The sequence below is a fragment of the Pseudomonas sp. NFPP07 genome (assembly GCF_900115645.1).
Classification (GTDB): Bacteria; Pseudomonadota; Gammaproteobacteria; order Pseudomonadales; family Pseudomonadaceae; genus Aquipseudomonas; species Aquipseudomonas chlororaphis.
The window spans coordinates 1-80,856 of record NZ_FOXG01000016.1 but is presented as its reverse complement, the minus strand read 5'-3'; the positions used below and the strand labels follow the sequence as shown (position 1 = coordinate 80,856).

53 protein-coding genes and 2 rRNA genes are annotated in these 80,856 nt (G+C 64.9%); 37 read left to right on the top strand and 18 right to left on the bottom strand.

Annotated elements, in window-relative coordinates:
* Positions 1-176 precede the first annotated feature (176 nt).
* Together rrf (BM019_RS29805) and rrf (BM019_RS29800) are read left to right on the top strand one after the other, a co-directional pair.
* Positions 177-292 (top strand): 5S ribosomal RNA (gene rrf / locus BM019_RS29805).
* Between the two features lie 110 nt (positions 293-402).
* A 5S ribosomal RNA gene (gene rrf, locus BM019_RS29800) occupies positions 403-518 on the top strand.
* A 179-nt stretch (positions 519-697) separates the two neighbouring features.
* Here rrf (BM019_RS29800) and BM019_RS29795 read toward each other — a convergent pair.
* The 4 genes from BM019_RS29795 to BM019_RS29780 form a co-directional block, all read right to left on the bottom strand.
* Positions 698-1,873: a PepSY-associated TM helix domain-containing protein gene (locus BM019_RS29795; RefSeq protein WP_085533197.1), complete on the bottom strand. Its 1,176-nt coding sequence runs from the start codon at positions 1,871-1,873 to the stop codon at positions 698-700.
* Positions 1,874-1,936: 63 nt separating this feature from the next.
* On the bottom strand, positions 1,937-4,417 hold the full coding sequence (locus BM019_RS29790) for a TonB-dependent siderophore receptor (protein ID WP_092422581.1): 2,481 nt from the start codon (positions 4,415-4,417) through the stop codon (positions 1,937-1,939).
* 103 nt (positions 4,418-4,520) lie between these two features.
* Positions 4,521-5,531: a FecR domain-containing protein gene (locus BM019_RS29785; RefSeq protein WP_092422578.1), complete on the bottom strand. Its 1,011-nt coding sequence runs from the start codon at positions 5,529-5,531 to the stop codon at positions 4,521-4,523.
* A gap of 5 nt (positions 5,532-5,536) precedes the next feature.
* A complete protein-coding gene (locus BM019_RS29780) occupies positions 5,537-6,037 on the bottom strand; it encodes a sigma-70 family RNA polymerase sigma factor (RefSeq protein ID WP_092422575.1) in 501 nt (166 codons plus the stop codon).
* Positions 6,038-6,349: 312 nt separating this feature from the next.
* Here BM019_RS29780 and BM019_RS29775 point away from each other — a divergent pair, with 312 nt between their 5' ends.
* Entirely contained in the window at positions 6,350-8,230 is a 1,881-nt protein-coding gene (locus tag BM019_RS29775) for a methyl-accepting chemotaxis protein (protein WP_009041562.1), read from the top strand.
* 244 nt (positions 8,231-8,474) lie between these two features.
* Here the strand turns inward: BM019_RS29775 and BM019_RS29770 are convergent, their stop codons facing one another.
* From BM019_RS29770 to BM019_RS29745, 6 genes are all read right to left on the bottom strand, one after another.
* Positions 8,475-8,939, bottom strand: coding sequence for an SRPBCC family protein (locus tag BM019_RS29770; RefSeq protein WP_062824083.1), 465 nt, complete (start codon positions 8,937-8,939; stop codon positions 8,475-8,477).
* Positions 8,940-8,962: 23 nt separating this feature from the next.
* Entirely contained in the window at positions 8,963-12,394 is a 3,432-nt protein-coding gene (locus tag BM019_RS29765) for a non-ribosomal peptide synthetase (RefSeq protein ID WP_092422572.1), read from the bottom strand.
* Between the two features lie 15 nt (positions 12,395-12,409).
* Entirely contained in the window at positions 12,410-13,339 is a 930-nt protein-coding gene (locus tag BM019_RS29760; protein ID WP_009041565.1) for a diiron oxygenase, read from the bottom strand.
* Positions 13,336-14,112, bottom strand: coding sequence for a DUF3050 domain-containing protein (locus BM019_RS29755; RefSeq protein ID WP_092422569.1), 777 nt, complete (start codon positions 14,110-14,112; stop codon positions 13,336-13,338). Before BM019_RS29755 ends, BM019_RS29760 begins: the two co-directional genes overlap by 4 nt.
* 688 nt (positions 14,113-14,800) lie before the next feature.
* On the bottom strand, positions 14,801-15,556 hold the full coding sequence (locus BM019_RS29750) for a thioesterase II family protein (protein ID WP_009041567.1): 756 nt from the start codon (positions 15,554-15,556) through the stop codon (positions 14,801-14,803).
* A 72-nt stretch (positions 15,557-15,628) separates the two neighbouring features.
* On the bottom strand, positions 15,629-16,321 hold the full coding sequence (locus BM019_RS29745; protein ID WP_092422566.1) for a GntR family transcriptional regulator: 693 nt from the start codon (positions 16,319-16,321) through the stop codon (positions 15,629-15,631).
* Between the two features lie 276 nt (positions 16,322-16,597).
* On the opposite strand from BM019_RS29745, the gene lapG reads away from it, so the two are divergent.
* Both lapG and lapD read left to right on the top strand, forming a co-directional pair.
* Positions 16,598-17,287, top strand: coding sequence for a cysteine protease LapG (gene lapG, locus BM019_RS29740; protein ID WP_007927321.1), 690 nt, complete (start codon positions 16,598-16,600; stop codon positions 17,285-17,287).
* A 14-nt stretch (positions 17,288-17,301) separates the two neighbouring features.
* Positions 17,302-19,248 carry a cyclic di-GMP receptor LapD gene (gene lapD, locus BM019_RS29735; RefSeq protein ID WP_092422563.1) on the top strand — a complete coding sequence of 649 codons (1,947 nt, stop codon included), beginning with the start codon at positions 17,302-17,304 and terminating at the stop codon, positions 19,246-19,248.
* Between the two features lie 66 nt (positions 19,249-19,314).
* Here lapD and BM019_RS29730 read toward each other — a convergent pair whose 3' ends face one another.
* Both BM019_RS29730 and BM019_RS29725 read right to left on the bottom strand, forming a co-directional pair.
* The gene (locus BM019_RS29730) at positions 19,315-19,653 is read right to left on the bottom strand and encodes a hypothetical protein (RefSeq protein ID WP_007927325.1); all 339 of its coding nucleotides are present in this window, start codon (positions 19,651-19,653) and stop codon (positions 19,315-19,317) included.
* 147 nt (positions 19,654-19,800) lie between these two features.
* On the bottom strand, positions 19,801-31,842 hold the full coding sequence (locus tag BM019_RS29725) for a retention module-containing protein (RefSeq protein WP_092422560.1): 12,042 nt from the start codon (positions 31,840-31,842) through the stop codon (positions 19,801-19,803).
* A 358-nt stretch (positions 31,843-32,200) separates the two neighbouring features.
* Here BM019_RS29725 and BM019_RS29720 point away from each other — a divergent pair, with 358 nt between their 5' ends.
* The 11 genes from BM019_RS29720 to BM019_RS29670 all read left to right on the top strand — a co-directional run bounded on the left by BM019_RS29720 (position 32,201) and on the right by BM019_RS29670 (position 47,591).
* Positions 32,201-33,550 carry a TolC family outer membrane protein gene (locus BM019_RS29720; RefSeq protein ID WP_009041571.1) on the top strand — a complete coding sequence of 450 codons (1,350 nt, stop codon included), beginning with the start codon at positions 32,201-32,203 and terminating at the stop codon, positions 33,548-33,550.
* Positions 33,551-33,588: 38 nt separating this feature from the next.
* Positions 33,589-35,745 carry a type I secretion system permease/ATPase gene (locus tag BM019_RS29715; RefSeq protein WP_092422557.1) on the top strand — a complete coding sequence of 719 codons (2,157 nt, stop codon included), beginning with the start codon at positions 33,589-33,591 and terminating at the stop codon, positions 35,743-35,745.
* Positions 35,735-37,102, top strand: coding sequence for an HlyD family type I secretion periplasmic adaptor subunit (locus BM019_RS29710; protein WP_007928658.1), 1,368 nt, complete (start codon positions 35,735-35,737; stop codon positions 37,100-37,102). Before BM019_RS29715 ends, BM019_RS29710 begins: the two co-directional genes overlap by 11 nt.
* A 323-nt stretch (positions 37,103-37,425) precedes the next feature.
* Entirely contained in the window at positions 37,426-38,316 is an 891-nt protein-coding gene (locus BM019_RS29705; protein WP_092422554.1) for a TauD/TfdA dioxygenase family protein, read from the top strand.
* 27 nt (positions 38,317-38,343) lie between these two features.
* Positions 38,344-39,381 (top strand): ABC transporter substrate-binding protein, encoded by a 1,038-nt coding sequence (locus tag BM019_RS29700; RefSeq protein WP_009041575.1) that lies wholly within the window; start codon positions 38,344-38,346, stop codon positions 39,379-39,381.
* Between the two features lie 5 nt (positions 39,382-39,386).
* Complete coding sequence (locus tag BM019_RS29695) at positions 39,387-40,247, top strand: ABC transporter ATP-binding protein (protein ID WP_007928654.1); 861 nt, start codon at positions 39,387-39,389, stop codon at positions 40,245-40,247.
* Between the two features lie 20 nt (positions 40,248-40,267).
* On the top strand, positions 40,268-41,134 hold the full coding sequence (locus BM019_RS29690; RefSeq protein ID WP_025808568.1) for an ABC transporter permease: 867 nt from the start codon (positions 40,268-40,270) through the stop codon (positions 41,132-41,134).
* 1,159 nt (positions 41,135-42,293) lie between these two features.
* A complete protein-coding gene (locus BM019_RS29685) occupies positions 42,294-43,211 on the top strand; it encodes a LysR family transcriptional regulator (RefSeq protein WP_092422551.1) in 918 nt (305 codons plus the stop codon).
* Positions 43,212-43,496: 285 nt separating this feature from the next.
* Entirely contained in the window at positions 43,497-45,041 is a 1,545-nt protein-coding gene (locus BM019_RS29680; RefSeq protein WP_092422548.1) for an MFS transporter, read from the top strand.
* Between the two features lie 25 nt (positions 45,042-45,066).
* On the top strand, positions 45,067-46,125 hold the full coding sequence (locus BM019_RS29675; protein WP_009041580.1) for an HlyD family secretion protein: 1,059 nt from the start codon (positions 45,067-45,069) through the stop codon (positions 46,123-46,125).
* Positions 46,122-47,591, top strand: coding sequence for an efflux transporter outer membrane subunit (locus BM019_RS29670; RefSeq protein WP_092422545.1), 1,470 nt, complete (start codon positions 46,122-46,124; stop codon positions 47,589-47,591). The genes BM019_RS29675 and BM019_RS29670 overlap by 4 nt, the downstream gene beginning before the upstream one ends.
* On the opposite strand, the gene BM019_RS29665 is transcribed toward BM019_RS29670, so the two are convergent.
* Complete coding sequence (locus BM019_RS29665; RefSeq protein ID WP_092422542.1) at positions 47,554-48,273, bottom strand: DUF3142 domain-containing protein; 720 nt, start codon at positions 48,271-48,273, stop codon at positions 47,554-47,556. The two genes, BM019_RS29670 and BM019_RS29665, sit on opposite strands and share 38 nt — an antisense overlap.
* Before the next feature lie 2 nt (positions 48,274-48,275).
* The gene (locus BM019_RS29660; RefSeq protein ID WP_092422539.1) at positions 48,276-50,447 is read right to left on the bottom strand and encodes a PA5441 family protein; all 2,172 of its coding nucleotides are present in this window, start codon (positions 50,445-50,447) and stop codon (positions 48,276-48,278) included.
* 242 nt (positions 50,448-50,689) lie between these two features.
* On the opposite strand from BM019_RS29660, the gene BM019_RS29655 reads away from it, so the two are divergent.
* The 4 genes from BM019_RS29655 to BM019_RS29640 are packed head-to-tail and all read left to right on the top strand — an operon-like array spanning position 50,690 to position 55,415.
* Positions 50,690-51,472 carry an efflux RND transporter periplasmic adaptor subunit gene (locus BM019_RS29655; protein ID WP_092422536.1) on the top strand — a complete coding sequence of 261 codons (783 nt, stop codon included), beginning with the start codon at positions 50,690-50,692 and terminating at the stop codon, positions 51,470-51,472.
* Positions 51,469-52,788, top strand: a complete 1,320-nt coding sequence (locus BM019_RS29650) for an efflux RND transporter periplasmic adaptor subunit (RefSeq protein ID WP_092422533.1) — start codon at positions 51,469-51,471, stop codon at positions 52,786-52,788. Before BM019_RS29655 ends, BM019_RS29650 begins: the two co-directional genes overlap by 4 nt.
* Positions 52,788-54,884 (top strand): site-2 protease family protein, encoded by a 2,097-nt coding sequence (locus BM019_RS29645; RefSeq protein WP_092422530.1) that lies wholly within the window; start codon positions 52,788-52,790, stop codon positions 54,882-54,884. Before BM019_RS29650 ends, BM019_RS29645 begins: the two co-directional genes overlap by 1 nt.
* A 27-nt stretch (positions 54,885-54,911) precedes the next feature.
* The gene (locus BM019_RS29640; protein ID WP_092422527.1) at positions 54,912-55,415 is read left to right on the top strand and encodes a GNAT family N-acetyltransferase; all 504 of its coding nucleotides are present in this window, start codon (positions 54,912-54,914) and stop codon (positions 55,413-55,415) included.
* A 60-nt stretch (positions 55,416-55,475) separates the two neighbouring features.
* On the opposite strand, the gene BM019_RS29635 is transcribed toward BM019_RS29640, so the two are convergent.
* Both BM019_RS29635 and BM019_RS29630 read right to left on the bottom strand, forming a co-directional pair.
* Positions 55,476-55,787 carry a DUF6916 family protein gene (locus tag BM019_RS29635; RefSeq protein ID WP_092422524.1) on the bottom strand — a complete coding sequence of 104 codons (312 nt, stop codon included), beginning with the start codon at positions 55,785-55,787 and terminating at the stop codon, positions 55,476-55,478.
* A gap of 53 nt (positions 55,788-55,840) precedes the next feature.
* On the bottom strand, positions 55,841-56,428 hold the full coding sequence (locus BM019_RS29630; protein WP_009041589.1) for a phage tail protein: 588 nt from the start codon (positions 56,426-56,428) through the stop codon (positions 55,841-55,843).
* Positions 56,429-56,649: 221 nt separating this feature from the next.
* Between BM019_RS29630 and BM019_RS29625 the strand changes: the two genes are divergently transcribed.
* From BM019_RS29625 to BM019_RS29595, 7 genes are all read left to right on the top strand, one after another.
* Positions 56,650-58,293, top strand: a complete 1,644-nt coding sequence (locus BM019_RS29625; protein ID WP_092422521.1) for a glycosyltransferase family 39 protein — start codon at positions 56,650-56,652, stop codon at positions 58,291-58,293.
* Positions 58,294-58,523: 230 nt separating this feature from the next.
* Positions 58,524-59,369 (top strand): sulfotransferase family protein, encoded by an 846-nt coding sequence (locus BM019_RS29620; protein WP_009041591.1) that lies wholly within the window; start codon positions 58,524-58,526, stop codon positions 59,367-59,369.
* 52 nt (positions 59,370-59,421) lie between these two features.
* Positions 59,422-67,017 carry an Ig-like domain-containing protein gene (locus BM019_RS29615; RefSeq protein WP_092422518.1) on the top strand — a complete coding sequence of 2,532 codons (7,596 nt, stop codon included), beginning with the start codon at positions 59,422-59,424 and terminating at the stop codon, positions 67,015-67,017.
* Positions 67,018-67,060: 43 nt separating this feature from the next.
* Positions 67,061-68,575, top strand: coding sequence for a TolC family protein (locus BM019_RS29610; RefSeq protein ID WP_092422515.1), 1,515 nt, complete (start codon positions 67,061-67,063; stop codon positions 68,573-68,575).
* Entirely contained in the window at positions 68,559-69,161 is a 603-nt protein-coding gene (gene cysC, locus BM019_RS29605; RefSeq protein ID WP_092422512.1) for an adenylyl-sulfate kinase, read from the top strand. The genes BM019_RS29610 and cysC overlap by 17 nt, the downstream gene beginning before the upstream one ends.
* Positions 69,158-69,949: an aspartyl/asparaginyl beta-hydroxylase domain-containing protein gene (locus tag BM019_RS29600; RefSeq protein ID WP_092422509.1), complete on the top strand. Its 792-nt coding sequence runs from the start codon at positions 69,158-69,160 to the stop codon at positions 69,947-69,949. Before cysC ends, BM019_RS29600 begins: the two co-directional genes overlap by 4 nt.
* Entirely contained in the window at positions 69,937-70,932 is a 996-nt protein-coding gene (locus BM019_RS29595; RefSeq protein ID WP_092422506.1) for a sulfotransferase family protein, read from the top strand. The genes BM019_RS29600 and BM019_RS29595 overlap by 13 nt, the downstream gene beginning before the upstream one ends.
* Here BM019_RS29595 and BM019_RS29590 read toward each other — a convergent pair.
* The gene (locus BM019_RS29590; RefSeq protein WP_092422503.1) at positions 70,898-71,656 is read right to left on the bottom strand and encodes a slipin family protein; all 759 of its coding nucleotides are present in this window, start codon (positions 71,654-71,656) and stop codon (positions 70,898-70,900) included. The two genes, BM019_RS29595 and BM019_RS29590, sit on opposite strands and share 35 nt — an antisense overlap.
* 1 nt (position 71,657) lies before the next feature.
* Positions 71,658-73,043 (bottom strand): NfeD family protein, encoded by a 1,386-nt coding sequence (locus tag BM019_RS29585; RefSeq protein ID WP_092422500.1) that lies wholly within the window; start codon positions 73,041-73,043, stop codon positions 71,658-71,660.
* A gap of 223 nt (positions 73,044-73,266) precedes the next feature.
* Between BM019_RS29585 and BM019_RS29580 the strand changes: the two genes are divergently transcribed.
* From BM019_RS29580 to BM019_RS29535, 10 genes are all read left to right on the top strand, one after another.
* On the top strand, positions 73,267-73,728 hold the full coding sequence (locus BM019_RS29580) for an aminoacyl-tRNA deacylase (protein WP_062824058.1): 462 nt from the start codon (positions 73,267-73,269) through the stop codon (positions 73,726-73,728).
* Between the two features lie 279 nt (positions 73,729-74,007).
* Positions 74,008-74,253 carry a DUF2789 domain-containing protein gene (locus BM019_RS29575; RefSeq protein WP_009041599.1) on the top strand — a complete coding sequence of 82 codons (246 nt, stop codon included), beginning with the start codon at positions 74,008-74,010 and terminating at the stop codon, positions 74,251-74,253.
* Between the two features lie 62 nt (positions 74,254-74,315).
* Positions 74,316-74,561, top strand: coding sequence for a type II toxin-antitoxin system Phd/YefM family antitoxin (locus BM019_RS29570; protein ID WP_062824057.1), 246 nt, complete (start codon positions 74,316-74,318; stop codon positions 74,559-74,561).
* Complete coding sequence (locus tag BM019_RS29565) at positions 74,551-74,832, top strand: type II toxin-antitoxin system RelE family toxin (RefSeq protein WP_085533249.1); 282 nt, start codon at positions 74,551-74,553, stop codon at positions 74,830-74,832. The genes BM019_RS29570 and BM019_RS29565 overlap by 11 nt, the downstream gene beginning before the upstream one ends.
* A gap of 131 nt (positions 74,833-74,963) precedes the next feature.
* Complete coding sequence (locus tag BM019_RS29560) at positions 74,964-75,392, top strand: MarR family winged helix-turn-helix transcriptional regulator (RefSeq protein ID WP_085533251.1); 429 nt, start codon at positions 74,964-74,966, stop codon at positions 75,390-75,392.
* Entirely contained in the window at positions 75,389-77,473 is a 2,085-nt protein-coding gene (locus BM019_RS29555; RefSeq protein WP_087092318.1) for an FUSC family protein, read from the top strand. The genes BM019_RS29560 and BM019_RS29555 overlap by 4 nt, the downstream gene beginning before the upstream one ends.
* Complete coding sequence (locus BM019_RS29550; RefSeq protein ID WP_007932080.1) at positions 77,470-77,679, top strand: DUF1656 domain-containing protein; 210 nt, start codon at positions 77,470-77,472, stop codon at positions 77,677-77,679. The genes BM019_RS29555 and BM019_RS29550 overlap by 4 nt, the downstream gene beginning before the upstream one ends.
* A complete protein-coding gene (locus tag BM019_RS29545) occupies positions 77,676-78,572 on the top strand; it encodes an efflux RND transporter periplasmic adaptor subunit (RefSeq protein WP_092422497.1) in 897 nt (298 codons plus the stop codon). Before BM019_RS29550 ends, BM019_RS29545 begins: the two co-directional genes overlap by 4 nt.
* On the top strand, positions 78,569-80,020 hold the full coding sequence (locus BM019_RS29540) for an efflux transporter outer membrane subunit (RefSeq protein ID WP_092422494.1): 1,452 nt from the start codon (positions 78,569-78,571) through the stop codon (positions 80,018-80,020). The genes BM019_RS29545 and BM019_RS29540 overlap by 4 nt, the downstream gene beginning before the upstream one ends.
* Positions 80,021-80,112: 92 nt before the next feature.
* Positions 80,113-80,757: an NADH:ubiquinone oxidoreductase subunit N gene (locus BM019_RS29535; protein ID WP_037004411.1), complete on the top strand. Its 645-nt coding sequence runs from the start codon at positions 80,113-80,115 to the stop codon at positions 80,755-80,757.
* Positions 80,758-80,856 lie beyond the last annotated feature (99 nt).

Below are 80,856 nucleotides of genomic sequence, written 5' to 3'. Positions count from 1 at the left end.
AGCTAACCAATACTAATTGCCCGTGAGGCTTGACCATATAACACCCAAGCAATTTGCGCTTAACAGCCAGATTGCGGTGTGTGAAGACGAAACGAACCGAAAGTTCGAGAAAACACACAAACTATCGCATACCCAATTTGCTGAAGCGTCGAAAGACGACTCGGCACACCGAATTTCTTGACGACCATAGAGCATTGGAACCACCTGATCCCATCCCGAACTCAGAAGTGAAACGATGCATCGCCGATGGTAGTGTGGGGTTTCCCCATGTGAGAGTAGGTCATCGTCAAGATTAAATTCCGAAACCCCAATTGCGAAAGCAGTTGGGGTTTTGTTTTTGTAGAAGTTCCCGATTTTGCTGGCACGTTCGGCCCTTGAGCCAACGGTCCGGCCACAGAATTTCTTGACGACCATAGAGCATTGGAACCACCTGATCCCATCCCGAACTCAGCAGTGAAACGATGCATCGCCGATGGTAGTGTGGGGTTTCCCCATGTGAGAGTAGGTCATCGTCAAGATTGAATTCCGAAACCCCTGTCTGCTGACGCAGACAGGGGTTTTGTTTTTGTACGTCTGAAAGCCTCTGGGCTTACATAGGAGCCAGGCTCCAGGTCACTCAGCAGGAGCCCCCTGACAGCGCCCAACTCTGCTTCAGAACGTCAGAACAGAGCGAAGCACCTCCGCTCTGTCCCTCACCTCACCGCTGACGCATCTTGCTGCTTCTGCGGGCCAGCCATTTACGCCACCAGATGTAGATCCCGGTGACGGACAACACCGCAATCACCAACCCCAACACCGCAATAAGTACCTGCCCGGTAAAGCCGATGATCCGGCCACCATGGATCGGTAGTTGCAGCCGATAAAAACGTTCGCCCAGGGTGCCTTGCCCGGCGATCTCCTGTCCCAAGAGGTGCCCATCGGTGCCATGAAAGAACAGCCACGACTTACCATGGGCCTCGGTATCGTGCTGACCGAAACCGGCGCCATAGAAGTTGTATTCGAAGCTGTAATACAGCTCGCCGATCGCTGCTGTCAGGCCCAGCCGTTTGCCTTCCTCCTGGGCCCGTTCATAAGCCTGCTGATAGGTGAGCCGGGTAACCCCCAACTGATCGCTGGGCATGCGCCCACGAGCTTCATAGACGCTCGGCTCGATCGGTGAGAGTAGGGAAACCACCGGCTTGAACACCTGGCTCGGCAGGTTCATCGCCACGCTGCTGATCGCTATCGGCAGCAGCAGTAACCACAGCCATAACCCGCCCGCTCGATGCAGATCCATGTTGAGACGATAGGCGTGCCCGCCCTTGATCTTCCAGGCGGTCGACCACTTCTTCCAGAACGGCCGGCCACGGGGCAGGGTGAGGAACAAGGCGATGAAGCAATCGATGACCCAGAAGATCGCCACCAGCCCCATCAACACCAGCCCCCAGTTACCCGGCAGCGTCAGGTTGTAGTGGAATTCGAGAATGAAGGGGATGAGATTCTCCCGCTGAAAACAGCAGGCACCCCAGAACCGTTTGCCGGTCTGCTCGCCACTGACCGGGTCCAGATAGAACACCTGGTTGGGGTCGTCGAAGGGTTTGCCCGTGGCCGGATCGTTACGGGGAACCGCCGCGAGCAGTGCGGTATGCCCGGGCTCATTGGGGTACTCCATGTACCAGACCTGCAGGCGCGGATGCTGTGTCTGCACCCGGTCGACCAGGCTTCCAGGCGGCAACGCCTGACCCTCGGCAGGGGCCTCGTAGAACCCCGGATTGAGCCACTCGTCCAGCTCGTGATTGAAGGCCAGCAGGCTGCCGGTCAGCCCTGCCAGCAGCAGAAATACCGCGGTAGCCAGGCCGATATAACGATGCAGTAGAACCAGAATTGCGCGCATGAAATTTTCCCGTAGAGACGACAAAGCCAGCGCGTGCGCTGGCTTCGGGGGAACGACAAATGATTAGAACTGGTAGCTGACCGTGGCCGCGACGTTCCGCTCCTCGCCCATGTAGCAGAAGCTCAGGCTGGCACAGGAGGCGATGTAGGATTCGTTGGTCAGGTTGTTGGCATTGAGCCGGACATCCACGCCCTTCAGGCCGACCTTGCCCAGGTCATAGCCGACGGAGGCATCGAACAGGGTGTAGGACGGCACCTTCATGGTGTTCTCCGCATCCGCCCAGCTGTAGCCGACATAGCGCACGCCGCCGCCCAGGCGCAGGCCGTCGAGCGAGCCGCTGTCGAACTTGTAGTCGGCCCAGAGCGAAGCCATGTGCCGCGGCGCCTGGGTCGGTGAGTTGCCCTTGTTCTCGATGATGTCGGTGGCGGTGCTCAAGGTGCTGACCATCGACTTCGAGTACTCGATATCGGTGAAGGTGTAGCTGCCGAGCAGCTTGAGGTTGTCGTTCAACTGCAGGTGCGCTTCCAGTTCCAGGCCCTGGGAGCGTACGGCGCCGACCGCACGATAGAAGTTTTCCTGGGGCAGCTTGGTGGCCAGGTTTTCCTGGTCGATGCGGAACAGCGACGCGGTGTACAGGTCATCCGTGCCCGGTGGCTGGTACTTCAGGCCCAGTTCCCATTGGGTGCCATCGGTAGGCGCCAGCGGGTTGCCGGCACTGTCCGCGTAAGAGTTGGGGTTGAAGGATTCGGAATAGCTGATGTAAGGCGCCAACCCGTTATCGAACAGGTACAGCGCCCCGGCGCGGCCGGTCAGCTTGGTGCGCTTGTCATTGATCTCGGTGCCCACCGGGCGCGAGGCTTCGGCCAGGCGGTTCTCGTCCGAGGTCTCCACCCAGTCCTGGCGCAGGCCCAGGGAGAAGCGCCACTTGTCCATCTCGATCAGGTCTTGCAGGTAGACACCGGTCTGCTCGAGGCGACGCAGATAGCTGACCGGGTCATAGTAACTGATGGCCGAGTTGCCATAGACCGGATCGAACGCATTGATCGGCGCCACGGAGCCGCTGGTCCAGTCCACCACCGTCTTGCGCCGCTGGTAATCCGCGCCCATCAGCACCGTGTGCTTGGTCGCGCCGGTGAGAAATTCGGCCTGCAGCATGTTGTCGACGATGAACGCATGCAGCTTCTCGTCGCCGCCGGTGTAGTAGCGGTTCAGCTCGTTGCTGGTCGGGGTGGTCCAGCCGTAGCCGTAGACCTGATCCAGCTTCACCTTGGAGTCGAGGTAGCGGAAGTTCTGCCGCGCGGTGAAGACATCGTTGAAGCGATGTTCGAACTGATAGCCGAACGACTGCTGATCGCGCTCATAGCGATCGATGCCCGGTTCGCCTTCGAAGAAGTTCTCGGAAATCCGCTGGCCGTTGCGCGGGTGCAACGCACCGTCGGCCGGCATGCCGCTGTGGTAGCCGCCGTCCGGATCGTGTTGCAGGTACGCCTGCAGGGTCAGCGAGGTGTCATCGGTGAAGTCGATGCTCAGGGTCGGTGCCAGGGCGTAGCGTTTTTCCTTGTTGTGGTCGAACTGGGTGTCGGAGCGGTCCGCCAGCCCGGTCAGGCGATAGGCGATGCGCTTGTCGTCGTCCACCGGGCCGCTGAAGTCGAAGCCCATGCCGCGCTGGCCCTGGGTGCCGACCGTGGCCTGGATCTGATGGTAGGGCTCGAACAGCGGTTTCTTGCTGGTCAGTGCCACCAGGCCGCCCGGGGAGCTGCGGCCGTAAAGCACCGACGAAGGCCCCTTGAGGATGTCCACCCGCTCCAGGAAGTACGGATCGACCTGCATGGTGCTGTAGGTGCCGCTGTCGCCCATGGACTTGAGGCCGTCGAGGTAGATGTTGTCCACCGAGCCGTCGTTGAAGCCGCGCATGGCCACGTAGTCGTACCTGTGGGTCGCGCCGTAGGGGTTGGTCAGCACGCCGGGGGTGTAGCGCATAGCCTGGGACACGGTTTGCGAACCCTGGTCGTCCATTTGTTCGCGGGTCACCACGGAGACGCTTTGCGAGGTTTCCAGCAGCGCGGTACTGGTCTTGGTGGCGATCTGGCTGTGGGTGGCGTTGTAGCCTTCCATGCTGCCCAAGGCATTGCCCAGGGCGAAACCCTTGATGTCGGTGGTCGGCAACGCCAGGGCGCCGGTCTCGGGCAAGGCCCGCAGCACGTAGCTGCTGCCGTCCTGGCTCAGCGCTTCCAGGCCGGAGCCGTTGAGCAGTTGGCCCAGGGCCTGGTCGGTGGAGTACTCGCCCTTCAGGCCGGCGGACTGGCGCCCCTGGAGCTGCGCCGGGGTCATCGACAGGGTGATGCCGGCCTCGCGGGCGAAGCGGTTGAGTACGTCGCTCAGGGCGCCGCCGGGGATGTTGTAGCTGTGGTTGAGGCTGGCCGCGCCAGACTCGGCCGCCTGTGCCAGGCAAGGCAAGGCGGCGACGCCCAGCGCCGAGGAAAGCAGGGCCACGCGCACGGCATGGCGCAGGCCAGAAGAAGAGTGGTGGAAGTGCACAATCATGGAAGGGTTCCGTTGAGTCGCTGAAGGCAGATGGAAGTGCTTACTGTCTAAGCCGGACTCACGGGAAAAAGCCGCCAAAAAAATTTCAACGAATTGCAGCGCCTCAGGCCAGACGTTCCAGGGTGACCCACCAACGGGTGCGATAACGCAGGCGCACGGGCAGGGTTTGCGGGAGGATCGCCAGCAGTTTGTCGGTGTCCTCCAGGCGGAACACGCCGGACAGGCGCAGGTCGCCGATCTCGCCGGCACAGCCCAGGTAACCGTGGCGATAACGCCCGACTTCGTGGATGAAGTCCGCCAGCCGCATATTGCGGGTGACGATCAGGCCATCGGCCCAGGCGCCCACGTCCATGTCCAGCGGTGGCACCGGCAGCGCCTGGGACGCACTGACCCGATAGCTTTGCCCGGCCTGTACCCGGGCCGAGGCGCCATCGGCGGTGTGCGGCGAATGAATGGCTACGCTGCCGGCGGTCACGCTCAGGCGCGTGCAGTCGCCCTCCATGCGCACCACGAAACTGGCGTCGAAGCCTTCGAACAGGCCATGGCGAGTCCGTACCAGCAGCGGCCTGGAAGGGCTCGCCTGCGGGTCTGGCCCACAGGTCAGCATGATTTCCCCACGGCTGAGCCGGATCAGCCGCTGCCGGGCATTGAAGTCCATGTCGGCGGCGCTGTCGGTGTTGAGTTCCAGGCGCGAGCCGTCCGGCAACTGGAAGCCGCGGCGTTCGCCGGTGGCGGTGGCGAAGTCGGCGTTCCATTGCTGCCAGGCCAGTTGCTCCTTGCCCAGCCACGCGGCGCAGCCCACCAGCATGACGCCGCCGAGCAGCTTCAGGGCCTGGCGTCGGCCGAGGCGCTGAGCGCTGTTTTCCAGGGTATCGAAGGCCACCTGGGCACCGGGCACCGCCCGCAGGTTGCTGTGCAGTTCCTGCTGCAGCGATTGCACCCGTTGCCAGGCCAGCTCGTGCTCGTGATGGGCCGCGCGCCAGGTATCGCATTGCTGCAGCAGCCGGGGGTTACCGGCGTTGTTGCGCAGGCGCAGCATCCAGTTGATGGCCTGCTTGACCACCAGGTGCCTGGGGTCCACGGGTCGGCGCAGGTTGATCGAGGGGTTATCCACAGCGCTCAAGCCTCATAGCGCAGCAGGTAGCAGTGGAACAGCGCGTCGGCCACGTAACGCTCCACCGAACGCAGGGACAGCCCCATCTGTTCGGCGATCTGCTTGTGGGTCAGGCCTTCGCACTGGGCCAGCAGGAACGCCTTGCGCACTTTCGGCTTCAGGCCTTCGAGCATGCGCGCGATGCTTTCCAGCAGCTCCAGCACCAGGGCGCGGGCTTCCTCGCTGGGGGCTTGGGCTTGCGGCAGATGGGCGATGGTTTCCAGGTAGGCGCGTTCGATTTCCTCGCGGCGCCAGTGGTCGATCACCAGGCCGCGGGCAATGGTCCGCAGGAAGGCGCGCGGGGCCTTGAGTTCCAGGCGTTCGGTGCGCTGCAACAGGCGCACGAAGGTGTCCTGCGCCAGGTCGGCGGCATCGGCGGCGTTGCCCAGCCGGTTGCGCAACCATGTGTTGAGCCAGCCATGGTGATGGCTGTACAGCGCCTGTACCGCGAACTCAGGTGATGACATGGATGCGACTGCCTGGGTGTCACAAATGATAATTAGTCGCATTGTCATCAAGGGTTTGGGATTTTGCAACAGCCGCAGGGCGACCGGCTACGAAAAAGTCCGACGCGACCGCTCTAGCCTGCCGTTCAGCGGTTTTTTGCAGATAACAGGTACATTTCTGACAAATCGCTAAGATTTATCCGTCTCGTGCCGACAGACAGTGAGACCCATGCGTGCACCAAAGTAGAGCGGTCGTAGAACGCCGCCTGCGTTGTTACATGGAAAGTTGCATCCCGTACGCATCCCCACTTTCGGCATAAGAAGTCCCATGACATGAATCTCAAGTTCAGCCATAAAATCCTTTTGGCCGCCTCCGGTGTAGTGGTTCTGGCATTCGCGTTGTTCACTTTGTACAACGACTATCTGCAGCGAAACACCATTCGCCAGAACCTCGAATCGTCCATCGAGCAGGCGGGTGACCTCACTTCCAGCAGCGTCCAGAACTGGATGAGCGGACGCATCCTGGTGCTCGAGAACCTCTCGCAGAACGTCGCCCATCAGGGCGCCAACGCCGACTTCCCGGGGCTGGTGGACCAGCCGGCGTTCACCACGAACTTCCAGTTCACCTACGTGGGCCAGGCCAACGGTGTGTTCACCCAGCGGCCTGACGCGAAGATGCCCGATGGCTACGACCCGCGTCAGCGTCCCTGGTACAAGCAGGCCGTGGCGGCCGACAAGACCATGCTGACCCCGCCCTACATGGCGGCCGTTGGCGGGCTGGTGGTGACCATCGCCATGCCGGTGAAAAAGGACGGCCAGTTGCTGGGCGTGGTGGGGGGCGACCTGAGCCTGGAAACCCTGGTGAAGATCATCAACTCGGTGGACTTCGGCGGCCTGGGCCATGCCTTCCTGGTCAGCGCGGACGGGCAGGTGATCGTCAGCCCGGACAAGGACCAGGTGATGAAGAACCTCAAGGATGTCTACCCGGGCGCCAACGTGCGTATCCAGAAAGGCACCCAGGAAGTGCTGCTCAACGGCCAGGAACGCATCCTGTCGTTCACCCCGGTGACCGGCCTGCCGAATGCCGAGTGGTACATCGGCCTGTCCATCGACCGTGACAAGGCGTTCGCCCCGCTGAGCAAGTTCCGCACCTCGGCGCTGCTGGCGATGTTCATCGCCGTGGCCGCGATTGCGGTGCTGCTGAGCCTGCTGATCCAGGTACTGATGCGTCCGCTGACCACCATGGGCCGCGCGATGCAGGACATTGCCCAGGGCGAGGGCGACCTGACCCGCCGCCTGGTGGTGGAGAGCAAGGACGAATTCGGCGTACTGGGCGGCTCGTTCAACCAGTTCGTGGAACGTATCCACGCATCGATTTCTGAAGTGTCCTCGGCCACCCGCCAGGTGCACGACCTGTCCCAGCGCGTGATGGCCTCGTCCAACGCCTCGATCATCGGTTCCGACGAGCAAAGCGCGCGCACCAACAGCGTGGCCGCGGCGATCAACCAGCTGGGCGCCGCCACCCAGGAAATCGCCCGCAACGCCGCCGATGCCTCGCAGCATGCCAGTGGCGCCAGCGAGCAGGCAGACGATGGTCGCCAGGTGGTGGAACAAACCATCCTGGCCATGACCGAGCTGTCGCAGAAGATCAGCCTGTCCTGCACCCAGATCGAGACCCTGAACGCCAGCACCGACAACATCGGCCACATCCTCGATGTGATCAAAGGCATCTCCCAGCAGACCAACCTGCTGGCGCTCAACGCGGCCATCGAAGCGGCGCGCGCCGGTGAAGCCGGTCGCGGTTTCGCGGTGGTGGCCGACGAGGTCCGCAACCTGGCCCATCGCACCCAGGAGTCGGCCGAGGAGATCCACAAGATGATCACCTCGCTGCAGATCGGCTCCCGCGAAGCGGTATCGACCATGAACGCCAGCCAGGCGTCCAGCGAAGAGAGCGTCGAAGTGGCCAACCAGGCCGGTGCGCGGCTGGTCAGCGTGACCCAGCGCATCACCGAGATCGACGGCATGAACCAGTCGGTGGCGGCCGCCACCGAAGAGCAGACCGCCGTGGTGGAAACCCTCAATGTCGACATCAGCCAGATCAACCTGCTGAACCAGCAGGGCGTGGCCAACCTCAACGAAACCCTGAAGGATTGCGACGCCCTGTCGCTGCAGGCCAACCGCCTGAAGCAACTGGTGGACAGCTTCAAGATCTGACCCGCACTGCCCTGAAAAACGCGATGAGGCCGGTATGGCTCATCGCGTTTTTTTTACCTGTCCGACAGCCCATCGGCACCCCTTGCCGTACTTCGGACCGCCTCCCTATCTACCGGTCTGCGAACCCCTGTAGCCGCTGCCGCAGGCTGCGAAAAGGCCGCAGGCCTTCAGCGATCTCAAGCCCTTGTGCCGCCTTCGGCGTCGATCGCAGCCTACGGCAGCGGCTATAGGGGCATTTCCAGTGTTACTCGAACATCCTTTGCACATTGCCCATTGCCTCATCGGCAAACCCTTGCAGGAATCCCTGGAAGGCCGCGACCTCGGCACCGCCTTCGGCCGGGTCGGCGACGATGCGCCAGGTGGCGCGCGCCCGTTCGCCGGGCAAGGCCTCGACGCTCATGGCCGCCCACAGATTGCCAATGCCCAGGGTGTCGTAGATCAGGCTCCAGGTCATGTACAGGGCCTGGTCGTCCCGAGAGTTGAGTTGCTCGATCACGATGTTGCCGTCGTGGAAGAACTTCTTGCGCACCGAGCGCACGCCTTCGCCGGTCATTTCGATGTGCGACAACGCGGGAATGAAGGCCGGGAAGCCGGCGAAGTTGCCGACGATATTCCAGACGCTTTGGGCATCGGCACCGATGTCCACGGTGGACAGGACCTGGCAGGCGTTCGGGTTCTTGATCAGGGTGTCGGGTTGCAGGTTTTTCATGGTGTTCTCCAGCGTGGGTGGGTTCAGATAAAACGGATGTCTTTCAGGTACTGGCAGCCCTTGCGCAGCAGCGCCGGGTCCTTGGGCGGGTAGTCGGCGCCCATGCGCCGCACCCCGGCCTTGGCGTTGGCGTGGCCGATCAGCGAGATGTCGCCGATGTCTTCCTCGAAGCCGTTGAGGTAGAAGCCGAGGACGCCGAACAGCGCGTTGTCGCGGTCGACCCGGCCCAGCTGGCGCTGCCAGTCGGCGACGCTGACCATGCGGAACTCGCGCCCGGCCTCGCGGAACGAGGCGACATAGGCCTCCCAGCTCAAAGGCTGCGGGTTGTGCAGGTTGAACACCGCGTGGGCCGGCTGATAACGGCTGGCGTGGAAGGCGATGAAGCGGGCGAGGAAGTCCACCGGCATCAGGTCGAAGTTCATCGCCAGCTGCGGCACCTGGCCCAGTTGCAGCGAGCCCTTGAGCATCAGCATCAGGCGGTTGCGGTGGGGCTGGCAGACCCCGGTCTGACTGTTGAAACTGATGTTGCCCGGGCGATAGAGATTGACCCATACCCCCTGTTCGCGGGCCCGTTGCAGGATCCGCTCGCCGACCCACTTGGACAGGTTGTAACCGTTGCGGATGTAGATCGGCGGCGTGGCCGCGGGTGGCTGTTCGAGCACCCGGCCCTGGGCGTCGATGTTGCTGGAGGCGGACAGGGTCGAGACGAAGTTGAAGACCTTCTTGCTGCGCCCTTCGCACAGGCGCAGGCACTCGAACAGCGGCTCGACGTTGTCGCGCGCCAGCGCCGGGTAATCGAGCACGTGATTGACGTTGGCGGCGTTGTGCACCAGCGCGCCGTATTCGCGGTCGATGCGTTCATACACATCCGCCGCCAGCCCCAGCCGTGGCTGGCTGATGTCGGCGGCATGCACCCGCACCCGGCTCAGGTCCAGATGCTCCAGGCGGTTGTCGCGCAGGGCCTGGGTGAAACGGGCGGCGGCCGATTGCGTGGGCGTTTCCCGCACCAGGCACGCCACCTCGCTGGCGCCCCATTCCAGCAGCGCCTGGACGATGTGCACGCCGAGGAAACTGTTGGCGCCGGTGACCAGCACCTTGTGCACGTCGCCCAGTTGGCTGGCCGGCAGCACTTGCAGGTCGAGTTCGGCGTTGGCATCGGCGAACACCGGGTCGAGGGACGCGTCCGGGCCGTCATGGGCGGCGCCGTCGACCAGGGTCGCCAGGTTGCTCAGGGTCGGCGCCTCGATAAAGCGGTTGATCGACAGGCCGCGGCCGAACTGTTCGCGAATCGCCAGCAGCAGGCGCGACAGCAAAATCGAGTGGCCGCCGAGGTTGAAGAAGCTGTCGTCGGTGCCGATGTCCTCGGCCGGCAGTTCCAGCAGTTCGGCCCACAGTTGCAGCAGGCGCCGTTCAGTGGCGTTCTGTGGCAGGCGTCGCTGGCGGCTGCTGCCGGATGTACGCGGCAGGGCCAGCAGGGCGCGGCGGTCGACCTTGCCGTTGGCGGTGCAGGGCATGCTCGGCAGCTCGATGTAGGCGCTGGGCTGCATGTAGTCCGGCAAGCGCTGGCGCACCTGCTCGCGCAGGATTTGCAGCGCGTCGTCGGCATTTGGCTGGGCCAGGTAGGCGAGGATCCGCCGCTGCTCGTCGATCACCACCGCCACCTGGCGGAACAGCTGGCCGTCGCGCAGGCAATGCTCGATCTCCTCGGGTTCGACCCGGAACCCGCGAATCTTCACCTGATTGTCCCGCCGTCCGCAGATCTCGATGCCGTTGTCGGTCCACTGGCCGATGTCCCCGGTGCGATAGACCCGCAGTCGGCGCCCGTCCGGCAGGTCCAGGGTCAGGTAGCGTTCGGCGCTTAGCGCCGGGTTGTTCAGGTAGCCGAGGCCGACACCGGGCCCGGCCAGGTACAGCTCGCCGGGGGTACGGTCGGGCAGCGGTCGCAGCTGTTCGTCGAGGATCAGCACCTGGCTGTTGGCGATCGGCAGGCCGAGGTTGCGCGGGTTGTCGTCGACGCGCAGGCGGCGGGTGGTGGCCAGCACCGTGGTTTCGGTCGGGCCGTAGATGTTGTGCAGCGCGCACTGGTCGGCCAGGCGCTGGATGACGAAGGGTTCGCAGACGTCGCCGCCGGTCACCAGATGCCGCAGGCCCAGCGGCTGCTCCAGGGGCAGGATGCTCAGCAGCGCCGGCGGCAGGAAGGCGTGGCTGACCTTCTGCTGCTGGAGCAGGGCCAGCAGTTGCCGCGGGTCGCGCCGCTGGTCCTGGTCGGGGACCACCAGTATCGCGCCGCAGAGGAAGGTGGGCAGGATATCCAGCAGCGAGGCGTCGAAGTTGATGGTGGAGAACTGCAGCACCCGGCTGTCTGGGTCGAGCTCGACATGGTCGATATACCAGGCGCAGAAGTGACTGAGATTGCCCTGGCTGAGCAACACGCCTTTGGGTTGGCCGGTGGTGCCCGAGGTGTAGATCGCCACGCAGGGCGCCTCTGGTGGCGGCGCCTGGCGCAGCAGCGGAAGGCTGTCCTCGGCGTCGTCGTGCAACAGGGTGCGCACATCGAGTTGCGCCAGGTCGAGGTCGGCCAGGTCTTCGCAGCCGTCGTGCAGCAGCAGGGCGGCGCCGGCGTTGTCGAGAATGTAGCGCCGCCGTTGCGCCGGGTGCTCCGGGTCCAGCGGCAGGTACACCGCGCCACAGCCGAAGGTCGCGAGAATCGCGGCATAGAGCACCGCCGACTTGGGCAGGCACAGGCCGATCACCGGTGGTTGGCCAGAGGCTGGAGGCAGGTGTCGCAGCATCTGCTGCTGCAGGTTGCGGCTCAGCCGATGCAGGGACTGGTAGCTGTAGTCGACGCCCTGGATGTTCAAGGCCGGGCGCTGGGCGAAGGCCAGCAGGCTCTGGTCGAGGCGCTGGACGATCGGCACCTGCATCTCGCGCAGCAAGGCCGGTGTCGGCTGTGGGTTGTGCCGGTGCTCGAAGGCCAGCGAGTCCAGGCGCTCCAGGCCCAGCAACGGTTCGCTGGGTTCATCCAGGGCCGCGAGCTGCTGGAAAAATGCCGCGCCGCGGGAAAAGCCGCTGACCAGCCGCGCGGTACTGGCGACCAGCCTGGCCACCGCGCTGCCGAGCAGGGCCTGGCCGTTGCCGCTGGCCTCCGGCGGCAGGCTCGCCTGTTCGATCAGCCGAGCGTCGTGGCGGTGGAACAGGCGCACCTGCGGCAGCCCGGGCGCCGCTTGGGCGATCAGGGCGATGCGCAATTCCAGGCGCGCGGTGTCCGCTGCGAGGATGGGTGAATCACCCAGGCTGCCGTCGTCGATCAGCAGATGGGGCCGCAACCCCTCGGCGTTGGCGATGGCTTGCGGCGAGTCCAGTTGTCGCACCAGATGGCCGTGGCGCTCCAGCTCCATGGCCAGTTCGTTCAGGGCCTGGCTGCGGCCCGTCAACACAATATCGAGGCGTCTCATGCTCGGGGCCCTCCGTTAGGGCAGGTAATCGGCCAGTGCGTCCTGGACGCAGGCCGAATCCAGCATCGAACTGCTGCGCAAGAAGCGCAGGATGTTGGCGATCAGCGGGTGATGGCGGTTGATCGGGTAGGCCAGGGCGGCGGCTTCCTCGCGCAGCGCCTGCTTGATCGGGGCGGCGACGGGCAGTTGCTCGATCAGCCGCAAGTCGAAGTCCTTCTGAATGTCGTTGGTCAGGTACTGGGCGATGAACACCGGCAGCACCCGGGCGATCTCTGCGCGGTCGGCATCGCTGGCGCCGTGCCAATAGATGCGCACCAGCCGCGACCAGAAGCCCGAATGCCGGCCTTCGTCCTGCAGATGGTCGGCCATCAGGCCCTTGATCGACTGCTTGACCGTGTCGTCCTTGGCGAAGGCGGCGACATCGTTGGTCACGGTGTTTTCGGCGATGGCCACGCAGACCAGCTCCATCGCGTCGCGCAGGTGGTCGGGCGCCAGCCGCAGGGCGGCGGGGATGGCCCGGCTGAGTTCGATTTCCCGGGGCAGCTCGATGGGCTCGATACCGCTCATGGCGATGGTCTGCTGCATGAAGTCCATCGCCACCAGCGCGTGGTAGTCCTCGTCCACCACCACGGTCATGGCGTCGTAGCGACAGGCAAAGGGGAAGGCAATGGCGAAGCGATTCTTGGCGATGTTGCGGGCGGTCTTGTCCACCAGCTCGGTCTCGAAGATCACCACATCGTTGATGAACTTGTAGAGGCTTTGCACCAGCACGAAGTCCCGTAGATGGGCACAGTGGTCGAGGAAGCCCTGGCTGTGCACCAGGGGCTGGCGGCTCAGGGGATAGATCAGCTTGTCGTCGTCCTCGAGCATGCGCCGCGGCCGGGTGCGGATGGTCGCGCGCTCTTCCCAGGTGTCAGCGAAGGATTGGTAATCGAGGGCGTTCATGCGCTCACCCCGATCGCCGATTCGGCCATGCTCAGGCGCAGCCCGTCCCACAGGGCGATGCGGCTGTCCACCGCGGCGATGGCCGCCGCGTACACCTCCTGCTGGCGTTGCGGGTCGCCAGCCACCAGCCGCTGCAGCAGCTGTTCCGCGGCCGGGCCGTGGTCGTCGGAGTCGACTTCGATATGGCGTTGCAGGTAGTAGCGAAAGGTCGGCGCCTGCTCGATGCCGATGCCCCAGTCGTCGAGGATGCGCTGGAACATCCGCGGGATGACGCTTTCCCGGCCATGGAGAAAGGCCGCTGCCACGCAATGGGCCGGCGCCTGCACGGCGGTGTGCACGGTCTGGCGGACAAAGGCGCTGGCGGCCGGGTCGGCGTCGACGCTGTGCAGGGCGGTGTCGAAACTCACGCCCTCCTGTTGCAGCGCGACGAAGCGTTCCACGACCCCGGTGGTGGCGCCGACTTCGCGCATGGCGTCCAGGTACAGCTCGAAATGGCTGTAGTGGCCTTGCCCGGGGCGATCGTCGGACTCTTCGCCGAGCACGATCTCGTTGATCAGCCGAGCGGCGCGAGGGTCCCGCGGCGGTAGCCAGGGCAGGCGCACGCAGGTCAGTTCCTGTTGCAGGCGCTTGGTCAGCGACATGAAGTCCCACACGGCGAAAACATGGGCCTGCATAAAGCGTCGAAGAACCGCGAGTGTGTTGATTTCGGCAAAAATGGGATGGGCGCTGAGTGTGGCTTTCCTGGCGTCGAGAAGTTCTTTGCTGGCGTTCATTTAGGCTACCTGTCTGAGATGTTCAAGTGTGTTTGATTGGCCGATTAGTTGCGGCTCGTATAGGCGTTTTAATCAGTAATTATTTATTGCGGGCGAACAGGGGCCTCAAACCTGAGTTGATAAGCTGGAAAGTTTTATAGTGCTGGCCTGTCTATCCGTTAAAGAACCGTCGTCTTGGCGTTGTGGGCTTGAGAGAGCCAATAAAGCCGAGGCTTGCCAGGTGCTCATGAACGGCTGCTCGACGTTGTTTAATGTCGGCGGAGAAAAAACTAATACAGGAGAAAGTGTCGGGCAAGTTGTTTTTATAATACTTTTCTAATTTGTATTTTTGTCGCGCGACAAGTTGCTGCAAAACTTCTGGTTGAAGTTTTGTTGAGATGAAGTTGCCCCTTCCGACTTATATAAGTCAGAATTTTTAACGCTGAGTGAATGCCTCACTCGAAGCAAACTTCGAAGCGCTGAGTTGAAGTCGTTGAATATCTGGGAGAAGGCATGCGGGAGCCGATCCCGGTCATGCCCTCCAGTCGCTGGGCTCCTTGCGTGGGTCTGCAGATCGACGTGTGCGGACAAGCCTGCGCGCCGCTCACGTCCCTTTTTCAGTCGGCGACAGCAAGAGTGGGCCCAAATCGCCGGCTGAGCCATCGTCGGCGGGCCTGTGAGGGCAGGAGCGGGGGAGGAAGACGGCGGATTATTCGCCGAGCAGGCCCAGGTGGATATTGATGATCTGCAGCAGGCGCTGGCGCTGGGACTTGATGAAAAAGTGATTGCCGGCCACCTCGATCAGCTCGAACTCACGGCGGGTGAACTCGCGCCAGTTGGCCATGTTGCTGGCGGGGGCCAGCGGGTCCTCGCTGCCATAGAAGGCGGTGAGGGGAATGTCGAGGTTGCCGCTCGACAGATCGCGCCAGGATTCGAACAGCTTCAGGTCGGCGCGCAGCAGCGTTTCGTACTGCTTCCGGCTGGCCTGGTCGCGGAGGATTTCGATCGGCGTGGCGCCCAGCGACAGCATGGCTTCCTGGAAGGGCGCCGCGGGCAACATGTGCAGCAACGGCCGGGGCGATGGGTAGTCGGGGCTGCGGCAGGCGGAAATGAACAGGTGGCGGGTCTGGCCGGGGTAGTGCGCCTGGGCGTGCTTGGCGGCTTCGTAGGCCAGCATCCCGCCCAGGCCATGGCCGAACAGGGCGTGGGGCTTGGCCAGCAGAGGGCGCAGTGCAGGGAAGGTGTCGGCCAGCAGCCGCGGCCAGTCATCGAGCGGGGTTTCGGCCTGGCGACTGCCGTGGCCGGGTAGCCGCACCAGCACCAACTCGATGTGTCCGCCCAGCCCGGTGGACCAGTTGCGCAGTTGTTCCGGGTCAGCGCCGGTCTGCGCAAAGCAGATGAGCCGGGTTTTCGCCGGCTCGCCGGAGTTGAGCACTATCAGCCATTTGTCATTGCGCGCGTGCACTGCTTTTCCTTAAGCCGGTGTGCCGGTCATTGAGTGTTGCATCGTGGCTGCGTCATGCCGCCGTTACCGCTGTCAGCCCTCGGCGGTCCGTTCGAGGTAGTCGCGAATGGTCTTCGCGGCCTTTTCCAGATGGCCGCGCAGCACCTCCACCGCCCGCTCGACGTCCTTGGCCTCGGCGGCGTCGGTCATGGCGTTGTGGTCGTCCTGGGTCAACTTGCCCAGGCCCATGGAAGACAGATGGAAGCGCAGGAAACGTTCTTCCTCGTTCAACTCGAGCTCGATCAGGCGCAGTAGCTTCTGGTTCGGCGCCCGGTGGTACAGCGCCATGTGGAACAAGCGGTTGAGACGGCCGATTTCGGCGTGGTCGGTTTCGCTTTCCAGCTGCGCGATGTAGCCGCGGGCCTGGGCGATATCCTCGGCGTCGAGCAGCGGGGTCGACAGGCGCAGCGCCTCCAGTTCCAGCAGCAGGCGCAGGCCGTAGGTTTCCACCGCGTCATAGCCAATCAGTTCGGCGACCACCGCGCCTTTGTGCGGCACCACATGCAACAGCGATTGCGCTTCGAGCTGGCGCAAGGCCTCGCGAACCGGCATGCGGCTGACGCCGAAGAGGTCGGCCAGATCCTGCTGGCGCAGCGCCGTGCCGCTGGGCAGTCGGCCGTCGAGAATCGCCGCGCGCAGGGTTTCCTCGATCACCGAGCGCGCGAGGTGGGCGGGGATCGGCCCGCTGACTGCGATCTTGCTCAAGGGCCTCGGTTTTTCTGTCACGTTAACGCTATCCTGTTTTCTGAGGTTTGGATCCAATGGACGCTAGATAGCGCCCTGCAGCTTGTCAAACCAGCCGTCTGGGCCCTGTCATGGATTTTGCCGGCGCTGATTCTCGGGGCAGCCCTCCTGAGGCTCAAGCACTGGCCGATAAACGAACAGGTCCCTGCTTTCAGCTTAGCGTCTCCAGAGGGGCTGTGATTGTAAGGTGCCATTGTCTTTTGGCGGACCAACCTGCACCATCCTTCGACCCACGACAGCTCCCATGGACTCTTCGCATTGGCGGCACGTTTAGCTCTCTCTCGGACCCTGCGCTGGCTGTTTTCGGCGCTGCTGCTGGCCGGCTTGCTGCTGGGTGGCCTGCAGGCCGATTGGGACTTTTCGCAGATCAGCCGCCGCGCCACGGCGCTGTACGGGCCGCTGGGCGAAGGGCAGAAGCGCATCGATGCCTGGCAGCAGCTGCTGGCGACCCAGAACCAGGCCAGCGAGATGGAACAGCTCAAGGTGGTCAACCTGTTCTTCAACAAGAACATGCGCTACGTGGAAGACATCGACCTGTGGCATCAGGTGGATTATTGGGAAACCCCGGTCGAGGCTCTGTGGAAGGGCGCCGGCGATTGCGAGGACTATGCGATCGCCAAGTATTTCAGCCTGCGCCACCTCGGTGTTTCCAGTGACAAGCTGCGCATCACCTACGTCAAGGCCCTGCGCCAGAACCGCGCGCACATGGTGTTGACCTACTATTCAAGTCCGGAGGCCATGCCGTTGGTCCTCGACAGCCTGATCGACGCCATCCAGCCGGCCAGCCAGCGTACCGACCTGCTGCCGGTGTACGCCTTCAATGCCGAGGGCCTGTGGCTGCCCGGCAAGGGCAGCAAGAAAGTCGGTGACACCAAGCGCCTGTCCCGGTGGCAGGACGTATTGAAGAAAATGCAGGCCGAAGGTTTTCCGGTCGAGACGACTCACTAGGAGCACGAGCTCAGATGTCTTTGTTCAAACAACTGTTGATCGCAATCTGTCTGTTCCTGGTGGTCGCCTTCAGCGGCAGCTTCATGGTCAGCCTGGAAAGTTCGCGCACCCAGTACGTCAACCAGCTGCGTTCCCATGCCCAGGACGCGGCCACGGCGCTGGCCTTGTCCCTGACCCCGAACATCGACGACCCGGCGATGGTCGAGCTGCTGGTCAGCTCGATTTTCGACAGCGGCTACTACTCGAGCATCCGCGTGATCAACCAGGTCACCGAAGAGGTCATGGTCGAGCGCAGCGGCACGCCCGAGGTCAGCGACGTGCCGGACTGGTTCGTCAAGCTGATCGGCCTGGAGCCGGCCGGCGGCGACGCCCTGGTCAGCCGTGGCTGGCAACAGGCGGCGCGGGTCGAAGTGGTCAGCCATCCGATGTTCGCCGTCGCCAAGCTCTGGCAAAGCGCCCTGGGCAGCCTCGGCTGGCTGCTGCTGTGCGGTGCCGTGAGCGCGGTGCTGGGGGCCTTGCTGCTGCGCCGCCAGCTCAAGCCGCTGGACTACATGGTGCAGCAATCCCACGCCATTGCCCGCCGCGAATTCCTCAGCCTGCCCGAGCTGCCGCGCACGCCGGAACTGCGCCGTGTGGTGCAGGCGATGAACCAGATGGTCGAGAAACTCAAGGCGCTGTTCCAGGAACAGGCCGAGCGCAGCGAAAGGCTGCGGGTCGAGTCCTACCAGGACAACCTGACCGGCCTGGCCAACCGTCGTTACTTCGAGATGCAGCTCAATGCCCGGGTGAGCAACCCGGAACAGGCCAGCTCCGGCTACCTGCTGTTGCTGCGGGTCAAGGACCTGGCCGGCCTGAACCAGCGCCTGGGCGGGCAGCGCACCGACCAGCTGCTGCAGGCGGTGGGCGAACAATTGCAGCGTGAATGCGCGCGCTACCCGGAAACCCACAACCTGGTGACCCGCATCCGCGGTGGCGAATTTGCCGTGCTGGCGCCGGGGCTGGTGCGCGAAGAGGCGCTGCAGCTGGCGCAGAACCTGGAAAACGCCTTGGCCAGCCTGCACGCCACCGGCGCCACCGATGTGGCGTCCGTGGCCTCCATCGGCCTGGCGCCCTTCGTCCATGGCGACTCGCCGCAGGCGGTGCTGAGCCTGGGCGACCAGGCCCTGGCCCAGGCCGAAACCCAGGGCGATACGAGCTGGGCCTGCCTTGACCACGACGCGGCGGCCAGCGTCGGCGACGACCATCACGCCTGGCACACCCTGCTGGACGGGGCCTTGAGCCAGCAGCGGTTCGAGCTGTATTTCCAGCCGGTGGTCGCGACCCGCGATACCACGCTGGTGCTGCACTACAAGGTGCTGTCGCGCTTGCTCGACGAGCAGGGCCAGACCATTGCCGCCGGGCGCTTCCTGCCGTGGCTGGAGCGCTTTGGCTGGACCTCGCGCCTGGACCTGCTGATGCTCGAACAGGTGCTCAAGCAGATGGCCGGGCATCAGGATTCGCTGGCATTGAACCTGTCGGCCGCGACCCTGGCCGACCCGCAGGCCTTGAACAAGGTGTTCGAGATCCTGCGCCAGCACTCCAACCTGGGGCCGCGCCTGACCCTGGAGATCGGCGAAGAGCAGTTGCCTGAACAAGCGCTGCTGGAACAACTGACCCGCCGCCTGCGCGAGCTGGGTTTCTCCCTGAGCCTGCAGCGTTTCGGCGGGCGCTTCAGCATGATCGGCAACCTGGCGCGCCTGGGCCTGGCCTACCTGAAGATCGACGGCAGCTACATTCGCGACATCGACCAGGAAAGCGACAAACGCCTGTTTATTGAAGCCATCCAGCGCGCCGCCCACAGCATCGACCTGCCGCTGATTGCCGAGCGCGTGGAAACCGAAGGGGAGTTGCAGGTGATTCGCGAGATGGGCCTGTACGGCGTCCAGGGCCGCCTGTTCGGCGAGCCCGCGCCCTGGCGCTGAGGCGCTGAACGAAGATCGCCGGCCAGCGGCGCCCGCGCAGGTGCGGGAACCGCTGGCCGGCGATTATCAGATCAGGCCGGTTTCGTCGTCGTTGATCAGGTGGCTCAGGCCGCCCAGCGCCTCACGCGCCTGGGTCCGGTCCATCAGCTTGGCCTGGGCCGCCGGTGGCAGGTCGGTGACACGGATCACGCCCTTGCTGGTCAGCACCTGAATCAAGTCGTCGAGTACCCGGATCATTTCCAGGTCGCTCTGCTTGAGTTGTTTCAGGCTGACTTCCACCACCTCGTTGGCGAACCACTGCTGGATCTCATTGTGGTCGGCCGCCAGTGTTTCCGTGGCCTCGGCGTAAGGTGTGGCCTCCACGCGAACCAGTTGGCCCTGTGCATCGCGTTGCACGTAGAACATGGGGAATCCCTCTAGATATGGTCCGGCATCATGCTGTCAGCAGCATAGGCCAACGGCGCGCTTCGGTCGCGAGTATGCGACGTGGCGGCACAATCGTCACGGTGGGAAGAACCGGCCACCCAGGACGGGTGGCCGGTCGACCGTGGATCAGCTGTTGTTGTGATCGATCTTGATGGTCGGGTCGCTACCGGCGATCAGCGAGTTGATGTTGGTGTTGGACCAGTTGTTGCCCTCCAGCTTGATCGTCACGTCCGCGTTGGCGATGCCGCCGGCCGCGTTGAGCTTGCCTTCGGAACTGACCTGCAGGGTCGAGGTACCGTCCACCGTGGTGATCTTCAGGAAGTTGTCGATGGTGCTGGCGCTCTCGCCCTGCAACAGGTCCCGCAGGTCGATACGGTCGCCTTCGCTGGCCTTGAAGTCCTTGATCACGTCGTTGCCGGTGTCGCCGGCCTTCCAGACGAAGGTGTCGGCACCCGAGCCGCCGATCAGGATGTCATTGCCCGCGCCACCGATCAGCGTGTCGTTGCCGGTACCGCCCAACAGGATGTCGTTGCCCTTGCCACCGTCGAGCAGGTCGTTGCCGCCCTGGCCGAAGATGATGTCGTTGCCGGCGCCGCCCAGCAGCGTGTCATTGCCGTCATGGGCCCCGGAGACATCGAAATCGGTGTAGTGCTCGGTGATGTACTGGTGCACGTTGCTGGTGGTGACGCTGCTCGCGGCCACGCCGGTCTTCTGCGCCACGAAGGCCTGCATGGCCTGGTAGCCCTCGCCGGCGATGCCGTTGAAGCTCACCAGGTCGCCGAACAGGATGTCGTTGCCGTTGCCGCCGTTGACCGTGTCGGCGCCCGGCATGGTCGCTTCGGTATGGCCAAGGATGGCGTCAGCCAGGTTCGACGGGTCGATATTGGTCTGTGGGGTGCTGTCGGTGTCGTACGGCCGCAGGTCGTTGAGGCTGACATCGTTGTTCAGGCCGATCGCTTCCACCTGCGACAGGTTGCTCAGCAGGGTGAAGCTGCTGCTGGAGTTGGTGGTGGTGGCGTTGTTGGTGTAGCTGCCCGCGCCGGCCAGGCCGGACAGTTCATAGGTGCCATCGCCCTGGGCATGCAGGGTGCCAGCGTTGTAACTGGACCAGCTGCCCCAGGCCTGCGTCCATACCGTAACGCTGCCGCTGCTATTGATATCGATCAGGTGCGTGCTGTCCGGTTGCAGCCGGACGGTATCGCCCAGCTGATAGTTGCTGGTCGTGATCACGTTATCGAGCCTGACGCTGCCGTACAGGATCGGGTTGGTCTGCTCGCCGGTCTGGTAGAACGTCGGTTTGCCGTCGGTGATGAAGTACGTCAGGTTGGTGGCGTTGGTATTGCTGGTGGCCGCGCTGCTCTGGAAGAAGTTGGCCGTGGTCTTGAACACGTCCTCATAGTTGGTGCCGCCGCCGGACGCCATGCTGTCCAGAATTGCCTTGAGCTGGGTCAGGGCGTTCGGATCGTTGAGGTTGACCGAAACCTGCTTGTTGACCTGGGTATCGAAGTCCGCCAGGAAGACGTTCACGGTGCCCGAGGTGCTGCTGCCCAGGCTGTTTTTCAGGGTGTTGAACACCGTGGTCAGTGAGTTCTTGGCGGCAGTGAGCGAGGCGTCGCTCATGCTGCCCGAGCTGTCGACCATGAACGCGATGTTGTAGTTCTTGCCTTGCACCACGTTCAGGCCGGCGACGTCGGCGACCATGATGTCGTTGCCCTCGGTGCCGACGAAGTTGTCGTCGCCCGCCGTGGCGACGCTGGCGCTGTAGGTGGCCGGGTACACCGTGACCGGGATCTGCGCGGTGCTGCTGGCCGAGCCGCCCAGGGACTCGGTGGAGGTCGAGGTCACGGTCAGGTTGAACGAGCCGTTGTAGTGCGACGGCGGGGTCAGGGTCAGGGTACCCAGGTTCCAGCCGGTGACATTGACTTCGCTGACGCTGCCGCCCGCGGTGAAGGTATGACCGGCGCCATCGCTGAGCACCGAGCCGGCCGGAATGCCGCCGATCTTCACGCTCAGGCTTTCCGAGCCGTCGGTATCGGTCAGGGCGGTGGTGATCTTCGACAGCTTGACGCTGCCACCTTCGGCACCCTCGTTGAGCTTGTAGCCGTCGTAGTAGCCCTCGCCGTTGCTGCCGTGCAGCTCGGAAAGGGTGACGCCGGCATTGTTCAGCGCGGTTTCGCTCGGGTACATCGGGATGTTGGCGTTGCTCAAGTCGACCGGTGTGCTGCCATTGACCGACAGGTTGACGTCATAGCTGCCCGGGCCGCTCTGGTTGGCGTGGTAGATGTCCAGGGTGTAGTAGCCGCTGGTGGTCGGGGTGAACGAACCGCTGATGCTGCCACCGGCCCCCCAGGTCGCGGTGGCCACGTTCTTGCCGCCGATGGTGATCAGCAGGCTGTCGTCGCCGACACCGCTGAAGCTGTAGGTCTTGCCGGCTTCGAGGTAGATCAGGCCGGAGGTTTTCGAGCCGCTGCCGCCGGTCACGCTGGCGTCGGACTGGGCATTGGTCACCGTCGTGCTGCTGGTCGGGTTGCCGGAGTTGTTGAACACGTTTTTCAGCGCATCGCCGGTGATGCCGCTGCCGTTGGTGCCCAGGCCGCTGAGGCTGCTCCAGGACTCCTTGAGCAGGCCGATGGAGTTCACGCTGTTGCTCGCCACGCCCAGGGTCGGCGCATCGGCCACCGGGGTGATGTCGATCTTCACGGTGCCGGTGGTGCCCAGGGCCTGGCCGTCGGTTGGCTGGAACTTGATCTGCGCGTAGTCGGCCTGCTGGTTGCCGACGCCGCTGCCGTTGTAGCCGTCGACACCCGACTCGTTGGCATCCGGGGTGAAGCGCAGCTTGCCGGCGTCGATATCGGCCTTGCTGAAGGTCTGGTTGCTGGCCACGTCCTTCCAGGTCGAGCCGTCGAGGTATTGCAGCTTGCCGTCGCCCGGCAGCTGGGTGATTTTCACCCCGAGGCTGGCCGCAGGGCTGTCCACATCGCTGACGCCGAAGGTGGCCCAGGTCAGGGTCAGGGCGGTGTCTTCGGTGCCGGTCACGGCGCCGCCGGTGGCCACTGGCGCGTCGTTCACCGCCACCACGTTGACCGTGGTGGTGGCGACGTTGGAGTAGTTGCTGCCATCGGTCACCGTCACGGTGATGGTCCGCGGCGTGGTACTTGGGTCCTCACTGTTGTTGGTGAAGGTGATGTTCTTGATCTGCTGCATGTAGTCGGCCAGCGTCGCATTGCCGGACAGGGTCAGGGTGATGGTGCCCGCCTGGCTGTTGGCATTGATGCTGATGCCGTTGACGCTGTTGCCCAGGTTCAGCTCATCGCCCGGCTGACGGTTGGTCAGCACGATGGTGGCGCCGGTCAGCATCGTGCTGTCCGGGTCGGTGATCGACAGGTCGGTATCGCCAATGGACACGCCTGGGCCGCTGGTGCCTTCGGTGAAGGTCACCTTGTAGTCGGCCCCGGTGGCGCCGCTGGAGTTGTTGGCATCCAGGTCGAGGACCGGTGGCGCATCGTTGTCGATGATCGAAGTGGTGACGCTGCCATTGGTGCCGCTGACTACCAGGCTCTCGAAGTTGCCGCCGGTGGCCGAGTCGATCTTGACCACGAAGTTTTCCGTGCCCTCGGTGATCTTGTCGTCGAGGGTGGCGACGTTGAAGCTGGCGCTGCTGGAGCCCGCCGGGATCTTCACGGTGTACACGCCGGTGAAGTCCGAGCCGTCGGTGGCGGTGCCGCTGTAGCTGATCTTCAGGGTGACCTCGGTTTGCGCCGGGCTGGTCAGGCTGACGGTGTAGGTCGCGGCCTGGCCTTCGGTGACCGAGGTGCTGCCGTTGATGCTCGCCGTGGTCGTATTGATGGTGTCGGTGACGCTGGTCACGGCCGGCGTGGTGCTGGGCACCAGGTTCTCGAAGTTGCCACCGGTGGTGCTGGCGATACTGGCGCTGACGCTGCCGGCGTCGATGTACACATCGTCGCTCGGCGCGGCCACGGTCACGCTGCCGGTGGTGGCGCCGGCGGCGATGTTGATCACCGCGCCGTTGCTCAGGGTCACGGTCATGGCCGTGCCGGCGGCGTTGGTCAGGGTCGCGGTGTAGACGATCGAGCCGCCTTCGGCCACGGTGCTGGTGGCGCTGAGGGTCAGGTTGGTGGTGTCCAGGGTATCGGTGACTGTGGTGTTGGCCGGATTGCTGTCGACTGCCAGTTTTTCGTAGTTGCCGCCAGTGGCGTTGGTGATGGCGGTGCTCAGGGAGCTGCCGCCCGCCAAGGCATCGTTAGGCGCCACGAAGTTCACGGTACCGCTGCTGGCGCCGACCGGGATGGTGATGGTCTGGCCATTGGACAGGGTGACCACGACTGGCGAGCCAGTCACCGGAGCGGTCACGGACGCGGTGTAAACCACGGTGCCGCCTTCGGCCACGTTCGAGGTCGCGGTGAGGCTGACGGTCGAGGTGTCGATGGTGTCGGTAACGTTAGTCACAGCCGGCGTAGTGCTCGGCACCAGATTTTCGAAATTGCCGCCGGTGGCGGTCTGGATGGTGGCTTGCACGGTGCCGGCATCTTTGTAGACGTCGTCGCTCGGCGCGGCCACGGTCACGCTGCCGGTGGTAGCGCCGGCCGCGATGTTGATTACCGCGCCGTTGCTCAGGGTCACGGTCACCGGAGTGCCGGCGGCGTTGGTCAGGGTCGCGGTGTAGACGATCGAGCCACCCTCGGCCACGGTGTTGGTGGCGCTGAGGGTCAGATTGGTGGTGTCCGGAGTATCGGTGACTGTGGTGTTGGCCGGATTGCTGTCGACTGCCAGCTTCTCGTAGTTGCCACCGGTGGCGTTGGTGATGGTGGTGCTCAGGGAGCTGCCACCGGCCAGGGCATCGTTAGGCGCCACGAAGTTCACGGTACCACTGCTGGCGCCGACCGGGATGGTGATGGTCTGGCCGTTGGACAGGGTGACCACGACTGGCGAGCCGGTGACCGGAGCGGTAACCGACGCGGTGTAAACCACGGTACCGCCTTCGGCCACATTCGAGGTCGCGGTGAGGCTGACGGTCGAGGTGTCGATGGTATCGGTGACGTTGGTGACCGCAGGCGTGGTGCTCGGTACCAGATTCTCGAAGTTGCCGCCGGTGGCGGTCTGGATGGTGGCTTGCACGGTGCCTGCGTCTTTGTAGACGTCGTCGCTCGGCGCGGCCACGGTTACGCTGCCAGTGGTGGCGCCGGCGGCGATGGTGATCACCGCGCCATTGCTCAGAGTCACGGTCACAGGCGTGCCCGCGGCGTTGGTCAGGGTCGCGGTGTAAACGATCGAACCGCCTTCAGCGACAGTGTCAGTCGCTGTCAGGCTCAGATTGGTGGTATCCGGGGTATCGGTAACCGAAGTCTCGGCAGGCTTGCTGTCGACATCGAGTTTTTCGTAGTTACCGCCCGTTGCACCGGTGATCGTGGTGCTCAGGGAACTACCACCTGCCAGGGCATCGTTTGGTGCGGTGAAGTTCACGGTGCCGGACGACTCACCCACCGGAATGGTAATGGTCTGGCCATTCGACAGGGTTACGACTACAGGCGAGCCAGTCACTGGAGCGGTGACCGATGCGGTGTAGACCACGACGCCGCCTTCGGCCACGGACGGCGTGGCCGTCAGGGAAACGGTGCTGGTGTCGATGGTGTCGGTGACATTGGTCACCGCCGGTGCAGTACTCGGCACCAGGTTTTCGAAATTGCCGCCGGTGGCGGTCTGGATCGTGGCTTGCACGGTACCGGCGTCTTTGTAGACGTCATCGGCTGGAGCGGCCACGGTCACGGTGCCCGTGGTGGCGCCCGCTGCGATGGTAATCACCGCGCCATTCGACAATGTCACGGTTACCGGCGTGCCCGCTGCGTTGGTCAGTGTCGCGGTATAAACAATCGAGCCGCCTTCTGCCACGGTATCGGTTGCTGTCAGGCTGAGCGTGGTCGTGTCCGGGGTATCGGTAACCGAGGTTTCGGCAGGTTTGCTATCAATGTCCAGCTTCTCGTAATTACCACCGGTAGCTTCCTTGATGGTGGTGCTCAGAGAGCTGCCGCCCGCCAGTGCGTCGTTAGGCGCGACGAAATTCACGGTACCGCTGCTGGCGCCGACCGGGATGGTGATGGTTTGTCCATTCGACAGGGTCACCACGACTGACGAGCCGGTCACTGGCGCAGTCACGGACGCGGTGTAAACGACAACGCCCCCTTCAGCAACACTAGGCGTCGCGGTCAGGCTGACAGTCGACGTATCGATGGTGTCAGTGACGTCAGTCACAGCCGGAGTAGTGCTCGGAACGAGATTCTCGAAGTTGCCGCCAGCAGTCTCTTTGATGCTGACTTCGACTTTGCCAGCGTCTTTGTAAACGTCATCTGCAGGGGCGGCGACGGTGACAGAACCGGTAGTAGCACCGGCAGCGATAGTAATCACGGCGCCGTTGCTCAAGGTCACAGTCACAGGTGTGCCCGCGGCGTTAGTCAAGGTGGCCGTATAAACGATCGAACCACCTTCGGCGACGGTGTCTGTGGCGCTCAAGGTCAGGTTGGTGGTGTCCGGCGTGTCGGTAACCGAGGTTTCAGCCGGTTTGCTGTCGACATCCAACTTCTCGTAGTTGCCACCGGTAGCGCCAGTAATTGTGGCGCTCAGGGAGCTGCCACCCGCCAGGGCATCGTTCGGTGCGGTGAAGTTCACGGTGCCGGAAGATTCGCCGACCGGGATGGTGATGGTTTGTCCGTTGGACAGGGTCACGACTACAGGCGAGCCAGTCACTGGTGCTGTCACGGAGGCGGTATAAACCACGGTGCCGCCTTCTGCCACGGACGGAGTAGCGGTCAACGAAACAGTCGACGTATCGATGGTATCGGTGACATCAGTGACGGCAGGTGTGGTGCTCGGCACCAGGTTCTCGAAGTTGCCACCTGTGGTGTCCTTGATGGTCGCTTCGACCTTGCCGGCATCCTTGTACACATCATCAGCTGGAGCCGCGACAGTGACGGAGCCTGTGGTCGCACCCGCTGCGATGGTGATGATCGCTCCATTGCTCAGAGTCACGGTCACAGGTGTGCCCGCGGCATTGGTGAGGGTCGCGGTGTAAACAATGGACCCACCCTCGGCGACGGTATCGGTCGCAGTCAGGCTGAGGGTAGTGGTATCCGGAGTATCGGTGACCGAAGTGTCGGCAGGCTTGCTGTCGACATCCAGTTTTTCGTAATTGCCGCCAGTAGCGCTTGTGATGGTGGTGCTCAGGGAGCTGCCGCCCGCCAGCGGGCTGTTCGGGGCAACGAAGTTCACCGACCCGCTGCTTTCGCCGACCGGGATGGTAATGGTCTGGCCGTTCGACAGCGTTACGACCACTGGCGAGCCGGTCACTGGAGCAGTAACCGACGCGGTGTAGACCACGGTTTCGCCTTCGGCGACAGTCGCGGTTGCGGTCAGGCTGACAGTCGACGTATCGATGGTATCGGTCACATCGGTGACGGCAGGCGTGGTGCTTGGCACCAGGTTTTCAAAGTTGCCGCCGATAGCGTCCTTAATGCTCACCTCAACCTTGCCGGCGTCCTTGTACACATCGTCCGCAGGGGCCGCGACGGTGACAGAACCGGTGGTGGCACCGGCGGCAATATTGATTACGGCACCGTTCGACAAGGTCACGGTTACCGGAGTGCCCGCTGCGTTGGTCAGAGTGGCGGTGTAAACAATCGAACCACCCTCAGCCACAGTGTCGGTCGCGCTGAGGGTCAGGTTGGTGGTGTCTGGTGTGTCGGTCACCGAGGTGTCGGCAGGCTTGCTGTCGACATCGAGTTTTTCGTAGTTACCGCCCGTTGCACCGGTAATGGTGGTGCTCAAGGAGCTACCGCCAGCCAATGCATCGTTTGGCGCGGTGAAGTTCACGGTGCCGGACGACTCACCCACTGGAATGGTGATGGTTTGTCCGTTGGACAGGGTCACCACGACTGGTGAGCCGGTCACCGGCGCGGTCACGGAGGCGGTATAAACCACGGTGCCGCCTTCGGCCACGGATGGAGTGGCTGTCAGCGAAACAGTGCTGGTGTCGATGGTGTCAGTGACATCGGTGACCGCTGGGGTGGTGCTCGGCACCAGGTTCTCGAAGTTGCCGCCCGTAGCATCCTTGATGCTGACTTCAACCTTACCAGCGTCTTTGTAGACGTCATCGGCTGGAGCAGCCACGGTTACGGTGCCCGTGGTGGCGCCGGCGGCGATGGTGATTACCGCGCCATTGCTCAACGTGACCGTCACAGGTGTGCCGGCGGCATTGGTGAGGGTCGCGGTGTAAACGATCGAACCACCCTCGGCCACGATGTCGGTAGCGCTGAGGGTCAGGCTGGTGGTGTCCGGGGTATCGGTAACCGAAGTCTCGGCAGGCTTACCGTCGACATCCAGTTTTTCATAGTTGCCACCGGTTGCACCGGTAATGGTGGTGCTCAGGGAGCTACCCCCGGCCAGGGCATCGTTTGGCGCGGTGAAGTTCACAGTGCCGGACGATTCGCCTACCGGAATAGTGATGGTCTGGCCGTTGGACAACGTGACAACCACTGGCGAACCAGTGACTGGCGCAGTCACGGAGGCGGTATAAACCACGGTGCCGCCTTCGGCCACGGATGGAGTCGCGGTCAGGCTGACGGTCGAAGTGTCGATGGTGTCAGTGACGTCGGTGACAGCTGGGGTGGTGCTCGGAACCAGGTTCTCGAAGTTGCCGCCCGTAGCATCCTTGATGCTGACTTCAACCTTGCCAGCGTCTTTGTAGACGTCATCGGCTGGAGCAGCCACGGTCAAGGAGCCCGTCGTAGCGCCGGCGGCAATAGTAATCACTGCACCGTTCGACAAAGTCACGGTTACAGGCGTGCCAGCGGCATTGGTCAGAGTGGCGGTGTAAACGATTGAACCACCCTCGGCCACGGTGTCGGTAGCGCTGAGGGTCAGGCTGGTGGTGTCCGGGGTATCGGTAACCGAAGTCTCGGCAGGCTTGCCGTCGACGTCCAGTTTCTCGTAATTACCGCCGGTGGCGCCAGTGATGGTGGTGCTCAGAGAGCTGCCGCCAGCGAGAGCATCGTTTGGCGCCGTGAAGTTCACGGTACCGGACGATTCGCCGACCGGGATGGTGATGGTCTGGCCATTCGACAGAGTGACAACGACAGGCGAACCAGTGACCGGAGCCGTTACGGAAGCGGTGTAAACGACAACGCCACCTTCAGCAACGCTAGGCGTCGCGGTCAGGCTGACGGTCGACGTATCGATGGTGTCAGTGACATCAGTCACGGCCGGGGTAGTGCTCGGAACCAGGTTCTCGAAATTACCGCCAGCAGTCTCTTTGATGCTGACTTCGACTTTGCCAGCATCCTTGTACACATCGTCCGCTGGAGCGGCGACGGTGACAGAACCGGTAGTGGCGCCGGCGGCGATGGTAATCACCGCGCCGTTGCTCAAGGTCACGGTCACCGGAGTACCGGCAGCGTTAGTCAGGGTAGCGGTATAAACAATCGAACCACCCTCGGCCACGGTGTCGGTCGCGCTGAGGCTCAGATTGGTAGTGTCCGGGGTGTCGGTAACCGAGGTCTCGGCAGGCTTGCCGTCGACGTCCAGCTTCTCGTAGTTGCCTCCAGTCGCACCAGTGATGGTGGCGCTCAGGGAGCTGCCGCCGGACAGGGCATCGTTAGGTGCCGTGATATTGACGGTGCCTGAGGACTCGCCGACCGGAATGGTGATGGTCTGGCCATTCGACAGAGTGACAACGACAGGCGAGCCAGTCACTGGAGCGGTGACCGACGCGGTGTACACCACGGTGCCGCCTTCAGCCACGGACGGCGTCGCGGTCAGCGAAACAGTTGAGGTATCGATGGTGTCGGTGATGTCCGTCACCGCAGGCGTGGTGCTCGGCACCAGGTTTTCAAAGTTGCCACCCGTGGCGTCCTGGATAGTCGCTTCGACCTTGCCGGCGTCCTTGTAGACGTCATCGGCGGGCGCAGCAACGCTCACGGAACCTGTGGTCGCGCCGGCGGCGATGGTGATCACCGCGCCGTTGCTCAGGGTCACGGTGACCGGCGTGCCGGCCGGGTTGGTCAGGGTGGCGGTGTAGACAATCGAGCCGCCTTCGGCGACCGAACCACTGGCCGACAGGCTCAGGCCGGTGTCGTCCACGGAGTCGGTGATGGTGGTCTGCGCCGGCGTGGTGTCGGGCGTCAGTTGTTCGAAGTTGCCACCGGTGGCGCCGGTAATGCTGGTGCTGACCGTGCTGCCGTTGTTGTAGACGTCATTGGCGGGGGTATCGACCACGACGGTGCCGACGGTCTTGCCGGCCTCGATGACGATGGTCGAGCCGTTGGACAGGGTCACGGTAACCGGGGTCTGCGCCGGGTTGGTCAGGGTCGCGGTGTAGGTGATCTGGCCGCCTTCCACAACGCTGCCGGTAGCGGTCAGGCTCAGGCCGGTGTTGTCCACCGAGTCGGTGATGGTGGTCTGTGCCGGCGTGGTGCTCGGCACCAGGTTCTCGAAGTTGCCGCCGGTGGCGCCGGTAATGCTGGTGCTGACCGTACTGCCGTTGTTGTAGACGTCGTTGGCCGGGGTATCGACCACCACGGTACCAGTGGTTTTACCGGCGTCGATGGTGATGGTCGAACCATTGGACAGGGTCACGGTGACCGGCGTCTGCGCCGGGTTGGTCAGGGTCGCGGTATAGGTGATCTGGCCACCTTCGACGACGGTGCCGGTGGCCGACAGGGTCAGGCCGGTGGCGTCCGGCGAGTCGGTGATGGTGGTCACCGCCGGCGTGGTGCTTGGCACCAGGTTCTCGAAGTTGCCGCCAGTGGTGCCGGTAATGCTGGTGCTGACCGTGCTGCCGTTGTTGTAGACGTCGTTGGCCGGGGTATCGACCACCACGGTGCCGACGGTCCGGCCGGCTTCGATGGTGATGATCGAGCCGTTGGACAGGGTCACGGTGACCGGCGTCTGCGCCGGGTTGGTCAGGGTTGCGGTGTAGGTGATTTGGCCGCCTTCGACGACGGTGCCGTTGGCGGTCAGGGTCAGGCCGGTGGTGTCCGGCGAGTCGGTGATGGTGGTCACCGCCGGCGTCGGGTTCGGTACCAGATTCTCGAAGTTGCCGCCGGTAGTCCCGGTAATGCTGGTGCTGACCGTGCTGCCATTGTTGTAGACATCGTTCGGCGGGGTGTCGACCACCACGGTGCCGACGGTCTGGCCGGCGTCGATGGTGATGGTCGAGCCATTGGACAGGGTCACGGTGACCGGGGTCTGTGCCGGGTTGGTCAGGGTCGCGGTGTAGGTGATCTGGCCACCCTCGGTCACGCTGGAGCCCGCGGTCAGGGTCACGGTGGTGGTGTCCACGGTGTCCGTGACCTGGGTGACGGCTGGCGTCGGGTCGACGGTCACGACCAGGCCACCGCCGCCGGTGATGCCGGTGACGCCCACGCTGATCTCTTTCGGGTCGTTGTAGACGGTGTCGTTCGGTGCCAGCGGCACATTGACGGTGCCGGTCAGTTGCCCGGCCGGAATCACGATCACCGAACCGTTGGACAGGGTGATGGTCAGGCCGGTCAGCGGCGCCTGGGTCAGCGTGGCGGTGTACACCAGCACGCCGCCGGCTTCGGTAATGGTCGGGGTTGCGCTCAGGCTCAGGGTCGAATCGCGCAGGATCTCGGTGGTAGTGCTGCTGTCATTGGTGGTCAGCGCACCGGTGGTGTCTTGCGCCGCGGCTCCCGCCGCGCCGAGGCCTGCGGTCGGGAAGCCGATGGTCGGGTCGACCCGGCCTGCCGTGGCGTCGAGCATCACGAAGCTGTGGCCGCCGCCCGCAGCGCCGCCGGTACCCGCGGCGGTCGGGCCGGCCGCGGTGGCTTCCAGCTCGGTAGTCGGGTCCGCGCCGGCGACGATTGCCTGCTGCAGCTCAGCGACCGACGGCGCGGCTTGCTCGGCGGCCTCGGCCAGGTCGGTGCTGGAGTCCGGAGCGCTGCCGCTCCATTGCGTCTCACGGCCCAGGTCCAGGGTCCGGCCATCGGCCAGTTCCAGGCTGACGGCGCCCGCCAGGCCGGTATCGACCTGGTCGCCTACATACAGGCGATCACCCTCAACGAGTACGCGGCGAACCCCTTCCGGGGATACGACGAAAACTTGGCCAACAATGCTTTTGACGGTAGCAACAACACTGCTCATTGAGGATTCTCCGGGGGGTACCGTTCAGTAGACTTCCATGTTCCTGACGGGCATACGCCGACGCAGTCTGGACGTTCTTCAGAGTGTAGAAACACGTGATTTTGACGCGGATATTTGTCAATAAATTGGCTATATTTTTTTGCTATTAACCATATGCCAAACTATTGACCTTCTGAGTGTCATCCTAAACAATCGTCAAGGTAATGTCACATTGATATTCATGCGGCGACCTGTCTAAAAGTGTGTGACCCAGTTCATGGTTTGAACTTTCCGATATACGGTCATTCCGGTTGCCATCATCCGATGCAGCGCCTCGTTTTGCTGTGATTTGGGACAAGAAGTCCTGGGAACCTCCTCTATGCGTCCGCAGTTGTTCAAAGCCTTACCCTTCGTACTCGCCGCCAGTTTCGCCCAAGCACAAACCCTGCCCGAAGCCATGCAGAAAGCACTGGATGTCCATCCGGAAATCCAGGCCGCGGTGAACAGCCGCCTGGCAGCCGACTACCAGCTCAAAGCGGCCAAGGGCGGCTATTTGCCGCGGGTCGATTTGCTGGGCGGTTATGGTCGTGAAGGCACCGACAGCCCGACCACCCGTGCAGGATCGAGCAATCACTGGGAGACGCTGAACCGCAGCGAGTCAAGTTTACGTCTCCAGCAAATGGTTTTTGACGGTTTTGCCACCTCCAGTGAGGTCGGGCGTCAACAAGCCACCGTCAATTCCCGGGCGTACTCGTTGCTGGGCACTTCCGAGCGCACCGCGCTGACCGTGGCCCAGGTGTACCTGGATGTGCTGACCCGGCGCGAGTTCGTGCGCCTGGCCGAAGACAACATGCGCAATCACGAGCGCATCTACGATCAGATCCAGCTGCGCACCCAGCGCGGCGTCGGCAGCCGCGCCGACCTCGACCAGGCGGAAGCGCGCATGGCCCAGGCGCGCAACAACCTGATCACCGAACAGACCAACCTGGCCGATGCCCAGACCAACTACCTCAGCGCCGTCGGCCAGATGCCGGACCAGCTGGAGCGCCCGGTCGGCTTCATGGCCCTGCTGCCGGCCAGCCTCGACGAAGCCCGGCACCAGATGCTGGAAAACAGCCCGATCCTGCGCTCGGCCGAGTCCGACATCGTCGCCGCCGAGAAGCAGTACGAAGCCGCCAAGTCGACCTTCTACCCGCGCTTCGATGCCGAGCTGGGGCGTACCGCCGACAACAACCTGGACGGCATCGACGGCCACAACAACGAATGGCAGGCCATGCTGCGCATGCGCTTCAACCTGTTCGCCGGCGGCAGCAACAAGGCCGACCTGGAATCCAAGGCCTATCAGTCCAACCAGGCGCTGGATATTCGTAACAACGCCCTGCGTGTTCTGAATGAAGAGCTAGGCTTGGCGTGGAACGCCTTGAACAACGCCAATGCGCAAGTGCCGATCGCCCAGCAATATGTCGATCGCAGCGCCAGCGTGCGTGAGGCGTATCAGAAGCAATTCAGTCTGGGCGAACGCACTTTGCTCGACTTGCTCGATAGCGAGAATGAACTGTTCACCGCCTCGCGTCGGTTGGCGGAAATCAAGAACATTCAGTTATTTACTCAATATCGAATCAAGGCGACCATGGGCGAATTGCTCAAGAGCCAGGGAGTGGTCGCACCCATGGCTTCCGTCGTGCAGAACGATGTGAAGCCCAAGGTCCAACTGCCTGGGATGAATTGAGTACTTTTCATCCAATAGACAGTTAAAGAGTGCCGAGCGTGGAATCAGAAGTCAGTCGAGTGCAACTTAGCCATGATCCACGCGGCATGCATGACGACCCGCTGCTGGATGCCCTGCTAACCCTGTGTTCCCTGCACCAGAAGCCGGCCAGCGCGGCCATGTTGACCACCGGCCTGCCTTTACCCTCCCAGCGCCTGAGCGCCGAGCTGCTGCCGCGCGCCGCCGCTCGCGCCGGCCTGCAGGGGCGTTTGCTGCGGCGCAAGCTGGAGCAGATTCCTGCCATAGCCATGCCGGCCATGCTGTTGCTCAAGGACGGCCGCAGCGCCGTCCTGCTCGGCTGGCAGGGCGAAGACCAGGCCCGCCTGCTGCTCAGCGAGAGCGACGGCGGCGAGGTCAGTGTCAGCCGCCAGATGCTGGCCGACGACTACAGCGGGCAAGTGTTCTTCGCTCAGCCCCAACATAAATTCGACGTCAACCACGGCTCGCTGATTCCCCGCGCCCGCTCCTGGTTCCGCGACACCTTGAAGCGTTCGCGCTGGCTGTACGCCGACGCCATCGCCGCCAGCCTGCTGATCAACGTCATTGCCATGGCCGCGCCGCTGTTCGTGATGAACGTCTACGATCGCGTGGTCCCCAACCAGGCCGCCGCCACCCTGTGGGTGCTGGCCATCGGCATCACCGGCGCCTACCTGTTCGACCTGGTTCTCAAGAGCCTGCGCAGCCTGTGCCTGGACCTGGCCGGCAAGAAGACCGACCTGATCATCTCGGCCACGCTGTTCGAGCGTATCGTCGGCATGGCCATGAAGTACCGGCCGGCGCGGGTCGGCAGCTTTGCCCAGAACATCCACGAGTTCCAGAGCCTGCGCGACTTCCTCGCCTCGCTGACCCTCACCAGCCTGATCGACCTGCCGTTCACCCTGCTGATCTTCCTGGTGATCGCCATCCTCGGCGGGCACCTGGTGTGGATTCCGGTGCTGGCCTTCCCGATTGCCCTGGGCATCGGCTACGCCCTGCAGAAACCGCTGATCGCCACCATGGAAAAAACCATGGCCCTGGGCGCCGAGCGCCAGTCGAGCCTGATCGAGACCCTGGCCGGGCTGGACGCGGTGAAGGTCAACAACGCCGAAAGCGAACGCCAGTACCAGTGGGAACAGACCATCGGCACCCTGGGCCGTCTCGAGCTGCGGGTGAAGATGCTCTCCAGCCTGGCGATGAACATCACCCTGCTGATCCAGCAGCTGGCCGGGGTGATCATGATCGTCTTCGGCGTGTACCAGATCATCGACGGCAACCTGAGCATGGGCGGGCTGATCGCCTGCTACATGCTCAGCGGCCGCGCCCTCAGCCCGCTGGCCTCGTTGTCCGGCCTGCTGACTCGCTACCAGCAGGCGCGGGTGACCATGACCTCGGTCGACCAGATGATGGAGCTGCCCCAGGAGCGCAACTTCGACGAGCGTCCCCTGAGCCGCAACGTGCTGCAGGGCGCCATCGAATGCCGGCAACTGAATTTCACCTACCCGGGGCAGCAGAACCCGGCGTTGAAGAACATCAATCTGGTGGTCAAGCCGGGCGAGAAGATCGGCATCATCGGCCGCAGCGGCTCGGGCAAGAGCTCCCTGGCCAAGCTGCTGGTGGGCCTGTATACCCCGGACTCCGGCGCCTTGCTGGTGGACGGCGTGGACATCCGGCAGATCGACGTCAGCGAATTGCGCCACAACATCGGTTATGTGGCCCAGGACATCCAGCTGCTGGCCGGTACCCTGCGTGACAACCTGACCTCCGGCGCCCGTTACGTCGAAGACGAACTGGTGCTGCAGGCCGCCGAACTGGCCGGCGTCCACGAGTTCGCCCGCCTGCACCCGCAGGGCTACGAGCTGCAGGTCGGCGAGCGCGGGCAGAACCTCTCCGGCGGCCAGCGGCAGAACGTCGCCCTGGCCCGGGCCCTGCTGCTCAACCCGCCGATCCTGCTGCTCGACGAACCGACCAGCGCCATGGACAACACCGGTGAAGAACGCTTGAAACAACGCCTGCAAGCCGTGGTGGAAGCCAAGACCGTGGTGCTGGTCACCCACCGTGCCTCGCTGCTGTCGCTGGTGGATCGCCTGCTGGTGATCGACCGCGGGCAGATCCTCGCCGACGGGCCGAAAGCAGTCGTGATGGAAGCGTTGAAGAAGGGGCAGATCAGTGTTGCTTAAATCCGGTTTCAAAGACTCGATCCTGCGCTACTTCAAAGGCACCGAATCGCTGCACGACCAACCCCTGCCCGAGGTCAACAAGGCGCTGATCGAGGATGCGCCGCGGGTTATCCGCCTGACCATCTGGGGCATCATCGGCTTCTTCCTGTTCCTGCTGCTGTGGGCCAACTTCGCGGTGATCGACGAAGTGACCAAGGGCGAGGGCAAGGCGATCCCGTCGTCCAAGGTGCAGAAAATCCAGAACCTGGAAGGTGGCATCGTCTCCGAACTGTTCGTCAAGGAAGGGCAGATCGTCGAAGCCGGCGCCCCGCTGATCCGCCTGGATGACACGCGTTTCAAGTCCAACGTCGGCGAGACCGAGGCCGATCGCCTGTCGATGCTGCTGCGGGTCGAGCGCCTGAGCGCGGAGATCGACAACCGCGAACTGAATTTCCCGGCCGACGCCATGGCCGCCGTGCCCGGCCAGGCGGCCAGCGAAAAGTCGCTGTATGAAAGCCGTCGCCAGCAGTTGCACGACGAAGTCGGCGGCCTGCAGGAACAGCTGATCCAGAAGCAGCAGGAACTGCGCGAGTTCACCTCCAAGCAGGCGCAGTACCGCCAGCAACTGAGCCTGCAGCGCCAGGAAATCGCCATGTCCGAGCCGCTGGTGGCCCAGGGCGCGGTGTCGCCGGTGGAAGTGCTGCGGCTCAAGCGCGCCGAAGTCGAGACCCGTGGGCAACTGGACGCCACCACCCTGGCGATCCCCCGTGCCGAATCGGCGATCAAGGAAGTCCAGCGCAAGGTCGACGAAACCCGCGGCAAGTTCCGCAGCGAAGCCCTGACCCAGCTCAACGAGGCGCGCACCGAACTGAACAAGGCCAGTGCCACCGGCAAGGCCCTGGAAGACCGGGTCAGCCGGACCCTGGTTACCTCGCCGGTGCGCGGCATCGTCAAGCAACTGATGGTCAACACCATCGGCGGCGTGATTCAGCCGGGCAGCGACATGGTGGAGATCGTGCCGCTGGACGACACCCTGCTGGTGGAAGCGAAGATCCGTCCGCAGGACATCGCCTTCCTGCACCCGGGGCAGGAAGCGGTGGTCAAGTTCACCGCCTATGACTACACCATCTACGGCGGCCTGAAGGCCAAGCTGGAACAGATCGGCGCCGACACCATCACCGACGAAGACAAGAAGACCACCTACTACGTGATCAAGCTGCGCACCGACCGCAGCCACCTGGGCACCGATGAAAAGCCGTTGCTGATCATCCCCGGCATGGTCGCCTCGGTGGACATCATCACCGGCAAGAAAAGCGTGCTCAGCTACCTGCTCAAGCCGATCATCCGCGCCCGCGCCGAGGCGCTGCACGAGCGTTAAGCCATCTGTAGCCGCTGCCGCCAGGCTGCGATAAGGCCCGAAGGGCCTTCAGCGATATTGAAAATCGTCACGTCCCCTTTGGGGCCGATCACAGCCTGGCGGCAGCGGCTACAGGCGCTTGTGCCGGCCTTGGGGGCTGCGGTCGAATCGCCATATCGTTATTCGTTAACGGTATTTAAAGTTCAGTTCTTATATCTATAAAGTCGTCTCCCTGCGTACCTGCCGACCAATCGGCGCGCCGCACGAAATGAACCCACACGGGACCTCCGTGAGTTTCTGATCGACGCGCGCGCCACCGGGCGTGCTCTGCGTGGGAGTGATTTATGTCCGTACCCTCTCCAAGTGCCGCGCCCATCGCCGCACAAGCTTTTGATATCCGCCCGTTCAGCGGCGCCGTCGGTGCCGAGATCGTCGGCCTGGACCTGACCCGGCCGGTCAACGACCAGGACTTCGCGCGCATTCACCGCGCGCACCTGGATCATCACGTCGTGGTATTCCGCGACCAGCGCATCACCCCCGAACAACAGATCGCCTTCAGCCGCCGTTTCGGCGTGCTGCAGATCCACGTGCTCAAGCAGTTCCTGCTGGCCGGGCACCCGGAAATCCTCATCGTTTCCAACATCATCGAAAACGGCCAGTCCATCGGCCTGGGGGACGCCGGCAAGTTCTGGCATTCCGATCTCTCCTACAAGGAACTGCCGAGCCTGGGCTCGATGCTGCACGCCCAGGAGCTGCCGTCCGAGGGCGGCGACACGCTGTTCGCCGACATGCACAAAGCCTGGGACAGCCTGCCCGAAGCGCTGCGCAAGGCGGTCGATGGCCGCTTTGCCGCGCACTCCTACACCGCGCGCTACAGCGAGACCAAGTTCGAGGGCAACTGGCGCCCGACCCTGACCCCGGAGCAACTGGCCCAGGTCCAGGAAGTGGTGCACCCGGTCGTGCGCACTCACCCGGAAAACGGTCGCAAGGCGCTGTTCGTCAGCGAAGGCTTCACCACCCGCATCGTCGGCCTGCCGGAAGACGAGAGCCGCCAGTTGCTCGCCGAGCTCTACGCCCACAGCGTGCTGCCGGAAAACATCTACCGCCACCAATGGCAGCCCCATGACCTGGTGTTCTGGGACAACCGCTCGCTGATCCACCTGGCCGCCGGTTGCCCCAGCCATCTGCGCCGCAAGCTGTACCGCACCACCATCCAGGGCGACGCCCCTTACTGATCGGCCACCCACGGCAGGAGAAACACCATGTCCCAACCTACTCAACGCCTCCCGCGCCTGGGCAAACTGGCGGCCGCCATCGGCCTGGGCTTCAGCCTGCTGGCCGCTGGCCTGGTCGCGCCGACGGCGGCCCATGCCGAAGGCGAGATCCGCATCGCCGAACAGTTCGGCATCGTCTATCTGCTGCTCAACGTGGTGCGCGACCAGAACCTGATCGAAAAACACGGCAAGCAAGAGGGCATCGACATCAAGGTCGACTGGACCCAGCTGTCCGGCGGTGCGGCGGTCAACGACGCCTTGCTCTCCGGCTCCATCGACATCGCCGGGGCCGGCGTCGGCCCGCTGTTGACCATCTGGGACCGCACCCACGGCAAGCAGAACGTCAAGGCGGTGGCGTCGCTGGGCAACTTCCCTTACTACCTGGTGAGCAACAATCCCAAGGTCAAGACCATCGCCGACTTCACCGAGAAGGACCGCATCGCGGTGCCGGCGGTGGGGGTTTCCGTGCAGTCGCGGTTCCTGCAGTACGCAGCGGCCAAGCAGTGGGGCGACAAGGAATTCAATCGCCTGGACAAGTACACCATCGCCGTTCCGCACCCGGACGCCACGGCGGCGCTGATCGCCGGCGGCACCGAGCTGACCGGGCACTTCTCCAACCCGCCGTTCCAGGACCAGGCGCTGGCCAACCCGAATGTGCATGTGGTGCTCAATACCTACGACCTGCTGGGCCCGAACTCGCCGACCGTGCTGTTCGCCACCGAGAAATTCCGCAGCGAGAACCCGAAAACCTACAAGGCTTTCGTCGAGGCGCTGGCCGAGGCCGCCGACTTCGCCCAGAAGGACAAGGGCGCGGCCGCGGATACCTACATCCGCGTGACCAAGGCCAAGATCGACCGCGAAGCCTTGCTGAAGATCATCGACAACCCGCAGTTCGAGTTCACCGTCACCCCGAAAAACACCTACCCGCTGGCTGAATTCCTCTACCGCGTGGGCGCGATCAAGAACAAGCCGCAATCGTGGAAGGACTACTTCTTCCAGGACACCACCCCGCTGCAAGGGAGCTGATCGCCATGAACGCTCCCTTGCAAGGCCACACGGCCAGCAACCCGACCACGGCGGCTCAGGCGCTGCTGGCGGTCGACCAGGTCAGCCTGGAATACCGCACTCCGCAGCGCGTGGTGCGGGCCACCCACCAGGTCAGTTTCGAAATCGATCCCGCCGACCGTTTCGTCCTGCTCGGGCCCTCGGGCTGCGGCAAGTCGACCCTGCTCAAGGCGGTCGCCGGCTTCATCCAGCCCTGCGAGGGCGAGATTCGCCTGCAAGGACAACGGGTCAGCCAGCCGGGGCCGGACCGGATTGTGGTGTTCCAGGAGTTCGATCAACTGCCGCCGTGGAAAACCGTTAAACAGAACGTGATGTTCCCGCTGCTGGCGTCGAATACCCTCAACCGCCGCGAGGCCGAGGAGCGTGCGCTGCACTACCTGGACAAGGTCGGCCTGGCGGCGTTCGCCGACGCCTACCCGCACACCCTGTCCGGCGGCATGAAGGCGCGGGTGGCGATAGCACGCGCCCTGGCGATGCAGCCGAAGATCCTGCTGATGGACGAACCCTTCGCCGCCCTCGACGCCCTGACCCGGCGCAAGATGCAGGAGGAGTTGCTGCTGCTCTGGGAAGAGGTGCGCTTCACCCTGCTGTTCGTCACCCACTCCATCGAGGAAGCGCTGGTGGTGGGCAATCGCATCCTGCTGCTGTCGCCCCACCCGGGGCGGGTGCGGGCGGAAATCCACAGCCATCAGTACGACCTGCAAAGCCTTGGCGGCGTGGCGTTCCAGCAGACGGCGCGGCGTATCCACCGGCTGCTGTTCGACGAAGGCCAGTCGCCGGAAACCGAGCGCGAGCTGGATTTCACCGATATCCGTATCGCTTATTGAGCCTTTAAGAGGAACGCCCGATGAGCCATTCATCACCTGTTCGCCAGGAATACGAAGTTGCCCTCGAACCCTTGCTGGCGGTGCCGCTGGAGCGTGAATTGCCGCTGGGCCAGCGCCTGTGGCAACAAGGCTGGCTGCGCAAGAGCCTGATCCTGATCGTGCTGGCGCTGCTCTGGGAGGCCGTGGCCCGCTACCAGAACAACGACCTGCTGCTACCGAGCTTTTTGCAGACCGCCAGCGCGCTGTACGACGGCCTGCTCAGCGGTGAGCTGCTGGGTAAGGTCGGCATTTCCCTGGTCGTGCTGCTCAAGGGGTACCTGATCGGCATCGTCCTGGCCTTTGCCCTGACCACCCTGGCGGTGTCGACCCAGGTGGGCCGCGACCTGCTGAGCACCCTGACCTCGATGTTCAACCCGTTGCCGGCCATCGCCCTGTTGCCGCTGGCCCTGCTGTGGTTCGGCCTGGGGGAGAACAGCCTGATCTTCGTGCTGGTGCATTCGGTGCTCTGGGCCCTGGCCTTGAACACCTACGCCGGCTTTCTCGGGGTCTCGGAAACCCTGCGCATGGCCGGGCGCAACTACGGGCTCAAGGGTATGCGCTTCGTGCTGTTCATCCTGATCCCGGCGGCGCTGCCGTCGATCCTCGCCGGCCTGAAAATCGGCTGGGCCTTCGCCTGGCGCACCCTGATCGCCGCCGAACTGGTGTTCGGCGCCACCAGCGGCAAGGGCGGCCTGGGCTGGTACATCTTCCAGAACCGCAACGAGCTGTACACCGACAAAGTCTTCGCCGGCCTGGCGGTGGTGATCCTGATCGGCCTGCTGGTGGAGAACCTGGTGTTCGACACCCTGGAGCGGGTCACCGTGAAACGCTGGGGCATGCAACGCTGAGCCTGTAGCGCCCGTAGCGCCCGTAGTCGCTGCCGAGCCCGCGAGGCTGCGATCGACGGCGCAGCCGGCGCAAAACCTGACAGCACATTTTGTCTGGCACACCGCGTGCGCCGGTCTGGCGAGGACTTCGTCCTCGATCGCAGCCTGCGGCAGCGGCTACACAGAGTGGTGTCCACGGTTGAACTGCCCTCCACGATCCTGTAGCCGCTGCCGAGCCCGCGAGGCTGCGATCGACGGCACAGCCGGCGCAAAACCTGACAGCACATTTTGTCTGGCATACCGCGTGCGCAGGTCTGGCGAGGACTTCGTCCTCGATCGCAGCCTGCGGCAGCGGCTACACAGCGTGGTGCCCATGGTTGAACTGCCCTCCACGAATCTGTAGCCGCTGCCGAGCCCGCGAGGCTGCGATCGACGGCGCAGCCGGCGCAAAATCTGACAGCACATTTTGTCTGGCATACCGCATGCGCAGGCCTGGCAAGGACTTTGTCCTCGATCGCAGCCTGCGGCAGCGGCTACACAGCGTGGTGTCCATGGTTGAACTGCCCTCCACGATCCCGTAGCCGCTGCCGAGCCCGCGAGGCTGCGATCGACGGCGCAGCCGGCGCAAAACCTGACAGCACATTTTGTCTGGCATACCGCATGCGCAGGCCTGGCGAGGACTTCGTCCTCGATCGCAGCCTGCGGCAGCGGCTACACAGCGTGGTGTTCACGGTTGAACTGCCCTCCACGATCCTGTAGCCGCTGCCGAGCCCACGAGGCTGCGATCGACGGCGCAGCCGGCGCAAAACCTGACAGCGCATTTTGTCTGGCATACCGCATGCGCAGGTCTGGCGAGGACTTCGTCCTCGATCGCAGCCTGCGGCAGCGGCTACGTATGGAGAACCTGGTGTTCGACACCTGGGGCGGGTCACCGTGAAACGCTGGGGCATGCAGCGCTGAACCTGTAGCCGCTGCCGAGCCTGCGAGGCTGCGATCGACGGCGCAGCCGGCGCAAAACCTGACAGCACATTTTGTCTGGCATACCGCATGCGCAGGTCTGGCGAGGACTTTGTCCTCGTTCGCAGCCTGCGGCAGCGGCTACAGAGAGTGGTGTCCATGACTGAAATGACCCTGCTAGCATTGCGCCTGACTCATTCCCGATCAGCCACGAGTGCTCAGCATGCAACTCCCGGACATGAACCTTCTGGTCGCCCTCGACGCCCTGCTCGACGAGGGCAGCGTGGTCGGCGCGGCGCGGCGCATGAACCTCAGCCCGGCGGCCATGAGCCGAACCCTCACGCGGATCCGCGAGGCGCTGGGCGATCCGATCCTGGTACGCGCCGGCCGCGGCCTGGTGCCCACGCCCAAGGCCCTGGAACTGCGTGGCCAGGTACGTGACCTGGTGGAGCAGGCGGCGCTGGTGTTCCGTTCCGGTGACCAGGTCGACCTCGGCACCCTGCGCCGGCGCTTCAATGTGCGCGCCAACGACTTTTTCGTCGGCGTCTATGGCGGTCGCCTGATCGACACCCTGGAGCGCCAGGCGCCCCATTGCGAACTGCGTTTCGTCCCGGAGGGCGATGGCGACGACGAGGCCCTGCGCGAAGGGCGGATCGACCTGCGCATCAGCAACACCCGGCCGCTGACCCCGGAAGTGAAGGTGCAGAACCTGTTCTCCACCACCTTTGTCGGCCTGGTGCGCGAGCATCATCCGTTGCTCGACGAGGAGATCACCGCCGAGCGTTTTGCCGCCTTCCCGCACATCAGCATGTCCCGGCGCGGTATTGCCCGCGGGCCAATCGACGTGGCGCTGGGCGACCTGGGCCTGCAGCGCCGGGTGCCGCTGATCGCGCCGAGCTTCCATGCCGCGATGTTCATGCTGCCGGACTCGGACCTGATCCTGCCGGTGCCCAAGGAAACCCTGCTCAGCGTGTCGCGCCTGGGCCTGCACCTGCGCTCGTTCGCCTTGCCGATTCCCCTGCCGACCCTGGTGCTGACCCAGGCCTGGCACCCGCGCTACGACAAGGACCCGGCGCACAAATGGTTCCGCGAGACCCTGCGCGCCTCCTGCAACGAAACCTGGCACGCCGCCCAGCCCTGAAAACCACACCCCCTGTAGCCGCTGCCGAGCAACGCGAGGCTGCGAACGGGGTCGGCGGCATTCGACTTAGCCCTCGCCAGGTAGCGTCCGCGATTGGCCTGTTGGATCAGGTCGCCTGGTGTTGCGACGGCTGCGCCGCCGATCGCAGCCTCGCGCCGCTCGGCAGCGGCTACACGTCATCCAATCGTTGCGTTTGGTGCACTTATAAGCTGCCGATAAGTCAGTTTTCGTCAGCTGTCGGGCTTTTTACACTGCTTCGGTATTTCTATCGGAGTCATTCCCTTCATGAGTTCCCTCGCCGTGGCTGTGCCGGCACCCGTTGAAGTGGCCAGCAAACCGGCAGCTGTCAGCCCTGCGGTCTTCGGCCCGCGAATCATCATCGGCCTGCTCGGCGTATTGCTGGCGGTGCTGGTGTCGGGCCTCAACGAGATGGTGACCAAGATCGCCCTGGCCGATATCCGTGGCGCCCTGGCCATCGGCTATGACGAAGGCACCTGGCTGGTGGCCAGCTACACCGCCACCTCGGTGGCGGCCATGGCCTTCGCCCCCTGGTGTTCGGTGACCTTTTCGCTGCGCCGTTTCACCCTTTGCGCCATCGCCCTGTTCACCGTGCTGGGCGTGCTCTGTCCGTTCGCCCCGAACTACCACAGCCTGTTGCTGCTGCGCACCGTGCAGGGCCTGGCCGGCGGCGCGTTGCCGCCAATGCTGATGACCGTGGCGCTGCGGTTCCTGCCGGCCAACGTCAAGCTCTACGGCCTGGCCGGCTACGCCCTGACCGCCACCTTCGGCCCGAGCCTGGGCACGCCGCTGGCCGCCCTGTGGACCGAATACGTCGGCTGGCAATGGGCGTTCTGGCAGGTGGTGGCGCCGTGCTTGCTGGCGATGCTCGCGGTGGCCTACGGCCTGCCCCAGGACCCGCTGCGCCTGGAGCGCCTCAAGGCCTTCAACTGGCGCGGCCTGCTGCTGGGGTTTCCGGCGATCTGCATGCTGGTGATCGGCATCCTGCAGGGCAATCGCCTGGACTGGTTCGGCTCGCCGCTGATCTGCCTGCTGCTGGGCGGGGGGGCGTTGTTGCTGGTGCTGTTTCTGATCAACGAATGGTCGCAGCCGATTCCGTTCTTCAAGTTGCAGATGCTCGGCATCCGCAACCTGTCGTTCGCCCTGCTGACCCTGGCCGGAGTACTGGTGGTGCTGACCGCGGTGATCATCATTCCGTCCAGTTTCCTGGCCCAGGTCCAGGGCTACCGGCCGTTGCAGACCGCCCCGGTGATGCTGGTGATGGCCCTGCCGCAGCTGATCGCGCTGCCCCTGGTGGCGGCCCTGTGCAACCTGCGCTGGGTCGATTGCCGCTGGGTGCTGGGCATTGGCCTGACGATGCTGGTGCTGTCGTGCCTGGGCGGCGCGCAGCTGACCTCGGCGTGGATTCGCGACGATTTCTACGTGCTGCAACTGTTGCAGATCTTCGGCCAGCCGATGGCGGTGCTGCCATTGCTGATGCTTTCCACCGGCAGTATCCAGCCGATCGAGGGGCCGTTCGCGTCCTCCTGGTTCAACACCGTGAAAGGCCTGGCGGCGGTGATCGCCACCGGCGTGCTGGATGCCCTGACCACCCACCGCCTGCACTTTCACTCGACCATGCTGGTGGACAGCCTCGGCAACTCGCCGCTGAGCGCCGTCGACGCCAGCAACCTCGCCCAGCGCCTGCACCGGCAGGCCGTGGTGCTGACCTCCGCCGACCTCTACTACGTCATGGCTGGCGTGGCGGCGGCCTTGATCCTGCTGATTTTCTGGCTGCCGACGCGGATCTATCCGCCACGCGCGCCGACTTGAACGTTCACTGAGACAGAAGGTTTTTATGACGATCCACATCAAACACAAACTCGCCGTCAGCGTGGCTGCGGTCGCGGTCCTTGGCGTGCTGGTGTACCTGGTTACCGGCAAGGCCACCGAGCAGACCACCAACGACGCTTTCGTGAGCGCCGACTACACCCTGGTGGCGCCGCGTGTGGCGGGTTTCATCAAGGAAGTGCTGGTGGAAGACAACCAGCGGGTCAAGGCCGGCCAGTTGCTGGCGCTGATCGACGATCGCGACCTGCGCGCCGCGGCCCAGGCGGCGGACGCCGAAACCCTGGTGGCCAAGGCGCAGTTGCAGAACGCCCGCGCCACCCTCGACCGGCAAAGCTCGGTGATCGCCCAGGCCCAGGCCTCGGTGGTGGCCGCGCGGGCGGAAATGGCCTTCGCCGAACATGAACTGAACCGCTACAACCACCTGGCCGGGGTCGGTGCCGGCACGGTGCAGAATGCCCAGCAGGCCAGGACCCGCATCGACCAGGCCAGCGCGCGGCTGGCCACGGCCACCGCGGCGCTGGCGGCGGAACGCAAGCAGGTGGAGATTCTCACCGCCCAGCGTGACGCCGCCGAGGGCGGGCTGAAGCGCGCCCAGGCGTCCCTGGAAATGGCCAGCTACGAGCTGTCCTACACGCGCATCGTCGCGCCGGTGGACGGCATGGTCGGCGAACGCGCGGTGCGGGTCGGCGCCTACGTCACGCCGGGCAGCAAGATCCTCGCCGTGGTGCCGCTGGAGCAGGCCTATGTGGTGGCCAACTTCCAGGAAACCCAGCTGGCCCACATGCACCCCGGGCAGTCGGTGCAGGTGCGAGTCGACAGCCTGGACGGCGAAACCCTGCGCGGCCGGGTCGAGAGCCTGGCGCCGGCCACCGGCGTGACCTTCGCCGCGGTCAAGCCGGACAACGCCACCGGCAACTTCACCAAGGTGGTGCAGCGCATTCCGGTGAAGATCCTGCTGGAGCCCGGCCAGCCGATGGCCGAGCGTCTGCGGGTCGGGATGTCGGTGGAAGCGAGCGTCGATACCCTGGGCCAGGCCAGCTCCGCGCGTGAGGTGGCGAAGCGATGAGTCGTCTGCTCCAGCCGGTATTCGCCCTGAGCCTGTTGTCCCTGGCCGCCTGCAGTGTCGGCCCGGATTTCCAGCGCCCCGAAGGGCCGCGGGTCGAGGCCTGGGCCAGCCCGCAAAAGGCTGCGCCGAGCCAGGTGGTGAGCAGCCCCCTGGACGAGCGCTGGTGGGAGGTCTTCAACGATCCGCAGTTGTCGGCCCTGAGCCGGCGCGTGCTGACCGACAACCTCGACCTGCAACTGGCCACCAGTCGCCTGCAACAGAGCCGCGCGGCGCGCCAGGTGGTCACTGCCGAGCGTTATCCGACCAGCAGCGCCAGCGGCGGCTACGCGCGCAAACGCAACAGCGGCGAAGGCCTGAACGACCCGTCGGGTCACGAAGGCAAGTCCGCCTTCAACCTGTGGGACGCCGGCTTCTCGGCTTCCTGGGAACTGGATTTCTGGGGCCGCGTGCGGCGCGAAACCGAGGCCGCCGACGCGACCCTGGAAGTCGCGGAGAACGACCGGCGCGGGGTGCTGCTGGCGGTGCTGGCCGAGACCGCCCAGGACTACATCCAGCTGCGCGGCGTGCAGAACACTCGGGCGGTGACCGAGCAGAACCTCGACGTCGCTCGCCACAGCCTCAAGCTCTCGCAACTGCGCCTGGCCGACGGCGTGGCCACCGACCTGGACGTGGCCGAAGCCGCCGCGCAGGTGGCGACCATCGAGTCGCAACTGCCGGCCTTGCAGCAGCGCCAGGCGCAACTGATCAACGCCCTGAGCCTGCTGATGGGCGAGCCGCCCCAGGCCCTGCACGCTGAACTCGCGGCGGATGCGCCGGTGCCGCAAACCCCGCGCCAGGTCGCCATCGGCCTGCCGTCGCAACTGGCCGAACGCCGCCCGGACATCCGCCAGGCCGAAGCCCGCCTGCATGCCGCCACCGCCAGCATCGGCGTGGCCAAGGGCGACTTTTATCCGCGCATCACCCTGTCGGGCAACTTCGGCTCCCAGGCCATGCAGCTGTCGGACTTCGGCTCCTGGGGCTCGCGGCAGTTCGGCATCGGCCCGCAGTTCAGCCTGCCGCTGTTCGACGGCGGCCGCCTGCGCGGCATGCTGCATCTGCGCGAAGCCCAGCAGCAGGAAGCGGCCGTCGCCTACCAGCAGACCGTGCTGCGCGCCTGGCATGAAATCGACGACCAGCTGACCCGCTACAACAGCAGCCAGCTGCGCCGCGACAGCCTGGCCGAAGCCGTGCGGCAGAACCAGATCGCCCTGCGCACCGCGCAACAGCAGTACGTCGAAGGCGTGGTGGACTTCGTCAACGTCCTCACCGTGCAAGGCGCCTTGCTCGCCACCCAGGAGCAACTGGTGGAAAGCTCGACCGGCGTTTCCCTGGCCATGGTCGGCCTGTACAAGGCCCTGGGCGGCGGCTGGGAGTCGGTGTATCCGTTGGCTAGCGCGGATTCTGCAAAAACACCACATACCCCCTGAACCACGGGCTGTCTCGCAGATAGCCCGGCTCCTGCCATTCGCCGCCCTGGATCAACCCCACCTTGAACGGCAGGCCCATGCGGTCGAGGCGGGGCAGGTAGGCGGCGTAGTTGGGGATGCTGTGGCGGCCCTGGTAGGTCTGCACCACCACTTCGTCGACGACGCCCTTGAGCCCGGCGATGGCCTCGGGGTTGGCGTTGCTGCCCCAGTCCATCAGTCCGGTGATGCTCAGGCGGTACCGGGCGGGCAGGCGCTGGCGCAGGTCGCGCAGGAAGCTGGCGTACTCGTCGAGGTAGCGGGTGCGGGCGTCGAAATCGATCTGGATGCCGACCACCGGGTTGCCGGCCTGCTGCCAGCGCTGCACCTGGCCCAGCAGCTGGCGGTAGACAGTTTCCGGCCAGTGCAGGGTGTGGGCGCGATAGACCACCCAGACCTCGCCCTGGCGCAGGCGCGGAACGGCCATGCCCTGGGCGATGAAGTGCACATTGCCGCTCGGGTCGCGACGCGAACGGCTGATCTGCCCTTGCAGGATGTACAGGGTCTTGGCCTGGTTCAGCACCGGCTGCGGGGCGACGCCGCTCCACAGCCAGAAGGCATCGTGATCGCGGGCGTCGACCGCCGCCTGGGCACTGCCGGCCAGCAACAGCCAGACCGGCAGCAGGCATCGCCAGAAGCGGCTCATGCTTACCAGTAGTACTGCTGCGACTTGCCCCACTGGGTGTCGGCGAAGGTGCCTTTGAGCTGGCGGAACCAGGCCTTGCGCACCGCGGGCTCCACGTCTTTGCCGCCACAGCGGTTGTTGCCCGAGGATGCAAAGCAATTGATCGCGCGGTACAGGGCGTAGGCGCGGTCGTCGCGTGGCGCCTTGCTGTTGGCGATCACCTGTTTGTAGCCCTCGAGGCGGGAGAACGCTTCGCCCTTGAAGGCCGACGGCGTGCTGCCCAGGGACTGCTTGTCGGGCTGGCTGTCCAGCGGCATGCCGTCCAGGCCGTTGCGCAGGATGAACTCACCGAGGCAGTTCAGGCCTTGCGGGCTTTTCCCATCCTTCTCCAATGCCGCCGCGGTTTCTGCGATGCTCGGGCAGACGTAGCCGGACTCGGCCTCTTTGCCGTTCCACTGGAACAGCTTGAGCGACTGGCCGTTGCTGTAGACGTAACCCAGGCTGTAGCCAAGCTTGTCTTCAGGGGCGCTGGCGGGAAGCTGCGCAAGGTCGCTGGCAAAGGCCGCGTACTGGCCGCGCAGCAGGTCCTTGTAGAGCAGCACGAACTGCGCGGTATTACGTTCCACCGGGTCGGCGGCCTGGCTGATCTGCTGGCGCAGCAACTCGGCGTCGGCCACATGGCGCAGCAGGGTGAAGCGCACCTGCGGGCTTCGGATCGGCGAGTCGGCGGCGAACACCTTGGCCAGTTGCTGGTTGCGCTCGTAGTTCATGGCCAGGGCCAGCTCCAGCTGTTCCCGTTGCAACGGTTGCTTGGCCAGGGGCAGCAGTTGCAGCCACAGGGCCTGTGCGCCCGAGGCGTCGTTCTTCGCTTCCAGGGCCAGGCCGCGCAGGGTCTGCTGGCTGAAGGCGAGGTAGTCGAGCTTGGCCGCAGGCTCGGCGGGCAGAAGTTTCAGCGCGGCGTCGGGGTCGTTGTCGACGTACAGGGCGAAGGCCGCCTGCAGGTAGTCGTACAGCGCCGGTTGCCCGGCGAAGACCGCCTTCTGTTGTTGCAAGGCGTCGCGGGTCAGCCGGCCTTCGGCTTGCTCGCGCATCCACATCAGGTCGTTGACCGCCAGCAGCAGGGGCGTGCTGACCGGGTTGCGGTTGACCATCAGCAGCTTGGTGTCGACTTCTTCCACCAGATCGTCCAGCGACAGGTTGCGCTGCTCATCCTTGGCCTGGGTCATTTGCCAGGCATAGTCGGCGGCGAGTTTGTCGGGATTGCCGTCCAGCCAGTGCACCCGGCGCAGCAGGCCCTTGGCCGAGGCGACGTAGGCACCCTGTGGATAAGTTTGCAGGTAGGCGTCGAAGCCGGCCTCGGCCTGTTGCAGGGTGGACTTATCCACATGCTCGAGCGCCGGCATGCCGTATTCGTCGAAGGCGTTCTGCTGGGCGCTGTTGAGGAGCGTCCGGGCGTTCATGTACAGCGCAGTCTCTTTCAGCCAGGCATTCGGGCTGTCCTTGAGCGTGGCGAACGCCGCGCCAGCCTCGCTGAAGCGGCCGCTGTAGAAGTCGCCGGCGGCCTGTAGATAAGTGGCGAAACCCTTACCCAGCGGTGTCTGCAGATTGGTCGGCAGCAGGCTGGCCAGTTGCGGGCTGTCCCAGTTGCAGGCGGCGAGCAGCTTGACCCGGCTCTGCGCCAGCGCCTGGCGTTCGCTGGCCGGCAGGTCGGCGGCGATCAGTTGGTCGACGAAGGCCTGGGCGCTGGCGTCCGAGTTGCTGCGGCAGCGGCTGCCTTCGCCGGACAGGAAGGCATCGCCGGCTGCTTGCGGGGTTTCGCGCACCACCTGCAAGGATTCCAGGCGGCCGTTGAGGTCAGTGTCCTCCGGGGTTTGCGCGGTATCCGCCTCCTCAGGGCTGGGCGCGGGTTGCAGGCGAAATACTGGAAACGGCACCGCCCCATAACCCTCGTCCAGGCTACCGGCGTCCAGCGCTTTCGGCGCCAGGGGCAAGGCACCGCTGTCGGCCAGCAACAGGCGCAGGTTCACTCGGCTGTCGTTGCCCGGGTTGAGAAACGGCAGGCTGCTGCAGCTGTCGAGGTTTTTTTTGACCAGGGTCCAGCGCGGGTAACAGGAATCGTCGGAGCTGGCCTGGGCCTGGTTGCAGAGGAGGGCGCCGAGCGCCAGTGTCAAAGACGACAAAAGACCGATACGCATGAATTGTCCTTAATCCGAAACGATGGGAGTCGAAGGTCCAAGTGTGGTGCAAATCATACAGAAGGCATTCGCTGGCATCTAAAATACCCGCACGACCCGATACACGCCGTGCCGGACAAGGCATCTATGCTGTCAGGCGGGCGCTCGATGCCGTTGTCGGGATCGACAAAGATAGCGGCCACTTGCTTGACGCTTGTGCTTGCTGTCTTAGACTCCGCCCCATCCGTCAGGGAGTTACGGTTATGCGGCGATTTCATGGATTGGGATTGGGATTGACCTGTCTGGCGTGCCTTGCACAGGCGCAGACACCTGCGCCAGACGATCCGCTGCTCAGTGACAGCGCTGCCGGCGCCGCCGTGGCCAGCGGCAGCGAGGCGCGCGGCGTGCTGCGGGCCAAGGATCAGGCGGTACTGGCCGGCGAGTTGTCCGGGCGCATCGTCGAGCTGCCCTACAGCGAAGGCGAGTCCTTCAAGAAAGGCGAGGTGCTGGCGCGCTTCGATTGCTCGGCCTACCAGGCCCAGCTCAATGCCGCCCAGGCCGCCAGCCGTGGCGCCAACGAAGAGCTGGCGCACAACCGCCAACTGGCTTCGCTCAACTCGGTCGGCCGCTTCGAAGTGGCGCGAGCCGCGGCCAAGGTCTCCGAGACCCAGGCGCAGTCCCAGGTCTACCAGGTGCAGGTCAAGCGTTGCAGCGTGATCGCGCCGTTCGACGGGCAGGTGGTGGCGCGCAAGGTACAGCGCTACGAAAGCGTGACGGCCGGCTCGCCGCTGCTGGAAATCGTCGACAACCGTTCCCTGGAAATCCACCTGCTGGTGCCGTCGAGCTGGATGGGCAAGCTCAAGGCCGGGCAGACCTTTAGCTTCGTCCCCGATGAAACCGGCAAGCCGCTGGCCGCCACGGTCAAGCGCCTCGGCGCGCGGATCGACGAAGGCAGCCAGACGCTGCTGCTGGTGGCGGCCGTACCCAACGCCGAGGGCCTGTTGGCGGGCATGAGCGGCACGGCGCGGTTCGCGGAGCTCAAATGAACGCGCCGGTAGCGGGCGCCGCCGAGCAGGTCTTCGCCCGGTTCCTCGACCTGGAGCGCCAGACCCGCGCCGCGCGCACGGTCGAGCAACTGGCCTACAGCCTGGTCAACGACAGCCAGGCGCTGTTCGGCTATCGCCACGCGGCCCTGGTGATCGCCGGCAAGGTCCGCGCGGTGACTGGCGTCAGCGCGCTCGATCCGAATGCGCCCTTCGTGGCTTTCGTCGAACAGGCGGTGGCCCAACTGTTCAAGCTCGAACTCGCGCAGCAGGCGCGGGTGGTCGCGGCCGAGCAACTGAGCGCCCCGGTACGGGCCGACTGGCAGAGCCTGTCGGCGGCGCAGGTGTTCTGGTTGCCGCTGATCGATCGTCAGGGCGCGCTCTTTGGTGGCCTGTGGCTGGCCCGCGACAACCCGTGGAACCCTTCCGAACAAGTATTGCTGGCACAACTGGGCGACACCTACAGCCACGCCTGGCTGGCGCTGCAACCGCGCAAGCCGTGGCGCCTGCGCTGGAACCGCAAACGCCGGCTGGCGCTGTTGGCGGTGGTGTTGCTGGGCTTGCTGATTCCGGTGCGGCAATCGGTGCTGGCGCCGGCCGAAGTGGTGCCGCTGGGCGGGCGTGTGGTGGCGGCGCCGCTGGACGGGGTGATCGCCGAGTTTTTGGTCAAGCCCAACCAGACGGTGAAGACCGGCGACCTGCTGCTGCGTTTTGAAAACACCACCCTCAATGCCCAGGCCGATGTCGCCGCCCGCGCCTTGGGCGTGGCCGAGGCGGAACTGAAGGCCAATTCCCAGCGGGCCTTCGCCGATGCCGAATCCAGCTCGAAGATCGACCTGCTGGCGGCCCGGGTCGAACAGAAACGCGCCGAACGCGATTACGCCCGCGAATTGCTCAAGCGCAGCGAAGTACGGGCCGAACGCGACGGCATCGCGGTGTTCGCCGACGCCGAGCGCTGGACCGGCAAACCGGTGCAGACCGGCGAGCGCCTGATGGAAATCGCCGACCCCAACCAGGCCGAGTTGCGCATCGAACTGGCCGTGGGCGATGCCATTGCCCTGGAGCCCGGCGCGCAGGTGGCGCTGTTTCTCGACAGCGACCCGTTGCAGCGCCATCTGGCCAGCCTCGAACGGGCGGCCTACGAGGCGCAGCCGACGCCGGGTGGGCAATTGGCCTACCGTCTCGATGCGCGTTTTCGCGACGCGTCGCCGCGAATCGGCCTGCGCGGCACGGCCAAGCTCTTCGGTGAGCGCGCGCCGCTGGCGCTGTACCTGCTGCGCCGGCCCCTGGCCGGCCTGCGGCAGAGCGTGGGCCTGTAATGAACCTGCCGGGCTTGCGCGCGGACTTGCAGCTGTCGCCGGCGGCGCCGGCGCTGGACGGTTCGCCGCGCTGGACCCTGGCCGACCCGGTGCGCGGCCGCTATTTCAAGCTCGGCGTGGCGGCGATGCGCCTGCTCAGGCACTGGTCCCTGGGAGATGCCAGCCAGGTGCTGCGCGCCGCCAACCGCGAGCCGGGGCTGCCCCTGGGCGGCGCGGAGCTGGAAGAGCTGCTGGGTTTTTTGCGCAGCCATGACCTGATCACCGCCCTCGATCCGCAGCAGCGCGCCAGCTATGAACTCAAGGCCGCCGTGCAGCACCAGAGCCTGTGGCAGGTGCTGCTGCACCAATACCTGTTCTTTCGTATCCCGCTGTGGCGCCCGGACGCCTTTCTCAATCGCGCCTGGCCGTGGCTGGCACGGTTCGGCCCGGGGCTGCTGCGCTACGGCTTGCCACTGACCCTGGGATTGGGGGTGTTTTTGGTGTCGCGAGACTGGCAGCGCTTCCTGGCGACCTTTCCCCACCTGTTCAGCCTCGGTGGTGCCCTGGCGTTCGGCGTGGCGCTGTTCTTCGCCAAGCTGTGCCATGAGTTCGGCCACGCCTTCATGGCCAAGCGCGCCGGTTGCCGGGTGCAGAGCATGGGGGTGGCGTTCATGGTGCTGCTGCCGATGTTCTACACCGACGTCAGCGATGCCTGGCGGGTCAATGACCGTCGCGCGCGCTTGCTGATCGGCGCCGGTGGCGTGCTGGCCGAGCTGCTGCTGGCCAGCATCGCCCTGCTGGCCTGGTCGCTGCTGCCGGACGGCCCGGCGCGCACCGCGGCCTTCATGCTTGCCAGCGCCACCTGGATCACCACCCTGGTGATCAACCTGAACCCCTTCATGCGTTTCGACGGCTACTTTCTGCTCAGCGATTTCTGGGAGGTGGACAACCTGCAAGGGCGGGCTTTCGCCCTCTGTCGCTGGCGCCTGCGCGAAGCCTTGTTCGGCTACCGGGAACCGGCGCCGGAGCCCTGGTCGCCGGCCATGCAGCGGCGTCTGCTGTGGTGGGGTTATGGCTCGTGGCTGTGGCGCGCGGTGCTGTTTTTCGGGATTGCGCTGGCGGTGTACCACCTGTTTTTCAAGCTGCTGGGCATCTTCCTGATGCTGGTGGAACTGGTCTGGTTCATCTTTTTGCCCATCGTGCGGGAATGGCGCGAGTGGTGGACGCGCCGCGAACAGGCCCACGCGCCACGGGTGTTGCTCAGCGGCCTGGGGTTGTTGGCGGCGCTGCTGCTGGTGGCGGTGCCCTGGCGCGGCTCGGTGGAGGTGCCGGCGATGCTCGAAGCCGGGCGCGCCAGCGCCTTGCATGCGCCGGTGGCGGCGCGGGTCCGGCAGGTCAATGTCAGCGACGGCCAGGCGGTGAGCAAGGGCCAGGTGTTGGTTGAGCTCGAATCCCCGGACCTGGCTTCGCGCCAGACCATCGCCCGGCGGGAAATCGAGATCCAGCAATTGCAGATGCGCCGCCGCGCCGGGCGCAGCGAGACCGCCGCCGATGCCGGGATTGTCGAGCAGCAGCTGGCCGAGGCCGTGGCCGAATACCGCGGCTTGTCGGCGCAACGCGAGCGCCTGCTGCTGCGCGCGCCCGAGGCCGGCCAGTTGCGTGACTTGCTGCCGCAACTGCAGGTGGGCCGCTGGGTTTCGCCCAAGGAGCCGCTGGCCAGGGTGGTCGAGCCGGGGGCGCGCTTGCGTGGGTTTCTCGCCGAGGCCGACCTGTGGCGGGTCGCGCCGGGCGCCACGGGCCGCTTTATCGCCGACGACCCGATGCACCCGGCGCTCGAGGTGCAATTGACCGAAGTCGATACCAACGGTGTGGCGTATATCGACCAGGAGGCGCTGACCTCCGATCACCATGGGCCGATTGCCGTGCGCCGCGATGAAAGCCGCCGCGCCGAACCGGTCCAGGCGCAATACGGCGCGCGGCTCAAGGTGCTCGACGCCAGCGTCACCCCGCGCCAGCCGCTGCGCGGCGTGGTGGTGTTGCAGGGGCGTGGCGAGTCGCTGCTCGGTACGGCCTGGCGGCGCCTGGCGGCGCTGGGCGTGAGGGAAAGCGGGTTCTGAAACAAGGAATGTTCAGGGAGAACGCATATGTTGCATAAGGATTCGGCCATGTCCGATGGCCTGGTGGTACGTCCGTCGCGGCCCACCGACGGACCGTTCCTGCAAAGCCTTTACCGTTCGGCGCGCAGCGATCTGCAATGGATCGATGGCGAACAGGAGCAGGTCGAGCAGGTGATCGCCCAGCAGTTCCAGGTCCAGGAGCAGGGGGCGGGGGAGAACTTCCCCGGCGCCATGCACTACGTGATCGAAAAGCTCGGCAGCGCCATCGGTGCCCTGACCACCGATTTTGGCGCCAATGAAATTCGTGTGCTGTACCTGGCGTTCATTCCGGCTGCTCGTGGTCGCGGTTACGGGCGCACCGTGCTGCGGGGCGTGCAGAAGGCCGCCGAGCAGGTGCGCTGCCCGGTGGCCACGGTGGTTTGGGCCAGCAACCCCCATGCGCGCCGGCATTACCTGGCGCTGGGGTTTCAGGTCGAGGAAGCCAACCCGGCGGCCGAGCGGCTGGTGTGGTATCCCGGTCCGCGCGGCTGAGCGGCGCACCCCCGCGGGTTCGAGCCGATGCCCGGGGCGCTGCCGCCAGGCACGCTCGGTTCAGTTGAAGGCGATATAGAAATAGCCCAGCGTCGGATCGCGGCCCAGGGCCGGCACCCGTGACACGAACATGCCCTGCAGGTGGCCGACGCCGGGCAGTTCCAGGTCGCACAGGCCGTCGACGAACACTGTCGGCACCAGGCTGTTGAGCTCGACGCAGAAGGGCATGCGCGGGCTGTTCGGCATGCGGGACTGGGGAGTGTCCTTGATGGACTCGATATGGACCGGCAACACGCTGCCGTCCGGTAGCAACAGATTGCAGGTTTGCCCCAGCAAAGGCTGGAAATGCTCACTTTGCAGCAGATGCAGCATGGCACCACTCCTGGCTGGAAAAAGGGCCGGGGGAATGTCCCCCGGCGCGAACTTCAATTGCGCGATGGGAATAGGCCGTTCAGGGCCACGCTGAAGTTGATCACCAGGAACGGGTTCATGACTTCCAGCGGCAGGCCGTTGCCGGCGGGCGAGATGGTGCCGGAGATCGTGGTGCTGACCCCCTGGAGGGGCACCGGCGTGGCGCCCAGCCCGTCGGAATAGATGGTCGCGGTGCCCGGCCCGCCGCCGGAGGTGCCGATGAATGAATTGGTGGCCGTCGGCACGCTGACCGGGCTGCTGGCGGGGTTGGCCAATTGCAGCGTGGTGGCGGCGCTCACGCTGGCGAGGGTGTGGGTGTGGGACGGCAGGTTGTTGAGGGTCGGGGTGACGTTTTCGGTACCGGAAACCTCGCCGATCACCCGTGGCGTCAGGCCCAGCCCGTTACCCTGGCCAATGGGCAGCCGCCCTTGCAGGTTCGGCAGCTGGAAGTTGGTGGTGCCGTTGCCGCCGTAGTAGGTGCCCAGCAGCGAAAACAGCGCCTGGTATTGCGAGATCCCCAGGGTCTGGCCGTAACACGAGGCCCAGCCGTTGGGAGGGAAGTTAAAGGAAAAAGCTTGAATGGTGCCCATGAACACTTCCATAGTTTTTTATCCTTCAGGTTAATCAGTGGGACTCCCTGAGCCGATCCCTGGTGTCTGGCCTGACAGCTTGACCGATACGGTCAGAACGCCAAGCGGGCTCGTCGACAGCAATGGTTAGCGTAGACGCTGCTCCGCCAGTCGCCTGGGGTGATGGGGTGCCTTATGTCTGGCCGGATAAACCGCGATGCTGTGCTGGTAAAACGTTGGTGCAGGGGACATTCATGGCGTTTCGCAGAGAGCCACAATTGCTGGATACGGCCGGGCCGGGCATCGCCCATCGGCTGGCGAGCGACGCACAGCGCCTGGTCGCGGTGCTGCGGGCGTACTGGCTGCTGCCGATTTTGCTGCTGGCGGCGGCCACCCGCTTCTACGACCTGACCGCCGCGGCCATCTGGGGCGATGAAGGCTCCAGCCTGTTGCTCAGCCGCTACGGCCTGAGCGAACTCTGGGTGCATGCCGCCCACGATGTGCATCCGCCGCTGTACTTCATGCTGCTGCGTGGCTGGATCGCGCTGTTTGGCGACGGCATCTTTGCCATTCGCAGCTTCAGCGCCTGGCCGGGGATCGTCTGTGTCGGCCTGGGGGTGTGGCTGGTGGCGCAGATCGCCAGCCGCCGCGCGGCAATCCTCGCCGGGTTCCTGCTGGCCCTGCTGCCCACCGCCGTGCGCTACAGCCAGGAAGTGCGCATGTATGCCTTGTTGGGGGTGTGGCTGCTCGGCGCCACCCTGGCCCTGGTGTACTGGCTCAGGCAGCCCCGGCGCCAGCGCTACCTGGTGTATTACACGCTGCTGATGAGCGCGGCGTTCTACACCCACTATTTCACCGCGCTCTGCGTGCTCGCCCACTGGGCGTACCTGTTGCTGCTACGCCTGCACGCGACGCCTGCGAGCCGGGCGATCAACCAGCCGGGCTGGTGGCTGGCCAACCTCGCCATCGTCATGCTGTTCGTCCCCTGGCTGCCGGGGCTGGTGGACCTGCTGCAGCATATCGACCAGCTGAAAGCCAGCGGCGACGTAGGCTGGGAGCCGTCGGTGGACTTTTTGTCGTTACCCTCGATGGTCTGGCAACTGCTGACCCAGGACGATGGCGAAAGCCGTTCCCCGCTGCTGTTCGCGGGCCTGCCGCTGCTGGTGCTGGGCGTCGTCGCAATGCTCGCCTGGCGCGACCGCACGCCCTGGCGCTGGAGCTGGCTGCTGGTGACCTACAGCGTGCTGCCGCTGTTGCTGGTGTTTGCGGTGTCGTTCGTTTCGCCGGTGTTCATCGAGCGCTACCTGACGGCCTATGCCCTGGGCCTGCCGTTGCTTTTCGCGATGGCGATCGACCGGCTGCTGGAGCATGCCCGCGCGCTGGCGCTGGCGGTCCTGCTGCTGTTCGCCGGGGCCGAGGGGGTCGGCCTGAACAACAACGCCACGGTGGATAGCAACGATCAGATCAGCGTGCTGGTGGACTACGTGAACCAGCACTACGTGGCCGGCGACCGGATCGTCACCAGCGACCTGCTGTGGTACCTGAGCTACGTCTACTACAACCGTACCGACGCCCAGCCGCTGCTCTACACCCCGCCCACGCCCGCCGGCGTCTCCACCCGGCCCAACGCCTATGGTTTCGGCACCCTGGTCGAGCAGCAGGCTGACAGGCTTTACCTCGACCGGCTGTCGGCGCTGCCGGTGGGCAGTGGTCGCGTCTGGCTGATCGGCACGGCCGACCAACCCGACGAATTCGCCCCGTTGCCGGCGCAATGGCGAAAAGCCGGCGAATTCACCGCCGGCGGGGTCACGGCGCGGTTGCTGGTGATATGCGGCGTGGCGCAGAGCCAGGCGTCGCTGCAAGCACTGTGCGCCCAGGCTGGGAAACCTGCGGGATAGCGGCCTTGGGCGGTTTTGCGCAAAAGATCGGCCTGTGAACCAACTGATGGACGAAAGGCAGAATTCAGGGCCAGCAGTGGCTTGATCGGTTCACGTTCGGTTCCAGAGCGGTGGGTGTTTTTAAAACACACGTTTTTTATGGTTTTTGCTTCGAATTGATATCAAAGCACCACTAGTTGGTTTTCTGACCTTGCACTACGCTTTTTCCTACAAATGGACTTATAGCTAGGGTGAAGGGATTGCCGCAGTTCCACTTTATCTCCGGTTTACCGCGCTCAGGGTCGACCCTGCTGTCGGCCATCTTGCTGCAGAACCCGCGCTTTCACGCCGGCATGACCAGCCCGGTGGGGGCGCTGTTCAGCGGCATCCTCGAACAGTGCAGCGCCGGCAGCGAATTCGGCGCGGTCATCGATATCGACATGCGCCGCCGCCTGCTGCGCGGGCTGTTCGACTCCTACTACGCCGACAAGGCCGACAAACCCGTCGTCTTCGACACCAATCGCCAATGGTGCGCGCGCCTGCCGGCCTTGAAGGACCTGTTTCCCAAGGCCAGGACCATCGCCTGTGTGCGCAATGTCGCCTGGGTCATGGACAGCCTGGAACGGCTGTACCGGGCCAACCCCTTCGAAAACACCAAGCTGTTCGGCGATGCGGTCGAGCGCAATTCTGTCTACAGCCGCTGCGAAACCCTGGCCCAGCACAACCGGCTGGTGGGGTATGCCTGGACCGCCTTGAAAGAAGCCTATTACGGCGAAAACGCCGATTCGCTGCTGATCGTCGACTACGACCTGCTGAGCCAGGCCCCGGAGCGGGTGATGCGGCTGATCTACGACTTTATCGACGAACCCTGGTTCGAACACGATTTCGACAGCCTGGCCTACGACGCGCCCGAGTTCGACCAGGCGCTGGGGGTTGCGGGCCTGCACAAGGTCAAGGCGCGGGTGGCGCTGCAGTCGCGGCGCACCATCCTGCCGCCGGACCTGTTCGAGAAGTATGCGGAGCTGTCCTTCTGGAAAGACGGGGCATCCAGTGCCGCCAATGTCATTCGTATGAAATCCGACGCTGCGGCCCGTTGACCGCGGTTTTTCAATTCGCACCTTTCAGCACGTTCGAGTCCGGGTGAGCATCATGTGGTGGAGCAAAGGCAAGTCGCGGGTCAATCAGCGGGCCACCGGGCGGGCGCATGCCCTGGCCTCTCCGATGATCATGCCGCTGGAGCCACGCATGCTGTTCGACGGTGCGGTGGCGGCGACGGTGGCCGATGTCGCCCAGCCGGACAGCCACACCACTACGGACGTGGCCAAGACGCCGACCGCCGCCGATCAACCGAGCGTCAGCCAGGACACCCACGGCCAGGCCGATGCCGCGCCTGCCGCGGCCCCGGCCGCGGTGCCGGGGCTGACGGTGGTGTTCGTCGACTCGCGGGTCAAGGACGCCGACAGTCTGCTCCAGGGCCTGGCGCCCGGCACCCAGGTGGTGCAACTGGGGGCGAACCAGGATGGCCTGCAGCAGATCGCCGATTACCTGGACCAACACCAGGGCGTCAGTTCGGTGCAGATCATCGCCCACGGCAATGCCGGCGACCTGTGGCTGGGCAACAGTTACCTCTCGGCTGACAACGTCCAGGCGCGCAGCGCGGTGCTGGCGGATATCGGCCAGGACATGAACGCCGGCGGCGATATCCTGATCTACGGCTGCTACACCGCCGAGGGCGAGCGCGGCCTGAGTTTCGTCGACTCGCTGGCGCAACTCACCGGTCGCGACGTGGCCGCCTCCAGCGACCGCACCGGCCTGGGGGGCGACTGGGAACTGGAGATCGCCACCGGCACCATCGAAAGCGCCAACGTGCTGTCCACCCAGGCCATGCAGGATTATCAGTGGGGGCTGGCGACCTGGACCGCCACCAACAACGCCAACACCGGCGTGGGTTCGTTGCGGGCGGCGCTGGCGTCGGCGCAGAACGGCGACATCGTCACCTTCAGCAGCGGCATGACGGTGCAGCTGACCTCCGAACTGCTGGTCAACAAGAACGTGACCATCGACGGCGACCTGAACAACGACGGCGCGGCGGACGTGATCCTCGACGGCCAGTACCGCACCCGCGTCATCGAAGTGACCGCGGGCAGTACCGTGACCCTCGATGGCCTGGTAATCACCCGGGGCCTGGTCTCGGGCAACGGCGGCAATGGCGGGTATGGCGCGACCGGCGCCATGGCCGGGGGGATTTTCAACGCCGGCAACCTCACCCTCAACAACGTCACCGTGACCTCCAACGCGGCCTCGGGCGGCGGCGGTGGCGGCGGTGTCACCGGCGCGTTCTACGGCGGTGGCGGTGGTGGCGGCGGCGGGCTGGGTGGCCAGGGTGGCGGCCACGGTGGTTCCGCCGGCCCCGGCACCGGCACGCTGGGCGGCCAGGCTGGCGGCGGTGGCGTGGGCGGTTATGGCGGTGGCTACGACGCCACCCACATGGGTGGTCGCGGCGGTACCAGCACCGGCGGCGCGGGCGGTCTGGGCGTGTCCTACTACAGCAACGGCGGCAACGGCGCCACGGCCACCAACGGCACGATTTCCATCGGCGGCGGTGGCGGCGGCGCGGGTTGGGACAAGGTCGGCGGCGCGGGCGGCAATGCCGCCGGCGGGATCTACAACGCCTCCAGCGGCACCATCACCGTTATAGGCACCTCGACCATCAGCAACAACATCGGCGCGGGCGGCGGCGGTGGCGGTGGTGGCGGCCAAGGCAGCAACGCCAGCAATGGCGGGATTGGTGGCCGCGGCGTCGGCGCGATCTGGAACAAGGGCACCTTCCTGATCACCGCGGCCAACTTCGCCGCCCTGAGCGGCAACGCGGCGGCCAGTGGCGCCGGTGGCGTAGCGCTGGGCGGTGGCAGCACCGGTACTTCGCCGACGTCGGTGGCGACCATCTACAACGACGGCGGCAACCTCAATACCGCCTATGCACCACCGCCCACCGCGACCATAGTGGTGGCGGACACCGCGCTGAAAATCGGTGAGACCTCGCTGGTGACCATCACCTTCAGCGAGGCGGTGACCGGCTTCACCAACGCCGACCTGAGCATCGCCAACGGCACCCTGACCGCGGTGAGCAGCAGCGACGGCGGAATTACCTGGACCGCCACCTTCACCCCGGCTTCGAGCATCACCGATACCAGCAACGTCATCACCCTGGATAACACCGGGGTGATCAATGGCCTGGGCACCGCCGGGGTCGGCACCACCGACTCCAATAACTATGCGATCGATACCGCACGGCCGACCGCGACCATAGTGGTCGCGGACAACGCCTTGAGGGTCGGCGAAACCTCGCTGGTGACCATCACCTTCAGCGAGGCGGTCAGCGGTTTCACCAACGCCGACCTGAGCATCGCCAACGGCACCTTGACCGCAGTGAGCAGCAGCGACGGCGGCATCACCTGGACCGGCACTTTCACCCCGAGCGCCAGCATCACCGATACCACCAACCTGATCACCCTGGACAACACCGGCATCGCCGACCTGGCCGGCAACGCCGGCAGCGGCACCACCGATTCCAACAACTATGCGATCGACACCGTGCGCCCGACTGCGACCATCGTGGTCGCCGACAGCACCCTCACCGCCGGCGAAACTTCCCTGGTGACCATCACCTTCAGCGAAGCGGTGAGCGGCTTCACCAACGCCGACCTGAGCATCGCCAACGGCACGTTGACGGCAGTGAGCAGCAGCGATGGCGGCATCACCTGGACCGCGACCTTTACCCCGACCGATGGCATCAGCGACTCCAGCAATCTGATCACCCTGAACAACACCGGCATCGCCGACCTGGCCGGCAACACCGGTAGCGGCACCACGGACTCGGGCAACTACGTGATCAATACCGCGCATCCGACGGCGACCATAGTGGTGGCCGACAATGCCCTGAGGATCGGTGAGACCTCGCTGGTGACCATCACCTTCTCCGAGGCGGTGACGGGTTTCACCAACGCCGACCTGACCGTCGCCAACGGCACCCTGAGCGCGGTGAGCAGCGGCGATGGCGGCATTACCTGGACCGCCACCTTCACCCCGAGCACCAGCATCACCGATGCCACTAACGTGATCACCCTGGACAACACCGGCGTCCAGAACAGCGTGGGCAACCTGGGCCAGGGCAGCTCCAATTCCAACAACTACGCGATCGACACGGTGCGGCCGACCGCGACCATTGTGGTCGCCGACAGCGCGCTGAGGATCGGCGAGACGTCGCTGGTGACCATCACCTTCAGCGAAGCGGTGAGCGGCTTCACCAACGCCGACCTGACCATTGCCAACGGCACGTTGACGGCAGTGAGCAGCAGCGATGGCGGCATCACCTGGACCGCCACCTTTACCCCGACCGCCAGCATCAGCGACACCAGCAACCTGATCACCCTGGACAACACCGGCATCGCCGACCTGTCCGGCAACGCCGGCAGCGGCACCACCGATTCCAACAACTATGCGATCGATACGATGCGGCCGACCGCGACCATCGTGGTCGCCGACAGCGCCCTCAGCGCTGGCGAAACCTCGTTGGTGACCATCACCTTCAGCGAAGCAGTCAGCGGTTTTACCAACGCCGATTTGAGCATCGCCAACGGCACGTTGACGGCAGTGAGCAGCAGCGATGGCGGCATCACCTGGACCGCTACCTTCACCCCGACTGTCGGTATCAACGATGCCAGCAACCTGATCACCCTGAACAACACCGGGGTCAGCGACCTGGCCGGCAACACCGGCAGTGGCACCACCAACTCCAACAACTACAGCATCGACACCGTCCTGCCGACCGCGACCATAGTGGTGGCGGACAACGCCTTGAGGATCGGTGAAACCTCACTGGTGACCATCACCTTCAGCGAGGCGGTCAGCGGCTTCAGCAACGCCGACCTGACGGTGAGCAACGGCACCCTGAGCGCAGTCAGCAGCAGCGACGGCGGCATCACCTGGACCGCGACCTTCACCCCGACGTCGAGCATCACCGATAGCAGCAACCTGATTACCCTGGATAACAGCGGCGTCACCAATGCCTCCGGCAACGCTGGCAGCGGTACCACCGACTCCAACAACTACGCGATCGACACCGTGCGCCCGACCGCGACCATCGTGGTCGCCGACAGTGCCCTGGGCGTGGGCCAGACCTCACTGGTGACCATCACCTTCAGCGAGGCGGTGACCGGCTTCACCCTGGCCGACCTGACCGTGGCCAACGGTACGTTGAGCGGCTTGAGTACCAGCGACAACATCACCTACACGGCGACCCTCACCCCGACCGCCAGCATCACCGATTCGACCAACCTGATCACCCTGGACAACACCGGCATTACGGATGGGGCGGGCAATACCGGCAGCGGTACCACCGATTCCAATAACTACGCGGTCGACAGCCAGCGGCCGACCGCGACCATTGTCCTTGCCGACACAACCCTCAAGGCCGGCGAAACCTCGCTGGTGACCATCACTTTCAGCGAGGCCGTGAGCGGTTTCACCAACGCCGACCTGAGCATCGCCAACGGCACCCTGACCGCGGTGAGCAGCAGCGATGGCGGTCTCACCTGGACCGCCACCTTCACCCCAACGGCAGGCATCGCCGACGCGAGCAATGTCATCACCCTGAACAACACCGGGGTCAGCGACCTGGCGGGCAATACGGGGACCGGTACCACCAACTCCGGCAACTACAGCATCGACACCGTCCTGCCGACCGCAACCATCGTGGTGGCGGATGACAACCTGAAGATCGCTGAAACCTCGCTGGTGACCATCACCTTCAATGAGGCAGTGAGCGGCTTCAGCAACGCCGACCTGACCGTCGCCAACGGCACTTTGAGCGCGGTGAGCAGCAGCGATGGCGGGGTCACCTGGACCGCCACCTTCACCCCGACGTCGAGCATCACTGACACCAGCAATGTCATCACCCTGGATAACAGCGGGGTGACCAACGCCTCGGGCAACGCCGGTAGCGGCACCACCGATTCCAACAACTACGCGATCGACACCGTGCGCCCGACGGCGACCATAGTGGTCGCCGACAGCGCCCTGGGCGTGGGCCAGACCAGTACCGTGACCATCACCTTCAGCGAGGCGGTGACCGGCTTCAGCCTGGCCGACCTGACCGTGGCCAACGGTTCGCTGAGCGGCTTGGGCACCAACGACAACATCACCTACACGGCGACCCTCACCCCGACTGCCAGTATCAGCGACAGCAGCAACCTGATCACCCTGGATAACACCGGTATTACGGATGGGGCGGGCAACGCCGGCAGCGGCACCACCGACTCCAACAACTACGCCATCGACAGCCTGCGCCCGAACGCCACCATCGTCCTCTCCGACTCGACCCTCAAGGCCGGCGAAACCTCGGTGGTGACCATCACCTTCAGTGAAGCAGTGACCGGTTTCGACAACAGCGACCTGACGGTGGCCAATGGCACCTTGAGCGCGGTGAGCAGCAGCAACGGCGGTCTCACCTGGACCGCCACCTTCACCCCGACGGCGGGTATCACCGACCTGAGCAACCTGATCACCCTGAACAACGCCGGTTTCACCGACGTGGCCGGCAACAGCGGTACCGGGACCACCAACTCAGCCAACTACAGCATCGAAACCGTAGTGCCGACGGCCACCCTCGTGATCGCCGACACGGCCCTGAAGGCTGGCGAAACCTCGCTGGTGACCATCACCTTCAGCGAGGCGGTCAGTGGTTTCGACAACAGCGACCTGACGGTGGCCAACGGGACCTTGAGCGCGGTGAGCAGCAGTGATGGCGGGGTCACCTGGACCGCTACCTTCACGCCGACTGTGGGTGTCGGCGATACCAGTAACGTCATCACCCTGAACAACAGCGGCGTGATCAATGTCTCGGGTAATACGGGCAGCGGCACCACGGATTCGAACAACTATGTCATCGACACGGCTCGCCCAACCGCCACCATAGTGGTAGCCAACCCGATCCTGCCGATCGGTGAAACCAGCCTGGTGACCATCACCTTCAGCGAGGCGGTGAGCGGCTTCGACAACAGCGACCTGACGGTGAGCAACGGCACCCTGAGCGCGGTCAGCAGCAGCGACGGCGGCATCACCTGGACCGCGACCTTCACCCCGAACGTCAACGTCAGCGATGCGACCAACCTGATCAGCCTCAACAACAGCGGGGTCAGCGACGCGGCGGGCAACGCCGGCAGCGGCAGCACCGACTCGAACAATTTCATCATCGACACCGGGCGGCCGACCGCCACCATCGTACTGGCCGACACGGCCCTGAAAGCGGGCGAAACCACCACGGTGACCATCACCTTCAGCGAGGCGATCAGCGGCTTCACCAACTCGGACCTGACAGTGGCCAACGGTAGCCTGGGGTCCCTGAGCAGCAGCGATGGCGGGGTCACCTGGACCGCCACCTTTACCCCAGCCATCAACATCAGCGACAGCAGCAATCAGATCACCCTGAACAATGCCGGAGTGATAGACGCCGTCGGCAACACCGGCAGCGGCACCACCGACTCGGCCAACTACGTCATCGACACCGTGCGCCCCACCGCTACCGTGGTGGTCGCCAACCCGATGCTGGCCGTGGGCGACACGTCCCTGGTGACCATCACCTTCAGCAAGGCGGTGAGCGGCTTCGACAACAGTGACCTGACGGTGGCCAACGGTACTTTGAGCGCGGTCAGCAGCAGCGATGGCGGCATCACCTGGACCGCGACCTTCACCCCGAACACCAACCTCAGCGATACGAGCAACCTGATCAGCCTCAACAACAGCGGGGTCAGCGACGCCTCGGGCAATACCGGGCTGGGCAGCACGGATTCGAACAATTACCTGATCGATACCCAGCGTCCGACCGCCACCATCGTGGTCGCCAACAGCAGCCTCGGCGTGGGCCAGACCAGTAGCGTGACCATCACCTTCAGTGAAGCGGTGAGCGGCTTCACCAACTCGGACCTGACGGTGGCCAACGGCACCCTGAGCGCCCTGGGCAGCAGCGACGGCGGCCGGACCTGGACCGCGACCCTGACGCCAACCGCCAACATCAGCGACACCAGCAACCTGATCACCCTGAATAACAGTGGGGTGAGCGATACATTCGGCAATACCGGCACTGGCAGCACCGGCTCCAACAACTACGCGATCAACACCATGCCGGCGGCCAACCCACCCACGGAGCTGCCGGTGGGCGATCCGGAATTCCGTTCGAGCGACCCGGTGGTTCCGCCGCTGCCGCCTTATGTGCCGCTGCAACCCACGGTCACCACGCCACCCGCTGGCGACCTGGCTTCGCCACTGGCCTTCGCGCCATTGTTCGAGCAGCGGGTGCTGGGCGATGGCATCCGGCCGCTGGGGGACATTTTCATCAATCGCGGGGCCCTGGCGCCGAGCTTCATTGCCCAGGTATTCGGCAGCAGCGATGCCGGGGGCGATGGTAATGGCCATGGCTTCCTGGGTTTTGGTGGCGGCGATGGCGGGGTGTTCAGCCAAAGCACGCTGTCGCTGCTGTTCGACCAGGACTCCGCCGAGGATGGTGGTTCGCTGAAGTCTTTCGGCGACAAGCCCAAGGCCGGCGATCTTTCCCAGGGCGGGCGCGGGGTGTTCGGGGCACCGTCGCTGACCCAGCAATTGCAAGTGATGCAAGACACGGAACAACGGCCGATCCGCGATCTGGCCAAGGCATTCGAACAGGCTGGCATCAGCGCAATGCAGGCCTGAAACACTACATAAATACGATGCGGCACCCAGGGGCGAGACAAGGATGAATAAAAGTCAGAAGTTGTTCGGGGTCAGCTTGTTGGCGCTGATGGTCAGCGGTTGTGCCGTCAGCAGTAAACCGATCGAACGCAGTGCCAGCGAGCAGCGCGCCAGGAGCGACCTGCACAGCATGTACAAGGACCAGGAGCCGCTGAGCGGCCCGCTGACCCTGCACCAGGCCATGGCCCGGGCGGTGAAGTACAACCTTGAAGGCCGCTTGAAAATCATGGAAGAGGCCCTGGCCAAACGCCAGCTGGACCTCGCCAGTTTCGACATGCTGCCGCGCATGGCCCTCTCCGCCGGCTACGTGGGGCGCAACAACGTCAGTGCCTCCAGCAGTCAGAGCGTGGAGACCGGCACCCAGTCCCTGGAGCCGTCGACCTCCCAGGACCGGGACCGCAGGGTGGCCGACCTGACCATGGTCTGGAACGTGCTGGACTTCGGCGTCAGCTACATCAACGCCAAGCAGCAGGGCGACCAGCGACTGATCGTCCAGGAGCGCCGGCGCAAGGTGATCAACACCATCGTTCAGGACGTGCGCTCGGCCTATTGGCGGGCGGTGGCGGCCGAACGCCTGCTCAAGCAGATCGACAGCCTCATGGGCCGGGTCGAGCAGGCCCGCGACAATAGCCAGAGCATGAGCCAGCAACGCATCGGCGACCCGGTGCAGGCCCTGGCCTACCAGCGCTCGCTGATCGAGGCCACGCGCCAGCTGGAGGAGCAGCGCCGGGCGTTGTCCCTGGCCAAGACCGAGCTGGCGACCCTGATCAACCTGCCGATGACCACCCACCTGACCCTGGCGACCAGCGACGATTACCCGGTGCCGGAACTCAAGGTCGATATGGCCCGCCTCGAGCACGAGGCGCTGACCAGCCGGCCGGAGCTGCGCGAGCAGGATTACCAGAGCCGCATCAGCGCCGCGGAGACCCGCAAGGCCATGCTGCGCCTGCTGCCGGGCCTGGAGTTCTCCGCCGGCGGGCATTACGACAGCAACTCGTTCCTGGTCAATGACAAGTGGGCCGACTACGGGGTGAAGGTCACCTGGAACCTGTTCAATGTGCTGTCCGCGCCGGCGGCCATCGACACCGCCAAGGCCGGAGAAGACGTCGCCGCGGCCCGTCGCCAGGCCATGTCGATTGCCGTGCTGGCCCAGGTCTACGTGGCCAACGCCAACTACCGCGACGCCTTGCGCCAGTTCAAGACCAGCCAGGAGCTGGCGGACATCGACGGGCAGATCGTCGGCCAGCTGCGCAACCGCTACCAGGCCAACAGCATCGGCGAACTGGACCTGATCCAGGGCGAGCTGAACACCTTGCAGGCTGACCTGCGGCGCGACCTGGCCTATGCCGACCTGCGCAACGCCTACGGGCAGATCTTCGCCAGCGCCGGCCTCGACCCGCTGCCCGACGAGGTGCAATCGACCCAGGTGCAGTCCATCGCCACGGCGCTGGCCAGCCGCGAGGCCGACTGGGCGGCGGGCAACATCAGCACGCCGGTGGCCCATGCCCAAAGACAATAACCTGCAGGCCCCCCAGGCCAGCGTCAGCCGCGCCCAGCGCGAGGCGCGCAACGGCCATCGCGGCGTGGCGATCCTGCTGACCGGCCTGCCGGCGGCGGGCAAGTCGACCCTGGCCCAGGCGCTGCAGGCCGGGCTGTTCCAGCACGGTCGGCAGAGCCTGGTGCTGGACGGCGATGCCTTGCGCGGCGGCCTGAACCGCGACCTGGGGTTCGCCGAGGCCGACCGTCGGGAAAACATTCGCCGCGCCAGCGAGCTGGCGGCCCTGCTGGTGGACAACGGGCAGATCGTGATCCTGGCGATGATCGCCCCGCTGATCGAGCAGCGTGAGCTGTTCGCCCGGCGCCTGGGCGAGGACTACCTGGAAGTCTGGTGCAGCGCCTCGCTGGCGGTCTGCGAGCAGCGCGATCCCAAGGGCCATTACGCCCGCGCCCGTAGCGGCGAGTTGCCGGGGTTCACCGGTATCTCGGCGCCCTACGAGCCGCCACGGGCCGCGCTGGAGCTGGACACCGGCACCCAGTCGGTCGAGGACTGCCTGGGGCAATTGCTCGGCTGGCTGGTCGAGCGCAAGGTGCTGCCGGCCTCATGAGCCGTCCGGCGTTCGCCCGCCTGCCCGTCAGCGTGGACCTGCCGCGGCTGTTGCGCGCCCTGGCGCGAATCGACGCAAGCGCCTGGCAGGGCCACTTCAACGGCGATTATTACGAGGGCGACTGGAGCGGCGTGGCCTTGATCTCGGCGCTTGACGCGCCCTCCGAGCTGGCGCCGGGCAAGGGCCTGCCGGTGCAGCGCGAGCCCTGGCGGCAGGACCCGGACTGGCAACAGGCATTGCGGCACCTGCCCTTGCGGATCGTCTCGGCGCGCCTGCTGCGGTTGGGGCCGGGGGCGCGCATCCATGAACACCGCGACTACGACCTGGGCGGCCCGGACGCCGACCTGCGCCTGCATATCCCGCTGTTCAGCCCGCCGCGGGTGGATTTCCTGCTCGACGGGCAGCGCATGCCGATGCTGGCGGGAGAGTGCTGGTTTCTCGACCTGTCGCGCGCGCATCGGGTGGATAACTACGACACTCAGGCACGTATTCATCTGGTACTCGACTGTCGCCCCGACCCTTGGCTGGAACAGGCGATTGCCGACGGCGCGCCGACCACCCCGGCACCTGGCCTGGGCCGCGCCGCCCTGGACTTCGCGCGGTTTTGCCGACTGCTTGAAGAGGACATCGCGCTGTGCCAGGCCTTGCAGGCGCTGACCGATAGCGAAATCTTCATCGAGCGCACCCTTGCCCTGGCGGCCGAGCGTGGCCTGGCGTTCACCCGCGAAGACCTGCGTTCGGCCATGCGCCAGGGGCGGCGTCTGTGGAATGAACAATGGATGGCCTGAACCTGCACGGCTGGTTGCCGATCCGCCTCTGGCAGCCGGGTGGCGAATGGCGGGTCGACTGGTGCTGGTTCGGCGACAGGCCGCTGTCGCAGCCGTTTTTCCGCGAGGCGGTCGAGGAAGCCCTGCGCCTGCCGTTCAATCAGGCGTTCCGCCGCCAGACGCCTTTGTCTGCCCTGACCGAATGGCGTCAACGCAGCCCGGGCCTGGCTCCCAGCGCCTTTATCTTTCATGCCTCGCGCTGCGGCTCGACCCTGCTCAGCCAGATTCTGGCCTGCCTGGACGACCATATCGTGGTGTCCGAACCGCCGCCGCTGGATGCCCTGCTGCGCGGCTCGCTGGCCCCGCAGGAGCGGGCTGCCGCGCTTGTGGGCCTGTTGTCGGCCTATGGGCAGGTACGCCGTGGTACTGAGCAGCGGTTGGTGATCAAGCTCGATGCCTGGAACATCGGTGAGCTGCCGCTACTGCGCCAGTGCTTCGCCGATACGCCGTGGCTGTTTGTGTATCGCGACCCGCTGGAGATCGCCGTGTCGCATCTGCGCCGGGCCGGCATGCACATGACGCCGGGCCTGATCGGGCCCAGCGCGTTGGACGACGGCGAGCCTTTCCTGGACCGGGAAAGCTGGGTCGCCCGGCGTCTGGGGCGTTTGTTGCGGCTGGGGTTGGAACACTGCCGCGAACACCATGGCCTGGCGCTGAACTACAGCGAACTGCCCGCCGCCATGGACGGCCACCTGGGCGATTTTTTCGGCCTGGGCACCGAGCAACGCCGGGCGGCCTTCGCCCGTATCGGCCAGCACGCCAAGCAGCCGGCGCAGGCCTTTGTCGATGATCGCCAGGGCAAGCAGCAACAGGCTTCAGCGCGGCTGCGGGAGCAGCTGGAGCAATGGGCGCAGGCGCCTTACGCGGCGCTGGAACAGTGGCGCAGCAGGGCGGTGCCGCAATTGCGGCTCAGCTCTTCGGCGACAAGTCCGCCATGCTCTTGAGTAGTTCGATGGGCAGCGGAAAGACAATGGTCGAGCTCTTGTCGCCGGCAATCGCGCCCAGGGTCTGCATGTAACGCAGTTGCATGGCGCCGGGCTGGCGGCCGAGCATTTCGGCGGCCTGCATGAGCTTTTCCGAGGCCTGCAATTCGCCTTCGGCGTGGATCACCTTGGCCCGGCGTTCGCGCTCGGCTTCGGCCTGTTTGGCGATGGCGCGGATCATCGATTCGTTGAGGTCGACGTGCTTGATCTCGACGTTCGCCACCTTGATGCCCCAGGCGTCGGTCTGGGCGTCGAGCACCTGCTGGATATCGGCGTTCAGGCGTTCGCGCTCGGCCAGCAGTTCGTCCAGCTCGTGCTTGCCCAGCACCGCGCGCAGGGTGGTCTGGGCCAGTTGGCTGGTGGCCATGAGGAAATCCTCGACCTGGATGATCGCCTTCTGAGCGTCCAGCACGCGGAAATACAGCACGGCGTTGACCTTGACCGAGACGTTGTCGCGGGTGATCACATCCTGGGTCGGCACGTCGAGCACCACGGTGCGCAAATCGACGCGGACCATCTGCTGGACGACCGGAATCAGCAGGACCAGCCCCGGCCCCTTGACCCTCCAGAAGCGCCCGAGCTGGAACACCACCCCGCGCTCGTATTCGCGCAGGATGCGAAACGTCGAGACCGCCAGCGCCAACAGCAGCGCCAGCAGCGCGCCAAAACCCAATTCCAGACCCATTTCATCCTCCTCGCGGCGCGGCCTCGGCCGTCGCCACTTCCAGAAGCAGCCCCTTGCGCGCCACTACCCGTACCAGTTGTCCGGTTTGCAGCGGCGTTGCGCTCAGGACCTGCCAGTGTTCGCCCTGCAACAGCACCCAGCCGTTGTAAGGGTTGCCCGCTTGCACCGCGGTGATCGCCGTGACACTGCCCACCAGCCCCGCGTCGCCGGCCACCTGCTGGCGCTGTCGTGCGCGCAGCGCCATGCTCGCCAGTGTCGCCAGGAGCAGCGCGCTGATCACCGCCAGGCCGACGATGAGCGGCAGGGGAATGCCATAGCCCGGGACATCGGTGTCCATCAGGATCACCGCGCCGACGACAAAGGAGACGATGCCGCCGAAACCGATGACGCCGAAGGTCGGTAGAAAGGCTTCGGCGACCATGAAGGCGATGCCCAGCAGGATCAGGGCCACGCCGGCGTAGTTCACCGGCAGCAGCTGCAAGGCGTACAAACCGAGCAGCAGGCAGATGCCGCCGAGTACGCCGGGCACCGCGGTGCCCGGGTTGACGAACTCGAAGAACAGCCCGTAGATGCCGATCATCATCAGGATCAACGCCACGCTGGGGTGGGTGATGACCGACAGCAGTTGGGTGCGCCAGTCCGGGTCGTGATGGATCACCGCCGCCCCCAGGGTATGCAGCTGCACCGCCTGGCCGGCGGCGATGAGGAACTTGCCGTCGAGTTGCCTGAGCAGGCCGCTCAGGTCATCGGCGACATAGTCGACCACCTTCAGCTTCAAGGCTTCCTGGGCCGGCAGGCTGACGGCCTCGCGCACGGCCTGTTCCGCCCATTCGGCGTTGCGTCCGCGCAATTGCGCCAGGCCACGGATATAGGCCGCGGCGTCGTTGATCTGTTTGTGGCTGAGGGTGTCGGTGTCCGGCTCCGGGTTCTTGTCCGAGCGTGGCGCGGCGGGCGGGTTGCCGCCCGGGTCGGGCTGCCCCGGCATGCCGACCCGCACCGGGGTGGCGGCCCCGAGGTTGGTGCCCGGGGCCATGGCGGCGACGTGGCTGGCATACAGGATGTAGGTGCCGGCGCTGGCGGCGCGGGCGCCACTGGGGGCGACGAAACTGGCCACCGGCACCGGGCTGGCGAGGATCGCCTTGATGATCGAGCGCATCGAGGTGTCGAGGCCGCCCGGGGTGTCGATGCCCAGCACCACCAGTTGGGCGTGCTCGTCGGCGGCCTTGTCCAGGCCGCGCACCACGTAGTCGGCGCTGGCGGGGCTGATCACATCGTTGACGGTGAGCACCACCACCGGCTTCACGGCCTGGGCGTGCCCGGTCGGCAGGCCGATCAGCACAGCCAGCAGCAGCCCCTTCAGTGTCGCCCGCCACCCACGCTCGTTCATTCGACCCTCCTGGAGAGTCATGTGCCTCGGTTGCCAGCCGTTCGCTGGCTTTGTCCTTGAGTCTAGTAGAGCGTGGGATTGAGCAAATTTTGAGCAGCCTCTTGCTCGCGTGCCGTTCGGAAGTTCGTCAGTGGGTGAGGGCGGCGCGGCCTAGACTTTGTGAAGGGAGTGACAGTCGTTAACCCATAGTCCTGCAAAGCCGTTCAGGACACCGAGGTGCATCATGCGTATGGCAAGAACCGTGCAACGCAGCCTGGAACAGGCGCATTGCGATTTTGACGTGGTGGCTCATCCACATTCGTCGAGCAGCCTGGAGACCGCTCGGGTGGCGGGAGTTCCCGCCGAGCGCGTGGCCAAGTCGGTGATCCTCGACGACAGTCACGGCCACTACCTGATGGCCGTGCTGCCAGCCAGCCGCCACCTGGACCTGAGCAAGGTGCGCGGCAGCAACGAATGGCAGATCACCCGGGAAAGCACCCTGGCGCATCTGTTCAACGATTGCGAACGCGGCGCGGTACCGGCCCTGGGCGAATCCTATGGGCTGGACGTGGTGATCGATCCGCTGCTGACCCGGCAGAAAGACATCTACCTGGAAGCCGGCAACCACAACAACCTGGTGCATCTGAGCATGGACGAGTACCTGAAAATGGTGCCTCATGCCGAGGTGTGCGAGGTCAGTTACTAGGGTCTGTACGAAAAGTCGGCGAGCGAAGGTCAGGCAAGGCAAAAACAGGCGAGGAAGCGGAGTTTAGGGGCCTAAATGAGCATTCCGAGCCTGTTTTTAACGCAGCATGGCCGAGCGCAGCCACTTTTCGTACAGAGCCTAGCGCCGTCGGCGTATGTACCCACCTTTCACGAGCAAGCTCGCTCCTACAAAAATGCTTGTTTTCTGTAGAAGCGAGCTTGTTTGCGATCGACTGCGCAGCAGTGGTTCAACCAACACCCAACCCATTCAGGAGCCCCCATGGAATCCCCATCCCACAGCCTGCCCGCCCTGTTCAAACAACTCGGCCTGCCCGACGACCCCGAGGGCATCGACCGTTTCATCGCCACCCATTCGCCGCTCAAGCCGGAACTGCACCTGGCGGATGCCTTCTTCTGGACCAGCAGCCAGGCGGATTTCCTGCGCAACGAGATCCTCGACGACGCCGACTGGGCGGAAGTGGTGGATCAGCTGGATGTGTTGTTGAGGAAGGGGCGGGGTGTTTGAGGCGCGAATTGATGTTGCCCTGGAAATAGACCAGAATTAAGACCAAATTAGAGGTCTTAATCATGCAAAGCGTATTGGCTGATAAAGCTGTCAGCGTGTCTGAACTGAAAAAAAACCCCTCGGCTGTCCTGAGCGGCGCACACGGTGGTCCGGTTGCGGTGCTCAATCACAACCGGGTCATGGGCTATATGGTCCCGGCCGACGTGTTTGAAGCCATGATGGAGCGTCTTGACGATCTTGAACTGGCGGAGATTGTCCGTGCCCGTCGGCACGAGACCCCGGTCCCGGTAAATCTGGATGACTTATAAGCTCCAGTTTCTACCTTCGGCGCGCAAGGAATGGGACAAGCTCGGTCATACCCTGCGCGAGCAATTCAAGAAGAAGCTGGCCGAGTGCCTGGAAATGCCACGGGTGCCCGCGGATGCCCTTCACGGCATGGCGGACTGCTACAAGATCAAGCTCAAGGCCTCTGGCTATCGCCTGGTTTACCAAGTGATCGAGGATCAGGTGGTGGTTTCGGTGGTGGCCGTGGGCAAACGTGAACGCAGCGCCGTGTATGAGCGGGCACGAAAGCGCTGAGGTATTTTCCGGTTAATGGTCATTCAATTGTTTCAAAACTTGACTGAGATTATCCCCCCATGCACCATTGATAGTTAGCAAACTAACAGTGTGCGAACCTTCTTTTGCCCGACTCTCTCGAATCACTCCAGATGAATATCAGCAGTGGCATGGTGGTCGCCGCCCGACATTGGCGGCGGATCTGCCAGAGCACGCTGGTCAACTATGGAATCTCCGAAGCCTGCGCCGTGCCCCTGCTGATGATCGGGCGCCTGGGCGAGGGCGTGCGCCAGGTGACGGTGGCGCAGGCGGCGGGGATGGAAAGCCCGTCCCTGGTGCGCCTGCTGGACCAGCTGTGCAGCGCCGGCTACGCCTGCCGTACCGAGGACCCCCACGATCGCCGGGCCAAATGCCTGAGCCTGACCGACACCGGCCGCGAGCTGGTGCAGTCGGTGGAAGCCGAGCTGGTGCGCCTGCGTCGCGAGGTGCTGGAAGGCATCACACCCGCGGACCTTGAGACGGCGCTGAAGGTGATCCGCGCCTTCGAGTCGGCTGCCCAGCCGTCGGCGGTGCCTTCTTGAGCGGATTCTTTACCGGCGTGCCGCCGGCGCGCGACTGGTTCTACGGCGTGCGCACCTTTGCCGCGTCGATGATCGCGCTGTACATCGCCATGCTCATGCAGATGCCGCGTCCGTACTGGGCGATGGCCACGGTGTACATCGTCTCCAGCCCGTTCGTCGGGCCCACCAGCTCCAAGGCGCTGTACCGTGCGATCGGCACCTTGCTCGGCGCCTCGGCGGCGGTGCTGTTCGTGCCGATGTTCGTGCAGAGCCCCTATCTGCTGGTGGTGATCATCGCCCTGTGGACCGGGATCCTGCTGTTCCTCTCCCTGCACCTGCGCACCGCCAACAGCTATGCGCTGATGCTGGCCGGCTACAGCCTGCCGCTGATCGCCCTGCCGGTGGTGGATAACCCGCTGGGGGTGTGGGACGTGGCGGAGGCCCGCACCGAGGAGATCTTCCTCGGCATCGTCTGCGCGGCCGTGATCGGCAGTATGTTCTGGCCACGGCGGCTGGCGCCGGTGTTCGTCGATTCGGCGGGCAAATGGTTCGCCGATGCCTCCACCTACAGCCAGCGCTTTCTCAGCCGCAACGTGCAGCCCGAAGAGGTCAGCGCCTTGCGCGCGTCCATGGTCGCCACCTTCAACAGCCTGGAGCTGATGATCGGCCAGTTGCCCCATGAGGGCGCACGCCCGCAGACCGTGCGCAATACCAAGGAATTGCGCGGGCGTATGATTCACCTGCTGCCCGTGGTGGACGCCTTGGACGATGCCCTGTACGCCCTGGAGCGACGTACCCCGGAGCTGGTGGAGCAGTTCGCGCCGCTGCTGGCCCAGGCCGGGCAATGGCTGGAAAGCACCGCCCAGGGCGCGTCGGTCGAGCGCTGGCAGGCCCTGCGCGGCCAGCTCGAAGCGCTGCAACCGGACGCCGAAGCCCTCGACGACCGGCGCCAGCTGCTGTTTTCCAACGCGCTGTACCGCCTTGGCGAGTGGATCGACCTATGGCAGGACTGCCGCAGCCTGCAACACGCCATCCAGTGCGAAAGCCAGGACATCTGGCGCGCGGTCTATCGCCACTGGCGCCTGGGCCGCCTGACGCCATTCCTCGACCGCGGGCTGATGCTGTATTCGGTAGCCTCCACTGTCCTGGCGATCATCGTCGCCTCGGTGCTGTGGATTCTCCTGGGCTGGACCGACGGCGGCAGCGCGGTGATCCTCGCGGCGGTGGCCTGCAGCTTCTTTGCCTCGATGGACGACCCGGCGCCGCAGATCTACCGGTTCTTCTTCTGGACCGCGATGTCGGTGCTGTTCGCCAGCCTCTACCTGTTCCTGATCCTGCCCAACCTGCACGATTTCCCGATGCTGGTGCTGGCCTTCGCCGTGCCGTTCATCTGCGTCGGCACCCTCACGGTGCAGCCGCGCTTTTACCTGGGCATGCTGCTGACCATCGTCAACACCTCGTCCTTCATCAGCATCCAGGGCGCCTACGACGCCGACTTCCTGAGCTTCGCCAACTCCAACCTGGCCGGGCCCATGGGCCTGCTGTTCGCCTTTGTCTGGACCCTGGTCGCCCGGCCGTTCGGCTCGGAACTGGCGGCCAAGCGCATGACCCGCTTCAGCTGGCAGGACATCGTCGGCATGACCGAGCCCGCCAACCTGGCCGAACACCGCCATCTGGGGGTGCAGATGCTCGACCGCCTGATGCAGCACCTGCCGCGCCTGGCCATGACCGGCCAGGACACCGGCGGCGCCCTGCGCGAAGTGCGTGTCGGCCTGAACCTGCTGGACCTGCTGGCCTATGCGCCGCGGGCCCAGGGCAACGCGCAGGTGCTGTTGCGCCAGGTGGTGGCCGAGGTCGGCGCCTACTTCAAGGCCTGCCTCAAGGCCGGCGAACGCCTGCCGGCGCCGAGCGGCCTGCTGATGACCCTGGACCGCGCCCGTCGCACCCTGGATGCCCACAGCCAGGACGACCGCGAAACCCGTTTGCATCTGCTGCACGCCCTCAGCGGCCTGCGCCTGGCCCTGCTGCCCGGTGTGGAGTTCGTCGGCGGTGGCGAGCTTGAGGAACCGCTGCCCCATGGCATCGATGGAGCGCCTTTATGATCGGTGACCTGGATATCAGCGGGGTGTTCCTGCCCACGCTGCTGGTGCTGATGGGCCTTACCTATGGCTTGTACCTGGTGGTCCACGGGCTGCTGACACGCCTGCATTTTTATCGCCTGGTCTGGCACCGGGCTTTGTTCAACGTTGGTCTGTACGCTTTGCTGCTCGGCGCCGTGGACTCACTCAGTCGATACCTGATGACATGAAAAAACCTTTATTGACCATTGGCCGTGTGGTCCTGACCTTGCTGGTGGTGAGCTTCGCGGTCGTGGTGGTCTGGCGCATGGTGATGTACTACATGTTCGCGCCCTGGACCCGGGACGGGCATATCCGTGCCGACATCGTGCAGATCGCCCCGGATGTCTCCGGGCTGATCCAGCAGGTGCAGGTGCGCGACAACCAGTTGGTCAAGTGCGGCCAGGTGCTGTTCAGCATCGACCAGGACCGCTTCAGCCTGGCCCTGCGCCAGGCCAAGGCGTCCCTGGCCGACCGCCAGGAAACCCTGGCCCAGGCCCAGCGCGAGGCCAGGCGTAACCTCGGCCTGGGCAACCTGGTGCCGCGCGAGCAGCTGGAAGAAAGCCAGTCCCGCGTGGCCCGCGCCCAGTCGGCCCTGGCCGAGGCCCAGGTGGCGGTGGACAGCGCCCAGCTGAACCTCGACCGTTCGGTGATCCGCAGCCCGGTGGACGGCTACGTCAACGACCGCGCGCCACGCACCCAGGAATTCGTCACCGCCGGGCGCCCGGTGTTGTCGGTGGTGGACAGCAACTCCTTCCACATCGATGGTTATTTCGAGGAAACCAAGCTCGACGGCATTCATATCGGCCAGGGCGTCGATATCCGCGTGGTCGGTGATCGCGCGCGGCTGCGCGGGCATGTCGAAAGCATCGTCGCCGGCATCGAGGACCGCGATCGCAGCAGTGGCTCCAACCTGCTGCCCAACGTCAACCCGGCCTTCAGCTGGGTGCGCCTGGCCCAGCGGATTCCGGTGCGCATTGCCTTCGACGAGGTGCCGGAAGACTTCCGCATGATCGCCGGGCGCACCGCCACCGTGTCGATCATCGACGATCAGGCGCAAAGCCGGTCGGAGCCGGGGCAATGAACAGCGGCCTGCGTTTAGCCACGGCCGGGCTCGGCTTTTTGCTGCTGCCAGCCTGCCAAATGGTCGGCCCGGACTATCACCTGCCGGACGACGCGGCGCTGCACCGCGGCGATTTGCAGGGCGAGCTGGCCGGATCGAGCGACAAGGTGGTCTCGGCGCCAGTCCCGGCAGACTGGTGGCGCTTGTACCAGGACCCGCGCCTGGACCAGCTGGTGCAGCAGGCCATGGCCTCCAACACCGACCTGCGGGTCGCGGCGGCCAACCTGGCGCGGGCCCGCGCCCAGGTCGACGAGGCCCAGGCGGCCGGCGGCTGGAGCGGCGGGGTCAAGGCCGGGGTCGAGCGCTTGCAGGAGTCCGGCGAAGCCTTCCTGCTGCCGGAGAAAGTACCGGTGGCCAACGTCGGTAACCTGTCCGTCAGCACCTCTTATCAGTTCGATTTGTTCGGCACCCTGCAGCGCGGCATCGAGGCGGCCCAGGCCAACGCCGATGCCACCCAGGCGGCGGCCGACACCGCGCGCATCACCCTGGTGGCCGACGTAGTGCGGGCTTATACCCAGGTATGCGCGGCCAATGAAGAGCGCGAGATCGCCGAGCACTCCCTGGATCTGCAGGCCCAGAGCACCGCGCTGATCCAGCGCCTGCGCGACGCCGGGCGTGGCGACGAAACCCAGGTCACCCGGTCGCAGACCCAGTTCAAGTCCCTGCGCGCCGAACTGCCGCGCTATGAAGCGGCGCGCCAGGCCGGCCTGTTCCGCTTGTCGATGCTCCTGGCCAAGCCGCTGAACCAGTTGCCGGCCGGCACCGACAGCTGTGCCGAGCTGCCGCATATTGCGCAATTGTTGCCGGTGGGTGACGGCGCGACCCTGCTCAAGCGCCGCCCCGACGTGCGCCAGGCCGAACGGCGCCTGGCCGCGGCCACCGCCGATATCGGCGTCGCCACTGGCGCGCTGTACCCGGACATCAGCATTGGCGCGACCGTCGGCACCGTGGGCATTGTCGACAACCTCGGCAAACCCTCCACCAACCGCTGGGGCTTCGGCCCGCTGGTCAGCTGGACGGTACCGGCCAACGGCGCCCGCGAACGCATTCACCAGGCCGAAGCCGCCAGCCAGGGCGCCTTGGCGCATTTCGACGGGGTGGTGCTCAACGCCATCCGCGAAACCCAGACCGGCCTGGCCCAATACAGTGCCCAGTTGCAACGTCGCGACGCCCTGGCCGAGGCCGAGCAGTCGGCGCGGCAGGCCGCCGACCAGACCCATCGCTTCTTCCAGGCCGGCCGCGAGTCGTTCCTCGCCGACCTGCAGGCGACCCGCACCTATACCGACGTACGGGCCCAACTGGCCGCGGCCAACACCCAGGTGGCGATGAGTCAGATCGACCTGTTCCTGGCCCTGGGCGGTGGCTGGGAAAGCGGACGAACGCAAGCCTCGAACCCCGCCAAACCCTGAGGCCGTTGCTATGCTTTGAACAGTTGGCTGAGCACCTTGCGTCCAGTGCTCGGCCAGCGGTCTGGCACGTGATGGTCATGGGGATTCCAATAATGAAAAACCCTTATGCTCTCGGCTTCTGGTGCGCCATCGTCGCACTGGTGCTGCTTTCTGCGACTTATTTCTACGGTGTCATGCTGGCGCACCAGATCGACAAGGCCATGATCTTTCTCGACAGCGCCAGCGCGCTGATTGCGGTGAGCGCTATCGTTTTCGTGGCCTGGACGTCGTTCCAGACCCAGAAAATCAAGAAAAGGCAGCTGGAGCAGGGCAAGACCCTGGTCGCGATCTGGGACACCAAAGTCGCCCTGCGCCGGGTCGAGACGGTGTTCGACCGTTACTTCTGGGGCAGTTACTGGCAGCCGGGGCGGACCTTCCAGGAAGTCATGGGCGAGTTGACCGGCACCCCCCTGGAAAAAAGCCTCGAAGCCCTGAAAAAACAGTGCGTATTACTGGATAAACAGGCCGCCGACGGTCGCCACTGGCTGAACAATGCCCGCGAACTGTCCGATGTCGCTGCCGCCATGGCCCGCGAACGCTATCAACTGGATTTCTGCGACCCGCGTTCGGAAACCCCGGGCGGCGCGGTGATCAACCGCGATTTCGAAGTGCTGGTCTACACCTGGACCGCGCGCCTGAAAAGCTTCGATCACCAGCTCGACGCGCTGGAAGTCGAATACTCCGAACACGCCACGTAGCCATGTAGCCGCTGCCGAGCCCGCGAGGCTGCGAACGGTTTGGGCGGCACTCCGACGCAGCAACCGCAAACCCTGAATCCGCGATCTGCCTGAAGAAAC

Excerpts from the sequence above, each read along its gene's own strand:
- BM019_RS29645 (WP_092422530.1), top strand. The coding sequence starts at position 52,788 with ATGAACCTGCCGGGCTTGCGCGCGGACTTGCAGCTGTCGCCGGCGGCG.
- BM019_RS29725 (WP_092422560.1), bottom strand. The coding sequence starts at position 31,842 with ATGAGCAGTGTTGTTGCTACCGTCAAAAGCATTGTTGGCCAAGTTTTC.
- BM019_RS29600 (WP_092422509.1), top strand. The coding sequence starts at position 69,158 with ATGAGCCGTCCGGCGTTCGCCCGCCTGCCCGTCAGCGTGGACCTGCCG.
- BM019_RS29565 (WP_085533249.1), top strand. The coding sequence starts at position 74,551 with ATGACTTATAAGCTCCAGTTTCTACCTTCGGCGCGCAAGGAATGGGAC.
- BM019_RS29540 (WP_092422494.1), top strand. The coding sequence starts at position 78,569 with ATGAACAGCGGCCTGCGTTTAGCCACGGCCGGGCTCGGCTTTTTGCTG.
- BM019_RS29705 (WP_092422554.1), top strand. The coding sequence starts at position 37,426 with ATGTCCGTACCCTCTCCAAGTGCCGCGCCCATCGCCGCACAAGCTTTT.
- BM019_RS29640 (WP_092422527.1), top strand. The coding sequence starts at position 54,912 with ATGTTGCATAAGGATTCGGCCATGTCCGATGGCCTGGTGGTACGTCCG.
- BM019_RS29595 (WP_092422506.1), top strand. The coding sequence starts at position 69,937 with ATGGATGGCCTGAACCTGCACGGCTGGTTGCCGATCCGCCTCTGGCAG.
- BM019_RS29545 (WP_092422497.1), top strand. The coding sequence starts at position 77,676 with ATGAAAAAACCTTTATTGACCATTGGCCGTGTGGTCCTGACCTTGCTG.
- BM019_RS29775 (WP_009041562.1), top strand. The coding sequence starts at position 6,350 with ATGAATCTCAAGTTCAGCCATAAAATCCTTTTGGCCGCCTCCGGTGTA.
- BM019_RS29550 (WP_007932080.1), top strand. The coding sequence starts at position 77,470 with ATGATCGGTGACCTGGATATCAGCGGGGTGTTCCTGCCCACGCTGCTG.
- BM019_RS29665 (WP_092422542.1), bottom strand. The coding sequence starts at position 48,273 with ATGAGCCGCTTCTGGCGATGCCTGCTGCCGGTCTGGCTGTTGCTGGCC.
- BM019_RS29650 (WP_092422533.1), top strand. The coding sequence starts at position 51,469 with ATGAACGCGCCGGTAGCGGGCGCCGCCGAGCAGGTCTTCGCCCGGTTC.
- BM019_RS29575 (WP_009041599.1), top strand. The coding sequence starts at position 74,008 with ATGGAATCCCCATCCCACAGCCTGCCCGCCCTGTTCAAACAACTCGGC.
- BM019_RS29695 (WP_007928654.1), top strand. The coding sequence starts at position 39,387 with ATGAACGCTCCCTTGCAAGGCCACACGGCCAGCAACCCGACCACGGCG.
- BM019_RS29795 (WP_085533197.1), bottom strand. The coding sequence starts at position 1,873 with ATGCGCGCAATTCTGGTTCTACTGCATCGTTATATCGGCCTGGCTACC.
- BM019_RS29580 (WP_062824058.1), top strand. The coding sequence starts at position 73,267 with ATGCGTATGGCAAGAACCGTGCAACGCAGCCTGGAACAGGCGCATTGC.
- BM019_RS29535 (WP_037004411.1), top strand. The coding sequence starts at position 80,113 with ATGAAAAACCCTTATGCTCTCGGCTTCTGGTGCGCCATCGTCGCACTG.
- BM019_RS29615 (WP_092422518.1), top strand. The coding sequence starts at position 59,422 with ATGTGGTGGAGCAAAGGCAAGTCGCGGGTCAATCAGCGGGCCACCGGG.
- BM019_RS29700 (WP_009041575.1), top strand. The coding sequence starts at position 38,344 with ATGTCCCAACCTACTCAACGCCTCCCGCGCCTGGGCAAACTGGCGGCC.
- BM019_RS29780 (WP_092422575.1), bottom strand. The coding sequence starts at position 6,037 with ATGTCATCACCTGAGTTCGCGGTACAGGCGCTGTACAGCCATCACCAT.
- BM019_RS29570 (WP_062824057.1), top strand. The coding sequence starts at position 74,316 with ATGCAAAGCGTATTGGCTGATAAAGCTGTCAGCGTGTCTGAACTGAAA.
- BM019_RS29610 (WP_092422515.1), top strand. The coding sequence starts at position 67,061 with ATGAATAAAAGTCAGAAGTTGTTCGGGGTCAGCTTGTTGGCGCTGATG.
- BM019_RS29590 (WP_092422503.1), bottom strand. The coding sequence starts at position 71,656 with ATGGGTCTGGAATTGGGTTTTGGCGCGCTGCTGGCGCTGCTGTTGGCG.
- BM019_RS29630 (WP_009041589.1), bottom strand. The coding sequence starts at position 56,428 with ATGGAAGTGTTCATGGGCACCATTCAAGCTTTTTCCTTTAACTTCCCT.
- BM019_RS29690 (WP_025808568.1), top strand. The coding sequence starts at position 40,268 with ATGAGCCATTCATCACCTGTTCGCCAGGAATACGAAGTTGCCCTCGAA.
- BM019_RS29765 (WP_092422572.1), bottom strand. The coding sequence starts at position 12,394 with ATGAGACGCCTCGATATTGTGTTGACGGGCCGCAGCCAGGCCCTGAAC.
- BM019_RS29685 (WP_092422551.1), top strand. The coding sequence starts at position 42,294 with ATGCAACTCCCGGACATGAACCTTCTGGTCGCCCTCGACGCCCTGCTC.
- BM019_RS29680 (WP_092422548.1), top strand. The coding sequence starts at position 43,497 with ATGAGTTCCCTCGCCGTGGCTGTGCCGGCACCCGTTGAAGTGGCCAGC.
- lapD (WP_092422563.1), top strand. The coding sequence starts at position 17,302 with ATGTCTTTGTTCAAACAACTGTTGATCGCAATCTGTCTGTTCCTGGTG.
- BM019_RS29585 (WP_092422500.1), bottom strand. The coding sequence starts at position 73,043 with ATGAACGAGCGTGGGTGGCGGGCGACACTGAAGGGGCTGCTGCTGGCT.
- BM019_RS29675 (WP_009041580.1), top strand. The coding sequence starts at position 45,067 with ATGACGATCCACATCAAACACAAACTCGCCGTCAGCGTGGCTGCGGTC.
- BM019_RS29670 (WP_092422545.1), top strand. The coding sequence starts at position 46,122 with ATGAGTCGTCTGCTCCAGCCGGTATTCGCCCTGAGCCTGTTGTCCCTG.
- BM019_RS29755 (WP_092422569.1), bottom strand. The coding sequence starts at position 14,112 with ATGAACGCCAGCAAAGAACTTCTCGACGCCAGGAAAGCCACACTCAGC.
- BM019_RS29760 (WP_009041565.1), bottom strand. The coding sequence starts at position 13,339 with ATGAACGCCCTCGATTACCAATCCTTCGCTGACACCTGGGAAGAGCGC.
- BM019_RS29635 (WP_092422524.1), bottom strand. The coding sequence starts at position 55,787 with ATGCTGCATCTGCTGCAAAGTGAGCATTTCCAGCCTTTGCTGGGGCAA.
- BM019_RS29660 (WP_092422539.1), bottom strand. The coding sequence starts at position 50,447 with ATGCGTATCGGTCTTTTGTCGTCTTTGACACTGGCGCTCGGCGCCCTC.
- cysC (WP_092422512.1), top strand. The coding sequence starts at position 68,559 with ATGCCCAAAGACAATAACCTGCAGGCCCCCCAGGCCAGCGTCAGCCGC.
- BM019_RS29730 (WP_007927325.1), bottom strand. The coding sequence starts at position 19,653 with ATGTTCTACGTGCAACGCGATGCACAGGGCCAACTGGTTCGCGTGGAG.
- BM019_RS29770 (WP_062824083.1), bottom strand. The coding sequence starts at position 8,939 with ATGAAAAACCTGCAACCCGACACCCTGATCAAGAACCCGAACGCCTGC.
- BM019_RS29790 (WP_092422581.1), bottom strand. The coding sequence starts at position 4,417 with ATGATTGTGCACTTCCACCACTCTTCTTCTGGCCTGCGCCATGCCGTG.
- BM019_RS29625 (WP_092422521.1), top strand. The coding sequence starts at position 56,650 with ATGGCGTTTCGCAGAGAGCCACAATTGCTGGATACGGCCGGGCCGGGC.
- BM019_RS29560 (WP_085533251.1), top strand. The coding sequence starts at position 74,964 with ATGAATATCAGCAGTGGCATGGTGGTCGCCGCCCGACATTGGCGGCGG.
- BM019_RS29720 (WP_009041571.1), top strand. The coding sequence starts at position 32,201 with ATGCGTCCGCAGTTGTTCAAAGCCTTACCCTTCGTACTCGCCGCCAGT.
- BM019_RS29655 (WP_092422536.1), top strand. The coding sequence starts at position 50,690 with ATGCGGCGATTTCATGGATTGGGATTGGGATTGACCTGTCTGGCGTGC.